This window comes from Castellaniella hirudinis (genome assembly GCF_042651965.1).
Classification (GTDB): Bacteria; Pseudomonadota; Gammaproteobacteria; order Burkholderiales; family Burkholderiaceae_B; genus Castellaniella; species Castellaniella hirudinis.
On sequence record NZ_JBHSDY010000001.1, the window covers coordinates 278162 to 393021 of the forward strand.

A 114860-nucleotide genomic window follows, 5' to 3' on the forward strand; every position below is an offset into this window, starting at 1 on the left:
AACTGTGCGACGAGAACTACGCCTATGGCCTGGACCCCTTCTACAACCGCATGCCGGAATGCATGACCGGCGGCTTCCCCGACATGCTGACTGCCTCCAGCCTGCAGCCGCGCTATTCCATCAACGCCGAGCTGGGCACCCGGCTGCTGCAGAACCGGCTGGAACTGGCGCTGCGCGCCGTCTACCACTCGAAGGCGGAAAACAGGGAACTGGACGCCCTGCTGAACACCCCCTACGGCCCGTCCATCTGGAAGGAAAACAGCATGCGCCAGTTGTACTGGCATCCCGTCATGCTGCTCGACGCCTCGGCCCAATGGCGCGCCACCAAGAACGTCACGCTGAGCCTGGGCGTCACCAACCTGACCGACCGCTATTACCTGGACCCCATGGCCAAGATCCCCGCCCCCGGCCCGGGCCGCACGATCACCGTCGGCATGCGGGCGCAATTCTAGTTTTTTTAACGTTCCAGGGTTTCCTGGCTTTTCCCCAAAAACCAGGTCTTCCCATCGTTTTCTTCAAGGAGTTGATATGAAACGATCCCTGTCCCGCGCCCTCCTCGGCGCCTCCCTGGCCCTGGCCGCTTCCCACGCCCCGGCCGCCACCGTGCTGGGCGACTCGTTCAACGATGCCAACGTCAAGGCCGCGCCCTCGGCGCTGTTCGGATCGGGCAATGCCGGCCTGATCTTCAACGGCGGTTCGGCCGCGATCGACCTGGCCGGCGGTCCCATCGCCCAGTCGAACAACGCCATCAACCGCGGCCCCGACGCCAGCGGCAACTACTACCTGAAAGGCAGCGACATCAACTTCCTGGCCGGCCTGATCCTGGGCGACACCCAGATCGCCCAGGTATGGCGCAACGACGTGGCCTACAACGGCGACACCACCACGATCAACAGCGTGCGCCAGATGATCGTGCCGCCGCTGCCGTTCATGCCCGACTTCGGCGGGCTGGTGATCGGCAAGGTCGACGGTTCGCCGGTCTACTTCGGCGAATGGGCGCCCAAGGGACCGAACTATTCCGCCCCGGACAATGCCGACCTGAACATGGGCAGCGCCGACCGCACGGTGTGGTACGTGGGTGAGAACCCCACCACGGCCATGCCGACCCTGGTCAACGCCCAGTACAACGTCATCGGCATCAACCAGCACAACCCGGAAAACCCCAGCCTCTACCAGGGCGTACTGACGGCCAACTACGGCAGCGGCGGCGGCTACCTGAACGGCAGCATCACGCGTGGCAGCGATGCGGTGAACTTCGGCACCAACGCCACGGCCATCACCAGCACCGGCGCCTTCTCCAAGGGCACTGAAATCTCCGGCCAGTTCTACGGCGCCCAGGCCGAGGCCCTGGCGGGGATCTACACCGGCGGCTCGTCCGTGCAGGATCACGTCGCCTTCGGCGGCGCGCGGCAGTAAGCGGGGACGGGACCGGCACGATGACGAACCGCTGGACGCAGCTTCACTTCCTGCCGGCCCTGCTCCTGGCCTGCGCCCTGCTGCCGTCCCCGCCCGCCCGGGCGGACGAGGACGACACCCGCTACCTGCTGGACCAGGCCGGTCGCATCGGCCGCCAGCGGGACGGCGGGGCGGGGGCGCTGGCTCCGCATCCCGGGGGCCTGGTGCTCACCATCGAGGGCCGGGCCTACCGGGTCAACCCCACCTTGCAGGACCTGGAACCGGCCCTGTACGTGGCCATCAACCGGGGCCAGTGGGGCGAGGCGCGCGCGCTGGCGGATTCGTACCGCCGGCTGGCGGGCCACAAGCCGCACCTGGTCCTGCTGGCCGACGGCCTGGCGGCGCGGGCCGAGGGCGACTACGGCCGGGCCATCGGCCTGCTGGAAGACGCCCGCGACGACGCCCCCGGCGACGCGCGCACGCAGATGGAACTGGCCCGCGCCTACGCCGAGGACGGCCAGGACCGGGAATCGCGCGCCCTGTTCGAACAGGCCATCGGCAACAGCCTGCCGCCCGACACCCGCCAGTTGCTGCAAAGCTATGTGGACGCCGTGGACCGGCGCGGCGACTGGCAGGGCTCCATCGCCGTGGGCCGGGGCCGCAACGACAACATCAACCAGGCCAACGGTTTCGAGCAATGTTCGATGTATTTTCTGACCTTGTGCCTGGCGCGGCTCAAGCTGCCCGATCCGATCGCCTCGTCCTTCACCAGCTACGACCTGGTGCTGAGCAGGCGGATCGCGCTGGCCGGCCATCACAATCTGCTGCTGCGTCCCGTCAGCTACGGAACGTTCTACCAGGAGACCGCCCCGGAAGGGCGCGCGATCGAGGACTACAGCCAGCAGACCCACGTGCTGTACGCCGGCTACCAGTACGCCGACGCGCGGCAGAAATTCAGCCTGCTGCCCTTCATGGAACTGTACGCCCGCGACGGCCACACCCATTACCAGGCCCCCGGTCTGCAGGCCGAATGGAGCAGGGAACTGACGCCGGGCCTGCGCCTGACGGCCCAGGCGAGTCTCAAGCGCTACGCCTACAAAGAACAGGACAGCCGCTATTTCAGCGACTACACGCAAAAGGCCGCCGGGCTGGGAATCGCCTGGATGCCCACGGCCAGCACCAGCCTGCAGGCGGGCATCGACTTCACCCGCCGCAAATATCCCATGCCCACGGAAAGCGGCAAGGACCTGGCCGTGCGCGCCGGTGTGTTCCACGCCTTCGGGCAGTCCGGCGCCTTCGTCAACCTGCTGGCCCTCTACCGCATCAGCCGCAACGACGAGCGCGATTTCTTCCTGGGCGTCCGGCGGCGCGACGAACAGCAGCTCTACATCGCCACCCTGGGATCGACGCGGCTGTCGGTCTGGGGCGTCCATCCCGAACTGCGCTTCAAGCACGTCGTCAACCACAGCAATTCGATCTTCTACGGCTACTCGCAGAACGAGATCTCGCTGCAACTGCGGAAGAATTTCTGATGGCGCCGCCGGCGCGTCCGGATGTCTGGCGGATGACCTTTTAGATAGTATTGATAATTATTCTCATTAAAAATACAATGGAATTTCCTGTCGCTACGCCCCACGGGTCCCGGACCATCATGTCTTCCTCATTCCTGGACAAGGCCTTCGCGAGCTTTCCCGCGTTCCGCCACGCCGACCCCGACGGCCTGAACGCTTTGGCGGCCAGCGCCCGGCGCACGGTGCTGTCGGCCCGCCAGCACCTGTTCCACCTGGGCGAGCCCGCCGATCATTTCTACTGGATCGAGAGCGGCAGCATCACCCTGTACCTGCCCAGCTACAACGGCGACGAGCGCGTCTTCCAGGTCCTGGAGGACGGCTGCCTGGTGGCCGCCACCGTGATGTTCTCGGACGACCGGCGCTACCCCGTGTCCGCCCAGGCCAACGCGCGCACCGTGCTGCACCGCCTGGACGGCGCGCCGCTGATCGGCATGGCGCAACGGTCGCCGGAATTCTCCTGCACGCTGCTGCGCATCGTGGCCGGCCAGATGACGCAGGCGATCGGCCGCATCGACCTGCTGACCATCGCCAATTCGATGCAGCGCCTCGTCACCTACCTGGTGAACTTGTCCGTCGAACAGGGCAGCGCCTGGCTGACCCTGCCGGCCCATCATCGCGTGCTGGCGCGGCAGTTGAACATGACGCCGGAAAACCTGTCGCGCATGCTGGGCGCCTTCCGCCGCGACGGCCTGATCGGCGGGCGCAACCGTGAACTGGTGCTGCTCGACGTGGAGGCCCTGTGCAAGCAGGCCCGGCTGCCGCCGCCCGATCCGAAACGGCGCGTCCCGCCTTCCGCGTCCCCGCAGGACGAGGTCCTGTTCAGCTGCTGCACGCTGCACTGAAGACCGCGTCTCCTGCTCAGCAGCCCGACTCCGGTCCCGAGAACGGACTGGGCGCCTTGCCGGCGGGTTCGGCGCAGCCCGCGCGCCCGTCGGCGCGAGGGCCGGTCAGCACCGGCCAGGCGTGCCACAAATAGGCGGCATAAGCCCCCGCCCAGACCGCGCCCGACGCCAGGATCAGCGTGCCGTACCACGGCGCCAGCGCCGGCAGCCCGGCGGCGGCGCGCGCCAGGGCGGCGATCCCCAGGGCGCCGGCCGATGCCAGCAGCCAGGGCCGGCGGTCCAGCCACAGCCCCGAATGGATGCGCCCCGCCAGGCTCATGATGGTGAAGACCGACAGGCCCATCGCCCCCGCCGTCAACAGATGGCGGCCCGCCGACGCGGACCCCAGGTCCAGCAGCCAGGCCAGGCCCATGGCCCCGTAGCCCAGGGCGATGAACCAGAAACAGGCGTACAGCATCAGCGCCCAGCGCGTGAACAGCGGCCGCCCGACGTGCCAGTCGTTCAGCACGTTGAGCACCGCCGCGCAGGCTGCCAGCGCCGTCCAGCCGGCCACGGGGCCGCCGCCCAGACCCGCCTGCGCTACGCCGCACAGCCCGATGGCGAAGACCGCCAGATAGCGGCGCGGCGGGCGGGCCAGGTATTCGTCCGACGGCGGCGGCGCGCCCGGCCGGCCGGCCTCGATGTAGCCGTTGAGCACGCTCATGGACACCCGGCTGCCCGCCAGCAGGATCAGAATCATCGTCAGATCGATGGCGCCGTGGATCCAGGCCAGCCCATCGCCGCCGGCGATCAGCGCGGCGAAGAACCCGGCCTGAGCCAGCAGCAGGCCGCCCAGCGTCCAGGCGAAGCCCAGGTGCGCGCGGCGCGGATCGCGCCACAGCGCCGGAGTCAGGTAGCCCAGCAGCAGCGCCGTGAACAGCAGATTGGGCGCAGCCGCCAGGACGACGGCCGCGACCGGCGGCAGCCACTGGCCCAGCGCATAGGCGACGCGGCCCGCCAGCCACAGGGTCGCCAGCCCCGCCAGCGGACGGGCGGGAATGGGCGCGGCGCCGGTGAATTCCGGGATCGCCGTCAGCAGGAAACCGGCGGCGGCCGCCAGGCCGAAGCCGAACACCAGCTCATGTGCATGCCACGCCAGCACGCCGCCCGGCGGCGCCCAGCCCGACGGGCCCGCACCGCCCAGGATCAGCAGCCAGACGCCCAGGAAGCCGACGGCGCTCGCGGCCGTCAGCACGAAGAATGGCCGGAAGCCGCAGGACCACAGCGGATGGGCGGACCATGCCGCGCCCTGGCTTTTCACATCCCGGCGGCTCATGTCCCGGCCTCCGGGGCCGGCGCCAGCCCGAAGCATTCGCGCACCGGCGGCATGCCCATCAGATCGGCCGTGGTCCGGTGGATCCAGGCCTCGCTGCGCGCGGCCTGGGGCCGTTCCACGGCGAATTCGTGCAGCACGCGGCCCGGGCCGCCGGCCATCACGGCGATGCGGTCGGCCAGCCGCACGGCCTCCATCAGGTCGTGGGTGATCATCAGGACCGCGCTGCCGCCGCGTTCCACCTGTTCGCGCAGCACCGCGTAGAGTTCCAGCTTCAGGCCTACGTCCAGCGCAGCGAAAGGCTCGTCGAGCAGCAGCAGTTCGGGCGCTACCGCCAGCGCGCGGCCCAGCGCCACGCGGCTCTGCATGCCGCCGGACAGTTCGTGGGGATACTTGCGCCCATCCTCGGCGGCCAGGCCCATGCGCGCCGCCCATTCCAGGGCGCGGCGGCGGCGCGCCGCCGCCGGCACGCGCAGGGCCTTCATCCCCAGGGCGATGTTGTCCACAGCGTGCTTCCAGGGCATCAGCCGGGGCTGCTGGAACACGCAGCCGATCCCCCGGAACGTCGACCGCACGCGGCCTTCGGACGGTTCGAGCAGGCCGGCGACGACATGCAGCAGCGTGCTCTTGCCGCAGCCGGAGGGACCGACCAGCGCCAGGGTCTCGCCCGCCCGCAGGTCCAGGTCCACGCCCGACAGCACGGAGGTCAGGCCGTAGCGGTGACCCAGGCGGCGGATCGTCAGCACGGTCATGGCGCGGTCCTTCCATACGCGGCACACGCAGGGGTGCGTAATCGGGAACGGCGCGACATGCTCATCCCGCGTCCGCCGCGCGCCAGCGTTCGATGGTGCGCTTGATCGGTTCCAGCAGCAGGTATTCGATGGCCAGCAGCAGCCCCAGCACCGCGACGATCCAGCCCATCGAGCCGGCCATGTCCAACTGCGCACGCGACACCGCCAGTGCGGCGCCCGCGCCATCCGAAGCCGCCAGCAGTTCGGCCATCACGACCACCTTCCAGGAAATCCCCAGGGCCGTGATCCAGGCCGGCAGCAGATACGACACCACGTGCGGCAGGTGCACGTCGAACAGCGTCGTCCACCAGGGCAGCCGGTAGACCCGCGCCACGTCGGTGAGCTGGCCGTCCAGCGTGCGCGCGCCCTGCATCGCGCCGGCGAAGACGATCGGGAAACAGGCCACGGCCACGGTGAACACCGGCGTGGCATCGCCCATGCCGAACCACAGCATGGCCAGCACCAGCCAGGCGATCGGCGGCATGCCCAGCAGCAGCGTCACCAGCGGGCGGGACACCAGCGCCGCCGTCAGAGACCGCCCGGCCAGCATGCCGAGCACGCTGCCCGCCAGCACCGCCGCGCCCAGCCCCGTCAGCGTGCGGCGGGCGGAAATCCACAGTTCCGGCGCAGCCAGGCCGGAGGCCAGCAGCTCGCCCAGCCGCTGGAACGTCGCCAGCGGCCCGGGCAGGATCAGCGGCCCATAGTACTGCCCGCCCCATTCCCACAGCGCGCAGAACAGCAGCAGGCTGGCCACCGCGCCCCAGCCGCTCCACAGATAGGCCAGAACCGCCCCCGCGCCATCAGCCAGGCGCTGCGACGCGGCGGCCATCCCCCTGGCGGGCGCATCGGATCCGTACGTCACGTCGAGCGGGTTCCTATGCATAGAAGCCATCGTCCGGCAGCCGTCCGCCCACCAGCGCGGGCTGCCCGTCCAAGAGGCAGTTGAAGAAATAGTCCAGTTCCGGCCGGGCTTCGCGCGCATCCACCACGCGTTCCCGCGCCTGCGCGATCGAATCGGCGACGGCTTCGGGCGTCAGCATGGGGATGCGCCGCGCGACGAGTTCGCCGCATTCCCCGGGGTGCGCCAGACACCAGGCCAGCGAATCGGCGTGGGCCCGCCGCACCCGGTCGACCAGGCGCGTATCCGCGCGCAGCGGCCCGACGGCCGCGATTCCGGCCTGCGGGATGCGCGGTTCGCGGCCCAGGATGTCGCCCCAGGCCCGCGACAGATCCACGCCGCGATACAGCGTGGGCGCCACGACCGACACCGGGAAGGATTCGCTCTTGCGCAGCACCATGGATACGGCGGGCTCCGGCAGCAGGGCATGATCCGTCCGCCGGGTCAGCAGCAGCTGGATGGCGTCGAAGGGCGTAGGCACGTAGCGCAGCGAGAAGTCCCGCTTCGGGTCCAGCCTCAACCGGGCCGCAAGCAGGCCGAACAGGATGTCGGGCATGTCCGCGCGGAACGGCATGGCGATTTCCTGGCCCCGGAAGTCCTCCAGCGAGCGGCGTGATTCATCTCGCGTCACCAGCCACAGCATCCCCCAGGTGGAGACATTGAGCAGGCGCAGCGGCACGCCCTGGTTGTACAGATTGGCGGCCACGTTCGACGGCATCGCCATGAAATCCGCACCGTCGCGCACCGCCCAGGCGCGCAACTGGTCCGGGTTCTGCCACAGTTGGAAGCGCACCTCGGGCGCCACGCCGGCCAGCACGCCGGAGTCCGCCATGTGAACCAGCGGGTAGGACACCGTGGCCGGCGGCCCCGACAGGATCAGGGGCCGGTCGAGCGGTGCGGCGGCCGCACCGGGCGCCTGGGCATGCGACGGCGCGGCCGACAGCAGCCCCAGCGCGGGCGCCAGACCCAGCAAGGCGCGGCGCCGGGCGCCGCGGACAGACAGGCCGCCAGGGGCTGAGGGGAAAAACGAAGGGAGTCGGGAAGCCATGCACAACCGCCGGAATGAATCTTTCGGATTGTCGGCAGGAACCCCACTAAACGCAAATGATAATTATCAAGCTTTGGCCCGATTCCACACACCGGACGGATGCCGGCGGAGATACGCGCCCGCTTTCAGACGTCATGGTTTACCCTGATATTTACCCTTTTTGCCATGCCAGCAGAACTTTTACCTGTTTACTCGAAAATTTCAGACGTTTTACCTAAAACCCTGGTGTTAGCATTCACGAAATTTTTATACCCAAGGGTGTTGTCAGTCATGGAATTCCTGAATCAACTCGTCAACCAGATCAACGGCCTGGTCTGGGGGCCGCCGATGCTGGTCCTCATCCTGGGGACCGGATTCTTCCTGATGGTGCTGCTCAAGCTGATGCCGCTGCGGCGCATCGGCACCGGTTTTGCCATGATCTGGCGCGGCCGTCACCGGGGCGACACCGCCACCGGCGAAATCAGCCCGTTCGAGGCGCTGATGACCTGCCTGGCCGCCACCGTCGGCACCGGCAACATCGCCGGGGTGGCGACCGCCATCGCCCTCGGCGGCCCGGGCGCCCTGTTCTGGATGTGGTGCACGGCCCTGGTCGGCATGGCCACCAAATACTGCGAAGTGGTGCTGGCCGTCCATTTCCGTGAAAAGGACGACCGGGGCGAACACGCCGGCGGCCCCATGTACGCCATCAAGAACGGCCTGGGCCGCAAATGGCTGTGGCTGGGCGTGGCGTTCGCGATCTTCGGCGGTTTCGCCGGGTTCGGCATCGGCAACATGGTCCAGGTCAACAGCATGGCCCAGGCGCTTGAATCGTCCTTCTCCATCCCGCTGTGGGTGACCGGCGTGGTCACGATGATCCTGATCGGCCTGGTGATCCTGGGCGGCATCAAGCGCATCGGCGCGGTCGCCGCGTCCCTGGTGCCCTTCATGTGCGTGGCCTACGTGCTGGCCGGCCTGGTCGTGCTGGTCGTCAACGCCGAGCGCATCCCCGAAGCCCTGGACCTGATCTTCACGCACGCCTTCACGCCCATCGCCGCCACCGGCGGCTTCGCGGGCGCCGCCGTCATGGCCGCCATCCGCTTCGGCGTGGCGCGCGGGATCTTCTCCAACGAAGCCGGCCTGGGGTCGGCCGGGATCGCCCAGGCCGCCGGCACCACCAACAACGCCGTGCAATCCGGCCTGATCGGCATGATGGGCACCTTCATCGACACCATCATCATCTGCAGCATCACCGGCCTGGCCATCGTGTGCTCCGGCGTCTGGAGCAGCGGCGCCAGCGGCGCGGCCCTGTCGGCCGCCGCCTTCGAGGTATCCATGCCGGGCATCGGCGGGGCCATCCTGACCCTGTCGCTGGTGGTCTTTGCCTTCACCACCATCCTGGGCTGGAGCTACTACGGCGAAAAGTGCTGGGAATTCCTGCTGGGCACGAAATCGACCGTCCCCTACCGCATCGTCTGGGTCGCCGTGATCCCGTTCGGCGCCATCAGCCAACTGGACTTCGCCTGGCTGCTGGCCGACACGCTGAACGGCCTGATGGCGCTGCCCAACCTGATCTCGCTGATCCTGCTGAGCCCGCTGGTGGTCAAGCTGACGCGCGACTACTTCCAGAAGAACGACTAATCGTTCTCGACCTTGTTTCTCCTGGCGGCCCACAAGCCGCCAGGGGACACCGGGCACGGAATCGTCACCCGACACAGGTGCGGTTCCGTGCCCATTTTCATTCCGCAGCCGACGTGCCGCGATAGGGTGCAGGATCGATATCATGCTTGCGCATCAGCGCCCAGAACGCGCGCCGGTGCTTCTGGGCCATGCGCGCCGCCAGGGTGATGTTGCCCGAATGCCGGCCCAGGGCCGCGCGGATGTAGGCGCGCTCGAACCGCGCGACGACCTGGCACTTGGCGGCGCGAAAGGATTCCCGCGACGTGGCCCGCTGCATGGCCACGGCCACCGCATAGGCTTCCAGTTCGTTGCCGGAACGGTCCAGGATAGTGTTGCAGAACGCGATCTCGGATTCGGTGACCGGCGGTTCGGACGCGCCCGCCGGCAGGGCACGCGAGGACAGCGACACGGCCCCCGCGCCCGGCAGCCCGGCCCCTGACAAGCCGGCGCCATAAACCGGCCCTTGCTCACAGAAACGGGCCGGGGCCAGCAGGTTCAAGGCATGATCCAGGCGCGCGCGCAGTTCCTCCGGACAGAAGGGCGGCCGCAAGAAATCGGCCACCCCCAACGCCATCAGATCGCGCACCGCCTGGGCCCGCAGCCCCACCGCGTAGACCAGCAGCACCGCCGGCAGACGGCCGACCAGCGCGGCCAGCGCCGTGCGCCAATCGCGGATCGAGGCCGCATCCACGTACAGCAATCCGGCATCGTAGCGGCCCCGCGTCACGGCCGGATCGGCCAGCGCATCAGCCGCCGAACCGGGCGAATGCGGCGGCGTATGCAGCACCAGCCGTCCCCCAAGATGCGGGCCGCGCAAAGCGGCCGCCCAGTCTTCCCTGCCCGGCGCCAGAATCGCGCAATCCAGTCGTTCCCGCATGTCGCTGCTCCTGTTCGTATGGAGTGAGCAGGATAGAAAAATGACGGTGTGTTGGACAGTCGCAAAACTACGGCCGTAGTTCCCACAATCTCATTTTGGAATTCGGGACGGTCACACGCCCTTTCGGGCTCCCGCCACGTGGCAGCGATAGGCGTGCAAAGGCTCGTCAGGCCGGGCCAGCAGGGTTTGCGGCCGGTCGCAACCGGTGGTCGCCCAAGGGCAGCGGCCACGAAAGAAGCAGCCTTGCGGCAGCACGCCGTTCCCTGGCAGTTCTGCCGGGGCGGACGGAGCGGTCTCGGGCCAAGGCCGGTCCAGGCGCGGCACGGCGTCGAGCAGTTCGCGCGTGTAGGGATGGCGCGGGGATTCCAGCACCTGCGCGGCCGGCCCCTGTTCGACCACCTGCCCCAGGTACATCACCGCCACCCGGTCGCACAGATGGCGCACGACCGAGACATTGTGCGAAATCAGCACGTAGGTCAGGCCGTGTGCGCGGCGCAGTTCCCGCAGCAGGTTCAGGATCTGCGCCTGGACGGAAATATCCAGCGCAGAGGTCGGCTCGTCCAGCACGATGACGTCGGGTTCCGGGGCGAGCGCCCGGGCGATGGCGATCCGCTGGCGCTGGCCTCCGGAAAACTCATGCGCGTAGCGATCGAGCTGCTCGGGCCGCAGACCGACTTGCAGGGCCAGGGCGTCGGCCCGCGCGCGCAAGGCGGTCTTGTCCAGGCGACGGCCCCGCGCCGCATCCGCACGGCGGCCTGCGGCCACCAGCGGTTCGATGATGACCCGCCAGGCGGGCAGGCGCGGATCCAGCGAGGACTGCGGGTCCTGGAACACGATCTGCACGTCGGCCGGACGGCCGTCGGCGCGCGGCAGCCGCGACAATTCACCCTGGGTGGGCGGCAGCAAGTTCATCAGCACTGCCGCCAGGGTGCTTTTGCCGCAGCCGGACTCGCCGACGATGCCGAAGGCCTCGCCGCGCCGCACCTGCAGGCTGACGCCGTTCAAGGCATGGGCGTGGCGCACCGCCCGCCCCCGCCAATCCCGGGCGAGCGGAAAGCGCACATGGATCTCGTGGGCGTCCAGCACCAGCGCGCTCATATCGCATCTCCAGCAGACGGCGCCACGGCCGGTTCCCGAACCGATGCCGCGACCAGCGGATGCCAGCAGGCCACCCGGCGCTCCGACGCGGTCCCGGCCTTGATGTCGGCCTCCTGGCCCGCTCCGGCCCGCAGCTCGGGCCGCCGGCGACAGGCCTCGTCCGCGAACGCGCAGCGGTCGAAGAACACACAGCCCGCAGGCGGGTGCCGCATGTCCGGCACCCGGCCCGGGATCGCGGCCAGGTCGGTGTCCGGCGCGGCGCGCTCCGGCAGGCCGTCGAGCAGGCCGCGTGTATAGGGATGATGGGGCGCGCCCAGCACCTGAGCAGTCGGTCCTTGTTCGACCACCGTCCCCGCGTACATGACGTACACCCGGTCGCAGAACTGCGACACCACCGCCATATCGTGGGTGATGAACAGGATCGCGGCGCCGCGCTCACGCGCCCGATGGCGCAGCAACTGCAGCACCTGGCGCTGCACCGTCACGTCCAGCGCCGTGGTGGGCTCGTCGGCGATCAGCAGCGCCGGATCGCAGGAAAACGCCATCGCCACCATCACGCGCTGGCGCATGCCGCCGGACAACTCGAATGGATAGGCCCGCAGCGTCCGTTCCGGATCGGGGATCATCATGTCGCGCAGCAGTTCGGCGGCGCGCGCCAGGGCCGCGCGCGGGCTCAGGCGGTGATGCACGCGCAGCACGCCCGCCAGTTGATCGCCGATGCGCCGGGTCGGATTCAGGGCGGTCATCGGCTCCTGGAAAATCATCGCCGCGCGGCGTCCGCGCCATTGCCGCATCCGGGCTTCGGACGCCGCCAGCACGTCCTCGCCGCACAGCCGCAGGCCGCCGCCCGTCACGCGATAGCTGCCTGGGGCCAGCAGCCGCAGCGCCGTCATGGCCGTCACCGACTTGCCGGAGCCGGATTCGCCCACCACGCCGACGATCTCGCCCGGCATGACGTTCAGGCTGACGCCGCCCAGCGCCCGGACCGAGCCGCCGAAGACGGGGAATTCCAGCGACAGGTCGCGGATCTCCAGGACGGGTTCCTGCACACTCATGGTGCCCCCTTGGCGCTGCGCGCCGTCCACCTCGCGGCCTGCATGCCGCTCGGATTCGTCAGGCGCAGGACAGTCCGCAAGGACTATCCTGCGTCCGGGCTCATCCCCCCAGGGGGGAGTTTCGCGCTTGGGGCGGCCCGGCGCGCTCATTTCGCCCTCGACTTCGGGTCCAGCAGGTCGCGCACACCGTCGCCCACCAGATTGCAGGCCAGCGCCGTCACCAGGATCGCGCAGCCCGGCGTCACGGTGTACCACCACTGGTCCAGCAGAAAATTGCGGCCCGTCGCCACCATGGCGCCCCATTCGGCCGTGGGCTGTTGCGCGCCCAGGCCGATGAAGCCCAGCGCGGCCGCCATCAGGATCGCCCCGCCGATGTCCAGCGTGGCCTGCACCACCAGGGGCGAGGCCGCATTGCGCGCCACGTGCCAGCGCACCACATGCCGCCGCGTCGCGCCAAAGGTCCAGGCCGCCCGCACATAAGCCATCTCGCGGATGCTCAGGGTCTGGCCGCGCGCCAGCCGCACGTAGAACGGAATCCGCACCAACGTGATCGCCAGCATGGCGTTGAACAGGCTGGGTCCCAATGCGGCCGCCAGCGCCATGATCAGCACCAGCGACGGCACCGACAGCACCACGTCCATCGAGCGCATGATCAGGCCGTCGATGCGGCCGCCCACGATCCCGGAGAAACAGCCGATCACGGCGCCCACGATGCTGGCGCAACCGGCGACGAACAGCCCCACCCCGATGGACTGGCGTCCGCCGTAGAGCACGCGGCTGAAGATGTCCCGGCCGACCTCGTCGGTGCCGAACCAGTGCTCGGCCGACGGCGCCGCCAGCCGGTGCACGAGGTCCAGACGTTCGGGATCATAGGGCGCCACCCAGTCCGCCAGGATCACGGCCAGGCCCACCGCCGCGAGAATCGCCAGCCCCAGCAACATCAAGAGATTGCGGCGCAACTGGTACAGCAGATAGCTCATCCGACCTCCTGGATGCGCGGATCGAGCCGCCGATACAGCAAGTCCACCAGCAGGTTCAGAATCACGTAGGCGAAGGACACCACCACGGCAAAGCCCATCACCGCCGGGAAATCCAGCGCCTGGATCGAGTCCACCACATAGGCGCCCATGCCCGGCCAGCCGAACACGGTCTCCGTCAGCACCGCCCCATACAGCAGATCGCCCAGGGCCAGGCCCAGCACGGTCACGGAAGGGATCAGCGCATTAGGCAGGGCATGGCGGACCACCACGGTCCAGGGACTCAGGCCGTAGGCGCGGGCGGTTCGGACGTAATCCTCGCCCAACTGTTCCAGCATGGATGAACGCACCTGCCGCGCCACCACGCCCAGGTGCACGAAACCCAGGGTCAGGGCAGGCAGAATCAGGTGCTCCAGCGCGCTGCGCCAGACAGTCCAGTCACCCGCCACCGCCGCGTCGATCAGGTACAGGCCCGTGATGCCGGGCGGCGGCGCCAGGCCCTGGTCGATGCGCCCGCCCCCCGGCAACCAGCCGAGTTCACCGTAGAACAGCACGATCAGCCCCAGCCCCAGCCAGAAGGCCGGCGTGGAAATGCCCATGACCGCCAGCGTACGCGCGACGTGATCGACGAAACGGTTGCGATAGACCGCCGACAGCACGCCCAGGGGAATGCCCAGCAGCGTCGCCAGCAGCAAGGCCACCAGCGCCAGTTCCAGCGTGGCGGGGAAGAACGCGGCGATGTCCTGCAGCACCGGCCGGTGCGTGCGGATGGACGTCCCCAGGTCACCCTGCAGCAACTGCCCCATGTAATGCAGGTACTGCTGCGGCAAGGGCAGGTCCAGGCCCAGTTGCGCGCGGATGTGGGCGACGATTTCCGGCGTGGCGCGGTCGCCCGCGATCAGGCGGGCCGGGTCGCCCGGCACCATATGGGAAATGGCGAAGGTGATCAGGGACACCCCGATCACCACCCAGACCAGGCTGGCCAGCCGGCGGCGCACCACGGACAACCAGGACACGTTCATGCTGCCCCCTTGGCGCTGTGTGCCGTCCCCCCGCCTACTTCGTCATGTCGGCGACGTTGAACACGCGCTCCAGCATGGGATTGAAAACGAAGCCCTTGACGTTCGCCCCCAGCCCGGCCTGGTAGTTCTTCTGGTACAGATAGGCGTAGGCGGCGTCCTGCACGACCTGTGCCTGGACCTGCTTGTAGAGCGCCACGCGCTTGTCCTGGTCGCTGAGCGTGGCGGCCTCGCGCAGCCACTGGTCCACCTGGGGATTGGAATAGAAGGAACGGTTGCCCGCCAGACCCTTCTTGTCCGAATCGAACCAGTAGCTGGTGAACATGTAGGGATCGGCGAAGTCCGGGCTCCAGTTGCCGATGGAAATGTCGAAATTGCCTTGGCCCAGGTTTTCACGCAAGGTGGCATTGGCCAGCTTTTCGAGCTTGACCGGCACGCCGATCGCGGTCAGATTGGCCTGCACCGTCAGGGCGATGGGCTCCCAGGCAGGGTCCTGGGTGGAATAGCGCAGCAGCACCGGCGACTTCACCCCGCCGGCCTTTTCCACCAGCGCCTTGGCCGCCGCCACGTCCTGCTTGGGCTGGGGCAGATCGGCGTCATACCCCCACATGCCCTCGGGGATCGGACCGCGCATCTGCTTGGCCTGCCCCATCATGATGCCGTCCACGATGCCCTGGTAGTCCAGCGCGGCCACCACGGCGCGGCGCAGGTCCACATTTTCCATCGGACCCTTGGCGTTATTCAGGTACAGATAGGTCACCCGCAGCGACGGGAATTCCGCCACATGCACATCCTTGGCCTTCTGCAGGGCCTGGAGCTGATCCACCGGCAGTTCCTCGGCCACGTCCAGGTCGCCCTTTTGCAACTGCAGGCGGCGCGCGGACGATTCCGGCACGATCTTCACCACGAACTTGTCCAGCGTCGGCTTCTTCGAGCCCGCGTAATGCGGATTGCGTTCCAGCAGCAGCGACTGGCCCTTCTGCCAGGACACCAGTTGGTAGGGGCCGGAGCCCGCCGTATGGCCCGACAGCCAGGCATCCGCGTCGTCGCGCTGCATGGCCTTGGGGTTGACGATGGAGGCGCCATTGTTGGCCAGCGTGTAGAGGAACGGCGCGAACGGCTTTTGCAGCGTGAACTGCACGGTCTGCACGTCCAGCGCGTCGATCTTCATATCGGCGGGAAAGGCTTCGGACGGCCCCTGCTTCTTGGCCAGCAAGCGTTCGAAGGACAGCTTCACCGCCTGGGCGTCCACGGGGGCGCCGTCGGAAAATTGCTGGCCCTCGTTCAGCTTGAACGTCCAGACCAGATTGTCCGGCGAGGCCGACCAACTGGCCGCCAGATCGCCCTCGACCTCGGTCGAGCCCTTGCCGTCGACCTGCTTGTAGCGCATCAGGCGCTGATAGGCCGGATAGGTGACCGTCCAGTCGTTGTTGTCGATCGTAATGGCCGGGTCCAGCGTCTGCGGGTCGGCCGGCTTGCCGATCACCAGCGTATCGGCCGGCGTCGCCGCCAGCGCCCCGCCCGCCAGAGCCCAGGCCCCCGCGCCCAGCACGGCCGCCATCAGGGTGCGGCGCATGCCTGTTCGAATGTCGAATTGCATAGTGTCTCCTTTGGTTTTTTTAGTCCGCGACCACCCGGACCATATCGCTTTCCGGCAGTAAGGCATATTCCTGCGCATCGGGCAATTCGTAATGCCACCATTCCGTCGGAATCGAGCGAAATCCGGCCTGCAGCATGATCCCCAGCAGCAAGTGCCGGTTGCGCTGCACGTCGGGCGGCAGATCATCGCGGTCGTGGTGCGACTGGTCGCGCATGTCGTCAAAGCCCGTGCCCATGTCCAGCAGCGCGCCATCGGCGTCCAGCAGGCTCACGTCCACCGCCACGCCCCGGGTGTGATTCGACCCCAGGGAGGCATCCGCCACGTAGCGCGGATCAGGCAGCAGCCGCCAGAACACCGCCTGGGCCGCCGCCGGGCGATAGGCGTCGTACACGATCAGGCCCAGGCCCGCCCGCCGCGCCGCGCACACGGCCCGATGCAGGCAATCCGCCGCGACCGGCCGCAGGGCGCAATGGGCGCCGGCGGCATACACCGCCTGGCCGGTCAGGTTGTCGGGGGTGGCATAGGCCAGCGCAATCCGCAGGCCATCAGTTTCGGGAATTGCGATCAGGTCCGGCATGTGTGTCCTGTCTGGTCGGACCGGCGTGAAGTCTGCTGCACCGGGGCGAGAACGAGAATGGGACAGACATTCTACCGAGACTCCAGCATAGTTCCACTGCCACGTCCGCCCTGCGGAGAGCTGGCGTGCAGCGTCGTGGCAGAGATTTCGGTCAATCCCGGAAGACGTCTTCCAGGGTTTCGGCATCCAGGATGTTCAGCAGCCAGACTTCCAAAGAAGGCGACTTGGCCGAGTGGATCCGCTGCGTGGTGGCTTCATCCACTGCGCCGAAGCGACGCTCGATCAAGCGCAACAGCATATTGGCCTCGGTTTTAAGGCGTGTGACACGCTCAATGGATGTAACGTATGCCATCTTGCCTTCCTCTGACAGGTCGGTGACCGCCTGCACATATTCCAGTTCCAGATCTTCAGGCAAGGCAATCATCCAATCGACAAGATGAAGAACCTGCCCTGCGACGCCCGGTGCATAGCCATAACGCCGCAATCCCCGGACCAACTCGAACTTCGGCCCCAACCGGGTGCGTTTGTTGGGATGGTGATTAGCGTGCAACTGCGCCATGATCAGCACAGCAAACGGGTTGCGTGGCGCCAAAGACTCAAGCTCGTCCCAACGGCCCCGCCAGCCCTCCAATTCTACGACAGGAAAAGTGAATCGGACGCCTTGGCCCAAGTGCTCATCGGTGTAGATCAGTCGGTCACCTACGCCTTGGTTTTCCAGCAAGATACCCAAACTGTAGATTGCCGGCGGCAAATCCAAATCTCGCTGCTGCATGATGCGTGTCTGGATGCGGTGCCGATATTCGTACATGCGCCAGGCAAAGCGACGCAGTGCTTTGCGGCCCGATAGTCGGCCCTCGACCTCGATGTGGATCAACAACCAAGCGTCCGCGCCGTTGAGCAGACGCACCTGCACCAGCTTGTCTACAAAGCGTCGCCCCTTCTTATAGGGGAAGGCAATGGCCTGCAATTCCTTGTCCAGGAACTGAGCCGGCACTGACCAGTCGATTTTTGTGTACACCCGCGAAGCCAAGAGCGCGATGGCCTGGGGGAAGAACCATTCGAGGCCGTTCTTCCAGGGGCTATCGTGGTCATCAGTGGTGACGGTAGCGGGTGGAGAAGTATTCCGGGCGGACATCGTGGGGGCTTCCTGATACGGAAGCCCCCATTCTGTTCATACCTGTGACGTCCCGCCAGACTGGAATATACGGACGGACAAAACAGTCATTGCCAAAGACTAAATGCCCGCGTTTCGGATTATTCAGTTCAGGGCCGATGCCAATGCTCCAGACCGTTTCCACTATTTACTCTGAGATACGCGCAAAAGGCATATCTTGCCTTGTCAGCCACGGAGCCCCCAAATGCCAGGCTTATACGATGACAAGGCTTTCCAAGCTTTCTGCACTGCCAAAAGCGAGGACAGCCCCCTCGCTTCCAACGGACCCAGTACCCGCTGAGGCGTGGAGGAAGCCCCTCAGGTTTCGTCCTTCACCACCCCGTCCGGGCCGTTGACCTTGACCGACTCGATGCCTTTGTCGCGGGCGGCCGTGGTGGTGTACATCTCGCTGGTGCCGATGATTTCGCCATTGGCGGCGACCAGCGTGAAATACGCCGACCCGTCCTTGGCCGCCAGGCGGCGGTAACGGGCATCATCCGCGGCGTTCTTGCGCACCGATTCGATGCCCTGCTGGGCAGAGGCCTTGGAGGCGTACCGCTGGCTGCTCAGAATCACCTGGTGATTGCCGGCCCTGAGGTTGAACATGAATTGTTCGCCACTGCGCTTGAGGATGTAATCGCCGCTCATGGATTCGTCTCCGGTTCTTGATTTCCTGGTTTTCCGGGCGGGCGCGGACCGCGTCCGTCCTGGCCTGGACACTATATCGCACGCGGGTCCTGCCTCGAACCCTTGACGAGAACCTTATCGAATTTTGACACTTCAAGCAGGCAGGCACGGACGCACGCCGGTGCCCGTCTATCTCAGCAGCCGCCGGACCCAATCGCCATGGCGGCGGATGTCCAACGCCATGTCTGCCTCGGCGGCCAGTTGGAAACCAGAGAACTCGAACCCCGGCGCCACTGCGCAGCCCACCAGCACGAAGTCATCAGGGTGGACCAGCTCCGCCGCGAACCAGCAGCCGGCAGGCACCACCGCCTGGAACACCGCTCCGGCATGGCTCAGGGGGTCCCCCAGCCGATGCGTGATGCGTTCGCCGTCCGGCAGCAGCACATGCAAGGCCAGCGGCCCGCCCGCATGGAAATACCAGGCCTCGTCCGCATCGATCCGATGCCAGGCCGAATACGCGCCCTGCGCCAGCAGGTAATAGATGGACGTCCCGGCGCTGCGCGACGCCCCCTGGAACGGCACCTGCAAGCCGGAGCGGAAGATCTCGCGGTAATAGCCGCCTTCGGGGTGGGGCTGGAGATCCAGAGCCGCCACCAGCGCCCGCCAGGGTTCGGAATCGCCTGGGGGCGTGGCGCCCCCGGCCGGCTGGATGTCAGGCACGGCCGCCCATCGCCTTCTCGATCTTTTTGTCGGTGTTGTACTGGCTGAGCGCGTAGACCGCCCAGATCGCCGCCGGAATCCAGCCGATCAGCGTGATCTGCAGGATCAGGCAAATGATCCCCGAAATGGGACGGCCGATGGTGAAGAAGGCCAGCCAGGGCAGCAGCAGGGCAATGAGCAGACGCATGTCGCGGGATCCGGTGATTAAGGGGTGGGGTATTTTACGGGGAAGCGACCAGATGGCCGAGGCGTCTGGCCGAGTCCATCGATCAGGCGTCAAGTGCCAAGGCAGATACGATCAGTCGCGGAAAACGTCTTCCAAGGTTTCCGCATCCAGGATGTTCAGCAACCAAGTCTCCAGCGCAGGGCACCGGGCAGATCGAACCCGTTGCGTAGTGGCCTCGTCCACCGGACCGAAGCGACGTTCGATCTGGCGCAGCAGCGTATTGGCCTGTGTTTCGTCGCGGACGACGCGCTCAAGAGATGTCACATATGCCATCTTGTTTTCCTCTGTCAGAGCTCGAACTGCCTGCATGTATTCTGGTTCCAGATCGGTAGGCAGTGCAATCATCCAGTCGATCAGCCGATGGATCTGCACCGCAACATTGGGGCCATAACCGTAGCGCCGCAATCCCCGAACCAACTCGAACTTCGGCCTCAGCCGAGTACGTTTGTCGGGGTGGTGGTTGGCTTGCAATTGCGCCATGATCAGCACGGCAAACGGGTTGCTTGGGGCCAAGGCCTCCAGCTCGTCCCACCGGCCTCGCCAGCCTTCCAATTCTACGACAGGAAAAACGACGCAGCGCCTTGCGGCCCGGCAATCGGCCCTCGACCTCAATATGAATCAGCAGCCAGGCGTCCGCCCCGCTGCGCAGCCGCACTTGCACCAGCTTGTCCACGAAGCGCCGACCCTTCTTGCCGGGAAAGGCGATAGCCTGCAGTTCCTTGTCCAGGAACTGGGCCGGCACCGACCAGTCTATTTTTGCGTGCAGCCGTGAGGCCAGGAGCTCGATGGCCTGAGGGAAAAACCATTCAAGCCCACTCTTCCAGGGACTATCGTGATCATCCGTCGTGACGGCAGCAGGGGGAGACGTATTCCGGGCGGGCATTGCGGGCTTCCTGACAGGGAAGCCCTCATTCTGTTCATGCTCACCCTGCCCTGCTAGACGGGGATATACGAACGGATAAAAAAGCCATGGCTAACCATCCCCCTGGAGAACGTATTCCGCCAGGAAGCGAACACCTTTCACTTCCTCAAATAGCTTTTCCTGCCACTATCCGAATAACAGTAGCGCCCGCCCCTGGGACCCGTGCAATAGGTGCCTGCACGGCACGAACATGCGGCCTCGGAAGAAGCAGCACCTGGCATCGGGGCTGCCGAACGGCCGGCCGGAGCGGGCGCGAAACCGCCGCCACTCGATGAAGCGCTGCACGAGCGCTTGCTGGCGCTGACCGAGCCGTCGTTGCACACAAAGGCTTCACCCTGGCAATGCGAGATTCCGCCTTTGCGGCCGCTGCAGGGTTTATTGGCAGCCTCGGCGGGCGGGTGGTTGAAGGCTGCACAGGCCAACAACAGGCCGAGAGAGACCGCCCGTCTCATGCAGGAAGCCACCCCTGCCGCCATGACGACCTCAGTCCTCCGCCTCATCCAAATGGAACTTGTGCATGATGCGATGCGCGATCGGCGCCAGCACGACGCCCAGGGTCGCCATCACCACCAGGCCGACGAAAAAGCCGTAGACGGCGGAAAAGATCTTGCCGCCGGATGTCTCGGGCATCACATAGGTGCCGATGCCGCCGATGACGAAGGCTGCGTTCATCAAGGCATCATGCCAGTTGTGGTCGCCAAAGAACTTGTGGCCAAACGCTCCCACCAGCAATGTGACGCTCACCAGCAGCAGGGCATAGCCGGCGTGCAGGATCAGGCGGCGGCGGAAATGCGCGGGATGCAGCAAAGGATCATTGCGGGATTCGTACATGGGAAGCGCCCCCTTTTTATGGATCATGGACACGCCAAAACCAGGACGCCTCGCCCCCCAGAGGGCCGCCTGAATGAAATCAGGGACAGTCTACCCAATATCTTCCAGAACGTAAGCAACGCCGATCACGGCGCTCAGATCCGCTGCCTGGCATGATCATTTTCGTGCCGCCACGAAAATGATCGCCCCCCGCTTCCCTCTACCGCGCCCCCTCCCCCGTCAGCACGATCCTGACCGTCTTGAACACGATCAGAATATCCAGCCACAGCGAGAAATGCTTGATGTAGTAGAAATCGTGCTGGATCTTGATCCGGGTCGCATCGGCGTCCCCGGCGTAACCTTGCATCACCTGGGCCCAGCCGGTGATGCCGGGGCGCACGACATGGCGGTAGATGTAGAAGGGGATCTCGGCATCAAACTGATCCACGAACACACGCTGCTCGGGTCGAGGGCCGATCAGGCTCATGTCGCCTTTCAGCACATTCCATAGCTGGGGCAATTCGTCCAGGCGGGTCTTGCGGATGAAGGCGCCGACCCGGGTAATGCGGTCGTCGTCATCGCTGGCCAGTCGGGCGCCGGCGGCTTCGGCATCGGTGCGCATGCTGCGGAATTTGTAGATACGGAAATCCCGATTACCCAGACCCACACGGTTTTGCACGAACAAGGCCGGACCGGGGCTGTCCAGGCGGATCGCCAACGCCGTGAGCAGCATCACGGGCAGAACCACTGGCGCGACAAGCACGACGCCCAGGATATCGATCAGGCGCTTGCAGACCGTATACAACGGCGACGGCAACAGGGTTCCGACCTCATTTTCCGACAGGTGATCGATCTGGACTCGCCCAGTCAAAGTCTCGCGCATCCGGCGCGCATGAAAGACGGGGATATGCGACAGGATGCACTGCGCCAAGAAGCGTTCCCACATCGGTCCCAGGTCTGGCGCCTCCAGGTCCGCCACGACGGCGTCATATCGAACCCCCTCCAGATCAGGGACGGACAAATGCCGGATTTGCAGGTTCCGGGTTGCATCAAGCCCATCGACCCTGCCGCTTGGCACCACCGCCAACTTCAGCTTGCGGTACCTGCTCCCCAGGAAATGACCGATATAGCACCAGCCCAAGGTAAGCAGGTAAGCCAGCGCCAGGATCGGTCGGGAATAGGGGCTACGACTGAAAAACAGCAGCGCAAACGACAACAGGAAGACGACGGTCACCACGGGCGCGATGTAGGCCATGACGACGCTACCGGAGTAATGCCCCAGCCGCCGCAAGGCGAAGATGATGACCACAAAAGACAGCACCACGGCCAGCAGGGTGTTGACTCTGACCGGATCCATGGCACGCCAGAACGCCCCCCCCCAGCCCAGCAGTGCGGGAATCACCGCCACCACTAAGCAGCCGGCGATCACCTGAAACGGCCACCCCAGCAGCATGATCTCGTACCAGCGCGAGTGCCTTCTTTCGTAGGGGCCAGCGGGCACCTGCTGACGGCTAGGCTGCCGCTTATTCATGTGGGTCTCCAAATGTGCGGCAATTACCGTCCACCAATGCCGGCCTTACGCCAGCTTGACCATCACGATCTGGTCAAGGACGATACTTTACACGCTCCATCGTTCAACCAGGCGAATGCAAGCATCAGGATCAAATACCCCCATTCCGACATCTCCGAAGAAAAGGTATGCAGCATCAAGCTGAACAGATAGGCCAGGGCCGCCCCAGCCGATGCCACCACAAAATACGTATCCTCGGATCCGGCCATGCCATTGCGCAGCACTCGCCCGATCGGCACAAGCGCCGCAACAATAAATCCCAACATGCCCGCCAGCCCCAGCACGCCGAAATCCGCCAAAGTGCCCAAATAAGCATTATGCACCGGCATGGCGACACCATAGCCGGAGTCCATGATGGTGGCGCCAAACCCACAACCCAAAGGCAGGCAATCGACTGCGCGCCTGGCCCCGTTGCGCAGCAACCGGATGCGCTCGGGATCACCATTGCCCAGACGCGTCGTGGCGACAGGATCGACGGCGGTTTCCACCAAGGCCTCGGCCTTGCCCATGAAAACGCCGCCCGCCCCAGCCGCTGTCGGCGGGGGCAGCGCACTGGGACCATGCCCCAGATAGCCCACGCCCGCACTGAACACCAACAGACCAAACAAAGCCGGCACACAGGCAGCCAAGGCTGGTCTCGCACGTGATAAGGCGGCCCAATCCCGACGCCAGGCCAACAACGCGCCGAATGCCAGGACCGTCATGCCCAGTACCAATATGCCTGTGCGCGTGCCATCGATCACGACCAGAAAGACACACGCCGCAATCGCCAGGCCGTTGGCCAGCCAATCCCGGGGCCGGATCAGCATGTCCGCCAGGAACAGCGGCATGAAAAAAGCCCCGACCTTCCAGATCACGCCCGGCCAGGCCAGAAAGCTGCCTTCGCGGCCCGCCGAACCCAGGTCGATGTAATAGCCGTACGGCGCCGCCTTGGAGGCGAAAAACACCCCCACCACAACGGCCAAGACCCAACGCAGAATGAATACTCTATTGCGCCAGCTAAGGCCCACCGTCAAACACCAGGCGATGCAGCAGCACGCCCCGATGACAGCAATCTTGATGCCATGGTGCAGCGAGATCATGCTGTGATTGTCCACGGCCGACAACACCATGCCCAGAACCAGTACAACGAACGATCCCCACACCCAGGCGGGCGGCATGGCTCGTCTCCAACCCAGATCAGAAACGGACCATGAGGCGCCAATCACCGACGACGCCCACACCCCCCATAACCCCCAATACCCCAGGGGAGTCACAACATCCCGCAAGCTCCCCAGCGCGGATAAAAGCAGACCCAACGCGAGCAGCAATGATAAGAAAAATCCACGATGAACCATTTACAACACAAGGCCTCTGAGTGACTCACCCACATCCTAGTGAATCCCCGGCCGGATAATGTAATAGGTTCTTTTATTTATAATCAGATTATCCCGAGATGTTTTCCATGGTTTTTTGATGCAAAGAAAACCATTTTGAACCAATCGTCTTTTCCCGCACAGGTGATGCCGGTTGATTTCAACCCGCACTCAGCCGGCGCGCGGCGGTTCAATCACCGCAGCAGCCAGGCCGCTAACTTCTGGTTGATCTTTCGCACATCAAAACACGCCTCGGCCATGCGGCGGCTGGCCCGGCCCATGGACGCGACCCGTCCGGCGTCCTTCAGGAATTGCCGCATGGCGGCGGCCAATGCGTCCGCGTCGCGCGCCGGCACCCGATACCCATTGACACCATCCCGCACCGTCTCGCGGCAGCCCGGCACGTCGGTGGTGATCACCGGCCGCCCCATCGCCATGGCCTCCTGGGTGCTCAGCGGCACGCCCTCGCGGTACGAAGGCAGGACGAACACGCTGGCGCGCATCAGCCAGGGCCGCACCGGCACATAGCCGGGCCATTCCAGCAGGCCCTCATCCGCCCAGGCCTGGACTTGCGCCCGGCTCAAAGCTCCGGGGTTGGAATCGAGACCGCCCAGCAGCACGAAGCGCGTCTGGGGATAGGCTGCTTTCACCTGGCGCGCGGCGGCGACATATTCCACGATGCCCTTCTCGCGCAGCAAACGCCCCACCAGCAGAAAACACATCGGCTCGGTCACCGGCGGCGCCTCGGTCCAGACCTGCAGATCAACCCCGATGCCGCCCAGCAGCACGGATTTGTCACGCGCCGCCAGACCCTGCTCGACGAATTCCCGTTGATCGTCCGGGTTCAGGAAGACCACCCGATGGGCGCGCCCCAGCGCGACGCGGTACAAGGCCCCGACCCCGCTGCGCAAGAGGCGGCGGCGCCAGCCCGGCCGTTCGCCCGAGGGCGTGAACAGATAACCAGCACCCTCGACCATCGCGACACGCTTGGGAACACCGGCCAGCCAGGCCGCCAGCGTGCCGTAGATCATCGGCTTGGTGGAAAACGCGAACACGACGTCGGGCGCCAGGCGTCGCAGGATGCGGACCAGACCCACGACGTCCACCAGATCACGCAACGGATTCATGCCGGTGCGCCGCAGACTGTAATCCACAGGCTCCGCACCCAGCGCGGCCAGTTCCGCGCGCGTCGCCGCATCGTAGTCCGGCGCCAGGCAGCGCACCCGCACGCCGGACGCCGCCAGGTCGCGGATCAGCGGCCCCCGGAATTTCAGCAGGTCCACCGCATGGTGGGACACGATCACCAGGCGCGTCATGACGGCGCGCGCCTGCGATCGGCCGCCGCCTTGATCGCGCAATACACCAGGCACTGCACGCTGCGGATGCCCGCCTTCAGCCTGTCCAGCCGGCGCGGCTCCCGGCCGATCTGCGCCGCGTAGAACAAGAGAAATCCGCCGGGGTTGCGCCGCAGGTGCGCGTGAAAGTTCCGGGTATAGCCATCGTCCAGGTATTCACACACATAAATCGCCCGGTCCAGATAAAACCAGACCGGTCCCCGGTCACCGATCTGGTTCCAGATATAGAGTTCGGGCACGAACCTTTCCCCTGGAATGACCGGGAAAGGCAGATCCGCCATGACGTCCCGGCGGAATGCGTAGGCCAGATCGCCCCGCACCATCCGCCCTACCTGGCTGGGCGCCCCCACGAAAGGGGACGGCACGTCTTCGCAGGGCAGACCCATCAATCGCCCCTGCGGATCCGCCCGGCGAAAACACACGCCAGGCACGAGACGAGGCGCTTGCGAGGCCTGCGCCACCGCATCCATCATGCATTCGACCGCATCGGGCGTCAGATAATCGTCGCTGTCGACGATGAAGATCCAATCCCCCCGCGCCGCCCGCACCCCGGTGTTCAGGGCCACATGCTTGCCGCCGTTGGCCTGGCTCAGGCTGCGCACCGCAAACGCGGATGTCTGCGCCCGGCACGACTGCAGCCACGCCGCCGTGTCATCCGTGCTGCCGTCGTCGATCACCAGCCACTCGAAATCCCGCCGGGTCTGTGCGCACAGGCTTTCATATAAAGCCGGCAGGGTCTGCACGCGGTTATAGGTGGGTGTCAATATCGTCAGCATGCTCATTGCCCTTCGTACAGCCGCAGCCACCCATCCACGCTGCGCTCGATGTCCAGGTCTTCCGCCCTGCGGCGTGCGGTGGTCACCATGGCCGAACGCCGTCCAGCCTCCATCGCAAACGCCTCATCCAGTGCATGACCCAGTGCAACCTCATCATCCACAGGCACCAGGAACCCCGTCCCTGCCATCACCTCAGCCACCCCGCCCGCATCCGTGGCCACGACCGGCGTCCCGGACGCCATCGCCTCGGCCACCACCAAGCCAAATCCCTCGAAATGCGAGGCCAGCACAAAAACGTCCGCCGCTCGCATCAGATCGGGCACGTCCGAGCGCGAACCCAACAGGACGACACGATCCTCCAGACCCAACTCCGCACACTGCTGTTGCAAGGTCGCGCGCAAAGGGCCATCGCCGGCAATCCATAAATCGACATCCGGCAGCCGCTGCGCAAAACCCGCAAACACGCGCAGCAAACCCGCATGGTTCTTCTGCTCCGCCAGACGGCCCACCGACAGCAGCAACCGTCTAGTCCGGTCCGGAAACAAGCGATTGCGGGCATCGGCCCGCCGCTCGGGGTCGTCGCTGAACAGGCCGACATCGATCCCGTTATGCACCGCCAACATCCGCCCCCTGGGCACCGCGCCATTGCGCTCAAAGGCTTCGACCGCCTCCTGGCTGACATTGGTCGATACATCCGCCAGACGGTCCGTCACGCGATAGGCCAGGCTGACCCAGCGCCCCCCTTCGTTGGTATTGTGCGCCGTGCATACCAGACGCCGCATCGGGCTGATCATACGCACCAGGCGCGTCAGCAAGTTCGCATGCACCATATGGCTATGCACCACATCCGGCCGCCACTGGCGGATCACACGTCCAAGATGCAGGCAGCCGCGCACCAAACCCGGCAGCGACTTCGTAAACCCCAGGGGGAACAAAGCCACCGCCGCAGCCGGCCGGACCTCGACATCCCCCACCAGGTAGGCAATCGCGACGTCATGCCCGCGCCCCGCCAGCCGGTCGGCCAGATCGACCACCTGCCGTTCCGCGCCCCCCAAGGCCAAACCTGTCGTCACCAGCAAAATTCTCATCTGACTCCTTCCGTACCCGCCACATCCACGGCCTGCGCCATCTGCTTGCCCACACGCACCGCCATGCACAACATGATCACCCACAAGATTGCTTCGACCCCCACCAGTCCGGCCGCCATGCCCACGCCACCATACCGCAGGGACAGGCCGGAGCCCAAGACCACGCCCAGGATCGAAAACCCGGAAATGACATAACTGGCGGATTTCGCGTGCCCCGCCGGGATCAGCAGCACCATGGCGATGCTCTGGTTCAAGATCCGCAAGGGCGCCACGCCCAGAAGCACGGCATAAATCAGATGCGCGCCTGGAAAGCCGGCGCCCAACATGACATCCAGCACCCAGGGTCCCACCCATGCCGCCACCGCCGTGCCGGCCAGCACCGTGACACTCACACCCAACAGCACCATCATCGGCACACGTGCCGAAACCAACCCCGTTCCGCCACCGGCCAGATGCCTGGAGAAAACGGGAAACACCGCCGACAAAAACGGCATGGCCAGGCTGGTCATGCCTTTGATCAGCTTTTCCGAAGGCGCAAACTCTCCCACGGCCTGCTTGCCTGAAGTCAGGCCCAGAAACACCGGGATCGCCGACATCACCAAGGTGCTGGAACTGCGATAGACAAAAAAATGGAAGCCTTCGCGAATCTGGCGGCATGCGCCGGCAAAATCCCAACCCAAACGACCAAGCCCGCGAAGGCACCAGCCATTGGTCAAGACCGTGTTCAGCAAGGGCGGAATCGCCAGGACCGGCAAGGCCAGGAAAAAATCATCGGCTGTGCGCACCACCAGCGCCAACACCCCCAGGCCGCACAGCCGCAAGCCCACATCCAGCAACGCGGGTCCGGCCATCTTTTCCCTGCCCTGGAAATACCACATCGGACTGAATCCGAAAGCCAGGAAATAAGTCAGGACGAACAGCAGCAATGCAGGCTGGCCCAGATAGGCATCCATCAGACCCAGCACCCAGAGCAGGCAAAGCAAGCCGACCAAGGGTGCCGCCAGCAACCCCTTTGCCAACGACACCTGAGAAAACAAACGGGTCAGATCCTGTCGCTGATCGCGTACCAAGGCCGCCTGATGCGCCGCATTCAGATTGAACCCATATTCGACCAGCAGCGAAGCCGTCAATGCCAGGGCCTGGCAAAACAGGATCTGGCCGTACTGCGCGGCCCCCAGCGCACGGGCCAGGATCGGAATCTCAAATACCGGGACCAAGAAAGAAATCAGTTGTACGACGTACAAAGCCCCGGCATTGCGCGCGACCCGATTGCGGACCGAATCTGCCGGCATCAAGTGCCCTTGGCCGGCGCCCACGCAAACGCGAGCATCAGGATCAAGTAGCCCCATTCCGACATCTCGGTCGTGAAGGTATTGAGCATCAAGGCCATGCCATAGGCCAGTGCGGAACCTGAAGCCGCTACGACAAACAGCCCCTGCTCCGATCGGTCTCCTTGCCGCAGTACCCGCAAGATCGGCAGCACTGCCGCCATCAGAAAGCCCAGCATGCCGGTCAGACCCAAAATACCAAAATCCCCTAAGGCTGCCAGATAGGCATTATGGACGGGCATCAACCCCTTGGTGCCTTCGATTTCCGTCCCCGTCATTTTGAACCCACAGCCAAAGGGCTGGCAGGGGCCAACCTGGTCCAGACTGGCCCGCAGCAACTTAACGCGAGCGGGGTCCCCCGCACCGATCCGGGTCTCGAAGGTTCGGTTCAGGGCACCTTCCAGGACCCGCTTCGACTCAACAGCAACAGTGTTGACTCTATCCTGAGCAGCGGACACCACACCACTACCGGCGCCATGCCCGCCCAGCCACAGATTCACACCGGTATTGAGCAACTGCAAAGCCAGCAACAAAACGGCCGCCGCCCCCATCCACCGGAGCTGCCAGCGTAACATGCCCCAACCGCCACGCCACGCCAAGAAGACCAGAAAGCCCATTCCAATCGCCATCACCAGCAACAGCCCCGTCCGGCTGCCATCAATCAGCACAAGGAAGATACAAGCGGCAATCATCAGACTATTTCTGGCCCAAGCAGAGGGAGTTCTGACCGCATCCGCCAGAAATATCGGTAGGAAGAAAACTCCACCCCGCCACAGCACCCCATACTCGGCCAAGAAGCTGCCTTCTCGAGTCGCCCAAAACAGAATCTGACTCGTTGGACTCCAAACCTTGGTCATAGCGAGGCCAATAAACGCCACCACTATTGCCCAAATCATCGCTACGATCAGGCGGCGCCAATCCAGCCAAGGAACCAGGCGCCACATCGCCACAAACATGAGGGCGATCACGCCAATCTTGACTGCCTGATAGGCGGAAACCCAATCCCGGTTGACGGCAGCAGAAAGCAGCATGCCAAAGCCCAACACAGCGTAAGAAGTCGTCACCCATACTGGCGGGTGCGGTAGGGTAGTGAAGTCCCCGGCCGTGCGCGTAGCAAACAGTGTCGCTACAGCCCACACCCCCCAAGCGCCCCAATATCCCTGTGCAGTCACAAAATCGCGCAGGCTACCAGACACCATCAGGATCAGAGCCGCCATCAACAATAGCGTACGAAACCGCATCCCTACCTTATTTTCTGGGCTCATACTCCGGCACCCACTGCTTCAGCCCCGCCCGCACATCAGCATCTCCCTGCTGTTCTCTGGCCAGCCAAGCCAACACGCCTTCGTAAAACGCCTCTGGTACCGCACGTGAGCGCGCAATACGCAGTTTCTCGTGTGGAGTCGGCAGCGTCTCCTCCGCGTCGGCCAGCAGTTCCTCGTACAGCTTTTCGCCGGGGCGCAGGCCAGTGAATTCGATGTGGATTTCGTCTTCGGTAAAACCCGACAGGCGGATCATGTTGCGCGCCAGATCGACGATCTTGACGGGCGCGCCCATGTCCAGGACGAAGATCTCGCCGCCTTGCCCCATCGCAGCCGCCTGCAGGACAAGCTGTGCGGCCTCGGGGATGGACATGAAATAGCGGTTGATCTCCGGGTGCGTCACGGTCACCGGCCCGCCATGCGCAATCTGGGCCTGGAATTTCGGGATCACACTGCCCGTGCTGCCCAGCACATTGCCGAAACGCACGATATGAAAGCGCGTCGTGCCGGGGCCATTCTGCAGGACCTCGCACACCATTTCGGCGACGCGCTTGGTCGCCCCCATCACATTGGTGGGGTTGACGGCCTTGTCGGTGGAGATCAGGACGAATCGTTCCGAGCCCGCATCCCGCGCGGCACGTGCCACGGTCAGCGTACCGGCCACATTGTTGCGCACGGCCTGCCAGGCGTTGCCGACTTCCATCAGCGGCACGTGCTTGTAAGCCGCCGCGTGGAACACGACCTGAGGGCGATGCTCCGCAAAGACCTGGGCCATGCGGGATTCGTCCTTGACGTCGCCCGCCAGACGCACAACAGGCACTTCCGGCCGATGCTCACCAAACCACTGCTCGATCATGTACAAGGCGAACTCGCTGGATTCCAGCAGCACGATACAGGCCGGCTCGAAGCGGGCCAATTGACGGCACAATTCGCTGCCGATCGATCCGCCGGCACCCGTCACCAGGATGCGCTTGCCGGTCAGCATGGCGCGCACATTGTCGTTGTCGATCCGCACCGATTCGCGGCCCAGCAGATCCTCGATCTTGACCGGCCGCATCATATTGATGGCCACACGGCCGCTCATCAATTCCGCCAGACCGGGGATCGTGAACAGGGCCGCGCCGGCCTGCGTCGCCAGCCGCGTCACGGTCTGCAGCGCCTCGGCCGAGGCCGAGGGCATCGCCAGGATCACGTGCCGCGCCGCATGGCGCTGCAAAACAGCAGGCAGATCGGTGGTCGCGCCTTCCACCCGGCAACCGCTCAACTCCAGGCCGCGCTTGTGCCGATCATCGTCCACCAGCGCCACGACCTTCCAATCCGGGCTGCGCGCCAGTTCGCGCAACAGCATGGCGCCTGCCGTGCCCGCCCCGACGATCACCACAGGCTTGCGTTCGGCATCGGACACGGGCGCCAAGCGGGACTCCTTCCACAAGCGCCAGGCAACACGCCCACCACCCATGCACATGATCAGCAACAGGGGATAAAGCAGCACAATCGAGCGCGGGATTAGGAGCCATGCCTTGCCGAACACAGCCAGCGCCAGTACGGCGATCACAGATACCCCTACTGCCCGGATCAATCGACTCAGATCCGGTAGGCTGGCAAAGCTCCACATCCCGCGGTACAGGCCCGCCCAGCGGCATGCCACCAACTGCACGACCATCAGGATTAGGGCGCCGTAGAAAATCTCTGCATAAAATGCACGCGGCCACTCCAGATTGAAGCGCAGCATGAACGCCCCAGCCCAAGCCACCAGTACCGCGACCAAGTCAAAAGCAAACACCAGGAAAACTCGAACGTTGATCATGCGACAGCCCTCACGCCGCCGCCTGCGCCATCACAGCGCTTAGAGCCTCGCACGTCTGATCGATATGTTCATCCTGCAGGGTTGGATGCACCAGGAACATCAGACTGGTGTCACCCAGCGCACGAGCCACAGGCAGGCGCGCTGCTGGTCGGAAATCCGTCTCATCGAATGCCCTTTCCAGGTAGATCTCGGAACAAGACCCCGAGTACACCGGCACCCCCTGGTCCGCGATGGCCTGCATGATGCGTTCCCGCGTCCAACCCGGCGCCAGCGCATCCAGGTCCAGGAACACATAGCACTTATAGGCCGCATGATCGATGGAATCCGGCACGTCAGGCACCCGCAGGCCAGGCAGCGCCCGGGCGTGCGCCCAGATCCGTCGGGCGTGCCGCAGGCGCGCAGCCTGCCAATCCGCCATGCGCCGCAACTGGATGCGCCCGATAGCGGCCTGGACCTCGATCATGCGCCAGTTGGTGCCGAACGATTCATGCAGCCAGCGATAGCCCGGCGGGTGCTGACGCTCGTAGACCGCATCCCAGGACTTGCCATGATCCTTGTACGCCCACATGCGTTGCCACAAATCGGTATCGTCGGTCGTGATCATGCCACCCTCGCCGCCCGTGGTCATGATCTTGTCCTGGCAGAACGACCAGGCCCCCACATGGCCGATGGAGCCCACCGGCCGCCCCTTGTAACGCGCACCATGCGCCTGGGCGCAATCCTCGATCACGAACAGGTCGTGTTCACGCGCCAGTTCCATGATGGGATCCATATCGCAAGGCCAGCCCGCCAGGTGCACACAGATCACCGCCCGGGTACGCGGGGTCAGCACGGCGCGAATCGTGTCGGCCGTGACGTTCTGGGAATCCGGGTCAACGTCGGCGAACACGGGGATGGCCCCCGCATTGACGATACAGGACGCCGAGGCCAGGAATGTGCGGGACGTGACGATGACCTCGTCCCCTGCGCCGATACCCAGCCCCCGCAGCGCCAGATCCAGCGCCACCGTGCCGTTTGCCAGCGCAATCGCATGGCGCGTCCCCGTCCAGGCGGCGAATTCTCGTTCGAATTCACGGCATTCCTGGCCGGTCCAGTAGTTCACCCGGTTGGACAGGATCACGTCACGCGCAGCGTCGGCTTCTTCAGGGGTGAACGAAGGCCAGGGGGGAAAGGGAGTATTCAGCACGTTGGTGTCCAGCAAGTCGGAAGCAAGGTATTGTAAGTCGTCATCTACGCAACAATAGTCTAGATAAGCCTTATACTTAAACGTACTATTTGAGCAGAGGGCGCGCAGGGTTACCGACAACAGTCACGCCCGCTGCGACATCCTTGGTCACAACAGCCCCCATGCCCACCACCGCACCACGACCAATCCGCAGAGGTTGCCCAGGTTTCCCTTGGCGCAATATCGCACCAGTACCAATGTAAGCATGGTCTTCGACAACTACGTTGCCATTGCACATGACACCTGGCGCAAAAGTGACAAAATCTCCGATCACACAATCGTGCGCCACATAACTATAAATGTTGGCATGGAACTGACGACCAATACGGATATTCGACGTCAGCGTGACAAAGGCGCACAAAATTGCCCCTTCCCCCATTGCGACATCATCCAATTGCACCATATTGCCCGCACGTATATCCCAGGGAGACACCCCGCAGTCGCGTAAGCGATTCGACAATTTCTCTCTGATGGCCCCACTGGCAATCGCCAGGGATACAAACCGTGCACCTGCGGGTTCGTCCAGGAACGCCTGCCATGTCAACACCCGATGCCCATTCACCTGCGGCATCGGAGGCTCATCATCGATAAACACCAAGCGATCCAAAGCTATCCCGGCTCGTGCCAAAGACTCCCGTCCCAAGGGCAACACTTCGCGACCGAAACCGGAGGCACCATAAACGGCATATAAAGGCTCATTCATATTCTTTCCTCTCAGAAGGCGTCCCAGTAAATCGGGCCATGGTCGCCTCACCGGAGGCGCTGATGCCATCACGCCTCAACACCCGCATGACCGTCATCCAAAGAATTTTCACATCTAGCCAACAGGTCCGGTGATCCACATACCAGACGTCCAGCGCAAATTTTGCTTCCCAACTGATGGCATTGCGGCCATTGACTTGTGCCCAGCCCGTAATACCGGGGCGCACCTCATGTCTACGCGCCTGTTCCGGAGAATAAAGCGGCAGATACTCCATCAGCAGGGGGCGCGGCCCCACTAAGCTCATGTCACCTTTCAGCACATTCCAGAGCTCGGGTAACTCATCCAAACTGGTAGATCTCAGCAAGCGACCAAAAGGCGTCATCCGCTCTGCATCCGGCAGCGGTTGTCCATCCGGCCCCATGGCATCTCGCATCGTACGGAACTTGATCATACGAAAGGAACGCCCTTGCAAGCCCGGCCTCACCTGATGGAACAGCACGGGGCTGCCCAGGCGACGCCGAATCATCCAGCCCAGAACCAGAAGCACCGGTGACAGGATGAACAGCCCCAATCCCGCCCCCAAGACATCCAACATTCTCTTCAGCACGAAATGCGATCCTCTACCGAATTTACGAGACGCTTGTACCCAGCACGATCAGTCAAGGGCATTTCGTAGTACTCCAACGATACGCTCCTGCTGCTCAGTGGACAGGCCCACCCAAAGAGGCAAGCGAACAAGCCTTTCAGACTGTCGAACAGTGACCTCAAGCTCGCCATGCACCCGACCATAGCGTTGCCCACCCGGCGAGGAGTGTAGAGGAACATAATGGAACACTGAATAGATGTCGTGCTTCTTCAGATCCAAGAGCACCTTTTGCCGATCAATCTCAGGTGCCAACAACACGTAGTACATATGGGCGTTGTGTTGACAATCCGTCGGGACGACCGGACGACGCAGCAGCCCCTTCTGCTCAAGTGGTTCCATCAGTTCATGATAACGCTGCCAGATCGCCAAACGCTGATTGGTAATCCGTCCCGCCTCTTCAAGTTGAGCCCACAGAAAAGCAGCAATCAGTTCACCAGGCAGGAACGAAGATCCCACCTCCTGCCAGGTGTATTTGTCCACCTCGCCTCGGAAGAAGCGGCTACGGTCCGTGCCTTTCTCGCGGATGATTTCGGCACGCATCGCCAGGGTAGAATCATTGACAAGCAATGCACCACCTTCACCCGAAATCACGTTTTTGGTTTCGTGGAAACTGTAAGCACCCAAATCACCGATGCTGCCCAGTACCCGCCCCTTGTAAGAAGCCATCACCCCCTGGGCGGCATCTTCTACAACCTTGAGGCCGTATTGCTTAGCAAGCGTCATGATAGTGTCCATTTCGCACGCAATGCCTGCATAGTGCACAGGTACAATGGCCCGAGTACGAGATGTGATAGCAGTCTCGAGCAGACGTTCGTCCAGGTTCAACGTGTCTTCCCGGATATCAACGAATACCGGAACCCCACCCCGCAGCACGAAAGCATTGGCTGTGGAGACGAAGGTGTAGGATGGCATGATGATCTCATCACCCGGCTCAATATCCAGCAGCAGAGCAGCCATCTCCAGCGCAGCCGTGCATGAATGCGTCAGCAAGGCTCTTGCGCAGCCACTTTTATGCTCCAGCCATTCATGGCACTGCTTGGTAAAAGGGCCATCACCAGCGAGCATATTGCCAAATTTGGCCTCGGCAATATAGTAAAGCTCTTTGCCCGTCATGAAAGGCCGATTGAACGGAATTTTGCCTGTCATTGCTGTTCATCCATCAACCGGTGCCACTCATCGGCCACATTACGCAAATAATCGCTATACTCACATGTTGGCATCTTTGCAACCAAGGCTTCAAACTGCTCGATGCTGAGAAAACCTCTGTTAAGCGCAGCCTCTTCCGGGCAGCCAATCTTGATCCCTTGTCGGCGCTCGATAGCCTCGATATAAGTCGAAGCTTCGTGCAAGGCAGTGCTTGTGCCAGCATCAAGCCATGCAAACCCCCGACTCAAGCGCTGAACCCGCAGCGTACCGCGCCTTAGGTATTCCAGATTGACATCAGTGATCTCCAACTCGCCTCGAGCAGAGGGCTTTATCGCTTTGGCAATTTCCAGTACATCATTGTCGTAGATGTAGACGCCAGGAACAGCATAATTGCTTTTAGGTTGACGGGGTTTCTCTTCGATAGAAACTGCTTTTAAATTGCGATCAAACTCCACAACTCCGTACCGCTGTGGATCTTTAACACGATAGGCAAAGACGGTAGCCCCACCCTCGAAGCTGGAAATTGCTCGAGGGTAGTCATCTCCGCCGGAAAAAATATTATCACCAAGCATCAGCGTCACACTACTCGAACCGACAAAATCAGCCGCAATCAGAAAAGCCTGGGCAATACCCGCAGGCCTCGCCTGCTCGCGGTACTCGATCGAGATGCCCCATTGCCCCCCGTCTCCAAGTAGCCGCTGATAACGGGGTAAATCGTCAGGCGTTGAAATAAGGCAGATGTCTCTGACCCCTGAAGCCACCAGCACAGTCAAGGGGTAGTAGATCATGGGCTTATCAAAAACCGCTTGTAGCTGTTTGCTGGATATCTGCGTCAATGGGTAAAGACGTGAGCCGGCTCCGCCCGCGAGAATGATTGCTTTCATAGTGTTCGCAAAAATTGTTTTTACATTAACTTAGCTTCTTTGCAACAACCAACCTGGACCCTCCAATAGGAAAATTCAGACCCAGCCGTATCAACACAGATTCAAACCGCATGATCGCTAACAAGCATGCATTAAGCACCCCGGAAATGCGTAATTCCTGTGCCGGGTCGTATTCAGGGCTCTCAATGCTTTGAGACTTCTTCTTGCGCGACAAGAGCATCGCAGGCAATAAAAGACTGACGAACGAAGTCGTGCGCAGTATCGAAAATCCGGCTCGGCGCACCTTTTCCTGCATTTCTTCGCGTCCATACCGTCTCACATGACAAGCATATTCATCGGCCGCACTCCAAAGCCATGAATGCTGTGGTACCGTCAACAACAACAAGCCTCCTGGCTTAAGGGCACGGCTCATCTGGTTGAGCACTAACTCATCCTGCTCGATATGCTCCAAGACGTCGAAAGACCCGATGGCATCAAACTCCTCTACAAAAGGGATATGCCGGGCATCCATCTGCATGAACTCCGCACTTGACACCCTGCTGGCCGCATACGGGAGGCCGCTCAGAAAAATCTCGCTACCGCTTACTGTAATGCCCGGATTGTTGCAGGCAATACCTGAAAGAACAAATCCTGTACCACACCCCACTTCAAGAAAAGAGGTGGATTCTGGTTTGAAGGTTCGAAGCGCCCATAAGATCAGCGCATTTCGAGCACGAAACCAGAAGTTACTTTCTTCCAGTGCTGCCAGTTCTTGAAAATATTCGGCTTTGAACCCCCCACCTTCATGAGCCAGCGCAGGCGCATGAGCGACAAATCCATCCAGTCGGACAGGTTCATACCCGCACACAGGACAAGCCCATCCAGGCGATGTGAAACTGCTTTTGCATTCCAAACATGATTTCATAAACCACCATCTTTTCCAGACGCATCCGGAGCAAAGACGAAATAACGGGATAGCACAAACAGAAAAACAGCTACCACCAATATGGCAATAGCCTGAATATATTGATGCGGATACCCTAACCAATCAACGAATAGCACCAAGATCAGAAGATTTATCAGATAGCCAGCAAGTTGCGCCAAAATGTATCGAATACCGGCTCGACCCAAATGGCCATCATGCTGAAATGTAAACTGGCGATTCGTCAAAAAGTTTATCAGCGCACTTACGCCATACACCAAAGTCACAGTCAGTTTTGGCGAAAGCCCAAAGCCCGTAATTAGTAGATAGGCAGCATATCCCGCTATATTAGTGAAGATACCCACCAGCGTGTATTTGATAAATTGCGAAAGAATTTTCCTTCGCCACAACGACAAAAAAGAATCTAACATAGATATAGCGGTCACCACTCCCTACCCACCTGCTCTAAAGAATTTTCAGCGAACCCCTGAACAACCTCTCTTGAGATGATTCGTCATTCTTTGGCACGAATCTTCTTTTTTATATTTAAGGAGAAAAATATTTTCTCCCCCGTTCTGCTATCTAAAATATAGGCATTTTCCGAATCCTCTAGAAATGTCAGCCCTCGGAGAAGATTAAAAAAATCCGCCCCCCGATAACTTCCATCAAGATCTATCAGACACTTACTTTTAAATCTATCTCTAGAGAAATAATCGCTTCTTGTTTTTGGTTTGGATTGAGATTTTTTAATCCAACCTTCTTGGCCACACAATGACAACTTGTGTATTAAATCATCAAAATTATCATACACTGCGTCATCAATTCTTAGCTGAAGCGTTCTGGCAGAATCGCTCAGATTTATAGGAACTTCTATTTGCATAAAAATCTCACCATCATCAATTTTTTCATTGACGAAGTGGTAAGTAAAACCAGTCATGCTCGCGCCATTAATAATGGCCCAATTAACAGGATAGACACCACGAAACGCAGGAAGAAGGCTGTAATGTAGATTTAGTACGCCTTTTCTAGGGAGACTGATTAAGCTTTCAGGAATAATGTGCTTCCAACTTAAAAGCAAAATCCAATCAATCCGCTGAGAAAAAAAATCCTCCGGAAGTGATGCCTCATAAATAAACAATGGAATGTTCGCCATTTTGCATAGCTCATCCACTCCAGGCCACCACGCACTTCCATTCTCGCATGTAGTGACGACTGCTGGAATATTAATTGAACCGGCAGAGGCATGAACAATAAGCTTTTGCAACAGTCGATAGCCTATTTCGTGATCAACGAAGGGAACAATTTTCTGTGTCATTCACACCTTCCTTACAAGAACCGTGAATTCATACAGGCCATAGTCATGAAGCAAAGCAACCTGGCGAGAATAGCGCCGCTTGCATAAGTCGAACAGTTGACACGGATCAGCGTAGTAGAGATAGTCGCGCTTTTTATCCTCGTCGGAGTACGATGTAAGACAGTTAAAAGCGAATCCCAGGTTGCTGGTGCGGTCCAGAACATCCAATGTGGCCTGCAAGTAATCAAACCACTCGACATCTGTCCGCCCCAGACGTACATTAAAGATACCGCTGGCCACACCGTAGTCAGCTAACCGATCCGGCTCAGCTGAGATAATAAAACGAGCCTCAGAGACGGTGAAGTATCGGCGCTCGGCAGTGCTGATCATTTCACGGGCTACATCTACGCCAAGATATGTGCATGCAGGGTACTTGCCTCGTATATACCCCAGCAAAGCACCATAGCCGCAGCCCAGATCGTTTAGCGAAAAAGAAGCCTTTTCAGGGTCAATAATTTTGCACAGCTGATCAAAGCGGATGGTTTGGCTTTCCTCTCCATTCCAGTCAACGCCTCGAGGGGTATCTCCATGCTCTGCGAGTTTTCCAGCGTAGTACGTCGCAACTTCGTTGAGTAGTTCAGTCTTTTTGTTGTGCATATATCTTTCTTACAATGGTGTAAGGCCGTTGTTTGGTTTCCGAGAATATCTTAGACAAATAGATACCCACCACGCCAATAAAAGAAATCACCATACCACCAAGAAGCCAAATGGATGCCATCACGGAGGTCCACCCACTCATCGGCTTTGCGAGGAAAAGCCAGTGCACAACTAGGTAGGCAATATAAATCAAAGAAAACAATGAAATCGAAACGCCAATATGAAATATTTTCACTAATGGAGCATTACTGAACGATGTCACTGAATTGACCAGCAAAGACATCTTGCTGCGGAAAGTGTACGTGGTTTCACTCGTGTTATGTTTCTTGATTACTTGATCTCGTTGATCAAAGCCGGTGATGTACCATAGGCCCGCTATAAAGATCTCACGCTCATGATGAGACAACAAGGCATCAACGTAACGTCGCGTCATCAAGCGACTAGTCACAGCGTTTTCCGGCAATGCGAGCCCTGTAAGGGCTTTGAACAAACGATAGAACCACTGGCCACTCCAGCGCTCGAACCAATTCCCCTTCCTGGACTCCTGGACTCCATACACTACATCACAGCACTCCTGTTTCATCTGCTCGTCAAACCGCAGAAGCCACTCGGGCTCCTCTTCAAGATCACTGTCAATCAAAAAAATTAAATCCCCTTTAGCATGCGCCAAGCCTGTCATCATCGCTTTGTGATGCCCAAAATTTCGCGACAAATCAACAACAATGACGTTTGAATGCTGTTTTGTGAGTTCGACGGCTAGATCAAGACTATTATCAGGAGAACCGTCGTTAACCAAGATGATTTCAAACTCATCGCCTACCAGAAGGCTGGCTGCAGCACTCGCCCTAGCATGAAATTCGCCAATGTACGCCGAGGACCGATACAGGGTCGCCACGATCGAGAGCCTCATGCGATATACCTCATGTAACGCGGAGCACTCTTGCCGCAGTTAAACAACAGATCAAGGATGGTGACACCATGCATAAATTCACCCCATAGCTGAGGATACTCCGGGTACCCTGCGTAGTCGAACCAAGTAAGCTTAAGCCCCAAGTCGGCAAACACTTTCTCATCCACGTAATCCTTAGCTGCTGGCCCAGAGATGTATTCAGTGCCACCAGCCTGCATACAAAGATCTGCAAGACGCTCCGTCTTACCATCCAACAAAGTGTAGTCCCATGAATTGGTTATGCTTGTTTTGATGTCCAGATAAGCACAGATAGCTTCGATGAAGCATCGGTTTAAACATGACAGATGGGAATAAGTCTTCTCTAGATAGAGAGGCTCCAGCCATGAAGCAATTTCGGTAAAGTGTGGTGCACGACTATAGTTCTGCATCAATGCTTTCCAATGCGCAACCGCCCAGTCCGTACCGTCGACTTCGGTCTCGCGGATTTTCTGATGGTATTTTCCCTTTACCAGCACTGGCACTGTGAGCCACTGAGTTCCCTGAGGGGTTTTGATCTGGTTCCTATTACGCCAGTCACGGCGCGTGTACTGCATATCGTCGTAGAGAATAAACTCATCCACGGCAGCGATCATGTCGAAGTAACCTTTCCATGGAATATAGTTGGATTGCAGGATGGCGATTTTTTTCATTCTTCTTTCTCTTTGAGTTGCTTTTATAAATTGATCAATCTATTGTGCGCAACACCTTTTAAATCACTTGAAAATCAATATACAACCATCTCCCACCACACTAGACATCAAGAAAGAAAGTCAACTTTTATTTCTTTTTCGGCGGAATTGGCACACAACAGTATCCTCCCTCGCGAAACCTCGGAAGATCAAAAAGCGCCACAGGGATGTAATCGCACTTAGCAATCACTCCTGGAGATTTAATACTCTCCAGAAAAGGAACAAGCTTTTCTCCAAGCAGATCACCGCCATATGTTTTCTCTGAAATATACAAGGCGTGAATTGGCTGGCGCAGCTTGTTAAAGGCATAATAGGTCAGGTGATCCACAACCAAATGCTCAGCATCATCTCCTTGGATACCACACTGATGTGCTAATGTTCGAATGGTTTCACGCTGTCTACCAAAATCCAGCACTGGAACTGACAGCCATTGACCAGGCACCGATACCTCGGGTAGATTCGAACGTTTCCACACCTCGGGCACAACATATGCTGCGAAGATAGCCATGCTAGTTAGCGCAAACAACAAATAGGCATTTCTTATTATCTGCACACTCGGCCGCCATAGCCATGAGGGAGCATGCTCTGGCAGCATGAGCAATAACAGCATCAGAACAAGGGGCAAAACCTGGGCCGCTCCATAGAAAGGCCAAAGCTGATAGAAAAAGAAGTTGGCACACAGTCCCAGGGCAAGTGCAGCACCGAGCATCACCTGCAAGCTTACAGACCTACGGCGCAGCCAGATCATCGGCAATCGGAGCAAGCTAGAAGCTAACGCACCAAAAATGACAACCGTAATAAGGAAGCGACTGATTGCAGCCATCCATACCGTAACACCCGAAACAGCCATAGGAGGCAACCAGCCGGATTGAAAGGTCGCGGCAAATACTGCATGTTCGGCAATCTGACCCGGCGCTCTTAAAAAATTACTGCCCCCCCCAAGCAAAAAAGACACTGGAGAGCTAAGCAGTAGCACGGGATTTAAAAAATTGCTGGACAATGCTGCTTGAGCCTCTGGAGCCTCTGAGCAAGCAGACACCGCCACACCCCAGCGGTATGTAACGTAGGCCAGCAACGATACTGCTGTAATAAGCAACAGACGAGTAATGGGGCGACGGGCTACGAACCAGGCCGCCAGCAATACCACAGGTGTAAAAAAAATACTTTTCGGGTGAACGAAAAAGAACGCTGAAGCCACAGGAAGGTAAAATACGATCCATATCCATTGACCCTTTCCATTGCTTTTCTGACTTGCGATGGCCGTCATACAAAAAAACATCAAACCCAAGGTCAGCCATTGTTCAGGCCGCGCCATGACCCAAATGAAGGGGAGCACGCCCAAGGTAAGCAGAACAACCAACGGAGACAGCAGGCGCAGTGCACCACGTACATTGCGAGTGCTACTCCATACCCAAAAACTAAAACCGGCTACTATCACCAACGCCAGAGCAACTCCCGTCAGCCGCAGCCCGAGAGGAGAGAGACTGCCATACAAGACGGAGAAAAATGTAGCGCCTGGATAGTACGCCCAAGGCAACGGTGAGCTGAATGCAGTCTGACATTGAGGTAAAAGCGAACTAGATATGCCGCCCAACTCGAAAAATCTAGCATGTATCCACTTAGTGACAACCTCATCGGAGTACAGTGGCAAGCGAGAGCCAGCAATCAAGAGCGCAACAAAAACGCCAAGAACTAGGGCAGAAAGCAGATCCCCCGCTTGGATCTGATAGCCAGCAGGCCGATGCTCCGTATTTTTATCGGTTTCCATCTTTGGTGAATCGCTGAAAAACTTCCACAAATCGACGAGTACCCACAGACAGAGCCATATGCTGTTGATAATAGGATTTCGCCTTAAATCCCATCTCGGCCAATTCACTAATGCTCATGCCAGCCATATGTTCGGCTGCATCAGCCAATGCTTCCGCGTTCTCTGACTGCGCAACCAGACCGCCGCCAGACTCTCTAATCAGATCAGCAGCATCACCATCCACCGCCATGAGGATGGGTTTCCCAGAGGCCATATAAGCCTGTGTTTTGGAGGGAATAGTGATTTCAAACAAAGGGTCCTTGCGCAAATGCACGAGCAATACATCAGCCGCACTCAGATAATCCCCCACTTCCGACATAGGCACTCGCGGAAGAAAAACAAGATTGCGTAGTTGCATATCTGCAGCCCGTTGCTTGAGCCCATCACTCTCTATGCCGCTACCCAGCATCACCCAGCACACGCGTGAACCACGCCGCTGCAATAACTGTGCAGCATCCAGGACAGTATCCAACGCTTGGGCCTTACCCATATTTCCAGCAAACAAAATCCGAAACTGCTCGGAACTCGGGAAAACTCTCGGCAACCCTCCTTGCGTTGCAAACAACGCCCTCTCATCAGCCCAGTTATATATCACATCCAGCTTGGATTCAGGCACCCTACGCTCTAACAACAGACGCTTGAAACCCGGTGAGAGCACGACGATCTGATCTACTCGCCGATACACCCAGCGGCATACGGCCCCCACCACTCCCAAAGCTCTGGCATTACTGATCATCCCTGTAGCCCGCAAGGTGTCGGGCCACATATCCTGGATGTCATACACCACAGGAATGCGACGCAGCAACCGCAGCAGACTGGCCGTCACCCCTACCGTCAGTGGTGGGTGATAGGCATAGATCACATCTGCGCGTCTCGCTATGAACAAACCATACACCAGGGATGAAGCAGCGAAGCTTACATAATTCAGCACTCGCTTGATCGCAGACCGGCCATGATCAGGAAACAGTGGGACACGGGTAACCCGCACACCATCAATGACTTCACGCTGCAGAAGACGAATACGGTAGCCTGGATAAAGCTTGCCGCTCGGGTAATTAGGAAAGCCCGTAAGCACTTCCACCTCAAAACCCTGGCGCACCAGCTCACGTGCGAACGCGAGGCCCTTTAGAACTGGCTCAGGCTCAAACCATTGGGTTAGTAGTAAAACTCGAGTGACCATGTATTAATATTTTTTCCACACCACTCGATTCACGTAATCAGTGTAGCTGTGGATGATACGCAGCACCTTGTCCGAGACATTAGGCATGCTGTAGTCAGCTACCTGGCGCAGCAACCGCTCAGCACCACGCGGCTGGTTCCCCAAAACAGCCAGCCCTTGTAGCACACGTAGATATTCTAGGCCCACCATCATCACAGCCGCTTCCTCCATACCCTCAGGTCGCTCATGAGCCTCACGCAGGTTCAAGGCCGGAAAGTTCAGAATGGAGGATTCCTCGTTAATAGTGCCACTATCCGACAGCACAGCCCGCGCAGACATCTGCAGCTTGTTGTAGTCAGTAAACCCCAGCGGTTTGAGCAACTGGACCAAGGGGTGAAATTGCGAGCCCATGGCATCCACCCGCTTCTGCGTACGCGGATGAGTGGAGACGATCACCGGCAAACCATAGGCTTCGGCCACCTGATTGAGGACCTGTACTAGCTTATTAAAATTCTGCTTGGATTCGATATTTTCCTCGCGGTGTGCACTGACCACGAAAAAACTCTCTGGCTGCAACCCCAATCGCCTCAGCACATCTGATGAGTCTATCCGCGCACGGTAATGTGTCAATACCTCAAACATGGGGCTTCCAGTCTTGATCACCTGATCCGGAGGCAACCCTTCACGTAGCAGATATTCACGCGCAATACTACTGTAAGTCAGGTTTATATCAGCAGTATGGTCAACGATGCGGCGATTAATTTCCTCAGGCACACGCTGATCGAAACAACGATTCCCAGCTTCCATATGAAAAGTGGGAATCTTTCGTCGCTTAGCTGGGATGACTGCCATGCAGCTATTAGTATCGCCCAGCACCAACAAAGCATCAGGCCTCACCTCGGCTAGCACACGATCTACCGAAATAATAACTTTGCCTATGGTTTCGGCGCCTGTAGCTCCAGCGGCTTCCAGAAAATAATCAGGTTTACGTATACCAAGGTCCTGAAAGAAAATTTCATTTAATTCATAATCGTAATTCTGACCCGTGTGAACCAATACATGATCACAGTATTCGTCCAAACGACCCATAACTCGGGACAAGCGAATAATTTCGGGACGGGTTCCTACAACAGTGACTATTTTTAATCTTTTCACGATAATCCTGCAATTCAATTCGTCAACGGCATGGCATACGTATCAGGATGCTCACGATCAAAAATTTCATTAGCCCATAGCATGACTAGCATTTCGTCTGTTCCGATATTAGTAATATCATGCGTCCAACCCGGCACAGTCTCCACGATTTCCGGCTGTTCCCCATTGGTTTTCTTTTCATAAAACTCGCCCGTTTGAATATGACGGAAACGGAAATTCGCCTGGCCTTTAATAACCAAAAATTTCTCCGTTTTTGTGTGATGGTAGTGTCCACCACGGGTCACACCTGGATGTGCGGTAAAGTAAGAAAACTGCCCTGCTTCCGGCGTCTTCAGCATTTCTACAAAACAGCCCCTGGGATCTTCATATTTGGGCACTTGATAAGTAAATTGCTCTGGTTTCAGGTAACTGACATAGGTGGCGTATAACGCTCTCACCAAACCAGCCCCTACATTTTCTGTAATCAGGGTATCGCGCCCGCCTCGAAATGCGTGAATTAAATCTGACAACTCACCCACTGTCGTAGCATACTGAGGGTTCACGTCCACATAAGGAGAGCCAGCAAGCTCGCCATCCATGACCCGGATGAAATGCGTAACTACATCATCTATATACACCAATGTCACAGGCGCTGCACGATCATGTACGTTGATGGGCAAACCCGCCGCAATGTTATGACAGAATGTCGCGACAGCGGAATTGTAGTTGGGGCGTGCCCACTTGCCGAATACGTTGGGTAAACGGAACAAATGCACAGTCACTTGCGTACCGCCCGCCAGGTCCAACAGCACTTTTTCGGCCGTATTTTTACTGACTCCATAAGGATTATCCAACAGCGCTTGCGTGGATGAGGAGTACAGCACCGACATACGCTGACCAGTCTGCTTGATGGCATCGGCCAACACCTGAGTCAAGCCAGCGTTCACGGTTTGGAACTCGGCGGTCTCTTGGGGCCGATTAATACCAGCCAGATGAAAAACACAACTTACACCTTGGAGCATAGCGGGCAATTGCCCTGGAGAATGCTCTCGAGTGAACTCAACGACCTCAATATCCTTACGCTCAACGAGATGTTGCAGTAAGTTCTTGCCAATGAAGCCTTGTGCACCGGTGATCAGTACCTTCATGTCATTCCTCCGGCTGAGCGTTTTCGCCACGCTGGATGGCTTGCATGAAGCTCAGCTTCAGCAATAGTTTTTTCATGCCCTCAACATCCAGCCGCTCAGTATTATGCGAATTGTAGTCCTCAGCACGTGAGATTTTCTCCTGACCTTGCTCAACATACTTAGCATAATTCAGATCGCGTAGATCTGGCGGCACACGATAATAATTTCCCATGTCTTCTGCACACGCCATTTCTTCGCGACTTAGCAAAGCCTCATACAGTTTTTCGCCGTGACGTGTCCCAATGACATTAATAGGATGATCAGGCACGCCTGCGAGCTGTGTCACGGCTTTTGCGAGGGTATGCACTGTGGCAGCAGGCGCCTTCTGCACGAACAAATCTCCGTTACGACCATGTGAAAAGGCATACAGCACCAGATCCACAGCATCCGCCAGCGTCATCATGAAGCGCGTCATATTAGGATCCGTAATCGTCAGTGGGCGTCCCGCTCTAATTTGCTCAATAAAGAGCGGAATCACAGAGCCACGAGAAGCCATGACATTGCCATAGCGCGTGCCGCAAATCACAGTTTTCCCCGTGTCCACGTTACGCGACTTAGCCACCATGACCTTTTCCATCATGGCTTTTGAAATACCCATGGCATTAATGGGATAAACCGCCTTATCAGTACTTAGGCACACCACCCGGCTGACATCATTCTGCACTGCAGCTTCCAGCACATTTTCCGTGCCCAATACGTTGGTTTTGACGGCCTCCATCGGGTGAAATTCGCAGGAAGGCACTTGCTTGAGCGCTGCCGCGTGAAAAATATAATCCACCCCCCGAGTCGCGTTAAGTACACTTTGATAATCACGCACATCGCCAATATAAAACTTGAGCCTGGAGTCAGCGTAGGATCTACGCATATCATCCTGTTTTTTTTCATCTCGACTGAAAATACGAATTTCAGCGAGATCACTATCCAGGAATCGCTTGAGCACGGCATTACCAAACGAACCCGTCCCCCCAGTAACCATGAGCTTTGCGTTGGATTTGAGCATTATATAGAACAATAGATTGGTTTTAATAAAATGAATTATGACATAGAGGCATCTGACATACGACGTAGTATTTCATGACTTACTTCTATCCCATATAAACTGACGAACAATGGCTCTTTACATAACATTTAAATCAAGAAAGAACGATCACTACTAACTATCTCAAGCAATCGACCTTGAAACTCGACCTAACGACCAGAGCAAAAAAATCAAAAGCTCTAAGAGGGGGTAAAAAATTTCCGCCAAGCAACGTAAATTATCATTGGGATCAATGTCCACACGAGACCATGATCATAGAACAATGGCCCCTCACCAGGAAGCTGGGAGAAGTGATACCCTGCAACTGCGCCCATGATGCCAAACGCACCGATTAATGCACTGGCTCCCTGAGGCAGGCAGGCAAGCAAACCAAGAATGATTGAAGCACATACTAGCGCAAAAATCGCTATCGGCCATCCTCCAAGAGCATAACCTGAAATATGCACCGCAGCAGGCGCAGTCCCCCTGCCTTCGAAGCCATCATGACCGAATATACGAGTGTATACATAGGTACTAGGTCGACAACTTGGTCCAACCCTGGCTTGTTCACGAATACCTCCACATACGCTTCCCTCCTCCGTAAATATCTGATAATAGAATGGATAAAGGGTTGCCATCCGAGTCAAGCCTGCAAAAACCATTTCCGGCGCACGCTGCCAAGCCGTCTTCGCCACAGACACTGGCTGATCTCGAACCGGTTGATCCAGACGGAATACATGCACAGAAATAATCAAATAGGCGGCAAACAAAGCGACAGCTCCAATGGATGTCTTGACATAAGGGTACGTTTTACTATGTGAAAAAATAGTTAGCACCAGCGTCGCCTCAAACAGGAGAAATGGCCACTTCATATTTAGCAGGATCATGTAAATTGATTCAATAATAATGACCACAGCCGCAGCCACAATCCAGAATAGCCCTGATCGTCGGAAACAACGAATCAACGCGTAAACAGCCAGGTACGGCAAGATAGACATCAGCACCGCCATCGCCCAAAAACTAAGCCCCGCCAGGATCTGAAAACGAATCTCAACTGACGAAACAGCATCCGAGCCTGCTCCATATAACGCAAACGCTTGCGCCTGCCACAGGCTATACCCCACAAAGCCAAGCGCAAGACAGGTGATCACAACATAATCAAGGATACGAATCTCTGGTATTTTCGAACACCAACGATAAATTGAAGATCCCAGCATACGTCGCACCAACACGACAATCGGGGGAACTAATAAAAATGGCAAAAAAAGCAGCAACCAATAGAGAGGAGTAAAAATAGTTGGAAAATCATAAATCACTGCATAACGCGGAACCTCCATCAATCGCCTACGACCATAATCCGTCGTGAATAAGAAATTCCCTATAACAACAGTCAAAAAAAACGCCGACAGAAAAACAAACGGCGCCAGATTTTTAACAATCCATTGTCGCAGAACCTCCCGCCAGAGCCGAGAAGTTGATGGAAAATTATGCAGGACGGTTTGAGACATTTTTGTTAAGTGAAGGTACAGTTTTTACGTAGAACATACTGACGGAAAAGGCCGGCAAGAATAAATATATTACATTAATCTCGAATCAAGCCAACACTCAGCGATCGAAATAGCCGGAACAAGCAAGTCAATAGCACGGCAACCAGCAACAAAATCCATGCTACTGCCCAAATCACCGCCTTCCAGTTGACGCTGCCATTATAAATGGCCGAAGGAGCTAGAAAATGCATCATCACAAATGCCGCTAAGACAAAAGCAACCATTCTATAATTTAGCGTGAATCGTATTTCCCTTTCCCCGACCCAGAGAGTCAAACAGAAATATAAAAGCGCGCACGCAACATAAGAAATCGCAAAATAATCTAACGATTGACTGTAGGATGAGTACATATAAGCAAGCAGGGCAACAGCGTTACTGATAGCAGCCAGCACAACAAGCTGCTTGAGATGCCCGAGCACTTCAAATTTTTTCTGGGAATAAAGTGCTAGCGTACTTATCATAATTCCGACCCCAATCAGAAACGCTCGAAAAAAAGAGACATGCTGAAGATCTGGTGAAAAATACGTTAACTGCACTTTTACAAACGACACATAGAAAAATATCGCAGCTAGAAATAAAACCGCGAGAAGCGTGGTCGAAAATTCAATTAGCTGAGATAGTTCCTGCTTTTTTTTCTCACGAAAGAGGCGAAAAATCATGGAATGAGCGATCAGCATGATAGGCATCGAGATGAACCCAGAAACACCGATCAGAATATCCTTCGTAAAAGCATAGCCAGCCACACCAGGCCCTCCTACCTGCCCCAGGAAGAAGCGATCCGTATAACTGCTCACAAGCATCAAGGCAAACCATAGAAACATAGGTCCGCCATAAGCTAAAAACCTAGAATTTTCGAAAGGAGACTCAGTGGCGGCAAGGCGACGCTGACGCTTAAGAAATACGCTGGTGAACCATGTCCAACGAATATATAGGAAGAGAGTAACAAGACCTGCTAAAAAACCTGCGCCATAGCCTGCGACGGACAACGGGAGCGAGTGATTATTAACGAGAATCACATAGCCAGCAAACAGCAGTTGGGCCATGCAGAGCACGAAAGCACTGACGACCTGGCCGCGCATCCGCCGTTCTGGTTGAAATAAGGAAACAGCGACATAAAACAGTCCCTGCACAATAATCAAAAACAAAACACTGATGCTAAGCGTTAGATTTCTGAAAAACAAAAAAAATATGCTGGCAGTGATAACAGAGGATAGCACCACAGAAGCAACAGCTATCTTCATTACTTGAATAATAAAGTCCGCCTTCCCTTTACGTAACGGAAAATAAAAGATTACTGAGCTGGCAATCCAACCCGAAGCAATCTGCGAACCAATTACCCCAGCGGCAATTGCAGCGGAGTAGGCCACATAGCCCTCAGACGGAAAGCTCATGTACATGGAAACCATATACACAATCATCGATAGAGCTGGGAAAACCTTTACTATCAAATAGAGAAATAGACTCCGTATCATGCCAATATTACTTAGACCAATAGTTGGATCAATTATGCGCAGGACAGGTATATTTCACTGAAACGAACCTCGCAATAGGTCTGGAAAAATCATCTCAACCAGAATCCTCCCTTGCTGCTGAGGTAGTTTCCTCTGTTGACAGAAAGCAAATGCACCTTTCGCAACTAAACGAGACGAAGCGTAGTTAGCGCCCATATTGCGCTGCAGACATTCAATTAGCCCCTGCACTGTCACATCATCCAAAACGAGCAGGTGCTCATAGTACTCCTGAGGGATACCTGGCAAACGAGAAGAAATCACTGGCACACCAGTATTCATATATTCCAACAGTTTAGAAGGGAATGAATATCGTAAATAGGTGTCGCCAGGTATGCGTGCATTGACAAGGAAGCTCGCTTTACGTGAAAGCGCTTTGACATCCTCAGGAGGGATGCTGCCTAGGTATCGGATATACACATGTTCGCTAGCCGCTCGGCGGACGTCCCCTTCCATAGCACCTGCTCCGCACAACACTAAGCAGACCTGACCCGCCAACCGTTTAGCAGCCTCAAGCAGAATACCAACACCATAGGGCTCAGCCAGCCCTCCAGCGTAGAAAAGAAAACCTTTCTCCAAACCATATTTATGAAGCACTTCCGCATCATGTTGTTTCAATACCTCTGCAGACTCTTCGCTGAGCTCTGCCACTCCCTCCAGAACAGCCATGCATTTGCTATTCCAGGAGGGGCGCGACTGCACTAGGCCGGAAGTAATACCAATAATTCCCATGGCCTGATCACTGAGACTTAGCACAAGTAAGGTGTCGATTTTTTTTAGAAACCTGAACAACCAACTACGTTTACTGCCAATATTCATGTACTGCGGCAGATCAGGAATATAAATATAAAATGGAATATGAAACCATTTGGAGAGAACCGTCGCGGATAGCACTAATGGTGTATGCAGTGAATACACCAGGATTGCCGAGGGCCGCTGAGAGCCTCTGCGCAGAGCATACCACCCAGCCTTCAGGATGGAGAAGGTGCGTGACAGATGACTAAGAAGAGGCACATTAATGTAACCAACCGCTTGGGCTTGTTGCCCTTGAGCATCAACCCCCTTAAAAGCCCTCAAAAGAATCGTACGATTGCGTGGAAAGATCCGCGCAGGATACAAACCAATTGTCTCGACCTCGACATCATTCTTCCGCAGCCCCTCCACAATTCTAGACTCCAATTTTCGAGCAGCATATTGATGATTTTTTTCCGCCTTATCATGAAATTCAAAATACGCTTGAGGACAGAAAAACCCCAAGTGCAGTAACCTTTTTTTTTCAAACACTATTTTCCCACTATCACACGGAGAGCGAGGGATTGCACGCAAATGCAGGATTCCTCTCAACCAAGGCAGCAGTACTGCCCCCTTAGAAGCTGAATTTTCCCATTCTGTAAGAAAATCAAATTTCATGATAATGAGGCACACATCACAGTCTTCATTGAATGAGAAATAATTAGATCAATAAATGGACTGTGATTCCCGCCGCAACTGCTCGATTTCTTGTTTCAGAGTTTCATATTCCCGCATCTTGATCTTCAGGAAGTTTCGAGTTAAATCTGTTTTTGCCGCAATCCCCGCCGGGGTCAACAAATACGCATACCCCAGCTTGTTCTCACTATTCCGGAAGTTCTGCATCTTGATCAGCCCCTTATCCAGCAAAGCACGCATGCAGTAATTTGTCTTGCCCAGGCTGATGCCCAGAGCCCGTGACAAGTCGCGCTGGCTCAGGCCAGGGTCGGATTCCAGTAGGCGTAGAACCTTCAGGTGGCTTTCTTCGTAGGTGATGTCAGGCATTTCAGGCACGCTACCGCCGTGCTGTGACACGGTCAGCAAGCGCCAGGGTAATGTTCATTGGGTGAACGGGATGATACATCACCTGGACAAGCACTGAAACCCGGAATTTCCTATGGGAGTTATCTGAAATGGCTGCGATGTTTTGATCCGTTCGGGGATTCCAGTCTGGTCAACGCGGAACGGGACGGTAGAGTGGAAGTCTCTCACCCATTGCTGAAGTCCCATTTTTTGACCATCATTCATCTATGCGAACATTGCCACGCGCAGATCGTATCGACGCCGCAACGGTCGAAATGGTTACGATCCAGAGGTTACCGGGCAGACCTGGAAACCTGGTCGCTGAACATTCTGGGCGCCGCCACTCTGGACGACGTCTTTCGCGACTGACGCTCAGGCGCGCCTATCATCAGGGTATAGGACTCGACGCTCTTGCTGACACGGCACCCAGCGACACCGAGGATCAAGAAGGCTTCAAGATCTTGCGTCGCGACGGTTTTTTGGGAACAGCCTTGCTTTCATCGATCGGGTCGGCAACCTTGGCGGCCTTCTTCTTGAGAGAAGGCTTATGATCCAGGAAATTGGCGCCTGGCAGACAAATGGCCCCATGGGGCATCCGCGAGGTAAGTGTCATGCACAGCTCTCGGATCGCCCCGTACAGAATCGACAACCCATTCACCACGACCAGATCATCAGCCTGATCCTCCGTGTCGGATCCGCGATACTCGAAAAACCCCATGACCTGGATATCTATGGTGTAGGGTGCCGGTTTCCCCTTTTCATTGTCAACAATGAATCTCAAGGACAGGAAATGAGATGTGTCTTTATGACGCTCATGTCGCGTCTGAACGCCAATGTTGACGCCAGCCCACTCGAACCCCGCGGCGTCGGCAAGATCCTCAGATGCCGGCTTGATATCAATGCCGGCAAATACGGTCGCTTTAGTCTGAACGCTGCTTGGCTTCATCTTCATGCAACCTTCATTAGGCCCTCATCCGGGCCGACCGCCCAAGTGCCATAGGTTTGTTCATTGACAGCCGCCGCTGCAGACTTGATGAGACGAAAGCGTGGCACACCATGCTGGCGCTGCATAGCGCCTTCGAGCATGGACCAGTCATGCTCATCCTGATCGATCTGATGAAAGGTGGGGGTCTTGGCATAAACACGAAGGTCCAGGTCCAAGTCAAGCACACGGGCCAGCTTCACGAGGGTGCGCAGTGACAGATTTTCATTGCCTGCCAGCACGCGTGAGACATACCCCGCAGACACATCAGCCTTCTCGGCATATTCTTTCTGGCTCATTCCGTGCTCCGCCAGTGCCTCGAGCACACTGGACGCGAACTGATGCCGTAGCCGGGCCTCCCAGTAAGAGTCTTTTTCCCTGGCGGCAGCCAGCAATTCTGAAAACATGCTCATGATGTTCTCCGCGCAATCAATGCATCATCAATAAAAATCATAGGTATCTGAGGCCTCCATTGCGATGCCCATCCCGATACGCCTTTTGTTCACGCCTGAGCATCCGTTCGATTTGCTTGGGCGTTGTCTGCTGCTTCTTGTGATGAACCGCGGGGACAATGATCACTTGCCGATCCTCCCCATAGAACCAGTACAGCCGCAACGGCCCCTTGATGAACTCATAGATCTGCGCCCCCGCCACAGCCTCATGGCAACGTTTTGGGACCCCCAGGTACATCTGAGGTCCCTTGGGCCGTGTCAGGACGACACCGAGCATAGCCAGCAAGTCGGCCATAGCGCCTGAAAGATTGGGGTCATCCATGATCCGCCGGATATCGTCATGCAAGCTGGATCGCCCATCCGCCGAGCATGGGGTGAACGCCTTCCAACAGGGAGGCTGATCACCGCATAGATCATCAAGGCTCAGCAGATACACAGAATGTTAACTCATAGGTAAATTTTTTGTCATGATATACCAGTATGAATGCTTGTCAGAGATTAACAGCGTTCCAGGCTGCGCCGATCCTCGCTATGCCGAATCTGTCCACTACTCACGCGGGGCGCCGTACCAGCCGCCTCGCGTGATTTCAAGCCTATGTTCGCAGGCTATCTGAAATCCCCCCTCACCCCCAGCCACACCCCATGCTGCATCTGCCCTGCCCCGTGCTGGCCGGTGTAGGCCAAGGTGACGTGGATACGTCGTGCAACAGGCGCCTGCACGCCCAGGTCCAAACGCAGGGCATGACGTGGCAGGGGCAGGCCTTCCGCCTCGAAGCGTCGGGCTGGATCAGCCCGATACGCCTGGGGGCTGCTCAGGGTCGATCCGCCCCACAGACGGCGCACACCCAGATCCAGACGCATCAAGGCATCGCCATGCGGGGTGGCCCAGGGGCGCTGGAGATGAATGCCCAGTTGCCCGATCCAGCGCTGATCAGTCTGCGCGTCCAGCGAAACGGCGGCCAGTCCGCCGTGTTCATCCACGGCGGGGCGATGCAGCCGCAGCCAGACCATCCGGGCATAGGGCGTCAGTTGCCACGACCCCAGGGGAATCGGTGTCTCCGGCTGGACGTGCAGCCAGGCCTGGGACAGCCGTGCGGCGGGACGGCTGCGCAGCGGAGATTCGGCCGGATCGGCCTGGCGGTCGAGATCGGCCCGATGCCAGGACTGCGCGGCTCCCAGGGCCAGGCGCCCGCCGTGCCGGGCCAGGCTGACCCCCAGGCCCAGGTGGGCGGACCGGTCCCGCAGGCGATAGGCGCCGCCTGTTGCCGTGCGCTCAAGGCCCGGGCCGGTGCCGGACGAACCGGCTGACCCATCTGAGGACCACGCCCCGGTCGTCAGGCGGGTTTCCTGCACGCCGGCATAGACCGCCAGCGCGCTGTTCGCGCCCATCAGGCGGCTGATGCCGATCTGCAGACCGGCGGTATCCCGGTCGTCGCCCGGCAGGCCGTGGGCGCCGGACCGTTCGGTATTGGCGGCCCAGCTTTGCGCCCAGACCCGGCCGCCGGCGGTGTGCGCCAGGGCGGATTCCCGCAGGAAGCGGCTGTCGTCCAGCAAGGCGCCGCGCCAGGCGGCGTCGGCCGTGTTCAGGCCCTGGTCGTTGAATCGCAGGCCCAAGGTGACGGCGTTGGGGCCGTAGTCCAGTACGGGATCCAGATAGCGCAAGGTGCTGACGGCCCGGACATAGCGGCCGTCGCCGGGCACGGGATCACCGCCGCCATCGGCCCCGTATTCCAGACCGCCATCCGCCTGGACGATGACCCAGCGGCGATCGGGTGTCCATACACCGGGCGACGGATCGATCCACAACTCGCCGCCCAGGCGCGCGGTGCCGAAGGACCAGATCCGGTCGGCCTGACCGTCGGCGTCGATGCGAATGCGGGTCTGCGCGACGGGCAGCAGCGCCAGCCGCTGACCGATCAGCAGGGCGCCGGTCCGATCCGGTGCGCCGGGTTGCAATCGCCCGGCGACGCGAGCCTCGTCCACCTGGCCGACACCGGACAGCACGGTGCCGGGCCGGGTCAGCACCGGTCCCCACCACAAGCGATCGATCCGCAGCCCGCCCTGCGCCAGGATCAGCGGATCACGGCCCAGGCTGAAGCCGGTGCCCGTCAGTCTCAGGGTGCCGGCGCCGTCCTTGACGATGGGGGCGTCGGCCTGGATATGGCCCGCAAGGGTCGCCTCGCCGGACGCCACGCGCCAGACTGCGGCCTCGGCCAGACCGGCGACGGGCGGCAGCCCCCAGTAGGCCGGCGGCGTCTGGGCCGTGGCGGCGGAGCGGACCTGCAGGATCTGCCCGATGCGCACACCGGGGCGCAACTCCAGCCGGGTGCCGGCCGCCATGTCCAAACCGTTGCCCGGCCCGCCCAGGGCATTGTCGTGCGCCAGACCCAGGCTGCCTTCGGCCAGGACGACCTGACCGACCGGGGCGCCGGCCCCCGCCAGCTCCAGATGTCCGCCGCCCAGTTTCCAGAGCGAAACGGGGCTCAGGGGATCGACGGGATGGCCCAGTGTGGGGCCCTGCAGCCATAGCGTCCGCCCCGGCGCGACCCGGAACCCGCCCGCGCCTTCCAACTGCAGGCTGCGCTGGACGCGCCGGTCGTCGGCAACCGCGATCCATTGGTCACGCAAAACAAAAGGCGCCGGGGAATCGTCCCACGGCGCCTCGGTCGATGCCTGCGTCAGGCCCGGCGGCGGCAGGCCCAGGCAGCACAGCGCCAGGATGGCGCGGATGTGATGGAGTTTGAAGATGGACATGAATGTCTCCTGTCAGAGTTAACAGTCACACAATGTGACAGCTCTGGTTTTACAGAAGACACGGTGGGAGCGTGGTTTGGAATGCTGTGGAATAAGGATGGGTCAAAGTGCGGCATTGATCCGCCCGATGAACCGATTGATCGCAAGCCTATCCTGCCACCCTTTCCAGAAATATTCCGGGGTCTTGCGAGAACTGCGCAAAATTTTCCGGTGTGATGACGATCGGCAGCGCCCTCGATACCTGGGCACTGAACGCCTCCAGGCCCTTGGCGGATTTTTTACGCCCCGACTTCACCTCGATGGCGTACAGCCGATCGCGGTATTGATACACAAAATCCACCTCGTCATTGCGCTCGCGCCAGTAATACACCTGACCAGGCTGCTGCGCCAGTTCACAGCCCACCGCCAGTTCAAACGCGCGGCCACGCTGCTCGGCATTGCTGTCCACCGCCACACCCGCCGCCATGCTGTAGAGCGCCGGGCAAGCCGGCAGCATCTTTGGGCTGGAACTACGCGACAAATGCGCTTTGGGCGAGTATTTCTGCAGCGCATGCAACAAAAAGGCACCGCCATACAACGCGATATAGTGTTTGACCAGATCGGTATTGCCCTTGTCCTGCAGTTGCCCCAACAGCTTGGTGTAGCTGATTTCCTGCGCTGGGTAGGCGCACAAGATCTCGAACGCCTGCCGAAACAGCGCCGGGTTGGTCACCCGCCGGCTTTGCAAGATGTCCTTGCCGATCACCGCCTCGACAATCGCGTCCTTCATATAGGCATACCAGCGATCGGGATCATGTTCCAGCACCACCGCGCCGGGGTAGCCGCCGTAAGCCAGATACCGATCCAGATCGTAGTCAAACGCCGCCTGCAGTTCGGCAAAACGCCAATGGTGTACGCGCAGCAGTTCGAAACGTCCGGCCAGGCTCTCAGTGACGCCACTTTGCAATTGCAAGGCGCTGGAACCCAGCAGCAGCACGCGCAGGCGACCAGGCTGCGCATCCCACAGCGCCTTCACCGTTTCGGGCCAATTGGGGACTTTCTGGATTTCATCCACCACCAACAATGCCTCATCGCCCAGCAACAGTGCCTGCTGCCACTGCTGCAGCAACCAACTGCGGTCACTCACCAGCACGTCATCGGCATTGGCATAATGCGCTGACCAACCACCCGACGCCAACAACTGACGCACCCCCGTCGTCTTGCCCACCTGACGCGGCCCTACCACCACCTGAATGAAGTGCGGCGGATCTTGTAGGCGCCGGGCAAGCTGGGAGACGAAGGGGCGTTGGTAGGTCATCATTCTTAATAATAGGTCAATCTATTAAATATAACAGCAAGTCCTAGTATTTTGTGTTTCCGCCACGACCCTATCGATCCACCAGCCGTTCAGGTGATCTCCCGCTGATACTTCCACGTGCTGGCGCACATCTCTTCCAGCGTGCGGGTCGCCGTCCAGCCCAGGTCGCGGCGGGCCTTGGCGGGGTCGGCGTAGCAAGCGGCAACATCGCCGGGGCGGCGCGGCTGGATGCGGTAGGGCACATCCCGCCCGGATGCCTGCTCGAAAGCGCGCACGACCTCCAGCACGCTCTGGCCGCGCCCGGTGCCCAGGTTGATGGCATGCCAGCCGGGATGACCCGCCAGGAAACCCAAGGCGGCGGCGTGGCCTTCGGCCAGGTCCATGACGTGGATGTAGTCGCGGACGCCGGTGCCGTCGGGCGTGGGATAGTCGTCGCCGAAGACATTTAACTCGGTCCGCAGGCCCGCGGCGACCTGGGCGACGTAGGGCATCAGGTTGTTCGGCACGCCCCGGGGGCTTTCACCGATCAGGCCGCTGTCATGCGCGCCGACCGGGTTGAAGTAACGCAGGCAGGCGATGCGCCAGGACGGATCGGAGGCGGCCAGGTCCCCCAGGATTTCCTCGATGTGCAGCTTGCTGCGGCCGTAGGGGTTGGTGGCGCCTGTCGGGTGATGTTCATCCAGAGGCAGATAGCCGGGCTCGCCATAGACGGTGGCGCTGCTGCTGAAAACCAGCGTGCGCACCTCGACGGCGCGCATGGCTTGCAGCAGGGACAGCGTGCCCTGGACATTATTGGCAAAGTAGTCCAGCGGCTTTGCGACCGATTCGCCCACGGCCTTCAACCCCGCGAAATGAACCACGGCGTCGATGGCATGGTCGCCCAGGACGCGCTCCAGCAGCGCGCCATCGCGCACGTCGCCCCGGACAAAGGCCGGCGATGTGCCCAGAATGCGCGCCAGCCGGCCGATGACGGCGTCACTGCTGTTGCTCAGGTTGTCGAGCAGGACGACGTGATGGCCCTGTTGCGCCAGGACGGTGGCGGTATGGCTGCCGATGTAGCCCGTGCCGCCGGTGAGCAGGATGTTCATGCGGATTGCGGCTCCATGTAGGTAAGATCGTTGAATGGTACAGCCTGCGCGGTGTTTCAGCCGTACGATTCATCACAAGGCCGAACATTCACCCAGCCATCCTGCGGGCCGCCGTCACGGCCCACCCGCTACAATTCACCATCACATTTTGTCATCAACACCTCCATGCCCACCCACCCGGCTGCTTCCCCCGCCTGGCTGTCGACCTGGATGTCGGCCGGCGCCGCGCTGTCCTTCCTGCTGATGCTGTCGGTGCCGTCGGGCTATTCCGTGGGCGGCGGCGTGCTGCTGCTGGGCGGCCTGGCGATCTGGTGGACGGGCCGGCGCGCCGCGTCCGCACCCGGAACCGCCGGCACCCGGCACTTCGGGGAAATCGCCCCCTGGACGGTCGAGGACCGCACGCTGTGCGCGCTGCTGCTGGCGGTGTTCGCGATCAACACGCTGGCCGTGCTGTGGCACGGGGATTCGGGCAAGTATCTGGACCAGGGCGTCCGCTACCTGTTGGCACTGCCGATTCTGGCGGGACTGCGGCGCGTCCGGCTGCGCCTGGACTGGCTGGCGGCGGGACTGGCGCTGGGGCTATTCGCCACGGCGGGCATCGCCGCATGGCAGACACGCTGGGTGGGGCTTGTCCGTGCCGAGGGCTTCGTCACCAGCGCCATCCCGTTCGGCGACATGGCGCTGACCATGGCGTTCTGGTGTCTGATGGGCGCCGCCCTGGCGGCGATCCAGCGGCGCCGGGCCTGGGCCGCGCTGCTGCTGGCCGGGTCGCTGGCCGGCACCTACGCCATGATCGCCTCCGCCTCGCGCGGCAGTCTGGTGGCCTTGCCGATCCTGGCGATCCTAGCGGCGATCGCGTTATTGCGCCGCGCCCATCTGCGCCCCCTGTTGGCCGGCGTCGCCATCCTGACAACGGCGGCCGCCATCCTGCTGGCGGCGCTGCCCGGCAGCCATATCGCCGAAAGCCGCTACGCCGCCGCCCTGGACGAGTGGCACGCCTACAGTCAGCAGGGCGACGCGACGAACAATGTCGGTTCCCGCCTGGAGGCCTGGAAGGCCGCACTGATCAGCATCCCGGAACGCCCCCTGCTGGGCTGGGGCCATACGCAATACCAGGATCATCTGCGGGAACTCATCGAAACCGGACGCATCGCCCCCTTCGTCGGGACACTGTCCAATACGCACAACCAGTTCATCGAGATCTGGCTGCATCAGGGTTCCCTGGGACTGATCGCATTCCTGTCGCTGCTGATCGCCGGCTTCTGGTATTTTTGCCGCCGCCTGCGCGCCCCCGACCCGACGGTGCGGGTGCTGGCTTGTTGCGGCGCGGCGCTGCCGTCCGCCTTTGCCGCCTTCGGCCTGACCCAGGTGATCCTGGGCCGCAACAACGGGGTGATGTTCTTTCTGGTGTCCCTGGCCGTGCTGTGGGCCGCAATGCGGCAGGCGGAACGGGATGCGGAGACCGGGAGCGCCTGATCCCTGCCCTGTCCAGCTACAGCGGCGCGATCCGCCCAAACTCGACCTGCACGGTCTGCGAGCGGCCCAGGATGGTCAGCAGCAAGGTGACGCGATCGGCCGAGACGGCCTGGACCAGGGCCTGGACGCCCGCCAGGGCGGGATCCCGCAGGCGCACGGCCATGCCGGGCTGGTAGGGGCTGATGTCGACCAGATCGGTGGTTTCGCGCAGGTCTTCCGCCTGGCGGATGGCCTGGACGGCGGCATCGGCCAGGGTCGCGGGCTGGTGGCCGAACATGACGAGCTTGCTGACGCCCACGGTGGAACGCACCACGGACAGGGACTGCGTCGCCCGGGTCGGCCGCAGGAACAGATAGCGGGGGAACATGGGTTCGTGGGCGGTCAGGGCGGGATCGGACGCAGGAGCGAACGGCCCGGACTGCGGGGTGGCGGACACACGCCGCCGCCCCGGTTCCCGGAAGACCTTGAACAGCGGCAGGTAGACCTCGAAGTCCTGGCGCCGCAGCTGTTCGGCGGCCGTCCGTTCCTGGCGAGGCTTGGTGTGGGCGACGTACCAGGCGGTGGGGAGATCCTCAGGCATGCAGCTCTTTTCTAAGCGCCTGGATCACCAGTTCGTTCAGCGCAACGCCGCGACGGCGCGCCTCTTGAGCGGCCTGCCGATGCAGTGCGCCCCCGACCCTCACATTGAAGCTCCCCTTGAATGGCTGGTCCGGCTGAACATCACGTTCCGCGCAGGACTCCAGATACCGGTCAACTGCATCACGGAAGGACTGCTGAACCGCTTCCACGCTGGCCCCATCGAACAAGATCAGATCGTTGATGAACTCGACCTTGCCGCACAGGCATTGATCTTCGGCGCTGAACTCCACCGAACCCAGATAGCCCTTGTATTCCAGCACGTTGTTCATAGAAAACCCCATTGGCGCAACTTGGCACATATCTCGCGAACTTGATAGACCTTCAGCACACCGCCCGGATGCGGTCGCGAGCAGACGATTCTATGCTCGCCTCCCTGCTCGCGCTGGTAGATAAACGATTTATGCGCCGATCCGCCGCCATGCTCGCGCAGCGCAAATCCGAAACTGCCCAGCAATGTGACAAGCTCTGTGAAGCGGAAGTCATGCGGCGTTGGGACCGAACAGAACCGATCCACCAATTTCTGATGCCTGGACATGATGATGCCTCGAAGTTTCCGCAACAGCAACTATTTATTAGTTGCTGTTGCATCAATGATCCAAGCAGCACTTTGTCTGGCTTCCTGGCAGACAGCCAGTCGGTCAAATCCTCACGGCTGATTTCGTCATAGCCGCAGGATCAATACGGCACCCGCACATCCGGGGCATCTGCGGGGAAATCCCGGTGATTGCGCGACACCAGCAGCATCCCGTGAATCTGGGCGGAAGCCCAGATGATGGCGTCCGGGAGCCGGATGCGGCGGTCCTTGCGGATGACGACGGCGCGGCCCGCCACCCGGTCATCCACCCCGATGCGTTCGAATGAATCCAGCCAGCGCCGGATCGTAGATTCTTCGTGCGGCGCAGCCCCCACCAGCACCTCCATCCAGGTGATGATGCTGATAGCTGGCCGCGCATGGCGTCCGATTTCCAGGCGCGCTTTTTCATGCCCGCTCAGGAAATCGATGAGCACGTTGGTATCGATCAGCGCTCTTACCATTCCGCTCTTTGCGCCTCCTGGTATTCGAGCCCGTCGATCGAGCGATCCCGCCAGAGACCAAACACCGCCGATGCATCACCCGGCGCATGACGCGCGAGATACGCATCGATGGCATCCCGGATGATGGCGGCGCGGGACCGCCCCTCAGTGTGCACTTTTGCGGCAAGGGCCTGCAATTGCGTTTCCGAGAGGTCGATGAGGATTCTGGCCATGGCTTTTGAGGCTTCACTAGATATCATTATCATATATCACCCAGAACCATGATCAAAGAAAATCCAGCATATCCGCCTGGACCACGCACTGTCAGCTTGCGACTTCTACGTAAGCCTGTCTCCTACCCGGATCACATCACAGCAAAAACTCGGGCGCCTTCCCCTTTCAAGGAAGGCGCCCGATGCGTGACACGGCGCCGGATGGCTGTCGCCATCCAGCCGGCCTGAAGATCAGGCCTCCGCGTGCTTGGCGGCCTCGACGGCGGCGTCGGTGTCATGCGGCGCGCCGTTGAAGAACAGGTTCAGCAGCACGGCCGACAGGGAGGTCAGCAAGATGCCCGATTCGATCAGCGGGTGGATGGCGTGCGGCATCCACTGGCGGAAGTTGGGCGCGACCACGGGAATCATGCCCATGCCGATGGAGATGGCGACGATCATGGCGTTGTTGCGGTTCTTGGCGAAGTCCACGCCGCCCAGGATGCGGATGCCGGTGGCGGTGACCATGCCGAACATCACGATCCCGGCGCCGCCCAGCACGACGGTGGGCAGGGACTCGACCAGCGCCGCCAGCTTCGGCAGCAAGCCCAGGACCAGCAGGATCACGCCGCTGGCCACGCAGACGAAGCGGCTGCGCACCCCGGTGACGGCGACCAGGCCGACGTTCTGGGAAAAGCTGGAATACGGGAAGGTATTGAAGATGCCGCCGATCAAGGTGCCCAGACCGTCGGTGCGCAGGCCGCGCGCCAGGTCCTTCTGGCCGATCTTCTTGCCGGTCATGTCGCCCAGGGCCAGGAACATGCCGGTGGATTCGATCAGGATCACGATCATGACCAGCACCATGGTCAGAATCATCCAGAGGTCGAACTTGGGCATGCCGAAATGGAAGGGCAGGACGACGTCGACCCAGTCGGCCTTGCCGACTTTTTCAAAGGTCATGATGCCCATGGCGGACGTGATCACGGCACCGACCACGATGCCCAGCAGCACCGCGATGTTGGCCAGGAAGCCCTTGCAGAACTTGGCGATCACCAGGATCGACAGCAGCACGATGCCGGCGATGCCCACGCCGGTCAGGTCGGCGTACTTGGGATTGGGCACCGTGGGCATGATGGCCAGGCCCTGCGGGATTTCAGGCAGGGGCGAACCCGGCGCGCCCGAGGCGGCCCGGATGTCCCGGAGCCAGTTGACGTAGTTGGGGTCGACCAGGGACGGCGCGGTGGGGCCGACGGGATTGCCGAAGATCCAGTTGATGCCCACGCGCATCAGGGTGATGCCGATGATGGCGATGATGGTACCGGTCACCACGGGCGGGAAGAAGCGCAGCAGCCGGCTGATCCAGGGCGCGATGATCATGGTGACGATCCCCGCCGCGATGATGGTGCCGAACAGCAGTTGCGCCCCCTCGTGCCCGGGTGTGGACTGGGCGATGTGGATCATGGGGCCGACGGGGGCGAAGCTGACGCCCATGATGACGGGCAGCTTGATCCCGAACCACGGGGTTGCACCCAGGGACTGGATGATGGTGGCGATGCCGCAGGCGAACAAGTCGGCGGCGATCAGCAGGGACACTTCGTGCGAATCCAGGCCCAGGACCCGGCCGATGATCAGGGGGACGGCCACGGCGCCGGCATACATCACCAGCACGTGCTGCAGCCCGAGGGCCGTCAACTGGCCCATCGGCAGGATCTCGTCCACCGGGGCGACGGTTTTGCTCATGTCTTGTCTCCAAGAATCGAGGCGCGTCCGTGTCCGGAGCGCCCTCATGTATGAAGTCTGAAAGGTTGAAAGCCAAAGTTTGAAAGCGCCTTTCCGGCGTTTTTCGGCCACTCTACCGGAGACGCTTCCGGGCAACCATGCTCGAAGCACGATAAGGACTTTTCGACCCGACGCATAATCCCGGGTAAACCCTGGGAGTTTTCAGGAAATTGTCATGAATCGGACAGGACGGCAGGGAAAGTACCTAGGGAGTGGAGGATCGCAGGCGTTCGATCCAGTGGCGGGTGGAGGCGTCGTGGCGGACGGCGGGGGCATGGCCGTCCGGGCCTGAGCGGTCCCGGCTGTCGGCCCCGGCGGCGGGTGAACCCTCGGCGGCCGATGCGTCCGGCCCCAGCTCGGCGATGATGCCGCGCGCCAGGACCTTGCCGTATTCGACGCCCCACTGATCGAAGGGGTCGATGCCCCAGATCACGCCCTGGGTGAAGACGCGGTGTTCATACAGGGCCAGCAGCGCGCCCAGGGAATACGGCGACAGGCGCGGCAGGGCGATCAGGTGGTTGGGGCGCCCGCCCGGATGCACGCGGTGCGGAGCCAGCCAGTCGGCGCGGGCCGCGTCCAGGCCTTCGGCCAGGCATTCGGCGCGCGCCTGGGCCAGGGTCTTGCCGCGCATCAGGGCCTCGCGCTGGGCCAGGCAGTTGGCCAGCAACTGGCGGTGGTGCGCCGGCCAGTGGTGGTCGGCCTCGCGGCACAGGATGAAGTCCACCGGGGCGCCGTCGCTGCCCTGATGCATCCATTGGAAAAAGGTGTGTTGCGCGTCGGTGCCCGGCATGCCCCAGACGGCGGGACCGGTGGGCACGCCCACGGGACGGCCGGCGACGTCCACCGACTTGCCCAGGGATTCCATGTCCAGTTGCTGGATGTAGGGCACCAGATTCGCCAGACGCGAATCGTAGGGCGCGATGTTCAGTGAACCGTGACCCAGCACGCTGCGGTTGGCAACGCCCGCCAACGCCATGCGCACGGGGGCGTTTTCCGCCAGGGGCGCCTGGACGAAATGCGCGTCCATGGCGGCGGCGCCCGCGCGCAGGCCCTCCAGCACGTCGACGCCCACGGCCAGCGCGGTGCTCAGGCTGACCGCCGACCACAGAGAGAACCGCCCCCCGACCCAGTCCCACAACTGGAAGATCTGATTTTCCGGCACGCCCCAGGCGCGCGCGCGGTCCGGCCGGGCGGTGACCGCGACCAGGTGGTTCGCCGGATCAAGACCGGCGCCGGCCAGCCATTCGCGGGCGCGGGCGCCGTTTTCCAGGGTTTCGGCGGTGGTGAAGGACTTGGAGACCAGCACGACCAGGGTTTCGCGCGGGTCCAGCCCCGCCAGCCCGCCCTCGATGGCATGGCCGTCGATGTTGGCGACGAAGCGCACATCGCGCCACGTGCCGGCGTAGCCAAAGGCCGTCACCGCCAGGCGCACACCCCAGTCGGATCCCCCGATGCCGATGTGCACGACGTGGCGCCAGCGCCGCCCGGCGTCCGCGCGCCGCACCCAGGCGTCCATGCGTTCGCGTTCGGCCTGCACTTCGGGCGTGGACTCCGGTGCGCGCAACAGCGTGTGCCAGGCTGCACGATCCTCGGTGAGGTTGACGACCTCGCCCGCCAGCAGGCGCGCACGCTGCGCCTCGAAGTCCCGTGCCCTCAGCAAGGCCTCGCCCGCCGCCATGAGCTCGGGTGAATGGCGCTGGCCGCTGGAATCCAGCGCCAGGCCGGGCGCCTCGATCAGGTCCAGCGCATCAGGACGCGGCGCGCAGGTCTGCGCCGTCAGCGCAAAGCGCTTCCATTCCGGAAGCTCAGTGAGGAGAGCGGGCGTGTCGGTGTGCTTGAGACGATCGGACATGGCGACGGGATCTGGATCGACGGGGTCGCCGGTCATTATGTCATGCTCAAACGCCAGACGGCCCCCGAAGGGGCCGCCGGTGTTCTACAACATCTCAAAGATCAGCAGCGCTCGAAAATCCCCGCCGCGCCCATGCCCGTGCCCACGCACATGGTCACCATGCCGTACTGCAGATTGCGGCGGCGCAGGGCGTGGATGGTAGTGGCGGCGCGGATCGCGCCGGTGGCGCCCAGGGGGTGGCCCAGGGCGATGGCGCCGCCCATGGGGTTGACCACGTCCTCGTTCAGGCCCAGGTCGCGGATGACGGCCAGGGACTGGGCGGCGAAGGCTTCGTTCAGTTCGATCCAGCCCAGTTGGTCCTGCGTCAGGCCGGCCTTCTTCAGGGCGAGCGGGATGGCTTCCTTGGGACCGATGCCCATGATGTCGGGCGGCACGCCGCGCACGGCGAAGGACACGAAGCGCGCCAGCGGCGTCAGATTGTGTGCTTTCAGGGCGCGCTCGGACACAACCAGCAGCGCGCCGGCGCCGTCGGAGGTCTGCGAGCTGTTGCCGGCGGTGACGCTGCCCTTGGCGGCGAACACGGGACGCAGGCGGGCCAGGGCTTCCAGGCTGGTGTCGGCGCGCGGGCCTTCGTCCAGGCTGACGGTGTGGCGGGTCTCGCGGACTTCGCCGGTCTTCAGGTCGGGGACGCGGCGCACGATCTCCACCGGCAGCATTTCATCGCTGAATTCGCCGGACTGCTGCGCGGCCAGGGCGCGCTGGTGCGAGCGCAGCGCGAAAGCGTCCTGGTCCTCGCGGGAAATGCTCCAGCGCTGGGCGACCTGCTCGGCGGTGGAACCCATGCCGTAGGCGATGCCGATGTTCTCGTCCTTCAGGTAGACGTCCGGGCTGAAGGAGGTGTTGATCCCCATGGTGGGCACCAGGCTCATGGATTCGGTGCCGCAGGCCAGCATCACGTCGGCCTCGCCCACGCGGATGCGGTCGGCCGCCATGGCGATGGCGGTCAGGCCGGACGCGCAGAAGCGGTTGACGGTGACGCCGCCGACGGATTGCGGCAGGCCGGCCAGCAGCGCGCCGACGCGCGCGACGTTCAGGCCCTGCGGGCCTTCGGGGATGGCGCAGCCGACGATGGCGTCCTCGATCGCGGCGGGGTCCAGACCGGGCGCCTGGGCCAGCACGCCCTGGATGGCCTTGGCCAGCAGTTCGTCGGGACGGGTATGGGAATACATGCCGCGCGGGGCTTTGCCGATGGGCGTGCGCGTCGCAGCGACGATATAGGCTTGTTGAAGGGCAGTCATTGAAAGTCTCCTTGTTCGGGGTTCCGGGCCGGCCGGCGGCCCGGGCTTCGTCTGCGACGCGTCAGTTCCGCACGGGCTTGCCGGTTTGCAGCAGGCCGGCAATGCGCTCTTGTGTCTTGGGGTTGGCGAGCAGGCCCAGGAAGGCCTTGCGCTCCAGCTGCAGCATCCAGGCCTCGTCAACCAGGCTGCCCGGATCGACGTCGCCGCCGCAGATGGCCGTGGCGACCTGTTCGGCGATGTGGAAGTCGTAGTCCGAGATGAAGCCGCCCACGCGCATGTTCACCAATTGCGCTTTCAGCGTGGCGATGGCGTCGCGGCCGGCCACGGGGAAGCGCGCCGCCAGCGGCGCGCGGTAGCCCTGTTCAGCCAGGTTGGCGGCTTCACGCACGGCCACGTACAGCAGTTCGTAGCGGTTCATGACGATGGGGTCGGAATCGCGCAGGAAGCCGATCTGGCGGGCTTCCAGGGCGGACTTGGACACACGCGCGGTGGCGACGGCCAGGACGAAATCCTTGACGTAGGCCAGCAGCGGGGCGTCCGGCGCGGACTGGGCCTGGATCTCGGCGGCGCGGCGGGCGCTGAAGGTGATGCCGCCGGCGCCCGGCACCAGGCCGATGCCGACTTCCACCAGACCGATGTAGCTTTCCAGGTGGGCGACGCGGCGGGCGCAATGCACGGACAGCTCGCAGCCGCCGCCCAGCGCCAGGCCGGCCACGGCCGCGACCACGGGCACCTGGGCGTAGCGCAGGCGCATGACCATGTCCTGCATTTCCTTCTGGATCGGCTCGACGGCCTTGATGCCGCCGGACATGAAGGCGGGCAGCATGGCTTTCAGGTCGGCGCCGGCGGAGAACGGATCGTCCAGTTGGGCGACGACCAGGGCCTTGTAGCCCTGCTCGGCCAGATCCACGGCGTGGATCACGCCGCGCACCACGTCCGGGCTGAGGGTGTGCATCTTGGTCTTGAACGACACCAGCAGCACGTCCTGGGGATGCGGCGCGGGCAGCGTCCAGCACAGCACGGCGTCGTCCTCATGCACCACGTTGGGCGTCAGGGCCGGGCCTTCGCCGACCAGGCGCGGGGCGCCGATCTGGCGCTGGTAGACCGGCAGCGCGCTGCGCGGCACGTAGGCGTTCGTCGCCGGGCTGTAGGAGCCTGCCGGCGTGTGCACGGCCTGCGTGTCCCAGACGGGACCGCCGGTGACCCAGGCGGGCAGCGGCGCGTCCGACAGGGTCTTGCCGGCGGCGATGTCTTCGTTGATCCATTCGGCGATCCGGCGCCAGCCGGCGGCCTGCCAGATCTCGAAGGGGCCGAAGCTGTGGCCGAAGCCCCACTTCATGGCCTGATCCAGTTCACGCGCGCTGTCGGCGATGTCGCCCAGGTGCACGGCGCTGTAATGGAAGGTGTCGCGCAGCACGGCCCAGACGAATTGCGCCTGGGGATGCGTGGAATCATGCAGCGCCTGCAGGCGCTTGGCGGGATCGCGTTCCTTCAGGATGTCCTTGACCTCGTCGTCGGCCTTCTCGCCGGAGGGGACGTAGGCGCCGGCCTGAGGGTCCAGGCGCAGGATGGCCTTGCCTTCCTTCTTGAAGAAACCGGCCTTGGCCTTCTGGCCCAGGGCGCCCTTTTCGATCAGGGCGGCCAGCACGGGCGGCACGCTGAAATGCGCGCGGAAGGGATCGTCGGGCAACTGGTTCTTCATCGTGTCGATGACGTGCGCCAGCGTGTCCAGGCCGACCACGTCGGCGGTGCGGTAGGTGCCGGACTTGGCGCGGCCCAGGCGGGTGCCGGTCAGGTCGTCCACCAGTTCATAGGGCAGGCCGAAGGCCTGGGTGTGATGGAAGACCGACAGGATGCCGAACACGCCGATGCGGTTGCCGATGAAGTTCGGCGTGTCCTTGGCGCGCACGACGCCCTTGCCCAGCTGCGACACCAGGAAGGTTTCCAGATGGTCCAGCAGCGCCGGCTCGGTGGCGGCGGTGGGGATCAGTTCGACCAGCGGCATGTAGCGCGGCGGGTTGAAGAAGTGCACGCCGCAGAAGCGGTGGCGCAGGGTCTCGGGCAGCGCCTCGGACAGGGACGTAATGGACAGGCCCGAGGTGTTGCTGGCGACGATGGCGTGCGGGTTCAGGGCCGGCGCCAGCTTGTGATACAGGTCGCGCTTCCAGTCCAGGCGCTCGGCGATGGCTTCGATGACGACGTCGCAATCGGCCAGCAGCGCCAGGTCTTCGTCGTAGTTGGCCGGCGTGATCAGGTCGGCCAGGGCATTGACGCCCAGGGGCGCGGGGTTGAGCTTCTTCAGTTGCGCGATGGCGCGCTGGACGATGCCGTCCTTGCCGCCCTGGCCGTCGTCCTTGGCCAGATCGAACAGCACGACCGGCACGCCGGCGTTGACGCAGTGGGCGGCGATCTGCGCGCCCATGACCCCGGCGCCGCACACCGCCACACGGCGGATGAACAGGGGGGCGGACTGGCTGGTTTGCATGATATTGTGTCCTCGCTGGTTTTAATGGGTTGGCCAAGGGTTTGGAGGCGGCTGAACGGGTTCCCGGCGGCTGCAGGCTTCGGGGGCGCGTCCAGGGTCTTCCCAGGCCGATTTTTTGATTGTCGCTGATTTACGATGAAAATTCAAACAATCGTTTGAATTTGAAGATCCTGCCGTAGGAATCCCTCCAGGTATTCCTATGGATGTTCCTGCAGATGCCTCTGTCGCTGCTCCAGTATTTCCCACATCATGGCCCGATTGCCCCGTCTCTATGCCCCGCGCGTCCCCCAACTGGTCCAGGCACGCTTCGCGCGCCCTCTGGCGCCGGCCGACGCCCCTGCCCCGGCAGCAGCCCTGGACCGGATCGGCGGCTGGCTGGCCGAGGAAACCGGACGCGCGGCGGCCACGCCGAATGCAGGCAATGCAGGATCGGCCGCAATCGCCGGCACCGTGGCCTTGCACGCCTGGGTCGTCCTGCCGGACCGGATCACGCTGCTGGCCACGCCGGGCGATGAAACCGCGCTGTCGCGCCTGATGCAGGCGCTGGGGCGGCGCATGGGTTCAGGCCTGGTACGCGCCCGCGTGTACGCAGGCCGCTACCGCAACGCCCTGCTGGAACCGGGACGCTGGGTGCTGCCGGCCATGATCTGGCTGGAATCCCTGCCCGTCTCGACCGGCCAGGTCGGCGCGGCGACGCAGTGGCCCTGGTCATCGGCGGCGGAGCATGCGGGGTTGAGCAGCGGGGGCGCCCGCCCGATCCTGACGGATCACCCCGACTACTGGCGCGAAGGCGATACCCCCTTCGCCCGCCAGGCGGCCTGGCGCAATCGCCTGGCCGCCGGTCCGGGTGAATCACAAAGCCTGCCGATCGAGGCGGCATTGTCGGGACAATGGGCGCTGGGGGAAAAGATCTTCCTGACCCACCTGGGACGCCTGGCGTCCCGGCGGGTCAGCCCGGCGCCGCGGGGAAGGCCGAGAAAGGAGAGTTAGGGCAGCTCAACGTGGCAAGGCCAGATGCACCTTGATCGCATCTTCAAGTGCCAGCATGTCCGCTTTGCTCAAGCTGCCGACTTGATCCTTGAGCCGTGATTTGTCTGCCGCCATGATCTGGTCCACCATGGCCTTACTGGCCTGCCCATTGACCGTCACCAAGGCTTCACCTGGATACTGGCGCGCCACCTGGCTGGTCAACGGCACGACGACGACTCGTGTCAAATGCCGGTTAGCCGCATTATTGCTGACGATCACGGCAGGCCGAGTCTTGCGCACCTCGCTGCCCACTGCGGGATCGAACTCAACCCACCAGGCCTCACCGCGCCGCATGGGTGTCCTTCTTGATCATCGGCGAAGGAGAGGGGTCGTCCGCCAGATCGCCTGCCAGGCCGTTGCACCATGCTTGAGCCTCATGTTCGCGTGCTTCGTCCGCTGCCATGGCCTGATAACCACGGTCCAGAGAATCGCCCAGGACATGCGGCCTGAGCAGGTCTTCGATAAATTGACTCATATGGCGCCTCCCCACTGTCCGGTACAGGCCTTCGTAGACTTCTTCGTCCAACGTGATGGTCATTCTCTTATGCACGACGCACCTCAAATACGTTATGCGCATAACGTATCATAGGTCGCATGATCGAGTCCACGAAATAGCCTTTAAAAGTGCACTATACGGCCCCATCACACGCCATTCATTGCCAGATAGGCGCTTTTGACCCATCAAGACCGTAGTTCTGCTGCTGAATATGGCGCTCTCCCCATAGCAAAAATCCCATGCGCTCGAAAAAGAGGGCATGGGACGGATTTGTCGCAGCAGAAGGTGGGTCAGAACGAGCTGGTCACTTCCATGAAGAAGGTGCGGCCGGGCTGGTTGTAGGTGTAGGCGCCGGCGCCGTAGATGTAGTTGGCGTTGTCCATGTTGACGCCGATCGCATTGCCCCGGCGGAAGATACGCTTATCGAACAGATTGTCCACGCCCGCCGTCACACGGAAGTGCTTGTTGACCTTGTACTGCGTGCTCAGGCCGAAGACCGCGTAGGGCGGGATCTTGTCGGTGGCGCTGCCCGTCAGCGGCTGGCCGTAGTAGTCGTACTTCGGACCTTCCTGCTCGCCGTAGACGGTGGCCTTGGCGCGCAGCGACCAGGCCGGCGTCACGGACCAGTCCAGGGTGCTGTTGACCGTGTATTCGGGAATGGTGGACAGGTGCTCGCCCGTGTCCTTGTTCTTCGACTCGATCATGTAGGTGAAGTTGGTGGACCACAGCCAGTCCTGGGCGAAGGGCCAGGTCAGGTTGCCCTCGATCCCTTGCACGACGGCGCGGGGGATGTTTTCCCATTGGAAGACATTCTGCTTGAACTTGGTGCTGCCGACGAAGGAATCGATGGGGGTGCGTCCCGCCTCGATCTTGTCGCGATAGTCATTGTGGAAATAGGTCAGGCTGGCGCCCAGGCCGTCCGGGCTGCGGAATTCGATCCCCAATTCCTTGTTGATGCTGGTTTCCGCCTTCAGGTCCGAATTCCCCAGCAGGAAGCAGCCCTCCGTGCCGCCCGGCGGATTGCCCCAGCAGCCGTTGCCCGCGCTATACAGCAGATAGCCGGCATTGCTCTGATACAGATTGGGCGCCTTGTAGGCCCGCGCGATGCCGGCCTTGACCGTCCATTGCTCGTTGACCATATAGGACAGGTTCAGCGACGGGCTCCAGTTATTGCCCTGAAGGCTATGGTGATCAAAGCGCAGGCCCGGCGTCACGGTCCAATGATCGCCGATGTACAGATTGTCCTCGGCGAACACGGAATAGATATTGGCATGCGCCTTGGGGTTGTAGGCGAACGGCACCTTGGGCATCTTGGCGCTCGGGATATTGCGCGAGGCCAGATCGGAAGAATAATCCTCCAGATCCTGGCGCACCCATTCCAGGCCGAACGTCCCCATCTGGTCGATGCCGCCCCAGTCCAGGCGCCGGCTCAACTCGGTATGGGCCGTCAGCGTGCGCAGATTGATGTCCCCGTAGCCGCCATCCTTGACCGCCGCATTGGTCGGGTCGTTGAACGCGCCCTCAGTCCCTCCGGCCAGGCCTTCCAACAAGCGCGTGTTGCGCGTCTGCTCGTATTGCAGGTAACTGAGGGTATGGGTGTCGGCATTCCAGTCGCCATTGTGCGTGATGGAATAGGCCTGTCGATAGACGCGGTTGGTTTCTCCGCCCAGTTCACGCTTGACCATCGGATTGGTGTTCGTGTTCTGCGTGTCGCCGACGTAGATGTTGCCCTGGCGCCCGTAGCTGGCCTCGAAATCGAACTGATGCCCAGCGGTCGGCTTCCAGCTCAACACGCCATTCATGTCCCGGTTTTTGAAACCTTCACGGCCGGCCGGGAACGTGCCCTTGTTGCCGCCGCCGCGCAACGACGCATGATCCTGATTGATGTCATACGCATCCCCCTGGAAATTCGCCGCGCTGCCGTTCAGGCGGAAACCCAGGGTATCGGAGATCGGGCCGGCCAGGCTGAAGGTCGTGCGGCTGGTCGAGCCTTCGTCGCCGTGCTCGGGCAGATTGCCATAGACGGTCACGGAGCCGGTCAGCGTGTCCGCGACCGGCTTGGTGATGATGTTCACCACGCCGCCGGCCGCGCCGTTGCCGTAGCGCGCGGCGGCGGGGCCGCGCAGGACTTCGATGCGCTCGATCTGTTCGGGCGGCACCCAGTTGGTGTCGCCGCGCGTGTCGCGTTCGCCGCGCCAGCCGAAGCGCACCGATCCACGCGAAGACACGGGCTTGCCGTCGATCAGGATCAGGGTGTTTTCCGGACCCATGCCGCGGATGTCGATCTGGCGGTTGTTGCCGCGCTGGCCGCTGGAGGAATTGCCGGTCAGGTTCACGCCCGGCATGGTGCGGATGATCTCCGACACATCGGTGGCGGGCGGCGATTTCTGGATGTCCTCGGCCGTGATGGTGGACGCGCCCGGAGTCTGTTTCAGTTCCTGTTCGGCTTTGACGACGACCCGGTCGAGCTGGGCGACACCATCAGATGATTGCGCACCCGCCGGGGCGGTGGCCAGGCCCAAGGCAATGAGCAGGCCGAGCGGCGGCAGGGCGCAGCCCTGGAGCTTGGAGACGGACATGGGGGATTCCTTCGATTGCTGCGAGGTTTAAAAATAAGTCAATAATATAAACGATAATCATTCCTGTTTACAATTTCAGCATTTCCTCACTTTGATCCTCCGCAAACACCGGCCGCCCTACCCGCCCGACAGCGCCGCCACCGGATCGAGCCGGGCCGCCGCACGCGCCGGCATCAGGCCGGAAGCCAGGCCCGTGGCGACGGCGCAGCCGAAAGCGCCCAGGATGGCGGTCAGCGAAAACACCAGTTCGGCGCCCGCCGCCAGCAGCGCCGTCCCGATGCCAAGCCCCAGCGCCACGCCGGCGGCGCCGCCGCACACGGACACCAGGGCGGCCTCGGTCAGGAACTGGCGGCGGATATCGCGCTGGCGCGCGCCGACCGCCATGCGGATGCCGATCTCCCGCGTGCGTTCGCGCACCGTCATCAGCATGACGTTCATGACGCCGATCCCGCCGACCAGCAGGGACACGGCGGCGATCAGGCCCAGCATCAAGGTCATGGCGTTGCGCGATTCGGCGGCGGCCTGCAGCTTGGCCGCCGCATTGCCGATGCTGAAACTCTCGCGGCCGTGGCGCGCGCGCAGCAGGTCCCGCATGGCCGCCTCGGCCGCGACGGCGTCCTGCGGCGAACGCGCCTCGATGACGGCGTATTCGGGTTCGCCGATGGCGGTGAAGACGCGCGCGCGGCCCGTGTCGAACGGAATGAAGGCCTGATCGTCGTAATTTTCCGAGCCCGATTCGGCGCCCTTGGCGCTCATGACGCCGATCACCTCGAACGGCGTGGCGTCGACCAGCACGAGCTGGCCGATGGGATCGGCCACGTCGGGCAGCAGCCGCTGCCGCAGTCGGCTGCCCAGGACCACGACCGGTGCCAGTTCGCGGTTTTCGGCGGCGATGTGGAATCGCCCCAGGGCGACGGGCCAGCGGTGGATGGCCGGCAGATCGGCCGTGCTGGCGACGACGTAGGAAGGCCGCGAATACGCGCCGTGGCGCAGCATGACCGGATTGCCGATCACCGGCATGACGTGCGCGATTTCGGGCAGCTCGGCGACCGCCGCGAGATCGTCCAGGGTGACGACGCCGGCCACGCCGCCCTCGGGCGCGACGCCGCCGCTGACGTACAGGATGGCGGCGCCCAGGGCGCCCATCTGGCGCACGACCTGCTCTTTGGCGCCGCGGCCGATGGCCAGCATGACGATGACCGAGGCGACGCCGGCCACGATGCCCAGCAGGGTCAGGGCGGTGCGCACGCGATTGAGCGCCATGGCCCGCCAGGCGGCGCGCCAGGACTCGGCCAGGGCGGAAGCAGCGGGCGCGTGGTCCGCGCCGCTGCGGCCGCTCCGGCGACGGCCGCCCTGCCCGGCCGCGCGGCCATCGCGGGCCGGCGCCCCTGGCGCGCCCGCGCCGCCTTCAGGCTCCGGCGCGTCGGACGGCGCATCGCCTCCCTCACCAGGCCGGTCACCGACCACGCGCCCGTCGCGGATCTCGATGACGCGCCGGGCGCGGGCGGCCACCTGCGGATCGTGCGTGATGAGGATGATCGTATGGCCCTGGGCGGACAGTTCATCGAACAAGGCCATGACCTCGGCGCCGCTCTGCGTATCCAGGGCGCCCGTCGGTTCGTCGGCCAGGATGACGCGGCCGCCGTTGGCCAGGGCGCGCGCGATCGACACGCGCTGCTGCTGGCCGCCGGATAGCTGGGCCGGACGGTGCGCCAGCCGCCCGCCCATGCCCAGGCGCTCCAGCAGCGCGGCGGCCCGCCGCTCGCGGGCCTCGCGGTCTTCTCCCGCGTAAAGCGCCGGCAGCGCGGCGTTTTCCAGCGCGCTGTCGGTCGGGATCAGGTGGTAGCCCTGGAACACGAAGCCGAAAGCCTCCCGGCGCAGCCGCGCCCGCTCGTCGGCCGGCAGGGCCGCGACGTCGCGGCCCTCGAAATGATAGGCGCCGCTGTCGGGCCGATCCAGACAGCCCAGGATGTGCATCAGCGTGGATTTCCCGGAGCCGGACGCGCCGACGATGGCGACGTATTCGCCTTCGCGGATGGACAGTGATACATCGCTCAGCGCCCGGGCGGCCGGCGCGCCGCCGGCGCCGCCGTAGGACCGGCCGACGCCCTCGAGTCGGATCAGGGCGCTCACAGCACGAAGCGGGGCATGCCGCCGTCCGGCGCGCGATCGCCCAGGATCAGGAGTTCGCCCTCGGACAGGCCCTCCAGCACCTCGGCCGCGCGGCGGTCGCGCGCGCCGATCCGGATGATCCGCTGGACCGCGCGGCCCTTTTCCAGGACCCGGACCCGGTAGGTCCGGACGGCGTCGGCGTCCCGGTCCAGACCGGCGCCCGCCCCGTCCCCCGCCGGGCGCAGCGCCGCCAGGGGCGCCAGCACGGCGTCTTCGACCTGGCGCGTGACGAAGGCCACCTGCGCGCTCATCCGGGGCAGCAGGGCGCGGTCCGGATTGGGCACGTCGAACAGCACGGTGTAGAACACGGCCTTGGCGCCGACGGCGGGCTGCGGCGCGGCGCCGCCCGCGGCGTCGGCCGGCTCGGGCTGCGGCATGGGCAGCACCTGCCGGACCGTGCCGCGCCACTGCCGGCCGTCCTGGGCCAGGGTCGTGAAGACGGCCTCCATGCCTACGCGCAGGCGCGGGATGTCGGCCTCAGACACCTGCGTCCACACGGTCATGGCCGACAGGTCCGCGATGCGCAGCAGGTTGGGCGTCTGGTAGGTCGCGTTCAGGGTCTGGCCGGGCCGCGCCTCCAGCGACACGATGGTGCCGGCGATCGGCGCGTAGATCCGGCTGTAGCCCAGCCGCGCCTCGTCGCCCTTCAGCGAAGCCCGGGTGCGGCGGATGTCGGCCTCGATGCGCCGCACGACCGCCTCGGCGGCCAGCAGGCCGGCCCGCGCGGCATCGGCCTGCTGGGCGGGCGTGGCGCCGGCTTGCAACAGGCGCTGGTGGCGACCAGAGTCCGCCCGCGCCAGCGTCGCGGCGGCGCGGGCCTCGTCCCACTGGGCGCGCAGGGCATCCAGCGAGGCGCGGCCCGCGTCCACGGTCGCCTGCTGCACGGACGCGTCGATCTCCACCAGCAGATCGCCGGGGCTGACCGTGTCGCCCGGCTGGACGTGGATCTTCTGGATCTGCCCGGACACCTGCGCGCCCACGTCCACGTAGTGCCGGGGCCGCAGGGTGCCCAGCGCATGGACGGTGGCGCGCACCTGGCCGCGCTCGACCCGCGCCACCTCGTACGCGGACGGCGCCGGACGCCCGGCCCAGACCGCCGTGGCGGCCGCCGCCAGGGCCAGCAGGATCCAGCCGGCGCGCACGCGCCAGCGGCGGGCGCCGCCGGAAGCCGCCGAACCGCGCATCATCCGCGCAGGTCGATGCGCACGACGCTTTCCAGGCCGTCGGCCCGATAGGCGGGATGCTTGTCGTCGTGCGGTCCCTTGATCGTGGCGTACAGGACCTGGCCGTCGGCCGACAGGGCCAGGCTGTTCGGGTGCGCCGGCAGGTCGTGGCGGACCTTCACGGCATAGGTCGTGCCGTCGATCACCGTGATCGCGCCCGTGCCCAGGGGGTGGGCGCGCGAGGCGCCCCGGTTGCTCAGGTAGATCTCGTCGCGGACCGGGTTGTAGAGGACGTCCAGGGCGCTTTCACCCACGGGGGTAGTCGCCAGGACACGGCCGGTCGCGGTGTCGAAAACGACCAGGCGGCCGCTGTTGGCGTCGGCGGCGAACAGGCGCGCGCCCTGATCGTCCAATGCGACATTCACCAGAAAAGGCTCGGCGCCGTCCACGGCATCGCGGCGCAGGATCTTGCCGCTGTCCGGGTCGATGACGGTCACGCCGTAGTCGCCGCCCTGGCCGACGTACAGGCGGTTCGAGGCCGCGTCATAGGCCGCGCCGGCGGGCCATTTGCGCAGGCCGGACAAGGTGTGCAGGATGACGCCGCGCTTCAGGTCCACGATCCAGACTTTGCCCGCCGTGTCGGGATTGGTGACGAACATGCGGCCGCCCGCCTCGTCCAGCACGATCTGGCGGACGTGTTCGACGCCGCCCTTGGCTTTGGCCTGCCCGAGCCGGTAGTTCGCGGCCTTGCCGGCCTTCAGGTCGATGGCCTGCACGATGCCGTTCAGGGTGTTGCCGGCGTACAGCGTGTCCGTGCGCGCATCATAGGCCAGGCCGTAGGGCTTGCGGTCGGTCTGGATGACGGCCTTGGTGGCCAGGGTGTCCGGGTCCAGCCGGTAGATCGCGCCGCCCTCGTCGGCCTTGAAGCTCTGGCCCGAGGACGCCACGAACACGTCGCCGTCGGCCACCACCAGTTCATAAAGCCCTGGGGCGAGATCGCGGCGCAGGACCGCCTGCCGCGCCGGGGCCTGGGCTTGCGCGTCCGGGCCGGCCTTGCTGGGCTGTCCATCCGGTGCGGCGCATGCGGCCAGCGCGGCGCACAGAACGAGCAGGCCCAGGCGGACCGGCGCGCGGCCGGCCGACGGAAGAGAGGAGAATCGAGTCTGCATGAGGTGAATTCCTTTCAGAGGGAAGTGAGCGGTCCGGGACCTTAGAAGCGCATGTCCAGGCCAAGCCGGAACGAGCGCGGCGCGCCGTAGTAGGTCGAGCCCGAATCGGGGTGGTAATCCGTGTCGAACACGTTGTAGACGTTCAGGCGGGCCGAGACATTGCGGCCGATCTGGTAGCGCGCCATCAGGTCCACCACGGCGTAGGCGTCCTGCTCGATGATGCGGTCCTGTTTCTGGGGATCCTTGAGCTTGGTGTACGCACGGCTCTGCCAGCGCACGCCGCCGCCCACCGTCAGGCCATGGCCGATGCCGGGCCAGCGGTAGCTGGTGAACAGCTTGACGGTGTTCTGCGGCACATAGGTATTCAAGGTGACGTGATCGCGGTCCTGCGCCAGGGATCGGGTGAAACTGGCGGACACTTGCCAGTTCGGCAGCACTTCACCGGACGCTTCCAGGTCGATGCCCCGGGTCGTGGTGCCGGAGACGGACTCATAGGCCTGGCTGCCGTCCGGCGCTTTGACATCGGGGATCGCAACGGCGAAGTTGTCCTGCTGCACGCGGAACAGGGCCGCCGACACGTTCAGCCCGCCGTCCAGCAGCTCACCCTTGGCGCCGACCTCGTAGCTGCGGCCCAGCAGGGGATCCAGGTAATTGCCGCTGGCATCCTGGTTGTTCTGCGGCTTGAAGATGTCCGTATAGCTGGCGTAGACGGACCATTCGTCGCTCAGGTCATAGACGATGCCGGCGTAAGGGGTGAGCTTGTCGGACTCGTGGCGATCCACATGGTCTTCCTTGCCGTTGTAGTAGTGCGTGTCCTTGATGTTTTCCCAACTGGTGACGCGCCCGCCGATGATCAGCGACAGGCGGTCGGTGGGCTTGAAGCGCGCCGTGGCATAGGCACTGGTCAGGTTCTCGCGGTTGACGGTGTCGCCGGTGGCTGGATTGTCGGGCGCGCCCGGCGTCCGGCCATTCCAGGTGTGGATATTGTCGATGTCCGCCGACCAGCCCGGGAGGGTCCTGAACCAGAGACCGTAAGGCGAGGTCTCATCGCGGGTGCGGGACACCGTGGCGCCGACCACCAGCTCATGCTCCCGCCCCAGCAGGGCGAAGGGGCCCGTGGCATACACGTCCAGGGAGTTCTGCACCGGCTTGCCCGCCCAGCGCCCCGCCCACAGATTCACACCCGCGCCGGTGGCACGATCAGGATTCCCGCCGCCCGCGTAACCCAGCACTTCGTCGTAGCGATAGACGCTGTGCTCCAACGTGCCCTTGATCTTCCAGTCGTTATCGAAACGGTGCTCCAGCGAGGCAAACCAAGTCTGGTTGTGGCGCCGCGAATAGGCCCAGTCAGCGGCGGAAGACTTGGACCGGGCCCAGTCCGTGCGCCCGCCGTCCGCATAGAACATCGGCAGGCCGCTGCGCGAATGGCCGGTGGCGTCCTGGTTCTGGAACAGAAACCCCAGGGTGGCCAGGGTGTCCGGCCCCAGGTCGGCCTCGACGATGCCGTACAGAGTCTTGCTGCGCTCCTGCAGGCGCTCCAGATACGAACCGTTCTTCTGCCAGGCCGCGACCAGGCGGCCGCGCACGGTCCCCGCTTCGTTCAAGGGCGAGGACAGGTCCGCCTCGGTCCGATACAGGTCCCAGGATCCGGTCTCGACGCTGGCGCGCGCCTGGAATTCTCGCGTCGGGCGCTTGCGGATCAGGTTGATCGTCGCACCGGGCGCGCCCACGCCGCTCATCAGGCCGTTGGCGCCCCGGATCACCTCGACCCGGTCGTAGGGCGCCATGTCGGCGGTCTGGAAGATGCTTTTGTAGCCGCTGTAGACCTGATTGACCCCGTCGACCTGGTAGTTCTCTACCTGGAAGCCGCGCGCGTAGATCGGGCTGGTGTCCGAGCCCCGGTTGCCCGCGATATTCATCACCAGGCCCGGCGTGTTGTCCACCACATCGGCCAATTGCGTCAAACCCTGATCGTCCATGCGCTGGCGCGTGATGACGCTGACGGATTGCGGGGTCTCGCGCACCGACAGGTTCAGGCGCGTCGAGGTGTTGCTGGCCTGCGCGGCGTAGGATCCGGTGCCTTCCGTGGTCGGATCCAGCGCGGCGCCGCGCACGACGACCGGCTGCAGCATCCGCGCGTCGCCGCCCGCATCCTCGCCCCGGCGCACGATCGTGTAGCGGTTCGGTGCGGTCATCCGGGCTTCCAGCCCGGAGCCCTCCAGCAGCCGGTCCAGGGCCTGCGGCGCGGAATAGCTCCCCCGCAGGGCCGGCGCCCGGCGTCCTTCGGCCAGCGCGGTCGGGAAGATCACCTGCAGCCCGGTGCGCGCAGCCAGCGTATTGAGGGCCTGGTCCAGCGGCTGGGCGGGCAGATCCAGCGCGATCACGGCTGTCTGGGCCCGGACAGCCGCCTGGCCGCAGGCCAGGCCGCCCGCCGCCAAGGCCACAGACAACGCCACCGCCGCACCGCGCCGGGATCTCCTGGAATTCACCATCGTCTTCACCTCCCTGTGTCAATAATGAGATTGAGAATTGATCAAATCAGAGGTGATGACGATCCAGCGCAGTCCGATATGGACATCGAGTTACATATTTTTACGATCTAGCGGAATGAAACCAGAACGACGCCATCCGGACGGCGTTCGATCCGCAAGGGCAGGATGACGGGCAGGCTGTCGATGAGCGACTCGATGTCCCGGATGCGGTATTCGCCCGACAGACGCGGTTCGGGTCCGGCGACTGGCCGGCCCGCCCAGCGGACGGGGGCGGTGCGGTAATGGCTCAGTTGCGCCAGCACTCCGGACAAAGGAGCGCCGTCGAACCGCAGCCGGCCTTCGCGCCAGGCAGTCTCACGCTCCAGCCCGGCGACACTGGCGGGCAACGGACGCAGCGTTTCGAGATCCAGCGCCTGCCCGGCGCCCAGTTCCGCCTGGCCCGCCGGATTCGAGACCTGCACCCGCCCCTCCAGCACGGCCACCTGCGCGCCGCCGTCCCCGCGCCGCACGCGAAAGACCGTGCCGATGTCGCGGATGACCGTGTCGCCTACGCGCACGTTCAGCGGCCGCCAGTCCGCAGCCACGTTCAGCACGACCTGGCCGGCGTTCAGGCGCAGGTCGCGGGACCGCAGCCGCATCTGCATCGTCAGGGACGAACGGCTGTCGAGTGCGACCACTGTGCCGTCGCGCGCCGTCCAGGCGCGGGGCGCCCCCGCCGCCACGACCACAGTGCGCTCCCGCAGCACCGGATTCCAGGCCCACAAGCCCGCGCACAGCGCCACGCAGACTGCCGCGACACCCTGATACCGCCGCAGCCGCCGCTGGACCGACTGCGCCTTGGCCTCGCGCAGGACTTCCTCGCGCGAGGGCAGCCGGGCCCGCAGCGCGTCCTCGAACGGCATGAAAGGATCGGCGGACGCGGTATCCGCCCGGGGCGCGCGTTCGGCGGGCCGGAAATCCCGCGGGTCACGCATCAGGGCGCCCACCGCTCGCGGATGCGCCGCAGCGCCATCGCGTAATGCTTGGCGACGGCGTTGAGGGACAGCCCCAATTCGCCGGCGATCGCCCCCTGCGGCATGTCGTACAGGCGGTGCAGGATGAAGATCTGGCGCGCCCGATCGGGCAGGGCGAGGATCACGGCAGCCAGCGCCTCCGTGGCCTGCATCCCGCGCAAGCGGGTGGCGGCGTCCTCATGGACGGCCTCGATCATGCGGCCCGCCAGCGCCTCGGCCAGACGGGCGCGCACGGCATCTCCCCGACGCCTGTCGATCGCGCGGTTGCGCAGCACGCGGCGCAGGAAAGCCAGCGGCTCGCGCACGCCGGCGGGCTCGGGCCGGCCCAGCAGGTCGGCGCAGACCTCGTGCACCACATCGCGCGCAAACTCGGGGTCGCCAAAACGGCGGCCGACATATCCGACCAGATCGTCGTAGTGATAGGTCAGGCTGGCAACCAGGCCGCCCGTCCTCGGCTCGATGGGTTCCATGAGGCGCCGGCTCCCCGGACGGCCGGCGATGATACGCCGCACATCAGAGAATGCAAATGAGAATTAATATTAATCATTGAATATAGCATCAGACGGCGCCAGCCTGGGCGATCGCATCAAACAATGTCAACAACCACCCTGCAGTTACAAAAAAATGGTCAAATCGTCTGACGATTTCATTCATCGAGACTTCAAGGAGATTGCCATGGGACTGTTCAACACCATTCTCGAAAAACTGGGTTTCGGCGGCGCAAAGGCCGCTCCGGCGCCTGAAGCGGCCGCTGCGGCCGCCCCCGCCGGCGCGCCGGCCGGCCAGGCGATTTCCGTCGTGGACGTGGTCGGCCAACTGGAACAGAAGGCCGCCGCCAATGCCCAGAAACTGAACTGGAAGACCTCCATCGTCGACCTGATGAAGCTGCTGGACATGGACAGCAGCCTGGGCGCGCGCAAGGAACTGGCCACCGAACTGGGCTGCCCGGCCGACAAGATGGGCGACTCGGCGCAGATGAACATGTGGCTGCACAAGGCCGTGCTGGCCCGCCTGGCGGAGAACGGCGGCAACGTGCCGGCCGACCTGCTGGACTGAGCCCATCATGCAGATCACGGACATCCTCGCCCAGGCGGGCGGCCTGGAATCCATCGCCCGCCAGTTGGGCATCACCGAAACTCAGGCGGCCAGCGGCGCCCAGGCGCTGCTGCCGGCCGTGATGGGCGGTTTCCAGAAACAGGCGCAGGGCGCGAACGGCCTCGACGGCATGCTGGCCCAACTGGGCGGCCTGGGCCTGACGGGCAGCGCCGATGCGGCCCAGGGCAACGATGTGCTGGGGCAGATCTTCGGCTCGAAGGACGTCAGCCGCACCGTGGCTCAGCACGCGTCTTCGAGCAGCGGACTGGACCCCGCCCTGCTGAAGCAGATGCTGCCCCTGCTGGCCACGCTGGTGGCAAGCTTCATGTCCCGCCAGGGCGGCGGCAGCGCTGCCTCAGCCCCGTCCTCGCCGATGGGCGGTTTGCTGGGCGGCCTGTTGGGCGGGCTCGGCGGCCAGGGCCAGGGCAGTCAGCAGCCCTCGGGCGGCCTGCTCGGCGGCCTGACCAGCCTGCTCGATGCCAACGGCGACGGCAATGTGCTGGACGACATCCTGCGCATGGCGGGCAAGGCGGGGCAGCGCTAAGCGCCTGCCAGCAACCAGCGCCAGCCCGGCATCAAGGCATCCAGCGGCGCAGTACGGTGGGTGCGGCCGGGCAGCACGACGCTCTCCAGGCGCAGGCCCGGACATGCTGCCAGCACGCCGGCCAGTTCCCGCATCCCGTCCACCATGGCGCGCGCCTGGCGCATGCCCAGGCGGCGGGCGCGTTCGTCATCGGTCAGCCCGGCGCCGCGTTCTTCCGGCGCCAGGCCCTGTTCGTATTCCCCCACGCTCAGGCGCATGCCCAGGGCCGGCAGGCCCCGGGCGCACAGCCACGCGCGGCGACGGCGCAGCAGGCGGGCGGCGTAGCGATCGCCCCACCAGACCGAAGGGCTGGACAGGACGTAACCCTCGAAGGCGCGCGGACGATGGGTCAAGACGTACAGGGCGAACAGCGCACCCAGGGAATGGCCGCACAGGACCTGGCGGCGCGGGTCCAGGCGCCAGTCGCCGGCGACCCGTGCGCGCACGCGATCCAGGATGCGCAGCCAGCGGGCGGCGCCCGATCGCAGGCCGGGCGCCGCATCATCGGTCCCGTTCGCCACGCGCCCGCTTGCCCCCCATGCCGCCGGCACATAGTCCCAGCGGCGATCCTCGGGCACGGCCGGTCCCAGGCCCACCAGCAGGCCGGGCAGGCCCAGGGGATCGGCGCACATAGCCTCGAACTGCTTGAGATCCAGCACGTAGGCCACGGGCCAGCCGTCCGCCGGCATCAGGCCGGGGGGCACGGCGACGCGCACGGCACAGGCGCGGCCATCTTTCTGAGGCAGGTCAAAGGCAAGCGAAGTCATGTTCCACTATACTGATGCAATCGCAAACGGTTCTCATTCTAACCCTGCTTCCCCGATCCGCCCGACCGGATTTTCCGCCCGCCACTCAAATTCCATGGATGCCTCACTGACACCCACCACCCCGGTTCTGCTGGACTATCGGCGCATGCTGCGCCGCCGCTGGCTGCTGGTCGCACTGCTGTCGGTCATCATCCTGGCTTCGATCCTGGCGGATTTCATGCTCGGACCGTCGGGCCTGGGCTGGGCGGACCTGAGCCACGCGCTGTTCCATCCTGATCAGGCCGACCCGACCACCCGCGTCATCGTCTGGGACATCCGCCTGCCCTACGCTTTGATGGCGGTGGCGGTGGGCCTGGCTCTGGGCCTGGCGGGCGGCGAAATGCAGACCATCCTGAACAATCCGCTGGCCAGCCCCTTCACGCTGGGGCTTTCCTCGGCGGCGGCCTTCGGGGCGTCGCTGGCGATCGTGCTGGGCCTGTCGCTGCCGGGCGTGCCGCAATCCTGGACCATCGCCGCCAACGCTTTCGTCTTTGCGCTGGTGTCGGCGCTGTTGCTGGACGCGGTGGCGCGCTGGGGCTCGATGAGCACGTCCGGACTGGTGCTGTTCGGCATTGCGCTGGTGTTCTCCTTCAACGCGGCGGTGTCGCTGGTGCAGTTCGTCGCCAGCGCCGAAGCCCTGCAAGGCCTGGTGTTCTGGACCATGGGCAGCCTGGCGCGCTCGTCCTGGCCGAAAGTCGGCATCCTGCTGCTGGTCTTTGCCCTGCTGCTGCCGCTGTCGCTGCGCGACACCTGGAAGCTGACCGCGCTGCGCCTGGGCGAGGACCGCGCCGCCAGCTTCGGCATCGACGTGCCGCGCCTGCGGCTGACGGCGCTGGTGCGCATCAGCGTGCTGGCCGCGCTGGCCGTGTCCTTTGTCGGCACCATCGGCTTCATCGGGCTGATCGCGCCGCACATCGCGCGCCGCCTGTTCGGCGAGGATCACCGGTTCTACCTGCCGGGCAGCGCACTGGTGGGCGGGACGATTCTGTCGCTGGCCTCGATCGCGTCCAAGAACATCGTGCCCGGCATCATCGTGCCGGTGGGTATCGTCACCTCGCTGGTCGGGGTGCCGTTCTTCCTCGCGGTCGTGCTGCGCCGCCAAATGAAATAACCATGCTGCAGATCCAGGACCTGTCGGTCGCCTACGGCCGCCGCCCCATCATCCACGACCTGTCCGCCGGGCCGCTGCTGCCCGGCCGGGTGGTATCCCTGCTGGGCCCCAACGGCAGCGGCAAGTCGACGCTGTTGAAAGCCCTGGCCGGTCTGCTGAAAGTCACGCACGGCCAGGTGGTGCTGGACGACCAGGACCTGACGAAGCTGTCCTTCGAGCGCCGCGCCCAGCGCGTGGTCTACCTGCCGCAGTCCCTGCCGGCGGCCGTGCACCTGCGGGTCTTCGAGTCCGTCATGGTGGCTGCACGCGCCTCGGACCTGGATCCGCACGCCCAGGCCGTGAGTCCGCAGCGCATTCTGGACGTGCTCGGGCGCCTGGGCATCGAACATCTGGCCATGCACTACCTGGACCAGTTGTCCGGAGGCCAGAAACAACTGGTGGGCCTGGCCCAGGCGCTGATCCGCACGCCGCGCCTGCTGCTGCTGGACGAACCCCTGTCCGCCCTGGACCTGAACTACCAATGCCACGTGATGGACCTGCTGGCCCAGGAAACCCGTGAGCACGGCCTGACCACGCTGATCGTGCTGCACGACCTGAACATCGCCCTGCAGCGCAGCGACGAAGCCCTGTTGATCCGCGCCGGCGAGCTGGTCGGCCACGGCCGTCCGGATCACGTCATCACCGCCGCATCCCTGGCCGACGTCTACCAGGTCAACGCCCGGGTCGAGACCTGCTCGCGCGGGCTGTCCCATGTGCTGATCGACGGGCTCTGCGCCCCGGCATCCTGAGTCCGAGATGAAAACCCTGTCCTCCTTCCTGAATTGCCTGAACGTCCTGGCTTTCCTGCGCGCCCTGCCGCTGGCCCTGGCCTGCCTGGCCGGCGCGGCGACGGCCGCCCCCATCCAGGTCACCGACGTCCTGGGCCGCCAGGTGACGCTGCCCGCGCCCGCGCACCGCGTCGTGCTGGCGCAGGCCCGGCATTTCCAGGTGCTGTCCCTGCTGGCGCCGGACCCGGCCGCCTTGCTGGCAGGCTGGTCGGACGAACTGCGCACCTCGTTCGCGCCGGACTACCAGGCTGCCCTGAAGCGCTTTCCCTCTCTGGCGCAGGTCCCGGTCGTGGGGCGCCACACACCGGATTCGTTCTCGGTGGAAAGCACGCTGGCCCTGCGTCCCGACCTGGTGGTCATGACCGCCACCTTCGCCGGCCTCGCACCGGGTCAGGCCGCCAGCGAATCACCGTTGATCGGCAGTCTGGAAGCCGCCGGAGTGCCGGTGATCGTGATCGACTTCTTCATCCAGCCGATGGAAAACACCGTGCCCAGCCTGCGCGCCCTGGGACAGGCCATCGGCCAGCCGGAGCGGACCGAGGCGTTCATCGCCTTCTATCAAAAGCACATGCACGCCGTCGCCGAGCGGCTGGCGGACCTGCCCGCGGATCAACGCCCGCCGGTCTTCGTCCACGCGCACGCGGGCGCCCTGGATTGCTGCAGCTCGCCGGGCACGGGCACCTTCAACGACATGATCACCTACGCGGGCGGCCGCAACATCGGCGCCGACGTGCTGAAAAGCGCCACGGGCAAGCTGAATTTCGAATACATCAACGCGCGCGCGCCCCAGGTCTACGTCGCCACCGGCACCGGCTCGCAGTCGGGCAAGGGCCTGGCGATCGGCGCCGGAGTGGACGAGGCCGATGCCCGCGCCAGCCTGGCGCGCCTGATCGAATCCAACCGCCTGGGCGCGCTGCCCGCCGTGCGCTCGGGCAACAGCCACGGCATCTGGCACGCCTTCAACGATTCGCCGCTGCATGTGGTGTTCATCGAAGCCCTGGCCCACTGGACCCATCCGGACCGCTTCGCCGACGTGGACCCGGCCGCGACGCTGCGCGAGATCAACGAACGGTTCCTGGCGGTCCCGCTGGAAGGCACCTATCTGGTCGATCTGCGCGCCCCCTCGGCTGAAACCGGAACCGCCCCCGGAGCGGCGCCACGGACGCCCGACCCGCAATCATGAGTCTGCGGGAAGCCGTGCTGGCGAGCGGTACGCCCGATGCGCGCCGCCTGCGCCTGCACATCCCGGCCGGAACACCGCCCCGGGACGGCTGGCCGCTGCTGGTCTTGCTGGACGGGGACTGGGTCTGGCCCCTGGACCCGCCGCCCGAGGGCGCGGCAGCCTGCGCGGTGCTGATCCCAAGCCACGGCGGCCTGCACGGTCCGGTCCTGCCCCGCTGGAGCCGGCCAGGCGCATCAGCCGCATCCCGGGCTTTACCCCAGGCGCAGGCCCTGGCGCAACGCGCGCTGGACTTCACGCCCCCGGCACCCGACGGCGGCCGCTGGCCCGACCCGCGCCGGCCCGAATGGCAGTGCGGCGGCGCGGATGCATTCCTGGATACGCTGCTCGGTCCCATGCTGGCCTGGGCGGCGACTCAGGCGCCTCTGGACCCGGCCCGCCTGAGCTTGTACGGCCATTCCTACGGCGGCTTATGCGCGCTCTACGCACTGGTCCGCCACCCCGGGCGTTTCGCCCGCCTCTTTTGCGCCAGCCCCTCGCTCTGGTGGCACGAGGGCAGGATCGAAGCCCTGCTCGATGAGCTCCCGCGCGCACGACCAACCGGCCCGATCCGCCTGACGCTCATGGCCGGCACGGACGAACGCTGGCATCCCCTGCCGCCCGACCCCACGCGCCCGCGCCGCCCGGCCGACGGCGTCCCAACCCTGCCCCGGCTGGAAGCCCTGCGCGAACGCCTGGCGGACATCCCCTGGCTGGACTGCATCCTGGAACCCCTGGACGGCGCGGGACACGGCGATGCGCTGCAGGCCAGCGCACAGCGGGCGCTGACGCTCGCGGCGACATGACGGCGCGCAATGCCGCGGCGGGCGGCGCGCCCTGGACGCAGAGCGGCCCTGCGCCCGCCACGGACAGCGACGCCCCGTACCAGTTGACCCTGTCCCAAGGGCTGCCGGACGAAGCCGGGGCCATACGCCTGCGCCAGGACCTGCCCGAGGCCGAATGGCACTGGATCACCCGCTTGCGGCGTCCCGAAGACCGCCTGCGCAGTCTGACCGGACGCGCCCTGGCCCGCCGCCTGCTGGGTCTGCGCCTGGGTCTGGCGCCCGGGGCGGTCCCCCTGACCACGGGGCCGCACGGCAAGCCGATGCTCGCCGGACCCGACCCCGCCTGGCATTTCAACATCGCGCACAGCGGCGACCTGATCCTGGTCGGCATCGGACCGCAGCCTCTGGGCGTGGACGTGGAGCACTGCCCGGACCGCGTGAGCGCGGACCTGTGGCGGATGGTCACCGGCACATCCGATGCCACGCCCGATCCCCGCGTTTTCTGCGCGCATTGGGTCCGCCGCGAGGCGGTCCTCAAGACCTGCGGCCTGGGACTGACCGTCGAACCCGGCGCGCTGCGGCTCGCAACCCCCGACGCGACAGGCTGGGCACAGGCCTTGGGACACCCTGCGGTCGAGGGGCTGTGGGTGCAGCGCCTGCGGACCGCACCTGGCCATTGCGCCGCCCTGTGCCTGTCGGGCCTGCCGCCTCACAACGCCCGGACGCTGAAGACGCTGGCGCTGGCCGACTGGATCGAGGCACAGGGCTGACCATCGAGGCCGTCGACCGGACCTGACACATGCGCCCGGTCCGGCCCCGCATCTGAGGGCAGACCGCAGGCGCGGGTTGGTTCCCGCATGCTCATATACTATAATCATTCTCATTATCATGCGCAGAATCTCAACGTCTGAATCATGACGACGGCCCCTCCTACCCTCGCTCCCGCCGGCGGCGCATCCGCCGAGCCGCCCCATCCCATCCAGATCTGGCCTGACGACTTCGCCGCCCGCTACCGGGCAGCCGGCCACTGGCGCAACGAAACCTTCGGCGCCTGGCTGCGCGAACGCGCCACCGCCCACCCGGACCGCCCGGCCGTGATCGGCGGCGACCAGCGCTGGACCTACGCCGAACTGGACCGTCGCGCCGGCGCCCTGGCGGCCGGCTTCCTGGATGCCGGACTGCAGCCAGGCGACCGCGTGCTGGTGCACCTGCCCAATGTCCCCGACTTCATCGCCGTCGTCATGGGGCTGTTTCGCGCCGGCCTGATCCCGGTCTACGCCCTGCCCGCGCACCGCATCACGGAAATCGAGCACTTCGCCCAGGGATCGGGCGCGCGCGCCTACGTGGCCGCCGCCGCGCACGCCGGCTTCGACTACACGGCGCTGGCCCGCGAGCTGCAGGCCCGCCAAGCGCGCGTCGAACACGTCTGGATCGCCGGGCCCACGGCGAGCACGCCCGGCGCCACAACGGCCGCCGAGCCGGCCGCCGATCCTTTTCCACGTCTGAGCGCGCTCTACGCCGCGGACGGCTCCGCCGTCCCGGCCAGCGCCTCGCAAGGTTCGGACGTGGCCTTTCTGCAGATCTCCGGCGGCAGCACGGGGCTGTCGAAGCTGATCCCGCGCACGCACGACGACTACATCTACACCCTGCGCGAATCGGCTCGCATCTGCGGGCTGGACGCGGACACCGTGTTCCTCGGCGCGCTGCCGATCGCGCACAATTTCCCCATGAGCTCGCCCGGCTTCCTGGGCACGCTGTACGCGGGCGGCCGCGTGGTGCTGAGCCCCTCGCCCGACCCGGAATCGTGCTTTGCCCTGGTCGAGCGCGAACGCGTCACGGTCACCAGCCTGGTGCCGCCGCTGCTGCTGCAATGGCTGGACCGCGCCCCCGCCTCGGGGCGCGACCTGGGCAGCCTGCGCGCCATCCAGGTGGGCGGCGCCAAGCTGTCGGCCGAGATCGCCCGCCGGGTGCGCCCGACGCTGGGCGCCACGCTGCAGCAGGTCTTCGGCATGGCCGAAGGGCTGGTGAACTACACCCGCCTGGACGACCCGGACGAGTTGATCATCCACACCCAGGGCCGCCCTATCAGCCCGGACGACGAAATCCTGATCCTGGACGACGAGGGCCGGCCGGTCGAACCGGGCCAGACGGGCCACCTGCTGACACGCGGCCCCTACACGATCCGCGCCTATCACGACAATCCATCGGCCAATGCGCGCGCCTTCACCGAGGACGGCTACTACCGCACCGGCGACGTGGTGCGCATGACGCCCGAAGGCTATCTGGAAGTCCAGGGCCGCGCGGGCGACCACATCAACCGCGCCGGCGAAAAGATCTCCGCCGAGGAAATCGAGGACCATCTGCTGTCGCACCCGCAGGTCTTCGACGCCGCCGTGGTGTCGGTGCCGGACGAATACCTGGGCGAGCGCAGTTGCGCCTTCATCATCCCCAAGGGCGACCGCCCCCGTCCGGCGGACCTGAAGCGCTGGATCCGCGCGCGCGGCATCGCCGACTTCAAGGTCCCCGACCAGATCGTGTTCGTGGACGCCTTCGCGTCCACCGCCGCGATGAAGATCAGCCGCAAGGCCCTGCGCGCCCAGTTGCGCGCCCAACTGCTGGAGCAGGAACGCGCCGCGGCGCAGTGAACCGGCTCTCTTTCACCGAACCGAAACACCGATATGAGCACCCTCAGCCTCGAATCCATGCGCGCCGACATCGCGCGCATGCTGCATGAATCGCCCGAAGACATCCTGGACGACGACAACCTGATGGACCTGGGCCTGGATTCCATGCGCCTGATGAAGCTCGCGGCGCAGTGGCGCGAAGCCGGCGCGCAGATGGAGTTCGCCGATCTGGCCGCCGATGCCACCCTGGCGCACTGGTGGGCGATCGTAGCGCGCGGCCAGGCGCACGGCGCATGAGCGGCACCGCCGCCCCCACACGCGACGCCACAGTGCAGGCAATGCCGGACGCCACGCCGACCACCACGGACGCACCGTGCGCCGATCCAGGCTGGTCGCCGCTGACCGAAGCCCAGGAGGGCCTGTGGTACGCCCAGCGCCTGGACCCGGCCAATCCTATCTTCAACCCGGCGCATTGCACGACCCTGCGCGGCGCGCTGGACGTGGCGCGCTTCGAGCAGGCCGTGAACCAGGCGCTGGCCGAGGCCGAATCCCTGGCCCTGCGCTTCGAGGACCGCCCCGACGGTCCCGTACAACGCATCACCCCCACGCGCGCGCCGCGCCTGGAGATCCGCGACCTGCGCCATCTGCCGGAAACGCAGGCGCACGCACACGCAAACGACTGGATCCGGGAAGACCTGCAGCGCCCCGTGGATCCCGTGCATGACGCGCTGTCGCGCCAGATCCTGTTCCAGTGCGGCCCGGCCCTGACGCTGTGGTACCAGCGTGTGCACCATCTGGCCGCCGACGGCTACGGCATGGCCTTGATCGAAGGCCGCGCCATCCGCCTGTACCGGGCGCTGGGCGAAAACGCCGCCGACCGGGAACCGCCGCTGGCGCCGCTGACACCGGTCTGGGACGAGGACCGCGCCTGGCGCGCCGATCCGAAGCGGGAACAGGCCCGCGCATTCTGGCGGACACAATGCGCGGACCACGTGCCCGCCGCCAGCCTGGCCGCCGGATCCGCCCTGAGCGCCCACCACTGCCTGCGCCTGGAGCTCGACGCGCCCCCCATGCTGGTCGAGGCGCTGCAGGCCCTTGAAGCCGCCACCGAGGTCAGTTGGCCCGACATCCTCACCGCCCTGGGGGCCGCCTATGTGGCCCGCCACCTGGGGCCGTCCGCCTGCGTGACGGGCGTGCCCGCCATGGGCCGCCTGGGCAGCAAAAGCGCCCGGGCGGTATCGACCGTGATGAACGTGCTGCCCTGGGCCTGGACCCCGGACGAGGACGCCCCGCTGGCCGACACCCTGCGAGACGCCGCCCGCGCGCTGCGCGGCCTGCGGCGCCACCACCGCTACCGCGCCGAGCACTTGCGCCGCGACCTGGCGCTGCCGGGCGGCCTGCCGCGCCTGCACGGCCCGATCCTGAACGTCCTGCCCTTCGACGCGCCCTACGCGGCCGCCGGCCTGGACGCCACTCAGGCCGTGCTGTGCACCGGTCCGGTCGAGGACCTGACGATCAGTTTCCGTGCCGCGCCCGACGGCGGCGGCCTGCGCATCGAACTGGAAGCCAACCCTGCCCTGTATGCCCCGGCTCCGGTCCAGGCCCACCTGCAGCGCCTGACGGCCTTCCTGGCTGCGGCACTGTCCGCCCCCCGACTGGCGGACGTCCCCACATTGACGGCGGACGAGCACGCACGCTGGGTGCTGGCGCCCAACCGCACCGCACATCCCGTGCCCGACGGCACGCTCTGGTCGCGCATCCGCGACCGCCTGCGCGCCGAGCCGGGCCGCGTCGGCCTGGAAGACGAAACAGGCGCCTGGACTTACGCCGAGATCGACGCCTGGACGGCGCGCGCAGCCAGTCGCCTGTGCGCCCTGGGCGCCGCCCCCGGCGTCCTGGCGGCCGTGGCCCTGCCGCGTTCGGCGCGGCGCGTGCTGTGCCTGCTGGCGATCCTGCGCAGCGGCGCGGCCTACCTGCCCCTGGACCCGCGCCAGCCGGCCGCGCGCCTGCGCGGCATCCTGACTGACGCGCACGCCCGCATCCTGATCGGCCCCGCCGAACTCTGCGACGGCCTGGACACCCGGCCGCTGGCGGCGGAAACGCTGGGGGAGGGGGCCCCTCCTGACGCCCCCGAATCGCCGCCCGCCGGCCCCGAGGACCCGGCCTATGTGATCTACACCTCCGGCTCGACCGGCGCCCCCAAGGGCGTGATCGTGCCCCATGCAGCCATCGTCAACCGGCTGGAATGGATGCGCGCGCACTACGCCATCGGTCCGGAGGATCGCATCCTGCAAAAGACCCCGGCGACCTTCGACGTGTCCGTCTGGGAACTGTTTCTGCCCTTCCTGAGCGGCGCCCGCCTGGTGGTCGCCCCGCCCGACGCGCACCGCGACCCGGCCTGGCTGTGCCGCCTGATGCGCGCGCACCGCATCACCGTGCTGCACTTCGTACCGTCCATGCTGGCCGCCGTGCTGGACGAGCCCGCCGCGCGCGGCCTGGAGGCCCGGCTGGTGTTCTGCAGCGGCGAGGCGCTGCCCGCCGCCCTGCGCGACCGCTTCCACCGCACGATCCGGTCGGAACTGCACAATCTGTACGGCCCGACCGAGGCCGCCGTGGACGTGTCGTACTGGCCGGCCGACGCGGACGACGACAGCCGGCCGGTGCCCATCGGCCTGCCGGTCTGGAACACCCGGCTGCACGTGCTGGACGGGCGTCTGCGGCCCGTGCCGCCCGGCACGCCCGGCCAGCTCTACCTGGGCGGCCGCCAACTGGCGACCGGCTACCTGGGCCGCCCCGACCTGACGGCCGAACGCTTCATCGCAGCCCCGCCCGGCCTGCCGGACGAGCGCCTGTACGCCACCGGCGACCTGGCCACGCTGCGCGAAGACTGCGCCGTGGTCTATCTGGGCCGCCTGGACCACCAGGTCAAACTGCGCGGCCAGCGCATCGAACTGGGCGAAATCGAGGCCGTGCTGGCCGCCCATCCGAACGTCGCCCAGGCCGCCGTGCTGGCCCGCGAAGACCAGCCCGGCCGGACACTGCTGGCGGCCTACGTGGTCACCGAGTCCGGCCGCGCCTTTGACCGCGATGCGCTGGCCGCCCACATGGCTGACCATCTGCCGGACTACATGATCCCGACCGCCTGGATCCCGCTGGCGACGCTGCCGGTCACGGCCAACGGCAAGCTCGACCGCAAGGCCTTGCCCGCCCCCGAACTGTCCGCACAGACCGCATCCCGCCCGCCGCACACCGGCCTGGAGCACCGCGTGGCCGAGGCCTTCCGCACCGTGCTGGGGCTGCCGGACCTGCCGGGCGCGGACGACGATTTCTTCGCCCTGGGCGGACATTCGCTGCTGGCGGCGCGCCTGGCCCTGGCGCTGCGCGACGGCCACGATCTGTCGCTGGGCACGATCTTCCAGTACCCCACGGTGGCGCGCCTGGCGGCCCATCTGGAGGACGCGGACGGGCGCACGGCCGGGGCCTCGCAGGCCGGCTTCGGCCCCGTCGTGACCCTGCGCGAGTCTACCGATCGGCCGGCGCTGTTCTGCATCCACCCGGCCGGCGGCCTGTCCTGGTGCTACGGCACCCTGGCCCGCGCCCTGCCCACGCCACGCACGGTTCACGGCCTGCAGGCCTCTGCGCTGGCCCTGGACGGCCGGCCGCCCGCCGACAGCCTGGACGCGCTGGCGCAGGCCTACACCGACCAGGTGCTGTCGCTGCAGGCCGAAGGCCCCTATCACCTGGCCGGCTGGTCCGTAGGCGGCATTCTGGCCCAGGCCGTGGCCGCCGAATTGCAGGCGCGCGGCCGGGCCGTAGGCGTCGTCGCCCTGCTGGACGCCTATCCTTGCGAGGCCTGGCGGGACCGTCCCGAGCCCGCCCCCGAGGACCTGTACAAAGCGCTGCTGCACATCGCCGGCGCCGACCCGGACGCGCTGCCGCCGGAGCGCCTGAGCCGCAGCGGCGTCGTCGATTTTCTGCGCACCCAGGGCCACCCGCTGGGCGAACTGTCCGACGCGCGGCTGGACGCGGTCTTCGAGACCGTCGGCTGCACCAACCGGCTGGTGCGCGGTCACCGGCACACACGCTATGACGGCCCGGCGCTGCACTTCCAGGCCGCCCTGGACCACGCGGATTCGGGCCTGAGCCCCGAGATGTGGCAGCCGCACGTCGGCACGCTGACCCGCCACGCCGTGGACAGCACCCACGCCGGCCTGCCGGGCGCCGCCGCAACGGCCCGGATCGCCCCCATTCTGGACGCCTGCCTGCGCGCAGCCGACCCGACGACGCCGATCGCCGACGCCGCTGAACCGCATTGCCCCCCCATTCGATCGCACGAGGAACCCGCATGAACACTCACATGATTTCCCACCCGACGCTGCGGCGCGGCGCCCGTATCCTGCTGGCCGGCGCCGCCCTGGCCCTGGCCGCCGGCTGCGCGGCCACCGGTCCGTCCACGCCCTCTTCCGCCGCACCGGCCCCCACGGCGACCGCGCCGACCTGGTCCGTCTCGGCGCAGGCCGCCGACCTGCCTCCGGGCGTGTACCAAGGCGCCTACAGCGCGCGCACCCAGCGCCTGTACATGACTTCCGCCATCGGCCGTCCGCCGGTGAAGGAATCGCGCCTGCTCGCCCTCGACCCGGCCAGCCTGCGCGTCGTCGACTCCGCCGTCCCGGCTCCGCAGGCCGGCCGCACGGATGGCCAGGTGCAGGCTGTCTATGGCCTGACCGTGGATGACGACCGCAGCCAGATCTGGACCACGAACACCCGCAGCGGCTCGGTCGCCGTCTACCGGCAATCGGACCTGTCCCTGGTCAAGCAGTTCCCGGACGACGCCGCACCGCACGCGCGCGACGTGCTGGTCGACACCGCGCACCACCGCGCCTACGTCTCCTCGCCCGCCTCCAACGTCATCCACGTGTTCGACAGCGCCACGCTGCAACCGCTGCCCGGCATCACGCTGAGCGGCGCCGGCGAGGCGCCCAAGCCCATGAGCCTGGCGCTGGACGCCGGCCACCAGCGCCTGTACGCCGTCAGCCTGAACACCGCCGAGGTCTTCGCCATCGATACGGCCACGGGCCGCCAGGCCGCCCGCTACGCCGTGCCCGGCGCCCAGGGCGCCTCCGGCGTCGCCATCGACAGCCAGGCGCAGCGGATCTATGTGGCGTCCCAGAAATCCGGCGACCTGACGGTGCTGGACGCCCGTGACGGCCGGGTCCTGCAGCACCTGGCGACCGGAGCCGGCGCGCTGAACGTCGCCTTCGACCCGGTCCACCGCCTGGCCTACGTCGCCAATCGCGGCTCGGGCACCGTCACCGTCGTGGACGAACACGGCGTGATCCAGGCCCAGGTGGACACCGGCTCCGCCCCGAACCACGTCGCGCTGGATCCTCAAGGCCATGCCTGGGTGATGGTGAAAAAGAGCAAGGACGATCCGCGCGGCGACCGCCTGGTGCGCATCGAGGCCCGCCGCTGATCATGGACATGCTCGCCCGCACACCCTCGGACCCAGGCGCTGGAGCCCTGGCCGGCTTCCAGCCGGGCGACAGCCTGTTCACCGCCCAGGGCCGGGGATTCCATGGCCGGGGCTGCCTGCTGCAGGCCACGCCCCGCGAGGACGTGGGCGCCTGCGCCGCACGCCTGCTCACCCAGGCAGCCGAACAATGCGCAGCAGACGCGGCCGCACCGGACAAGGCCGGCCTGCCCGGTACGGATGGCGCACGCCCGCTGCTGCTGGGCCTGCTGCCCTACGATCCGGCCGGCCCGGCACCCGCCCTGCTGCGCGTGCCCCGAACACTGCGGCGCATTCACGCGCCGCACGACCTGCCGCCTGCGCACGGCATCGCCATCCTCCAGCGCCGGGAATATCCCGACCAGGCCGGATACGAAGGCAGCGTGCGTGCGGCGCTGGAACGGCTGGACCGGGACGACGGCCTGCGCAAGCTGGTGCTGTCCCGCACCCTGGAGCTGGAACTGGAACGCCCCCTGGACCTGCCCGAGGTCCTGGCGCGGCTCTGGCAGGCCAGTCCCCACGGCCACACCTACGCGCTGCCCGTATCCGAACACGGCCAGGACTATTTCCTGGGCGCCAGCCCGGAACTGCTGGTGCGCAGGGAGGGCCGCCGGGTGCGGGTGCACCCCCTGGCCGGCACGGCCGCGCGCCATCCCGACGCCGCCGAGGACGCCCGCATCGCCCAGGCATTGCTGGATTCACCCAAGGACCGGCTGGAACACGCCGTCGTGGTCGAAGCCATCGAGGCCGCGCTGCGGCCGCTGTGCCGCACGCTGAACATCCCCGCGCAGCCCGGCCTGACCTCGACCGCCCGACTTTGGCACCTGGGTACACTGATCGAAGGTGAGCTGGCCGATCCCGCCATCAGCGCCCTGGACCTGGCCATCGCCCTGCACCCCACCCCCGCCGTCTGCGGCCTGCCCACGGCGGACGCCCGGCACGCCATCTCGGCGCTCGAACCCTTCGAGCGCGGCTACTTCGCCGGCGCCGTGGGCTGGTGCGACGCCGCCGGAGACGGCGCCTGGGCGGTCGCCATCCGCTGCGCCCAGATCCACGGCCGCAGGCTGACCCTGTCGGCCGGCGCAGGTATCGTCCCCGGCTCGGTCCCCGCACTCGAATACCAGGAAACCGGCAACAAGCTGCGCACGGTCCTGGACGCGTTGGGGATCCGTTGAACAGGCCATTCTGGAGTTTCGTTTCATGAGCATCCCCTCCCTATCGCCCTACGCCATGCCCCGCGAACGCGTGCGCAACCGCGTGAACTGGCGCCCCGAGACACACCGCGCCGCCCTGCTGATCCACGACATGCAGGACTATTTCCTGGGCAAGTACGACGTGACGCAGGCGCCGATCCCCGACCTGATCGCCGCCATCGCCCGTCTGCGCGACCGCTGCCGCGACCTGGACATCCCCGTGTACTACACCGCCCAGCCGCCCGTACAGCCCGACACCGACCGGGCGCTGCTGAACGACTTCTGGGGGCCCGGCCTGACCGCGCCGGAACACCAGGACGGCGCACGCATCGTCACCGCCCTGTCGCCACGCCCCGAAGACACCGTGCTGACCAAATGGCGCTACAGCGCCTTCCAGCGATCCGACCTGCGCGAACGACTGCGCGCGCAAGGCCGCGACCAGTTGATCATCACCGGCGTCTACGCCCACATCGGCTGCCTGGCCACCGCACTGGAAGCCTTCATGCAGGACGTCCAGCCCTTCCTGGCCCTCGACGCCTGCGCCGACTTCAGCCCGGAAGATCACCAGATGGCCGTCACCCACGTCGCCCGCCGCTGCGGCGTCAGCCTGACCGCCGACGAAATCCTCGACGCCCTGGCCACCGGCGCCACGCGCCCGCGCACCCCGGAGATTGCCGCATGAACGCCCTGCCCGACATCGGACCCGACAGCCCGGCTGCACGCCACCCGGACGACTTCCGCGACCGCCACATCCTCGTCACCGGCGCCGCCAGCGGCATCGGCGCTGCCGTCGCCCGCCAACTGCTCGCCCGAGGCGCCCGCGTCTCCGCCGTCGACCTCGACGAAACCGGCCTGCAACGCCTGCACGCGCTCGCGGCGGACGCCCCGCAAGGCGGCGCCGACCTGTCCGACCGCCTGTGGATCGCCCCCCTGGACGTACGCGACGCCGCCCAGGTCGAAGCCACCATCGCCCAGGCCGAAGCCGCGCTCGGACCGCTCCACGGCCTGGCCAGCGTCGCCGGCGTCCTGGAAATGGGCGACGTCGCCGACCTGAGCGACGCCCAATGGGCGCACTGCTTCGACGTCAACGTCACCGGCGTCTTCCACCTCTGCCGCGCCGTCGCCCGCCGCCTGCGCGAACGCCGCACCGGCGCCATCGTCACCGTCAGCTCCAACGCCGCCACCACCCCGCGCGCCGGCATGGCCGCCTACGCCGCCTCCAAAGCGGCCGCCACTCAGCTCACCCGCTGCCTGGGCCTCGAACTGGCCCTCCACGGCATCCGCGTCAACATCGTCTCCCCCGGTTCCACCGACACCGCCATGCAGCAAGCCATGTGGGCCCTGGGCAGCTCGCGCGAGGCCGTCATCGCCGGCGACCCCGCCCGCTGGCGCCTGGGCATCCCCCTGGCCAAGATCGCCACCCCCGACGAAATCGCCCAGGCCGTCCTGTTCCTGCTCTCCGACCAGGCCAGCCACATCACCCTGCACGACCTGCGCGTCGACGGCGGGGCGACGCTGGATCAGTAGGCCACGTAGCACGCAGATGCAAAAAGGGCCCCGCAAACGAAAACGGAGCCCTCTTTGCCAAGCCTGGGCAAGCCAACATCGCAAGCCGGGATAGGTGGGTCTGGCGGCGCCGGTGTTGCCGGGCGCCGGATGCTGACGAAGGGAGCCAGGAGGCCTTCGACGGGCGTGTCTGAGCCGCCGCAGGCAGCGAGTTCGCCCGTCGTTCTGGCGGACGAGGCAGATCCGGGAAGTCCGACCGAAGGGAGGACCGCTCGGCCCTCCGGCAGAGGCAGACCCGCCTGTCCCGGCGCCCCAAAGTAACGCCCTCCGGCAGAGACGGACCGCCTCGCTGCGGCGGGTTTAAAACGGAATCAACGCGGCAGAACCGAAGCCCCCATCAAATACTCATCCACCGACCGCGCACACTGACGCCCCTCGCGGATCGCCCACACCACCAGCGACTGCCCGCGCCGCATATCCCCGGCCGCAAACACCTTCGCCCGGGAACTGCAGTAATCGTCCGTGTTCGCCCGCGCATTCCCGCGCCCGTCCGCCTCCACCCCGAACGCCTCCAGCACCGAGCGCACCGGCGACACAAACCCCATCGCCAGCAGCACCAGATCCGCCTGCACCTCGAATTGCGAATCCTTCACCTCGCGCATCTTCATCTGGCCCGTCGCCTTGTCCTTCAGCCATTCCAGGCGCGTCGCCACCAGCTTTTCCACCTTGCCGCCCTTGCCCTCGAACGCCTGCGTTCCCACCGCCCAATCGCGCTGGCAGCCTTCCTCGTGCGAAGACGACGTCCGCAGCCGGATCGGCCAATAAGGCCAGGTCTGCAGCTTGTCCTCCTCTTCCGGCGGACGGAACATCAGCTCGAACTGCGTCACCGACGCCGCCCCCTGGCGATTGCTCGTCCCCACACAGTCCGAACCCGTATCGCCGCCGCCGATCACCACCACGTGCTTGCCCTTCGCGCTGATCGGCTTGGCGATGCGGTCGCCATGATTGACCTTGTTCTGCTGGCGCAGAAAATCCATCGCGAAATGCACCCCGCGCAACTCGCGCCCCGGCACCGGCAGATCGCGCGGCTGCTCCGATCCGCCCGCCAGCACCACCGCGTCATGCTGCGTCAGCAGCTCGTCGGGCGTCACCACCGTCAAGCCGTCTTCCGCGTGCACCGCCTCGCCCACATAGGTCGAGGGAAAGAACTCCACCCCCTCGGCCTCCATCTGCGCCAGCCGCCGGTCGATGTGCAACTTCTCCAGCTTGAAATCCGGAATCCCGTAGCGCAGCAGCCCGCCGATGCGATTGCTCTTTTCATAGACCGACACACTGTGCCCGGCGCGCGCCAACTGCTGCGCGCAGGCCAGGCCGGCCGGCCCGGAACCGACCACCGCCACCCGCTTGCCCGTCTTGCGCGCAGGCGGCTGCGGCACCACCCAGCCTTCCTTCCAGCCACGCTCGATGATCGTGTGCTCGATCGACTTGATGCCCACTGCGTCGTCGTTCAGATTCAACGTGCAGGCCGCCTCGCAAGGCGCGGGACAGATGCGGCCGGTGAACTCCGGAAAATTGTTGGTCGACAGCAGCACGTCCAGCGCATGCTTCCAGTCCTGACGGTAGACCAGGTCATTCCAGTCCGGAATGATGTTGTTGACCGGACAGCCGTGCGTGCAGAACGGCACCCCGCAGTCCATGCAGCGCGCGCCCTGGACGCGGGCCTGCTCATCAGTCAGCGGCGCGACGAACTCCTTCCAGTGGCGCAAGCGGGATTCCGGCGCCTCGTAGGCCGGCTTGACCCGCGCGAATTCCATGAAACCAGTGATTTTTCCCATGATGCATTCTTCCTTCAGGCGGCCTGAGCCTGGGTCTGGGCCGCCTGCCACAGTTCACCCAGCGCGCGGCGGTATTCGATCGGCGTGACCTTGACGAAGGCGCGGCGCGCCTGGTTCCAGTCGTCCAGGATTTCCCGGGCGCGGAAACTGCCGGTCAGGCGGAAATGGTTTTCCACCAGGCGGCGCACGATGGCCTCGTCCGTCTCGCGCGGGCCGTTGCGATCCAGGCCGTGCCAGAACTGCTCCTCGCCGGCCTGCCGCTGGGCGGCATCCGTCTCCATCGGGTCCAGACGCACCATGCCAGTGTTGCAGCGGCGCGCAAAAACCTGCTCCGGATCCCAGACGTAGGCGATGCCGCCGGACATGCCGGCCGCGAAATTGCGGCCCGTCTCGCCCAACACCACCACCGTCCCGCCGGTCATGTATTCGCAGCCATGATCGCCCGTGCCTTCCACCACCGTGGCAGCGCCCGAATTGCGCACCGCGAAGCGCTCGCCGGCCACGCCGTTGAAATACGCCTCGCCGCCGGTGGCGCCGTACAGCACCGTGTTGCCAGCAATGATGTGATCCGGGCCGAAACCGCGGAAATCGTTGGGTGAACGCAGGATCAGGCGGCCGCCCGACAGGCCCTTGCCGACGTAATCGTTGGCCTCGCCCACCAGGTCCAGGGTCACGCCATGGGCCAGAAAGGCGCCAAAGCTCTGCCCGGCCGCGCCGTTGCACTGGATGTGGATCGTATCGTCGGGCAGGCCTTCATGGCCGTACCGCGAGGCCACCGCCCCCGACAGCATGGCGCCGATGGTGCGGTTGCGGTTGCGCACCGGGGTGATGAAGGACACTTTCTCGCCACGCTCCAGCGCGGCCTTGCTGCGCTCGATCAACTGGTGGTCCAGCGCGTGCGACAGGCCGTGATCCTGGGCATCCGTGTGATGCACCGGATCCTCGGTGGCGATCTGGTGGAAGATGCGGCCGAAGTCCAATCCGCGCGCCTTCCAGTGATCGACGCCCTTGCGCATATCGAGCAGGTCGACGCGGCCGATCAGCTCGTCAAAAGTGCGGATGCCCAGTTGCGCCATGATCTCGCGCACTTCCTCGGCGACGAAGAAGAAATAATTGACGACGTATTCGGGCTTGCCGTTGAACTTCTTGCGCAGCACCGGATCCTGGGTCGCGACCCCCGTGGGGCAGGTGTTCAGGTGGCACTTGCGCATCATGATGCAGCCTTCGACGATCAGCGGCGCCGTGGCGAAACCGACCTCGTCGGCCCCCAGCATGGCGGCGATCGCCACGTCGCGGCCGGTCTTCATCTGGCCGTCGGCCTGCACGCGGATGCGGCTGCGCAAACGGTTCAACACCAGCGTCTGCTGCGTCTCGGCCAGGCCCAGTTCCCAGGGAATGCCGGCGTGCTTGATCGAGGACACGGGCGAGGCCCCCGTGCCGCCGTCGTGGCCGGCGATCACCACGTGGTCGGCCTTGGCCTTGGCCACGCCGGTCGCCACCGTGCCGACACCGACTTCCGCCACCAGCTTCACCGAGACCGAAGCCCGTTCGTTGACGTTCTTCAGGTCGTGGATCAGCTGTGCCAGATCCTCGATCGAATAGATGTCATGGTGCGGCGGGGGCGAGATCAAGCCGACGCCCGGCACCGAATAGCGCAATTGCGCGATGTAGTCCGTGACCTTGTGGCCCGGCAGTTGCCCGCCCTCGCCGGGCTTGGCGCCCTGGGCCATCTTGATCTGGATCTGATCGGCGCTGCACAGGTATTCGGCGGTGACGCCGAAGCGCCCCGAGGCCACCTGCTTGATGCGCGAACGCAGCGAATCCCCCGCGGCCAGCGGCACGTCGGCGGCGATGCGGTCCGACCCCAGCACCGAGGCCAGGCTGTCGCCCTTGCGCACCGTCGGCTTGCCCGCGCGCATCTCGGCGCGGTAGCGCAGCGCGTCCTCGCCGCCCTCGCCGGTGTTGGATTTGCCGCCGATGCGGTTCATGGCCACGGCCAGGGTCGCGTGCGCCTCGGTCGAGATCGAGCCCAGCGACATGGCGCCGGTGGCGAAGCGCTTGACGATTTCCTTGGCGGGTTCGACCTCCGACAGCGGAATGGCCCGGGCCGGATCGACGCGGAACTCGAACAGGCCGCGCAGCGTCATGTGGCGGCGCGACTGGTCGTTGATGAGCTGGGCGTATTCCTTGAAGGTTGAATAATTATTGGCGCGCGTGGCGTGCTGCAGCTTGGCGATCGAATCCGGCGTCCACAGATGCTGTTCGCCCCGGATGCGAAAGGCGTATTCGCCGCCCGCATCCAGCGCATTGGCCAGCACCGGATCGGTGCTGAAGGCCGCCTGATGGGTGCGCAGGGCTTCTTCGGCCACCTGGAAGATGTCGATGCCCTCGATGTTGCTGGGCGTGCCGGTGAAGTATTTCTTCACCAGGCTGCTGTGCAGGCCCACCGCCTCGAAGATCTGCGCGCCGGTGTAGGACATATAGGTCGAGATGCCCATCTTGGACATGACCTTCTTCAGCCCCTTGCCGATCGCCTTGATGTAGTTCTCGGTGGCGTGAGGGTCGGCCATCTGGGATAGCGTTTCCAATGCCAGCCAGGGGTGCACGGCCTCGGCGCCGTAGCCGCCCAGCAGCGCGAAATGGTGGGTTTCGCGCGCCGAGCCGGTCTCCACGATCAGGCCGGTGCGGGTGCGCAGGCCGGCGCGGATCAGGTGCTGGTGGATGGCCGACGTGGCCAGCAGCGCCGGGATGGCGACGTGCTCCGCGTCCACGCGGCGGTCGCTGATCAACAGGATGTTGTCGCCGCTGCGCACCGCGTCGGCCGCAGTGGCGCACAGCGAAGCCAGGCAGGCCTCGATGCCTTCGCGGCCCCAGGCCACCGGATAGACGATGTCCAGTTCACAGCAACGGAACTTGTCGCCCGTCTGGCGGCTGATGTGGCGCAACTGGGCCATGGCGGCGGCGTCCAGCACCGGCTGGTTGATCTCCAGGCGCAGCGGCGGGTTGACGTTGTTGATGTCCAGCAGATTGGGCTTGGGTCCGATGAAGGACACCAGCGACATGACCATCTGTTCGCGGATCGGGTCGATCGGCGGATTGGTCACCTGGGCGAACATCTGGCGAAAATAGTGGTAGAAGGGCTTGGACTGGTCCGACAGCACGGTCAGCGGCGCATCATTGCCCATGGAACCGATCGCTTCCTCGCCGTTCCTGGCCATCGGTTCCAGGATGAACTTGAAGTCCTCCTGGGTCCAGCCAAAGGCCTGCTGGCGATCCAGCAGGCTGGCGGACGGCTCGGGCAAATCATCGGCCTTCAGGGCGGGCAGGTCGTCCAGCTTCAGGCGCAGGCGCTCGATCCACTGCGGGTAGGGGTGCGCGTTGGCCAGTTGGGACTTGATCTCCTCGTCCTCGATGATGCGGCCCTGCTGCAGGTCGATCAGCAGCATGCGGCCGGGCTGCAAGCGCCATTTCTTGACGATGCGATGTTCCGGGATCGGCAGCGTGCCGGCCTCGGAGGCCAGGACCACCATATTGTCGTCGGTGATCAGGTAGCGCGCCGGGCGCAGGCCGTTGCGGTCCAGCGTGGCGCCGATCTGGCGGCCGTCGGTGAAGGCCACGGCGGAGGGGCCGTCCCAGGGCTCCATCAGGGCGGCATGGTATTCGTAGAACGCGCGCCGCGATTCGTCCATGTCGGCGTGCTGTTCCCAGGCTTCCGGGATCATGATCATCATGGCATGGGCCAGGGAATAGCCCGACATGACCAGCAGTTCCAGACAGTTGTCGAAGGTGGCGGTATCGGACTGGCCTTCGTAGACGATGGGGTAGAGCTTGGCCAGGTCCTCGCCCAGCACGGCGGAACTCATTGCGCCTTCGCGGGCGCGCAGCCAGTTGAAGTTGCCCTTGACGGTGTTGATCTCGCCATTGTGGGCGATCATGCGGTAGGGGTGCGCCAGCGGCCAGGCGGGGAAGGTGTTGGTGGAAAAACGCTGATGCACCAGGGCCAGGGCGGACACGGCGCGGGTGTCGGCCAGGTCGCGGTAGTACAGGCCGACCTGGCTGGCCAGCAGCAGGCCTTTGTAGACCACGGTGCGCACCGAGATCGAGGGCACGAAATATTCCTGGCCATGCGCAAGCTGCATGCGCTGGATGGCGTGGCTGGCGGTCTTGCGGATGACGTACAGTTTGCGTTCCAGGGCGTCGGGCACCATGATGTCGTGCCCGCGGCCGATGAAGAGCTGGCGGATGACGGGTTCACAGGCGCGCACGGCGGGCGACATCTGCATGTCGCAATCGACGGGGACGTCGCGCCACCCGAGGACCACCTGGCCTTCGTCGCGCACGGCGCGTTCCAGTTCGCGCTCACAGGCCAGGCGAGACGCGGTTTCCTTGGGCAGGAAGACCATGGCGACGCCATAGTCGTCGGGCTGCGGCAGGGTGACGCCCTGGGCGGCCATTTCTTCGCGATACAACTGATCGGGGATCTGGATGAGGATGCCCGCGCCGTCGCCCATGAGTTCGTCGGCGCCGACGGCGCCCCGGTGATCGAGGTTTTCCAGGATCTTCAGGGCCTGCTGGATGATGGCGTGGCTTTTGTGGCCTTTGATGTGGGCGACGAAGCCGACGCCGCAGGCGTCGTGTTCTTGTTCGGGACGGTATAGACCCTGGGCGGCCGGCAGGCCGGGGGGACAGGAGACGGGGTGGGTCATGGCGGAACTCGCAGGGCGGGATACGGATGCCGTTTTTTGCGGCAGAACAGGGAAATTACTGCCCTAAGTCTTTGGTGACAATAGGCCTTTTTATTGATGCGTCCCCATTTATTAATGACTCTATATCTATTGATTCAATATAGGGACATATCAAATAGACTGTAATACAAGGATTGTCCTAGACAGATAGCTTTCAGCTTATCGGGAAAACCCTGAATGAAGGGCTTGGGAATTTTTTGCGTGAGTGGTCTTGCGGGGCCGCCGGGACAGGCAGGCCTGTTTCTGCCGGGGGGCCGGGCGGTCCACCCGCCCCGGCTCACGTTTTGTAAACCCTGGCGGACTGGACAAGCCGGGTACAATCCTCATGAAAGACGGGCGTCCGCCCTTTTTCCTTATGACAGACACCTCCCCCGATCCCCTCGTAACTTTTGACGGCGTTTCGCTTGGCTATGGCGAATTCACCGTGCTGCGCGACGTTGACCTGCAGGTCATGCCCGGACAGGTCGTGGCCATGATGGGCGGGTCGGGTTCGGGCAAGACGACGCTGCTGCGGGCGGTGACCGGGCAGCTGCCGGCGCAGGCCGGGCGCATTTCGGTGTTTGGCCGCGACATGGCCAAGCTGCGGGGCGAGTCGCTGCGCGAGACCCGTCAGCGGATGGGCGTGCTGTTCCAGGGCGGGGCGCTGTTCACGGATCTGAATGTGTTCGAGAACGTGGCGTTCCCGCTGCGCGAGCACACGTGCATTTCCGAACACCAGATTCTGGAACGGGTGCTGGACAAGCTCCAGGCGGTGGGGCTGCGGCATGCGGCGCATCTGCGGATTTCGGAGATTTCCGGCGGGATGGCGCGGCGCGTGGCGCTGGCGCGGGCGATCGTGCTGGAACCGGAACTGATCCTGTATGACGAGCCCTTCGCCGGGCTGGATCCGATTTCCCTGGGCATCACGGCGCAATTGATCCGCACGCTGACGGACCAGTTGGGCTGCGCATCGATCCTGATCACGCACGACGTGGCCGAATCCTTCGCCATCGTGGACCAGGTCTACCTGATCGGCCAGGGCCGCCTGATGGCCCGGGGCACGCCGGAAGAACTGTCCGCCTCGCAAGACGAGTACCTGCAGCAGTTCCTGCAGGGCCGGCCCGACGGTCCGATCGGCTTTCACTATCCACAGACGCCGGCCTTCGAGCGCTGGCTGGCCGCCCGGAGGGCGTCATGATCGCGCGTAGCGCCAGGGGAGCCCTATGAACGCGCTCGCGCAACGCATTGCCGCGCTGGGGCACGGCTTTGTATCCATGATCGCCGGCCTGGGCGCCTTCGCCCGCCTGTTCGGGGCCATTCTGGCGCGCAGCAGTGTGCTGCTGCGCCGCCCGCGCCTGACGGCCCAGCAGGTTCATTTCATCGGCAATCATTCTCTGCTGATCATCGGGGTCTCGGGCCTGTTCGTGGGCTTTGTGCTGGGCCTGCAAGGCTATTACACGCTGAACCGCTACGGCTCGGAACAGGCGCTGGGCCTGCTGGTGGCGCTGTCCCTGACGCGCGAACTGGGGCCGGTGGTGACGGCGCTGCTGTTCGCCGGGCGGGCCGGTACGTCGCTGACGGCGGAGATCGGCCTGATGAAGGCCGGCGAGCAGATCTCGGCCATGGAGGTCATGGCCGTGGACCCGATCCGCCGCGTGCTGGCGCCGCGCTTCTGGGGCGGGGTGATCGCCATGCCGGTGCTGGCGGCGGTGTTTTCCATGGTCGGCATCCTGGGCGGCTGGTTCGTCGGCGTGGTGCTGATCGGCATCGACCCGGGCGCGTTCTGGTCGCAGATGCAAGGCGGGGTGGACGTGATCGACGACGTGCTCAACGGCGTGATCAAGAGCCTGGTCTTCGGCGTCGTCGTCACCCTGATCGCCCTTTATCAAGGCTGGACGGCGCGCGCCACGCCCGAAGGCGTCTCCCGCGCCACCACCCGCACCGTGGTCAGCGGCGCCCTGGCGGTGCTGGGGCTGGATTTCCTGCTGACGGCGCTGATGTTCGCCCACTAAGGGCCTGTTCGCCAACTGAAACCTGCGGAACGAATTCATGACACGCGAAAAAACCGATTTCTGGGTAGGCCTGTTCATCCTGCTGGGCCTGATCGCTCTGGTGTTTCTGGCGCTGCGCGCCGGCAACATGAGCTCCTTTTCCTTCGCACCCACCTACCGGGTGCACGCATATTTCGACAACGTCGGCGGGCTGAAGGTCCGCGCGCCGATCAAGAGCAGCGGCGTGGTGGTCGGGCGGGTATCCGCCATCGGCTTCGACAACCAGCGCTTCCAGGCCACGGTCACGATGGACCTGGAACAGCCCTACGTCTTCCCCAAGGATTCCTCGGCGTCGATCCTGACCTCGGGCCTGCTGGGCGAACAGTACATCGGCCTGACCCCGGGCGGGGATGACAAGAACCTGGCCGACGGCGGCGCGATCGAGTTCACGCAATCCGCCGTGGTGCTGGAGGACCTGATCAGCAAGTTCCTCTACAGCTCGGCCGAAAAGGAAGGCTCCTCAGGTCCGCAGGCAGGAGCCGCACAGGACGGCGCCGGACACGGCCCGGACGCCGGGAGTGGCGCCGCACCGGCAGGGGCCCGCTGAGCGCCCCACGCACATCGGCGATACTCTGACACGCCCTTTACAATATGCGACACCGTGACGTCCTCCCGACCGACGTCGCCCATGACACCGACCGCACGAGACACGACATGAATTCCACTGCCCCGACGCCAGCCACGCCGCGCTCCCGACGCCTCACGGCCCGCACCGGGCTGGCCTTGGCGACCGCCGCCCTGATGGCCGGCTGCGCCCAGGTGCCGCACCCCTCGCCCAACGACCCCTGGGAATCCTATAACCGGGGCATGTACAGCTTCAACGACGCAGTGGATCGCGCCGTGCTCAAGCCCATCGCCACGGGCTACGAGACCGTCACCCCGCATCCGGTGCGGACCTGTATCCACAACATCTTCAGCAACCTGGGCGATGTCTGGTCGGGCGTCAACAGCCTGCTGCAAGGGCGCGGCCGCGACTTTGTGGACACCTTCGGCCGGGTGCTGTTCAACAGCACGGCGGGCCTGGGCGGCTGCATCGACATCGCCTCGATGCACGGCGCACGCAAGATCCCCAACGACTTCGGCATGACGCTGGGCGTCTGGGGCTTCGGCCAGGGGCCGTACTTCGTCCTGCCCTTCATGGGTCCCAGCACGGTACGCGACGGGGTGGGCACGGTCGTCACGTTGACGGCGCCGGTCACGCCGACCGCCGCAGTCTTCGCCATCGACAATGTGCCGGTCCGCAACTCGCTGCTGGGCCTGTACATCGTGGACACGCGCGCCAATCTGCTGGAAGCCGACCGCCTGGTGGACCAGATCGCGCTCGACAAGTACAGCTTCATCCGCGACGCCTACCTGCAGCGCCGCAAGGCCATGCTGGACAGCCGCCAGCAGAGCGGCCGCGCCTCGACGGCGGACGACCTGGACCGCGCGACGGCGCCGGCCGATACGAACCTGCCGGTCTACGACGATCCGGACGAGGCCCCCGCGAACTGATGCAAACCCGCCCGGGGTCGCGTCCAGCCCGGGCACCGACCCACCTGCCCCGCCCGGGCGGGCGCCACACGGAGACGACCATGAATTTCCCTTCCTTTCTCCAGACCCTGCGCCGGGCGATCGGCCCCTGCCTGCTGGGCGCCGCCCTGGGCCTGTCCGCCGCATCCGCCGGCGCGGCCGAACGCACGGTTGATCCGAAAGCCGCGCCGAACGACTTCCTCGAAGCCGTGGCCGACAATATGCTGGATGCGGTCAAGGCCGATCCCCAGGCGCTGCAAGGCGATCCGGGCCATATCGCGGACCTGGTGCGCCGCTACGCCATCCCGTATGTGGACATGAACAAGACGACGCGCCTGGCGGCGGGGCGCTACTGGCGCCAGGCCTCGGCAGCCCAGCAGGATGCGCTGGTCCAGGCCTTCACGGGCACGCTGATCCGCACCTACAGCGGGGCGTTCACGCGCATCACGCAGGGCACGACGATCACGCTGCTGCCGTTCCGGGGCGATCCGAAGGCGGACGACGCGGTGGTGCGCACGACGATCTCGCAGCAGAACAGCCCGGCGATCGGGGTGGACTACCGCCTGGAACAGACGGACGCAGGCTGGAAGGTCTACGACCTGAACGTGGAAGGCATCTGGCTGATCCAGAACTACCGCAACCAGTTCGCCTCCGAAATCAATCGCAGCGGCATCGACGGGCTGATCTCGGCGCTGAACGCGAAGCAGTGATTTTGTTCTAGACACTGTTCTAGATACGTCTGCTGCTTGTGTTCTAAACACGTCCGCACGCGGGCATGAAGGGGCAGGGCCGCCCTCCGCAAGCCTCAAACCCGGCCACGGGAGTGGCGTGGGAGGTAGGGCAACCGCGTGAGGCGCCGGCGGCTTCCGAAGGGAGAGCGGGAAACAAGGCGGACACTGTCTGAGGCCGCAGGCCGAGTTTGTCCGCCGCCCGCTCGTACGAGGAAGGGCCGGGCAGTCCGACCGCAGGGAGGACCGCCGAACAGGGCGGCCCTGCCTCCCATGCCGCTTCCGGGGCCGCGCCAGCCCGACGACGTTTCACGCGGCTGCCCTACCCTTCACGCCCACACACGGACTGCATCTGCTGACCGCTTATAATGTCCGATGGCGCCCACTTCAGGGCGCATCGCCTGCCCATGCCTGCTCTCGATCTGCAACACGTTTCCAAAATCTACGCTCCGCACCAGCGATCCTGGCGCGACCGCCTGAGCGGCCGTCCCACATCCACGGGCTTCCAGGCCCTGCGCGACGTCAGCCTGACCGTCGAACACGGTGAATTCTTCGGTCTGCTGGGCCCCAACGGGGCGGGCAAGACCTCGCTGATTTCCATCCTGGCCGGACTGTCCCGCGCCACCCGGGGCAGCGCCCGCGTCTGCGACTACGACGTGGTCAACGACTTCCGCCGCGCCCGCCAGTCGCTGGGCGTCGTGCCCCAGGAAATCGTCTACGACCCCTTCTTCACCGTGCGTGAAACCCTGCGGCTGCAATCCGGGTATTTCGGCCTGCGGAACAACGACGACTGGATCGACGAGATCCTGGACAACCTGGGGCTGCTGGACAAGGCCGAAGCCAATATGCGCGAACTGTCGGGCGGCATGAAGCGCCGTGTGCTGGTGGCGCAGGCCCTGGTGCACCGCCCGCCCGTGATCATCCTGGACGAGCCTACCGCCGGGGTGGACGTGGATCTGCGCCGCACGCTGTGGGACTTCATCACGCGCCTGAACCAGGCCGGACACACCATCCTGCTGACCACCCACTACCTGGAAGAAGCCGAATCCCTCTGTGGGCGCGTGGCCATGCTGAAGGCCGGCCAGGTCGTGGCGCTGGACACCACCCAGGCGCTGATGGCGCGGGTCGGCGGCGCCGACCTGGAAGACGCCTTTGTGCGCATCATGCATGACGACGCCGTGCTGGAGGCCGAGCTATGATCCGCCCCGTCTCCCAGACCCGCCCCGAGATGGGCTCGGGCTTTCCGACCCTGCTGCACAAAGAATTGATGCGCTTCTGGAAGGTCGGCACGCAGACCATCGCCGCCCCGGTGGTGACGGCGCTGCTGTACCTGCTGATCTTCTCCCACGTGCTGGAAGACCGCGTGCAGGTCTACGATGCGGTCTCCTACACCGCCTTCCTGATCCCCGGGCTGATGATGATGAGCATGCTGCAAAACAGCTTTGCCAATCCGTCCTCGTCCCTGATCCAGAGCCGCATCACCGGCAACCTGATCTTCGTGCTGCTGCCGCCGTTCTCCCATCGCCAGATCTTCGCCGCCTACATCCTGGCGGCGGTCGTGCGCGGGCTGGCCGTGGGCGTCTGTGTCTGGCTGGTGGCGCTGTTCTTCGTGCGCCTGCCGGTCGCGGCCCCGCTGTGGCTGCTGGCCTTCGCGGTGCTGTCGTGCTGGATCCTGGGAGTGCTGGGCCTGATCGCCGGCCTGTGGTCGGAAAAATTCGACCAATTGGCCGCCTTCCAGAACTTCCTGATCATGCCGGCCACCTTCCTGTCGGGCGTGTTCTATTCGATCCACAGCCTGCCGCCCTTCTGGCAGGAAGTCTCGCGCTGGAACCCCGTGTTCTACATGATCGACGGCTTCCGCTACGGATTCTTCACGGCGTCCGACGTTTCCCCCTGGCGCGGCCTGGCCATCGTGCTGGCCGTCGCCGTGGCCCTGAGCCTGTTCGCCCTGCGCCTGCTGGCGCGCGGCTACAAACTACGGAGCTGAACCATGTCCCCCACCCCCGACCACGTCCGCCAATACATCGCCGACAACCTGCCCTGCGAACATCTGGAAGTCGTCGGCGACGGCGCTCACTTCGAGGCCCTGATCGTCAGCCCCCTCTTCGAGGGCAAGCGCACGCTGGCCCGCCACCAGGCGGTCTACCAGGCCCTGGGCGATCGCATGCGCGCGGAAATCCACGCGCTGTCGATGCGCACCCTGACGCCGTCCGAGTACGAAACCACCAAAACCAATGGATAAGCTGCTGATCCAGGGCGGCCGCCCGCTCCACGGCGAAGTCGCCATCTCGGGCGCCAAGAACGCCGCCCTGCCGATCCTCTGCGCCTCGCTGCTGACTGCCGACCCGCTGGAACTGGACAATGTCCCGGCCCTGCGCGACATCGGCACCACCCTGACCCTGCTGCAACGCATGGGCGTACGCGCGGAACGCGGCGGCGAGACCCGCGTCACGCTCCAGGCCGATCAGGTGTCCAGCCAGGAAGCCCCCTACGAGCTGGTCAAGACCATGCGGGCCTCCATCCTGGTGCTGGGACCGCTGGTGGCGCGCTTCGGCCGCGCCCGGGTCAGCCTGCCGGGCGGCTGCGCCATCGGCCAGCGGCCGGTAGACCAGCACATCAAGGGCCTGGCCGCCATGGGCGCGCGCATTCACATCGACCACGGCTTCGTCGTGGCCGAGGCCGAGCGCCTGCGCGGCGCCAACATCCTGACGGACATGGTCACCGTCACCGGCACGGAAAACCTGCTGATGGCCGCCGCCCTGGCCGAAGGCCGCACCGTGCTGGAAAACGCCGCCTGCGAACCGGAAGTCGTCGATCTGGCGAACGTCCTGATCGCCATGGGCGCGCACATCGAAGGCCACGGCACCGACCGCATCGTCATCGAGGGCGTGGAGCGCCTGCACGGCGCCAGCCACCGCATCGTGCCCGACCGCATCGAAGCCGGCACCTTCCTGTGCGCCGTGGCCGCCACGGGCGGCGACATCACGCTGCGCCATGCAGCCCCCGACACGCTGGGCGCGGTGCTGGACAAGCTGCGCGACGCCGGGCTGGAGATCACCACCGGGCCGGACTGGATCCGCGCCCGCATGAGCGGCCGGCCGCGCGCGACGGGCTTTCGCACCAGCGAATACCCGGGCTTTCCGACCGACATGCAGGCCCAGGTCATGGCCCTGAACACCCTGGCCGAAGGCACCGCCGTCATCACCGAAAACATCTTCGAAAACCGCTACATGCACGTGCAGGAACTGCACCGCATGGGCGCGGACATCGAGATCGACGGCCACACCGCCGTGGTCCAGGGCGTCGAGCAGTTGCTGGGGGCCACCGTCATGGCCACCGACCTGCGCGCCTCGGCCAGCCTGGTGATCGCCGGCCTGGCGGCCAGCGGCCAGACCACGGTGGAACGCATCTATCACCTGGACCGCGGCTATGAACGCATGGAGCGCAAGCTCCAGGCGCTGGGCGCGGACATCCAACGCATCCAATAAAGCGACATGGCTCAATCCCCCCTGACCCTGGCCCTGTCCAAAGGCCGCATCTTCGAAGAAACCCTACCGCTGCTGGCCGCCGCCGGCGTGGGCGTGCCGGAAAACCCGGAATCCTCACGCAAGCTGATCCTGCCCACGGACTCGGACGAACTGCGCATCATCATCGTGCGCGCGTCCGACGTGCCCACCTACGTCCAGTACGGCGCGGCCGACTTCGGCATCGCCGGCAAGGACGTGCTGTACGAGCACATGGCGCAGCACCCGGGCGGGCTGTACCAGCCCATCGACCTGAACATCGCCCGCTGCCGCCTGTGCGTGGCCGCCCCCGAAGGCTTCGACTACCAGGCCGCCGTGCGACAGGGATCGCGCCTGCGCATCGCCACCAAATACGTGCGCGCCGCGCGCGAGCACTTCGCCGCCAAGGGTGTGCACGTGGACATCATCAAGCTCTACGGCTCGATGGAACTCGCCCCGCTGGTGGGCCTGGCCGACGCCATCGTCGACCTGGTGTCCTCGGGCGGCACGCTGCGCGCCAACCGTCTGGTCGAGGTCGAGGAAATCCGCCAGATTTCCTCGCGCCTGATCGTCAACCAGGCCGCGCTCAAAATGAAGGGCGAACGCCTGCAGCCGTTCCTGGGCGCCTTCGCCCGTGCCGCCACGCAGTAAGACAAGTAAGATAGACCATTCACGTTCCGGTTCCCGTCATGTCCCTGATTCACCGCCTGGATGCCCGCGCCGCCGATTTCGATGCGGCCCTGACCCGATTGCTGGCCTATGACGCCTCGCAGGACGAGGCCATCGAGACCGCCGTGCGTGACATCCTGCACGACGTGCAGACGCGCGGCGATGCGGCGATCCTGGACTACACGGCGCGCTTCGACCATGTCCGGGCCGACCGTCTGGAGGCCCTGGAAATCCCCCGCGCCGACTGGCTGGCGGCCCTGGACGGCCTGCCCGCCGACCAGCGCGCCGCGCTGGAAGCCGCCGCCGACCGCGTGCGCCGCTACCACGAGCACCAGCGCGCCGAGACCTGGACCTACACCGAGCCCGATGGCACGGTGCTGGGCCAGCAGGTCACCCCGCTGGACCGCGTCGGCCTGTACGTGCCGGGCGGCAAGGCCGCCTACCCGTCCTCGGTGCTGATGAACGCCATCCCGGCCAAGGTCGCCGGTGTGCCCGAGCTGATCATGGTCACCCCCACGCCCGGCGGCACGCGCAACCCCATGGTGCTGGCCGCTGCCGCCCTGGGCGGCGTCGATCGCGTGTTCGCCATCGGCGGGGCCCAGGCCGTGGGCGGCCTGGCCTACGGCACCGAAACCCTGCCGGCGGTGGACAAGATCACCGGCCCGGGCAATGCCTATGTGGCCGCCGCCAAGCGCCGCGTCTTCGGCACGGTAGGCATCGACATGATCGCCGGGCCGTCCGAGATCCTGATCGTGGCCGACGGCAGCACGCCGGCCGACTGGCTGACCATCGACCTGTTCTCCCAGGCCGAACACGACGAGCTCGCCCAGGCCATCCTCCTGTGCCCGGACGGCGACTACCTGGACGCGGTCCAGGCCGCCATCGAACGCCTGCTGCCGGCCCAGCCGCGCGCCGACATCCTGCGCGTCAGCCTGGCCAACCGGGGCGCGCTGATCCGCACCGACAGCCTGGAACAGGCCTGCGACATCGTCAACCGCATCGCGCCGGAACACCTGGAACTCTCCACCCGCGATCCGCAGGCCCTGCTGCCCCTGGTCCGCCACGCCGGCGCGATCTTCCTGGGGGCCTACAGTTCCGAATCCCTGGGCGATTACTGCGCCGGGCCGAACCACGTGCTGCCCACCGCGCGCACCGCGCGCT

At 64.0% G+C, this 114860-nt stretch carries 105 protein-coding genes (2 of these 105 running past the window's edge); 33 read left to right on the top strand and 72 right to left on the bottom strand.

From position 1 onward, the window contains the following. The 4 genes from ACFO0J_RS01420 to ACFO0J_RS01435 form a co-directional block, all read left to right on the top strand. A protein-coding gene (locus tag ACFO0J_RS01420) for a TonB-dependent receptor domain-containing protein (RefSeq protein WP_376811275.1) crosses the window boundary here: on the top strand, positions 1–452 show its final stretch. It extends 2833 nt beyond the left edge of the window; only the last 452 of its 3285 coding nucleotides appear in the window; its start codon lies off the left edge, out of view; the stop codon is at positions 450–452. Between the two features lie 76 nt (positions 453–528). Further along, complete coding sequence (locus ACFO0J_RS01425) at positions 529–1416, top strand: Slam-dependent surface lipoprotein (protein ID WP_376811276.1); 888 nt, start codon at positions 529–531, stop codon at positions 1414–1416. Positions 1417–1436: 20 nt separating this feature from the next. Continuing rightward, positions 1437–2927: a surface lipoprotein assembly modifier gene (locus tag ACFO0J_RS01430; protein ID WP_376811277.1), complete on the top strand. Its 1491-nt coding sequence runs from the start codon at positions 1437–1439 to the stop codon at positions 2925–2927. A 119-nt stretch (positions 2928–3046) separates the two neighbouring features. Then, the gene (locus tag ACFO0J_RS01435) at positions 3047–3808 is read left to right on the top strand and encodes a Crp/Fnr family transcriptional regulator (RefSeq protein ID WP_376811278.1); all 762 of its coding nucleotides are present in this window, start codon (positions 3047–3049) and stop codon (positions 3806–3808) included. A 16-nt stretch (positions 3809–3824) separates the two neighbouring features. Here ACFO0J_RS01435 and ACFO0J_RS01440 read toward each other — a convergent pair whose 3' ends face one another. The 4 genes from ACFO0J_RS01440 to ACFO0J_RS01455 form a co-directional block, all read right to left on the bottom strand. Then, the gene (locus ACFO0J_RS01440; protein WP_376811279.1) at positions 3825–5123 is read right to left on the bottom strand and encodes an NnrS family protein; all 1299 of its coding nucleotides are present in this window, start codon (positions 5121–5123) and stop codon (positions 3825–3827) included. Beyond that, complete coding sequence (locus tag ACFO0J_RS01445) at positions 5120–5872, bottom strand: ABC transporter ATP-binding protein (RefSeq protein ID WP_376811280.1); 753 nt, start codon at positions 5870–5872, stop codon at positions 5120–5122. The genes ACFO0J_RS01440 and ACFO0J_RS01445 overlap by 4 nt, the downstream gene beginning before the upstream one ends. Positions 5873–5933: 61 nt before the next feature. Next, the gene (locus ACFO0J_RS01450; protein WP_376811281.1) at positions 5934–6773 is read right to left on the bottom strand and encodes an ABC transporter permease; all 840 of its coding nucleotides are present in this window, start codon (positions 6771–6773) and stop codon (positions 5934–5936) included. Positions 6774–6786: 13 nt separating this feature from the next. Beyond that, the gene (locus tag ACFO0J_RS01455; RefSeq protein ID WP_376811282.1) at positions 6787–7857 is read right to left on the bottom strand and encodes an ABC transporter substrate-binding protein; all 1071 of its coding nucleotides are present in this window, start codon (positions 7855–7857) and stop codon (positions 6787–6789) included. Between the two features lie 270 nt (positions 7858–8127). Here ACFO0J_RS01455 and ACFO0J_RS01460 point away from each other — a divergent pair, with 270 nt between their 5' ends. Then, on the top strand, positions 8128–9474 hold the full coding sequence (locus ACFO0J_RS01460) for an alanine/glycine:cation symporter family protein (RefSeq protein ID WP_465251280.1): 1347 nt from the start codon (positions 8128–8130) through the stop codon (positions 9472–9474). Positions 9475–9571: 97 nt separating this feature from the next. Here the strand turns inward: ACFO0J_RS01460 and ACFO0J_RS01465 are convergent, their stop codons facing one another. The 47 genes from ACFO0J_RS01465 to galE all read right to left on the bottom strand — a co-directional run bounded on the left by ACFO0J_RS01465 (position 9572) and on the right by galE (position 58554). Next, positions 9572–10390, bottom strand: a complete 819-nt coding sequence (locus ACFO0J_RS01465) for a hypothetical protein (RefSeq protein WP_376811284.1) — start codon at positions 10388–10390, stop codon at positions 9572–9574. Positions 10391–10501: 111 nt separating this feature from the next. Beyond that, positions 10502–11488, bottom strand: coding sequence for an oligopeptide/dipeptide ABC transporter ATP-binding protein (locus tag ACFO0J_RS01470; protein WP_376811285.1), 987 nt, complete (start codon positions 11486–11488; stop codon positions 10502–10504). Beyond that, complete coding sequence (locus tag ACFO0J_RS01475) at positions 11485–12543, bottom strand: ABC transporter ATP-binding protein (RefSeq protein WP_376811286.1); 1059 nt, start codon at positions 12541–12543, stop codon at positions 11485–11487. Before ACFO0J_RS01475 ends, ACFO0J_RS01470 begins: the two co-directional genes overlap by 4 nt. Positions 12544–12689: 146 nt before the next feature. After that, the gene (gene ddpC / locus ACFO0J_RS01480) at positions 12690–13523 is read right to left on the bottom strand and encodes a D,D-dipeptide ABC transporter permease (RefSeq protein WP_376811287.1); all 834 of its coding nucleotides are present in this window, start codon (positions 13521–13523) and stop codon (positions 12690–12692) included. Further along, positions 13520–14542 carry an ABC transporter permease gene (locus ACFO0J_RS01485; protein WP_376811288.1) on the bottom strand — a complete coding sequence of 341 codons (1023 nt, stop codon included), beginning with the start codon at positions 14540–14542 and terminating at the stop codon, positions 13520–13522. The genes ddpC and ACFO0J_RS01485 overlap by 4 nt, the downstream gene beginning before the upstream one ends. A gap of 34 nt (positions 14543–14576) precedes the next feature. Beyond that, on the bottom strand, positions 14577–16139 hold the full coding sequence (locus tag ACFO0J_RS01490) for an ABC transporter substrate-binding protein (RefSeq protein WP_376811289.1): 1563 nt from the start codon (positions 16137–16139) through the stop codon (positions 14577–14579). 19 nt (positions 16140–16158) lie between these two features. Next, on the bottom strand, positions 16159–16716 hold the full coding sequence (gene ddpX / locus ACFO0J_RS01495; RefSeq protein ID WP_376811290.1) for a D-alanyl-D-alanine dipeptidase: 558 nt from the start codon (positions 16714–16716) through the stop codon (positions 16159–16161). Positions 16717–16867: 151 nt separating this feature from the next. After that, positions 16868–17851, bottom strand: coding sequence for a DUF4351 domain-containing protein (locus tag ACFO0J_RS01500; RefSeq protein WP_376811291.1), 984 nt, complete (start codon positions 17849–17851; stop codon positions 16868–16870). A gap of 336 nt (positions 17852–18187) precedes the next feature. Next, a complete protein-coding gene (locus tag ACFO0J_RS01505; RefSeq protein WP_376811292.1) occupies positions 18188–18517 on the bottom strand; it encodes a YegP family protein in 330 nt (109 codons plus the stop codon). 168 nt (positions 18518–18685) lie between these two features. After that, positions 18686–19216: a cupin domain-containing protein gene (locus ACFO0J_RS01510; protein WP_376811293.1), complete on the bottom strand. Its 531-nt coding sequence runs from the start codon at positions 19214–19216 to the stop codon at positions 18686–18688. Continuing rightward, positions 19209–19403 carry a YqaE/Pmp3 family membrane protein gene (locus ACFO0J_RS01515; RefSeq protein ID WP_376811294.1) on the bottom strand — a complete coding sequence of 65 codons (195 nt, stop codon included), beginning with the start codon at positions 19401–19403 and terminating at the stop codon, positions 19209–19211. Before ACFO0J_RS01515 ends, ACFO0J_RS01510 begins: the two co-directional genes overlap by 8 nt. 111 nt (positions 19404–19514) lie before the next feature. Beyond that, the gene (locus ACFO0J_RS01520) at positions 19515–19955 is read right to left on the bottom strand and encodes a DUF4351 domain-containing protein (RefSeq protein WP_376811295.1); all 441 of its coding nucleotides are present in this window, start codon (positions 19953–19955) and stop codon (positions 19515–19517) included. A gap of 892 nt (positions 19956–20847) precedes the next feature. Further along, positions 20848–21222, bottom strand: a complete 375-nt coding sequence (locus ACFO0J_RS01525; RefSeq protein ID WP_376811296.1) for a two pore domain potassium channel family protein — start codon at positions 21220–21222, stop codon at positions 20848–20850. A 172-nt stretch (positions 21223–21394) separates the two neighbouring features. Continuing rightward, positions 21395–22705 carry a sugar transferase gene (locus ACFO0J_RS01530; protein ID WP_376811297.1) on the bottom strand — a complete coding sequence of 437 codons (1311 nt, stop codon included), beginning with the start codon at positions 22703–22705 and terminating at the stop codon, positions 21395–21397. Between the two features lie 62 nt (positions 22706–22767). Continuing rightward, positions 22768–23904 (bottom strand): hypothetical protein, encoded by a 1137-nt coding sequence (locus ACFO0J_RS01535; RefSeq protein WP_376811298.1) that lies wholly within the window; start codon positions 23902–23904, stop codon positions 22768–22770. A 389-nt stretch (positions 23905–24293) separates the two neighbouring features. Continuing rightward, complete coding sequence (locus ACFO0J_RS01540; RefSeq protein ID WP_376811299.1) at positions 24294–25415, bottom strand: glycosyltransferase family 4 protein; 1122 nt, start codon at positions 25413–25415, stop codon at positions 24294–24296. Continuing rightward, positions 25412–26230, bottom strand: coding sequence for a glycosyltransferase family 2 protein (locus ACFO0J_RS01545; RefSeq protein ID WP_376811300.1), 819 nt, complete (start codon positions 26228–26230; stop codon positions 25412–25414). The genes ACFO0J_RS01540 and ACFO0J_RS01545 overlap by 4 nt, the downstream gene beginning before the upstream one ends. A gap of 2 nt (positions 26231–26232) precedes the next feature. After that, positions 26233–27318: a glycosyltransferase gene (locus tag ACFO0J_RS01550; protein WP_376811301.1), complete on the bottom strand. Its 1086-nt coding sequence runs from the start codon at positions 27316–27318 to the stop codon at positions 26233–26235. Further along, the gene (locus ACFO0J_RS01555) at positions 27315–28667 is read right to left on the bottom strand and encodes an oligosaccharide flippase family protein (protein WP_376811302.1); all 1353 of its coding nucleotides are present in this window, start codon (positions 28665–28667) and stop codon (positions 27315–27317) included. Before ACFO0J_RS01555 ends, ACFO0J_RS01550 begins: the two co-directional genes overlap by 4 nt. Next, positions 28610–29863 carry a hypothetical protein gene (locus tag ACFO0J_RS01560; RefSeq protein WP_376811303.1) on the bottom strand — a complete coding sequence of 418 codons (1254 nt, stop codon included), beginning with the start codon at positions 29861–29863 and terminating at the stop codon, positions 28610–28612. The genes ACFO0J_RS01555 and ACFO0J_RS01560 overlap by 58 nt, the downstream gene beginning before the upstream one ends. Before the next feature lie 31 nt (positions 29864–29894). Then, positions 29895–31715 (bottom strand): polysaccharide biosynthesis protein, encoded by a 1821-nt coding sequence (locus ACFO0J_RS01565; protein ID WP_376811304.1) that lies wholly within the window; start codon positions 31713–31715, stop codon positions 29895–29897. A gap of 10 nt (positions 31716–31725) precedes the next feature. After that, on the bottom strand, positions 31726–32901 hold the full coding sequence (locus tag ACFO0J_RS01570; protein ID WP_376811305.1) for a DegT/DnrJ/EryC1/StrS family aminotransferase: 1176 nt from the start codon (positions 32899–32901) through the stop codon (positions 31726–31728). An 85-nt stretch (positions 32902–32986) separates the two neighbouring features. Next, positions 32987–33643 carry an acetyltransferase gene (locus tag ACFO0J_RS01575; RefSeq protein WP_376811306.1) on the bottom strand — a complete coding sequence of 219 codons (657 nt, stop codon included), beginning with the start codon at positions 33641–33643 and terminating at the stop codon, positions 32987–32989. After that, complete coding sequence (locus tag ACFO0J_RS01580) at positions 33636–34250, bottom strand: sugar transferase (RefSeq protein ID WP_376811307.1); 615 nt, start codon at positions 34248–34250, stop codon at positions 33636–33638. Before ACFO0J_RS01580 ends, ACFO0J_RS01575 begins: the two co-directional genes overlap by 8 nt. Before the next feature lie 48 nt (positions 34251–34298). Then, on the bottom strand, positions 34299–35435 hold the full coding sequence (gene rffA, locus ACFO0J_RS01585; protein WP_376811308.1) for a dTDP-4-amino-4,6-dideoxygalactose transaminase: 1137 nt from the start codon (positions 35433–35435) through the stop codon (positions 34299–34301). Next, on the bottom strand, positions 35432–36319 hold the full coding sequence (gene rfbA / locus ACFO0J_RS01590; protein ID WP_376811309.1) for a glucose-1-phosphate thymidylyltransferase RfbA: 888 nt from the start codon (positions 36317–36319) through the stop codon (positions 35432–35434). Before rfbA ends, rffA begins: the two co-directional genes overlap by 4 nt. Positions 36320–36344: 25 nt before the next feature. Next, positions 36345–37223: a class I SAM-dependent methyltransferase gene (locus tag ACFO0J_RS01595; protein WP_376811310.1), complete on the bottom strand. Its 879-nt coding sequence runs from the start codon at positions 37221–37223 to the stop codon at positions 36345–36347. Next, entirely contained in the window at positions 37220–37651 is a 432-nt protein-coding gene (locus tag ACFO0J_RS01600) for a GtrA family protein (RefSeq protein WP_376811311.1), read from the bottom strand. The genes ACFO0J_RS01595 and ACFO0J_RS01600 overlap by 4 nt, the downstream gene beginning before the upstream one ends. 83 nt (positions 37652–37734) lie before the next feature. Then, positions 37735–38535 carry a formyltransferase family protein gene (locus ACFO0J_RS01605; RefSeq protein WP_376811312.1) on the bottom strand — a complete coding sequence of 267 codons (801 nt, stop codon included), beginning with the start codon at positions 38533–38535 and terminating at the stop codon, positions 37735–37737. Continuing rightward, on the bottom strand, positions 38536–39171 hold the full coding sequence (locus ACFO0J_RS01610; RefSeq protein ID WP_376811313.1) for a class I SAM-dependent methyltransferase: 636 nt from the start codon (positions 39169–39171) through the stop codon (positions 38536–38538). Beyond that, on the bottom strand, positions 39152–40066 hold the full coding sequence (locus ACFO0J_RS01615) for a glycosyltransferase family 2 protein (protein ID WP_376811314.1): 915 nt from the start codon (positions 40064–40066) through the stop codon (positions 39152–39154). Before ACFO0J_RS01615 ends, ACFO0J_RS01610 begins: the two co-directional genes overlap by 20 nt. Positions 40067–40077: 11 nt before the next feature. Next, entirely contained in the window at positions 40078–40770 is a 693-nt protein-coding gene (locus ACFO0J_RS01620; protein ID WP_376811315.1) for a WbqC family protein, read from the bottom strand. Positions 40771–40897: 127 nt separating this feature from the next. After that, positions 40898–42577 carry a hypothetical protein gene (locus tag ACFO0J_RS01625; protein WP_376811316.1) on the bottom strand — a complete coding sequence of 560 codons (1680 nt, stop codon included), beginning with the start codon at positions 42575–42577 and terminating at the stop codon, positions 40898–40900. After that, positions 42564–43796, bottom strand: coding sequence for a glycosyltransferase family 4 protein (locus ACFO0J_RS01630; protein ID WP_376811317.1), 1233 nt, complete (start codon positions 43794–43796; stop codon positions 42564–42566). The genes ACFO0J_RS01625 and ACFO0J_RS01630 overlap by 14 nt, the downstream gene beginning before the upstream one ends. A 3-nt stretch (positions 43797–43799) precedes the next feature. Then, the gene (wecB, locus tag ACFO0J_RS01635; protein WP_376811318.1) at positions 43800–44930 is read right to left on the bottom strand and encodes a non-hydrolyzing UDP-N-acetylglucosamine 2-epimerase; all 1131 of its coding nucleotides are present in this window, start codon (positions 44928–44930) and stop codon (positions 43800–43802) included. Positions 44931–44944: 14 nt separating this feature from the next. Next, entirely contained in the window at positions 44945–46057 is a 1113-nt protein-coding gene (wbjC, locus tag ACFO0J_RS01640) for a UDP-2-acetamido-2,6-beta-L-arabino-hexul-4-ose reductase (protein WP_376811319.1), read from the bottom strand. 1 nt (position 46058) lies between these two features. Then, a complete protein-coding gene (locus ACFO0J_RS01645) occupies positions 46059–47096 on the bottom strand; it encodes a polysaccharide biosynthesis protein (protein ID WP_376811320.1) in 1038 nt (345 codons plus the stop codon). A 218-nt stretch (positions 47097–47314) separates the two neighbouring features. Then, positions 47315–48622, bottom strand: coding sequence for a hypothetical protein (locus ACFO0J_RS01650; RefSeq protein WP_376811321.1), 1308 nt, complete (start codon positions 48620–48622; stop codon positions 47315–47317). A 74-nt stretch (positions 48623–48696) separates the two neighbouring features. After that, a complete protein-coding gene (locus ACFO0J_RS01655; protein WP_376811322.1) occupies positions 48697–50067 on the bottom strand; it encodes an MATE family efflux transporter in 1371 nt (456 codons plus the stop codon). A 120-nt stretch (positions 50068–50187) separates the two neighbouring features. Then, entirely contained in the window at positions 50188–51579 is a 1392-nt protein-coding gene (locus ACFO0J_RS01660) for a glycosyltransferase (RefSeq protein ID WP_376811323.1), read from the bottom strand. Between the two features lie 48 nt (positions 51580–51627). Beyond that, on the bottom strand, positions 51628–51963 hold the full coding sequence (locus ACFO0J_RS01665; RefSeq protein ID WP_376811324.1) for a MarR family EPS-associated transcriptional regulator: 336 nt from the start codon (positions 51961–51963) through the stop codon (positions 51628–51630). A gap of 460 nt (positions 51964–52423) precedes the next feature. Next, positions 52424–52933, bottom strand: coding sequence for a hypothetical protein (locus ACFO0J_RS01670; protein WP_376811325.1), 510 nt, complete (start codon positions 52931–52933; stop codon positions 52424–52426). After that, positions 52930–53376, bottom strand: a complete 447-nt coding sequence (locus ACFO0J_RS01675; RefSeq protein WP_376811326.1) for a helix-turn-helix domain-containing protein — start codon at positions 53374–53376, stop codon at positions 52930–52932. The genes ACFO0J_RS01670 and ACFO0J_RS01675 overlap by 4 nt, the downstream gene beginning before the upstream one ends. Positions 53377–53413: 37 nt before the next feature. Beyond that, the gene (locus tag ACFO0J_RS01680) at positions 53414–53761 is read right to left on the bottom strand and encodes a hypothetical protein (protein WP_376811327.1); all 348 of its coding nucleotides are present in this window, start codon (positions 53759–53761) and stop codon (positions 53414–53416) included. Positions 53762–54021: 260 nt separating this feature from the next. Continuing rightward, complete coding sequence (locus tag ACFO0J_RS01685) at positions 54022–56169, bottom strand: autotransporter outer membrane beta-barrel domain-containing protein (RefSeq protein ID WP_376811328.1); 2148 nt, start codon at positions 56167–56169, stop codon at positions 54022–54024. 148 nt (positions 56170–56317) lie between these two features. Continuing rightward, a complete protein-coding gene (locus ACFO0J_RS01690) occupies positions 56318–57469 on the bottom strand; it encodes an ATP-binding protein (RefSeq protein ID WP_376811329.1) in 1152 nt (383 codons plus the stop codon). An 86-nt stretch (positions 57470–57555) separates the two neighbouring features. After that, positions 57556–58554 (bottom strand): UDP-glucose 4-epimerase GalE, encoded by a 999-nt coding sequence (galE, locus tag ACFO0J_RS01695; protein ID WP_376811330.1) that lies wholly within the window; start codon positions 58552–58554, stop codon positions 57556–57558. A gap of 165 nt (positions 58555–58719) precedes the next feature. On the opposite strand from galE, the gene ACFO0J_RS01700 reads away from it, so the two are divergent. Beyond that, positions 58720–60030, top strand: coding sequence for an O-antigen ligase family protein (locus ACFO0J_RS01700; protein ID WP_376811331.1), 1311 nt, complete (start codon positions 58720–58722; stop codon positions 60028–60030). A 16-nt stretch (positions 60031–60046) separates the two neighbouring features. Here ACFO0J_RS01700 and nusG read toward each other — a convergent pair whose 3' ends face one another. The 3 genes from nusG to ACFO0J_RS01715 are packed head-to-tail and all read right to left on the bottom strand — an operon-like array spanning position 60047 to position 61120. After that, complete coding sequence (nusG, locus tag ACFO0J_RS01705) at positions 60047–60610, bottom strand: transcription termination/antitermination protein NusG (RefSeq protein ID WP_376811332.1); 564 nt, start codon at positions 60608–60610, stop codon at positions 60047–60049. Continuing rightward, the gene (locus ACFO0J_RS01710; protein ID WP_376811333.1) at positions 60603–60938 is read right to left on the bottom strand and encodes a type II toxin-antitoxin system HicB family antitoxin; all 336 of its coding nucleotides are present in this window, start codon (positions 60936–60938) and stop codon (positions 60603–60605) included. The genes nusG and ACFO0J_RS01710 overlap by 8 nt, the downstream gene beginning before the upstream one ends. Next, positions 60935–61120 carry a hypothetical protein gene (locus tag ACFO0J_RS01715; protein WP_376811426.1) on the bottom strand — a complete coding sequence of 62 codons (186 nt, stop codon included), beginning with the start codon at positions 61118–61120 and terminating at the stop codon, positions 60935–60937. The genes ACFO0J_RS01710 and ACFO0J_RS01715 overlap by 4 nt, the downstream gene beginning before the upstream one ends. On the opposite strand from ACFO0J_RS01715, the gene ACFO0J_RS01720 reads away from it, so the two are divergent. Continuing rightward, positions 61031–61336 (top strand): hypothetical protein, encoded by a 306-nt coding sequence (locus ACFO0J_RS01720; RefSeq protein WP_376811429.1) that lies wholly within the window; start codon positions 61031–61033, stop codon positions 61334–61336. The genes ACFO0J_RS01715 and ACFO0J_RS01720 overlap by 90 nt on opposite strands. Before the next feature lie 8 nt (positions 61337–61344). Here ACFO0J_RS01720 and ACFO0J_RS01725 read toward each other — a convergent pair whose 3' ends face one another. The 6 genes from ACFO0J_RS01725 to ACFO0J_RS01750 all read right to left on the bottom strand — a co-directional run bounded on the left by ACFO0J_RS01725 (position 61345) and on the right by ACFO0J_RS01750 (position 69306). Continuing rightward, positions 61345–61704 carry a type II toxin-antitoxin system VapC family toxin gene (locus ACFO0J_RS01725; protein ID WP_376811334.1) on the bottom strand — a complete coding sequence of 120 codons (360 nt, stop codon included), beginning with the start codon at positions 61702–61704 and terminating at the stop codon, positions 61345–61347. After that, positions 61698–61916 (bottom strand): ribbon-helix-helix domain-containing protein, encoded by a 219-nt coding sequence (locus ACFO0J_RS01730; protein WP_376811335.1) that lies wholly within the window; start codon positions 61914–61916, stop codon positions 61698–61700. Before ACFO0J_RS01730 ends, ACFO0J_RS01725 begins: the two co-directional genes overlap by 7 nt. A gap of 231 nt (positions 61917–62147) precedes the next feature. Continuing rightward, positions 62148–63632 carry a nucleobase:cation symporter-2 family protein gene (locus tag ACFO0J_RS01735; protein ID WP_376811336.1) on the bottom strand — a complete coding sequence of 495 codons (1485 nt, stop codon included), beginning with the start codon at positions 63630–63632 and terminating at the stop codon, positions 62148–62150. 244 nt (positions 63633–63876) lie between these two features. Then, the gene (gene pgi, locus ACFO0J_RS01740; protein WP_376811427.1) at positions 63877–65523 is read right to left on the bottom strand and encodes a glucose-6-phosphate isomerase; all 1647 of its coding nucleotides are present in this window, start codon (positions 65521–65523) and stop codon (positions 63877–63879) included. A gap of 101 nt (positions 65524–65624) precedes the next feature. Next, complete coding sequence (locus tag ACFO0J_RS01745; protein WP_376811337.1) at positions 65625–66821, bottom strand: acetyl-CoA C-acyltransferase; 1197 nt, start codon at positions 66819–66821, stop codon at positions 65625–65627. 61 nt (positions 66822–66882) lie between these two features. Further along, the gene (locus tag ACFO0J_RS01750; protein ID WP_376811338.1) at positions 66883–69306 is read right to left on the bottom strand and encodes a 3-hydroxyacyl-CoA dehydrogenase/enoyl-CoA hydratase family protein; all 2424 of its coding nucleotides are present in this window, start codon (positions 69304–69306) and stop codon (positions 66883–66885) included. A gap of 249 nt (positions 69307–69555) precedes the next feature. On the opposite strand from ACFO0J_RS01750, the gene ACFO0J_RS01755 reads away from it, so the two are divergent. Beyond that, positions 69556–70296: a hypothetical protein gene (locus ACFO0J_RS01755; protein ID WP_376811339.1), complete on the top strand. Its 741-nt coding sequence runs from the start codon at positions 69556–69558 to the stop codon at positions 70294–70296. A gap of 6 nt (positions 70297–70302) precedes the next feature. Here the strand turns inward: ACFO0J_RS01755 and ACFO0J_RS01760 are convergent, their stop codons facing one another. From ACFO0J_RS01760 to ACFO0J_RS01800, 9 genes are all read right to left on the bottom strand, one after another. Further along, positions 70303–70629: a type II toxin-antitoxin system PemK/MazF family toxin gene (locus ACFO0J_RS01760; protein WP_376811340.1), complete on the bottom strand. Its 327-nt coding sequence runs from the start codon at positions 70627–70629 to the stop codon at positions 70303–70305. After that, the gene (locus ACFO0J_RS01765; RefSeq protein ID WP_376811341.1) at positions 70616–70873 is read right to left on the bottom strand and encodes an addiction module antitoxin; all 258 of its coding nucleotides are present in this window, start codon (positions 70871–70873) and stop codon (positions 70616–70618) included. The genes ACFO0J_RS01760 and ACFO0J_RS01765 overlap by 14 nt, the downstream gene beginning before the upstream one ends. Positions 70874–71121: 248 nt before the next feature. Then, entirely contained in the window at positions 71122–73410 is a 2289-nt protein-coding gene (locus tag ACFO0J_RS01770) for a TonB-dependent siderophore receptor (protein WP_376811342.1), read from the bottom strand. A gap of 117 nt (positions 73411–73527) precedes the next feature. Beyond that, entirely contained in the window at positions 73528–75543 is a 2016-nt protein-coding gene (locus ACFO0J_RS01775) for an ABC transporter permease (RefSeq protein WP_376811343.1), read from the bottom strand. After that, positions 75540–76769 carry an efflux RND transporter periplasmic adaptor subunit gene (locus ACFO0J_RS01780; protein WP_376811344.1) on the bottom strand — a complete coding sequence of 410 codons (1230 nt, stop codon included), beginning with the start codon at positions 76767–76769 and terminating at the stop codon, positions 75540–75542. Before ACFO0J_RS01780 ends, ACFO0J_RS01775 begins: the two co-directional genes overlap by 4 nt. Next, entirely contained in the window at positions 76766–77914 is a 1149-nt protein-coding gene (locus ACFO0J_RS01785; RefSeq protein WP_376811345.1) for a YncE family protein, read from the bottom strand. The genes ACFO0J_RS01780 and ACFO0J_RS01785 overlap by 4 nt, the downstream gene beginning before the upstream one ends. Positions 77915–77955: 41 nt before the next feature. Beyond that, on the bottom strand, positions 77956–80406 hold the full coding sequence (locus ACFO0J_RS01790; RefSeq protein WP_376811346.1) for a TonB-dependent siderophore receptor: 2451 nt from the start codon (positions 80404–80406) through the stop codon (positions 77956–77958). Between the two features lie 107 nt (positions 80407–80513). Further along, complete coding sequence (locus tag ACFO0J_RS01795; RefSeq protein ID WP_376811347.1) at positions 80514–81380, bottom strand: FecR family protein; 867 nt, start codon at positions 81378–81380, stop codon at positions 80514–80516. After that, positions 81380–81889, bottom strand: coding sequence for an RNA polymerase sigma factor (locus ACFO0J_RS01800; protein WP_376811348.1), 510 nt, complete (start codon positions 81887–81889; stop codon positions 81380–81382). Before ACFO0J_RS01800 ends, ACFO0J_RS01795 begins: the two co-directional genes overlap by 1 nt. Positions 81890–82094: 205 nt before the next feature. Between ACFO0J_RS01800 and ACFO0J_RS01805 the strand changes: the two genes are divergently transcribed. Together ACFO0J_RS01805 and ACFO0J_RS01810 are read left to right on the top strand one after the other, a co-directional pair. Next, the gene (locus ACFO0J_RS01805; RefSeq protein WP_376811349.1) at positions 82095–82475 is read left to right on the top strand and encodes a DUF3597 domain-containing protein; all 381 of its coding nucleotides are present in this window, start codon (positions 82095–82097) and stop codon (positions 82473–82475) included. Positions 82476–82482: 7 nt separating this feature from the next. Next, positions 82483–83058, top strand: coding sequence for a DUF937 domain-containing protein (locus ACFO0J_RS01810; protein ID WP_376811350.1), 576 nt, complete (start codon positions 82483–82485; stop codon positions 83056–83058). Here the strand turns inward: ACFO0J_RS01810 and ACFO0J_RS01815 are convergent. Then, a complete protein-coding gene (locus ACFO0J_RS01815) occupies positions 83055–83864 on the bottom strand; it encodes an alpha/beta hydrolase (RefSeq protein ID WP_376811351.1) in 810 nt (269 codons plus the stop codon). The genes ACFO0J_RS01810 and ACFO0J_RS01815 overlap by 4 nt on opposite strands. A 94-nt stretch (positions 83865–83958) precedes the next feature. On the opposite strand from ACFO0J_RS01815, the gene ACFO0J_RS01820 reads away from it, so the two are divergent. The 12 genes from ACFO0J_RS01820 to dhbA all read left to right on the top strand — a co-directional run bounded on the left by ACFO0J_RS01820 (position 83959) and on the right by dhbA (position 98698). Next, positions 83959–85014: a FecCD family ABC transporter permease gene (locus ACFO0J_RS01820; protein ID WP_376811352.1), complete on the top strand. Its 1056-nt coding sequence runs from the start codon at positions 83959–83961 to the stop codon at positions 85012–85014. A gap of 2 nt (positions 85015–85016) precedes the next feature. Next, positions 85017–85802, top strand: coding sequence for an ABC transporter ATP-binding protein (locus ACFO0J_RS01825; RefSeq protein ID WP_376811353.1), 786 nt, complete (start codon positions 85017–85019; stop codon positions 85800–85802). A gap of 7 nt (positions 85803–85809) precedes the next feature. Further along, a complete protein-coding gene (locus ACFO0J_RS01830; RefSeq protein WP_376811354.1) occupies positions 85810–87024 on the top strand; it encodes an ABC transporter substrate-binding protein in 1215 nt (404 codons plus the stop codon). Then, positions 87021–87866: an alpha/beta hydrolase gene (locus ACFO0J_RS01835; protein WP_376811355.1), complete on the top strand. Its 846-nt coding sequence runs from the start codon at positions 87021–87023 to the stop codon at positions 87864–87866. The genes ACFO0J_RS01830 and ACFO0J_RS01835 overlap by 4 nt, the downstream gene beginning before the upstream one ends. Next, positions 87863–88615, top strand: coding sequence for a 4'-phosphopantetheinyl transferase family protein (locus tag ACFO0J_RS01840; protein ID WP_376811356.1), 753 nt, complete (start codon positions 87863–87865; stop codon positions 88613–88615). Before ACFO0J_RS01835 ends, ACFO0J_RS01840 begins: the two co-directional genes overlap by 4 nt. Positions 88616–88759: 144 nt before the next feature. Then, the gene (locus ACFO0J_RS01845; RefSeq protein WP_376811357.1) at positions 88760–90490 is read left to right on the top strand and encodes a (2,3-dihydroxybenzoyl)adenylate synthase; all 1731 of its coding nucleotides are present in this window, start codon (positions 88760–88762) and stop codon (positions 90488–90490) included. Between the two features lie 33 nt (positions 90491–90523). Further along, a complete protein-coding gene (locus ACFO0J_RS01850) occupies positions 90524–90766 on the top strand; it encodes a phosphopantetheine-binding protein (RefSeq protein WP_376811358.1) in 243 nt (80 codons plus the stop codon). Next, positions 90763–94818 carry an amino acid adenylation domain-containing protein gene (locus tag ACFO0J_RS01855; RefSeq protein WP_376811359.1) on the top strand — a complete coding sequence of 1352 codons (4056 nt, stop codon included), beginning with the start codon at positions 90763–90765 and terminating at the stop codon, positions 94816–94818. The genes ACFO0J_RS01850 and ACFO0J_RS01855 overlap by 4 nt, the downstream gene beginning before the upstream one ends. Beyond that, positions 94815–95942, top strand: coding sequence for a YncE family protein (locus ACFO0J_RS01860; RefSeq protein ID WP_376811360.1), 1128 nt, complete (start codon positions 94815–94817; stop codon positions 95940–95942). The genes ACFO0J_RS01855 and ACFO0J_RS01860 overlap by 4 nt, the downstream gene beginning before the upstream one ends. An 8-nt stretch (positions 95943–95950) precedes the next feature. Beyond that, positions 95951–97153 (top strand): isochorismate synthase, encoded by a 1203-nt coding sequence (locus ACFO0J_RS01865; RefSeq protein WP_376811361.1) that lies wholly within the window; start codon positions 95951–95953, stop codon positions 97151–97153. A gap of 25 nt (positions 97154–97178) precedes the next feature. Further along, positions 97179–97853: an isochorismatase family protein gene (locus ACFO0J_RS01870; RefSeq protein ID WP_376811362.1), complete on the top strand. Its 675-nt coding sequence runs from the start codon at positions 97179–97181 to the stop codon at positions 97851–97853. Continuing rightward, positions 97850–98698 (top strand): 2,3-dihydro-2,3-dihydroxybenzoate dehydrogenase, encoded by an 849-nt coding sequence (gene dhbA / locus ACFO0J_RS01875; RefSeq protein WP_376811363.1) that lies wholly within the window; start codon positions 97850–97852, stop codon positions 98696–98698. The genes ACFO0J_RS01870 and dhbA overlap by 4 nt, the downstream gene beginning before the upstream one ends. A 350-nt stretch (positions 98699–99048) precedes the next feature. Here the strand turns inward: dhbA and ACFO0J_RS01880 are convergent, their stop codons facing one another. Then, entirely contained in the window at positions 99049–100512 is a 1464-nt protein-coding gene (locus tag ACFO0J_RS01880; RefSeq protein WP_376811364.1) for a glutamate synthase subunit beta, read from the bottom strand. 14 nt (positions 100513–100526) lie between these two features. Continuing rightward, on the bottom strand, positions 100527–105218 hold the full coding sequence (locus ACFO0J_RS01885) for a glutamate synthase-related protein (protein WP_376811365.1): 4692 nt from the start codon (positions 105216–105218) through the stop codon (positions 100527–100529). A gap of 394 nt (positions 105219–105612) precedes the next feature. Here ACFO0J_RS01885 and ACFO0J_RS01890 point away from each other — a divergent pair, with 394 nt between their 5' ends. From ACFO0J_RS01890 to hisD, 11 genes are all read left to right on the top strand, one after another. After that, a complete protein-coding gene (locus tag ACFO0J_RS01890; protein ID WP_376811366.1) occupies positions 105613–106434 on the top strand; it encodes an ABC transporter ATP-binding protein in 822 nt (273 codons plus the stop codon). Between the two features lie 25 nt (positions 106435–106459). Then, complete coding sequence (gene mlaE, locus ACFO0J_RS01895; protein WP_376811367.1) at positions 106460–107248, top strand: lipid asymmetry maintenance ABC transporter permease subunit MlaE; 789 nt, start codon at positions 106460–106462, stop codon at positions 107246–107248. A 37-nt stretch (positions 107249–107285) separates the two neighbouring features. Continuing rightward, complete coding sequence (gene mlaD, locus ACFO0J_RS01900) at positions 107286–107834, top strand: outer membrane lipid asymmetry maintenance protein MlaD (RefSeq protein ID WP_376811368.1); 549 nt, start codon at positions 107286–107288, stop codon at positions 107832–107834. A gap of 107 nt (positions 107835–107941) precedes the next feature. After that, the gene (locus ACFO0J_RS01905) at positions 107942–108781 is read left to right on the top strand and encodes an MlaA family lipoprotein (RefSeq protein WP_376811369.1); all 840 of its coding nucleotides are present in this window, start codon (positions 107942–107944) and stop codon (positions 108779–108781) included. An 80-nt stretch (positions 108782–108861) separates the two neighbouring features. Beyond that, entirely contained in the window at positions 108862–109509 is a 648-nt protein-coding gene (locus tag ACFO0J_RS01910; RefSeq protein ID WP_376811370.1) for an MlaC/ttg2D family ABC transporter substrate-binding protein, read from the top strand. A 425-nt stretch (positions 109510–109934) separates the two neighbouring features. Beyond that, on the top strand, positions 109935–110726 hold the full coding sequence (locus ACFO0J_RS01915; protein ID WP_376811371.1) for an ABC transporter ATP-binding protein: 792 nt from the start codon (positions 109935–109937) through the stop codon (positions 110724–110726). Beyond that, positions 110723–111514, top strand: a complete 792-nt coding sequence (locus ACFO0J_RS01920; RefSeq protein WP_376811372.1) for an ABC transporter permease — start codon at positions 110723–110725, stop codon at positions 111512–111514. The genes ACFO0J_RS01915 and ACFO0J_RS01920 overlap by 4 nt, the downstream gene beginning before the upstream one ends. Before the next feature lie 3 nt (positions 111515–111517). Continuing rightward, a complete protein-coding gene (locus ACFO0J_RS01925; protein WP_376811373.1) occupies positions 111518–111769 on the top strand; it encodes a BolA family protein in 252 nt (83 codons plus the stop codon). Then, on the top strand, positions 111762–113015 hold the full coding sequence (gene murA, locus ACFO0J_RS01930; RefSeq protein WP_376811374.1) for a UDP-N-acetylglucosamine 1-carboxyvinyltransferase: 1254 nt from the start codon (positions 111762–111764) through the stop codon (positions 113013–113015). Before ACFO0J_RS01925 ends, murA begins: the two co-directional genes overlap by 8 nt. A gap of 6 nt (positions 113016–113021) precedes the next feature. Then, positions 113022–113681: an ATP phosphoribosyltransferase gene (gene hisG / locus ACFO0J_RS01935; protein WP_376811375.1), complete on the top strand. Its 660-nt coding sequence runs from the start codon at positions 113022–113024 to the stop codon at positions 113679–113681. Between the two features lie 38 nt (positions 113682–113719). Beyond that, positions 113720–114860, top strand: partial view of a histidinol dehydrogenase gene (hisD, locus tag ACFO0J_RS01940; RefSeq protein WP_376811376.1) — the 5' portion only. It continues 167 nt past the right edge of the window; the window shows 1141 of its 1308 coding nt (coding positions 1–1141); its start codon is at positions 113720–113722; the stop codon falls past the right edge of the window.

What these genes read in the sequence shown, in the direction of transcription:
- ACFO0J_RS01425 (WP_376811276.1), top strand. Translation starts at nt 529, where the DNA reads ATGAAACGATCCCTGTCCCGCGCCCTCCTCGGCGCCTCCCTGGCCCTG.
- ACFO0J_RS01430 (WP_376811277.1), top strand. Translation starts at nt 1,437, where the DNA reads ATGACGAACCGCTGGACGCAGCTTCACTTCCTGCCGGCCCTGCTCCTG.
- ACFO0J_RS01435 (WP_376811278.1), top strand. Translation starts at nt 3,047, where the DNA reads ATGTCTTCCTCATTCCTGGACAAGGCCTTCGCGAGCTTTCCCGCGTTC.
- ACFO0J_RS01440 (WP_376811279.1), bottom strand. Translation starts at nt 5,123, where the DNA reads ATGAGCCGCCGGGATGTGAAAAGCCAGGGCGCGGCATGGTCCGCCCAT.
- ACFO0J_RS01445 (WP_376811280.1), bottom strand. Translation starts at nt 5,872, where the DNA reads ATGACCGTGCTGACGATCCGCCGCCTGGGTCACCGCTACGGCCTGACC.
- ACFO0J_RS01455 (WP_376811282.1), bottom strand. Translation starts at nt 7,857, where the DNA reads ATGGCTTCCCGACTCCCTTCGTTTTTCCCCTCAGCCCCTGGCGGCCTG.
- ACFO0J_RS01460 (WP_465251280.1), top strand. Translation starts at nt 8,128, where the DNA reads ATGGAATTCCTGAATCAACTCGTCAACCAGATCAACGGCCTGGTCTGG.
- ACFO0J_RS01465 (WP_376811284.1), bottom strand. Translation starts at nt 10,390, where the DNA reads ATGCGGGAACGACTGGATTGCGCGATTCTGGCGCCGGGCAGGGAAGAC.
- ACFO0J_RS01470 (WP_376811285.1), bottom strand. Translation starts at nt 11,488, where the DNA reads ATGAGCGCGCTGGTGCTGGACGCCCACGAGATCCATGTGCGCTTTCCG.
- ACFO0J_RS01475 (WP_376811286.1), bottom strand. Translation starts at nt 12,543, where the DNA reads ATGAGTGTGCAGGAACCCGTCCTGGAGATCCGCGACCTGTCGCTGGAA.
- ddpC (WP_376811287.1), bottom strand. Translation starts at nt 13,523, where the DNA reads ATGAGCTATCTGCTGTACCAGTTGCGCCGCAATCTCTTGATGTTGCTG.
- ACFO0J_RS01485 (WP_376811288.1), bottom strand. Translation starts at nt 14,542, where the DNA reads ATGAACGTGTCCTGGTTGTCCGTGGTGCGCCGCCGGCTGGCCAGCCTG.
- ACFO0J_RS01490 (WP_376811289.1), bottom strand. Translation starts at nt 16,139, where the DNA reads ATGCAATTCGACATTCGAACAGGCATGCGCCGCACCCTGATGGCGGCC.
- ddpX (WP_376811290.1), bottom strand. Translation starts at nt 16,716, where the DNA reads ATGCCGGACCTGATCGCAATTCCCGAAACTGATGGCCTGCGGATTGCG.
- ACFO0J_RS01500 (WP_376811291.1), bottom strand. Translation starts at nt 17,851, where the DNA reads ATGTCCGCCCGGAATACTTCTCCACCCGCTACCGTCACCACTGATGAC.
- ACFO0J_RS01505 (WP_376811292.1), bottom strand. Translation starts at nt 18,517, where the DNA reads ATGAGCGGCGATTACATCCTCAAGCGCAGTGGCGAACAATTCATGTTC.
- ACFO0J_RS01515 (WP_376811294.1), bottom strand. Translation starts at nt 19,403, where the DNA reads ATGCGTCTGCTCATTGCCCTGCTGCTGCCCTGGCTGGCCTTCTTCACC.
- ACFO0J_RS01525 (WP_376811296.1), bottom strand. Translation starts at nt 21,222, where the DNA reads ATGATCCATAAAAAGGGGGCGCTTCCCATGTACGAATCCCGCAATGAT.
- ACFO0J_RS01530 (WP_376811297.1), bottom strand. Translation starts at nt 22,705, where the DNA reads ATGAATAAGCGGCAGCCTAGCCGTCAGCAGGTGCCCGCTGGCCCCTAC.
- ACFO0J_RS01535 (WP_376811298.1), bottom strand. Translation starts at nt 23,904, where the DNA reads ATGCCGCCCGCCTGGGTGTGGGGATCGTTCGTTGTACTGGTTCTGGGC.
- ACFO0J_RS01540 (WP_376811299.1), bottom strand. Translation starts at nt 25,415, where the DNA reads ATGACGCGCCTGGTGATCGTGTCCCACCATGCGGTGGACCTGCTGAAA.
- ACFO0J_RS01545 (WP_376811300.1), bottom strand. Translation starts at nt 26,230, where the DNA reads ATGCTGACGATATTGACACCCACCTATAACCGCGTGCAGACCCTGCCG.
- ACFO0J_RS01550 (WP_376811301.1), bottom strand. Translation starts at nt 27,318, where the DNA reads ATGAGAATTTTGCTGGTGACGACAGGTTTGGCCTTGGGGGGCGCGGAA.
- ACFO0J_RS01555 (WP_376811302.1), bottom strand. Translation starts at nt 28,667, where the DNA reads ATGGGGCTACTTGATCCTGATGCTCGCGTTTGCGTGGGCGCCGGCCAA.
- ACFO0J_RS01560 (WP_376811303.1), bottom strand. Translation starts at nt 29,863, where the DNA reads ATGGCGGCTCTGATCCTGATGGTGTCTGGTAGCCTGCGCGATTTTGTG.
- ACFO0J_RS01565 (WP_376811304.1), bottom strand. Translation starts at nt 31,715, where the DNA reads ATGATCAACGTTCGAGTTTTCCTGGTGTTTGCTTTTGACTTGGTCGCG.
- ACFO0J_RS01575 (WP_376811306.1), bottom strand. Translation starts at nt 33,643, where the DNA reads ATGAATGAGCCTTTATATGCCGTTTATGGTGCCTCCGGTTTCGGTCGC.
- rffA (WP_376811308.1), bottom strand. Translation starts at nt 35,435, where the DNA reads ATGACAGGCAAAATTCCGTTCAATCGGCCTTTCATGACGGGCAAAGAG.
- rfbA (WP_376811309.1), bottom strand. Translation starts at nt 36,319, where the DNA reads ATGAAAGCAATCATTCTCGCGGGCGGAGCCGGCTCACGTCTTTACCCA.
- ACFO0J_RS01595 (WP_376811310.1), bottom strand. Translation starts at nt 37,223, where the DNA reads ATGAAATCATGTTTGGAATGCAAAAGCAGTTTCACATCGCCTGGATGG.
- ACFO0J_RS01600 (WP_376811311.1), bottom strand. Translation starts at nt 37,651, where the DNA reads ATGTTAGATTCTTTTTTGTCGTTGTGGCGAAGGAAAATTCTTTCGCAA.
- ACFO0J_RS01605 (WP_376811312.1), bottom strand. Translation starts at nt 38,535, where the DNA reads ATGACACAGAAAATTGTTCCCTTCGTTGATCACGAAATAGGCTATCGA.
- ACFO0J_RS01610 (WP_376811313.1), bottom strand. Translation starts at nt 39,171, where the DNA reads ATGCACAACAAAAAGACTGAACTACTCAACGAAGTTGCGACGTACTAC.
- ACFO0J_RS01620 (WP_376811315.1), bottom strand. Translation starts at nt 40,770, where the DNA reads ATGAAAAAAATCGCCATCCTGCAATCCAACTATATTCCATGGAAAGGT.
- ACFO0J_RS01625 (WP_376811316.1), bottom strand. Translation starts at nt 42,577, where the DNA reads ATGGAAACCGATAAAAATACGGAGCATCGGCCTGCTGGCTATCAGATC.
- ACFO0J_RS01630 (WP_376811317.1), bottom strand. Translation starts at nt 43,796, where the DNA reads ATGGTCACTCGAGTTTTACTACTAACCCAATGGTTTGAGCCTGAGCCA.
- wbjC (WP_376811319.1), bottom strand. Translation starts at nt 46,057, where the DNA reads ATGAAGGTACTGATCACCGGTGCACAAGGCTTCATTGGCAAGAACTTA.
- ACFO0J_RS01645 (WP_376811320.1), bottom strand. Translation starts at nt 47,096, where the DNA reads ATGCTCAAATCCAACGCAAAGCTCATGGTTACTGGGGGGACGGGTTCG.
- ACFO0J_RS01650 (WP_376811321.1), bottom strand. Translation starts at nt 48,622, where the DNA reads ATGTCTCAAACCGTCCTGCATAATTTTCCATCAACTTCTCGGCTCTGG.
- ACFO0J_RS01655 (WP_376811322.1), bottom strand. Translation starts at nt 50,067, where the DNA reads ATGGTTTCCATGTACATGAGCTTTCCGTCTGAGGGCTATGTGGCCTAC.
- ACFO0J_RS01660 (WP_376811323.1), bottom strand. Translation starts at nt 51,579, where the DNA reads ATGAAATTTGATTTTCTTACAGAATGGGAAAATTCAGCTTCTAAGGGG.
- ACFO0J_RS01665 (WP_376811324.1), bottom strand. Translation starts at nt 51,963, where the DNA reads ATGCCTGACATCACCTACGAAGAAAGCCACCTGAAGGTTCTACGCCTA.
- ACFO0J_RS01670 (WP_376811325.1), bottom strand. Translation starts at nt 52,933, where the DNA reads ATGAAGATGAAGCCAAGCAGCGTTCAGACTAAAGCGACCGTATTTGCC.
- ACFO0J_RS01675 (WP_376811326.1), bottom strand. Translation starts at nt 53,376, where the DNA reads ATGAGCATGTTTTCAGAATTGCTGGCTGCCGCCAGGGAAAAAGACTCT.
- ACFO0J_RS01685 (WP_376811328.1), bottom strand. Translation starts at nt 56,169, where the DNA reads ATGTCCATCTTCAAACTCCATCACATCCGCGCCATCCTGGCGCTGTGC.
- ACFO0J_RS01690 (WP_376811329.1), bottom strand. Translation starts at nt 57,469, where the DNA reads ATGATGACCTACCAACGCCCCTTCGTCTCCCAGCTTGCCCGGCGCCTA.
- galE (WP_376811330.1), bottom strand. Translation starts at nt 58,554, where the DNA reads ATGAACATCCTGCTCACCGGCGGCACGGGCTACATCGGCAGCCATACC.
- ACFO0J_RS01700 (WP_376811331.1), top strand. Translation starts at nt 58,720, where the DNA reads ATGCCCACCCACCCGGCTGCTTCCCCCGCCTGGCTGTCGACCTGGATG.
- nusG (WP_376811332.1), bottom strand. Translation starts at nt 60,610, where the DNA reads ATGCCTGAGGATCTCCCCACCGCCTGGTACGTCGCCCACACCAAGCCT.
- ACFO0J_RS01710 (WP_376811333.1), bottom strand. Translation starts at nt 60,938, where the DNA reads ATGAACAACGTGCTGGAATACAAGGGCTATCTGGGTTCGGTGGAGTTC.
- ACFO0J_RS01720 (WP_376811429.1), top strand. Translation starts at nt 61,031, where the DNA reads ATGCTCGCCTCCCTGCTCGCGCTGGTAGATAAACGATTTATGCGCCGA.
- ACFO0J_RS01725 (WP_376811334.1), bottom strand. Translation starts at nt 61,704, where the DNA reads ATGGTAAGAGCGCTGATCGATACCAACGTGCTCATCGATTTCCTGAGC.
- ACFO0J_RS01730 (WP_376811335.1), bottom strand. Translation starts at nt 61,916, where the DNA reads ATGGCCAGAATCCTCATCGACCTCTCGGAAACGCAATTGCAGGCCCTT.
- ACFO0J_RS01735 (WP_376811336.1), bottom strand. Translation starts at nt 63,632, where the DNA reads ATGAGCAAAACCGTCGCCCCGGTGGACGAGATCCTGCCGATGGGCCAG.
- pgi (WP_376811427.1), bottom strand. Translation starts at nt 65,523, where the DNA reads ATGTCCGATCGTCTCAAGCACACCGACACGCCCGCTCTCCTCACTGAG.
- ACFO0J_RS01745 (WP_376811337.1), bottom strand. Translation starts at nt 66,821, where the DNA reads ATGACTGCCCTTCAACAAGCCTATATCGTCGCTGCGACGCGCACGCCC.
- ACFO0J_RS01750 (WP_376811338.1), bottom strand. Translation starts at nt 69,306, where the DNA reads ATGCAAACCAGCCAGTCCGCCCCCCTGTTCATCCGCCGTGTGGCGGTG.
- ACFO0J_RS01755 (WP_376811339.1), top strand. Translation starts at nt 69,556, where the DNA reads ATGGCCCGATTGCCCCGTCTCTATGCCCCGCGCGTCCCCCAACTGGTC.
- ACFO0J_RS01760 (WP_376811340.1), bottom strand. Translation starts at nt 70,629, where the DNA reads ATGCGGCGCGGTGAGGCCTGGTGGGTTGAGTTCGATCCCGCAGTGGGC.
- ACFO0J_RS01765 (WP_376811341.1), bottom strand. Translation starts at nt 70,873, where the DNA reads ATGACCATCACGTTGGACGAAGAAGTCTACGAAGGCCTGTACCGGACA.
- ACFO0J_RS01770 (WP_376811342.1), bottom strand. Translation starts at nt 73,410, where the DNA reads ATGTCCGTCTCCAAGCTCCAGGGCTGCGCCCTGCCGCCGCTCGGCCTG.
- ACFO0J_RS01780 (WP_376811344.1), bottom strand. Translation starts at nt 76,769, where the DNA reads ATGATGCGCGGTTCGGCGGCTTCCGGCGGCGCCCGCCGCTGGCGCGTG.
- ACFO0J_RS01785 (WP_376811345.1), bottom strand. Translation starts at nt 77,914, where the DNA reads ATGCAGACTCGATTCTCCTCTCTTCCGTCGGCCGGCCGCGCGCCGGTC.
- ACFO0J_RS01790 (WP_376811346.1), bottom strand. Translation starts at nt 80,406, where the DNA reads ATGGTGAATTCCAGGAGATCCCGGCGCGGTGCGGCGGTGGCGTTGTCT.
- ACFO0J_RS01795 (WP_376811347.1), bottom strand. Translation starts at nt 81,380, where the DNA reads ATGCGTGACCCGCGGGATTTCCGGCCCGCCGAACGCGCGCCCCGGGCG.
- ACFO0J_RS01800 (WP_376811348.1), bottom strand. Translation starts at nt 81,889, where the DNA reads ATGGAACCCATCGAGCCGAGGACGGGCGGCCTGGTTGCCAGCCTGACC.
- ACFO0J_RS01805 (WP_376811349.1), top strand. Translation starts at nt 82,095, where the DNA reads ATGGGACTGTTCAACACCATTCTCGAAAAACTGGGTTTCGGCGGCGCA.
- ACFO0J_RS01810 (WP_376811350.1), top strand. Translation starts at nt 82,483, where the DNA reads ATGCAGATCACGGACATCCTCGCCCAGGCGGGCGGCCTGGAATCCATC.
- ACFO0J_RS01815 (WP_376811351.1), bottom strand. Translation starts at nt 83,864, where the DNA reads ATGACTTCGCTTGCCTTTGACCTGCCTCAGAAAGATGGCCGCGCCTGT.
- ACFO0J_RS01820 (WP_376811352.1), top strand. Translation starts at nt 83,959, where the DNA reads ATGGATGCCTCACTGACACCCACCACCCCGGTTCTGCTGGACTATCGG.
- ACFO0J_RS01825 (WP_376811353.1), top strand. Translation starts at nt 85,017, where the DNA reads ATGCTGCAGATCCAGGACCTGTCGGTCGCCTACGGCCGCCGCCCCATC.
- ACFO0J_RS01830 (WP_376811354.1), top strand. Translation starts at nt 85,810, where the DNA reads ATGAAAACCCTGTCCTCCTTCCTGAATTGCCTGAACGTCCTGGCTTTC.
- ACFO0J_RS01835 (WP_376811355.1), top strand. Translation starts at nt 87,021, where the DNA reads ATGAGTCTGCGGGAAGCCGTGCTGGCGAGCGGTACGCCCGATGCGCGC.
- ACFO0J_RS01840 (WP_376811356.1), top strand. Translation starts at nt 87,863, where the DNA reads ATGACGGCGCGCAATGCCGCGGCGGGCGGCGCGCCCTGGACGCAGAGC.
- ACFO0J_RS01845 (WP_376811357.1), top strand. Translation starts at nt 88,760, where the DNA reads ATGACGACGGCCCCTCCTACCCTCGCTCCCGCCGGCGGCGCATCCGCC.
- ACFO0J_RS01850 (WP_376811358.1), top strand. Translation starts at nt 90,524, where the DNA reads ATGAGCACCCTCAGCCTCGAATCCATGCGCGCCGACATCGCGCGCATG.
- ACFO0J_RS01855 (WP_376811359.1), top strand. Translation starts at nt 90,763, where the DNA reads ATGAGCGGCACCGCCGCCCCCACACGCGACGCCACAGTGCAGGCAATG.
- ACFO0J_RS01860 (WP_376811360.1), top strand. Translation starts at nt 94,815, where the DNA reads ATGAACACTCACATGATTTCCCACCCGACGCTGCGGCGCGGCGCCCGT.
- ACFO0J_RS01865 (WP_376811361.1), top strand. Translation starts at nt 95,951, where the DNA reads ATGCTCGCCCGCACACCCTCGGACCCAGGCGCTGGAGCCCTGGCCGGC.
- ACFO0J_RS01870 (WP_376811362.1), top strand. Translation starts at nt 97,179, where the DNA reads ATGAGCATCCCCTCCCTATCGCCCTACGCCATGCCCCGCGAACGCGTG.
- dhbA (WP_376811363.1), top strand. Translation starts at nt 97,850, where the DNA reads ATGAACGCCCTGCCCGACATCGGACCCGACAGCCCGGCTGCACGCCAC.
- ACFO0J_RS01880 (WP_376811364.1), bottom strand. Translation starts at nt 100,512, where the DNA reads ATGGGAAAAATCACTGGTTTCATGGAATTCGCGCGGGTCAAGCCGGCC.
- ACFO0J_RS01885 (WP_376811365.1), bottom strand. Translation starts at nt 105,218, where the DNA reads ATGACCCACCCCGTCTCCTGTCCCCCCGGCCTGCCGGCCGCCCAGGGT.
- ACFO0J_RS01890 (WP_376811366.1), top strand. Translation starts at nt 105,613, where the DNA reads ATGACAGACACCTCCCCCGATCCCCTCGTAACTTTTGACGGCGTTTCG.
- mlaE (WP_376811367.1), top strand. Translation starts at nt 106,460, where the DNA reads ATGAACGCGCTCGCGCAACGCATTGCCGCGCTGGGGCACGGCTTTGTA.
- mlaD (WP_376811368.1), top strand. Translation starts at nt 107,286, where the DNA reads ATGACACGCGAAAAAACCGATTTCTGGGTAGGCCTGTTCATCCTGCTG.
- ACFO0J_RS01905 (WP_376811369.1), top strand. Translation starts at nt 107,942, where the DNA reads ATGAATTCCACTGCCCCGACGCCAGCCACGCCGCGCTCCCGACGCCTC.
- ACFO0J_RS01910 (WP_376811370.1), top strand. Translation starts at nt 108,862, where the DNA reads ATGAATTTCCCTTCCTTTCTCCAGACCCTGCGCCGGGCGATCGGCCCC.
- ACFO0J_RS01915 (WP_376811371.1), top strand. Translation starts at nt 109,935, where the DNA reads ATGCCTGCTCTCGATCTGCAACACGTTTCCAAAATCTACGCTCCGCAC.
- ACFO0J_RS01920 (WP_376811372.1), top strand. Translation starts at nt 110,723, where the DNA reads ATGATCCGCCCCGTCTCCCAGACCCGCCCCGAGATGGGCTCGGGCTTT.
- ACFO0J_RS01925 (WP_376811373.1), top strand. Translation starts at nt 111,518, where the DNA reads ATGTCCCCCACCCCCGACCACGTCCGCCAATACATCGCCGACAACCTG.
- murA (WP_376811374.1), top strand. Translation starts at nt 111,762, where the DNA reads ATGGATAAGCTGCTGATCCAGGGCGGCCGCCCGCTCCACGGCGAAGTC.
- hisG (WP_376811375.1), top strand. Translation starts at nt 113,022, where the DNA reads ATGGCTCAATCCCCCCTGACCCTGGCCCTGTCCAAAGGCCGCATCTTC.